The 115343-nt window shown below is 36.4% G+C and carries 85 protein-coding genes and 1 tRNA gene (2 of these 86 cut by a window edge); 50 read left to right on the top strand and 36 right to left on the bottom strand.

Annotation, left to right across the window (positions count from 1 at the left end; translation table 11 throughout):
- The 4 genes from nhaA to LUA91_RS00890 form a co-directional block, all read right to left on the bottom strand.
- On the bottom strand, positions 1-668 hold the 5' portion of the coding sequence (nhaA, locus tag LUA91_RS00875) for a Na+/H+ antiporter NhaA (protein ID WP_231424064.1). The gene continues 487 nt to the left of window position 1, outside the view; 668 of the gene's 1155 nt are visible here — the first part of the coding sequence; it begins with the start codon at positions 666-668; its stop codon lies beyond the left edge, outside the window.
- Between the two features lie 660 nt (positions 669-1328).
- Positions 1329-2219, bottom strand: a complete 891-nt coding sequence (locus LUA91_RS00880; protein WP_231424065.1) for a PorP/SprF family type IX secretion system membrane protein — start codon at positions 2217-2219, stop codon at positions 1329-1331.
- A gap of 38 nt (positions 2220-2257) precedes the next feature.
- Positions 2258-8002, bottom strand: coding sequence for a lamin tail domain-containing protein (locus LUA91_RS00885; protein WP_231424066.1), 5745 nt, complete (start codon positions 8000-8002; stop codon positions 2258-2260).
- Positions 8003-8139: 137 nt separating this feature from the next.
- A complete protein-coding gene (locus tag LUA91_RS00890; protein ID WP_231424067.1) occupies positions 8140-8760 on the bottom strand; it encodes an L-threonylcarbamoyladenylate synthase in 621 nt (206 codons plus the stop codon).
- 84 nt (positions 8761-8844) lie between these two features.
- Between LUA91_RS00890 and LUA91_RS00895 the strand changes: the two genes are divergently transcribed.
- Complete coding sequence (locus LUA91_RS00895) at positions 8845-10506, top strand: FMN-binding glutamate synthase family protein (protein ID WP_231424068.1); 1662 nt, start codon at positions 8845-8847, stop codon at positions 10504-10506.
- A 184-nt stretch (positions 10507-10690) separates the two neighbouring features.
- Here LUA91_RS00895 and asnS read toward each other — a convergent pair whose 3' ends face one another.
- The 11 genes from asnS to lpdA form a co-directional block, all read right to left on the bottom strand.
- Entirely contained in the window at positions 10691-12139 is a 1449-nt protein-coding gene (gene asnS, locus LUA91_RS00900; protein WP_231424069.1) for an asparagine--tRNA ligase, read from the bottom strand.
- A gap of 117 nt (positions 12140-12256) precedes the next feature.
- Positions 12257-13900: a M28 family metallopeptidase gene (locus tag LUA91_RS00905; protein ID WP_231424070.1), complete on the bottom strand. Its 1644-nt coding sequence runs from the start codon at positions 13898-13900 to the stop codon at positions 12257-12259.
- A 195-nt stretch (positions 13901-14095) separates the two neighbouring features.
- Positions 14096-15085: a transglutaminase family protein gene (locus tag LUA91_RS00910; protein ID WP_231424071.1), complete on the bottom strand. Its 990-nt coding sequence runs from the start codon at positions 15083-15085 to the stop codon at positions 14096-14098.
- 45 nt (positions 15086-15130) lie between these two features.
- Positions 15131-16066 (bottom strand): alpha-E domain-containing protein, encoded by a 936-nt coding sequence (locus tag LUA91_RS00915; protein WP_231424072.1) that lies wholly within the window; start codon positions 16064-16066, stop codon positions 15131-15133.
- Between the two features lie 9 nt (positions 16067-16075).
- Entirely contained in the window at positions 16076-17524 is a 1449-nt protein-coding gene (locus LUA91_RS00920; RefSeq protein WP_231424073.1) for a circularly permuted type 2 ATP-grasp protein, read from the bottom strand.
- Positions 17525-18068: 544 nt separating this feature from the next.
- On the bottom strand, positions 18069-18596 hold the full coding sequence (locus LUA91_RS00925; RefSeq protein WP_231424074.1) for a ferritin: 528 nt from the start codon (positions 18594-18596) through the stop codon (positions 18069-18071).
- Positions 18597-18969: 373 nt separating this feature from the next.
- Positions 18970-19329: a hypothetical protein gene (locus LUA91_RS00930; RefSeq protein ID WP_231424075.1), complete on the bottom strand. Its 360-nt coding sequence runs from the start codon at positions 19327-19329 to the stop codon at positions 18970-18972.
- Positions 19330-19402: 73 nt separating this feature from the next.
- Positions 19403-19969, bottom strand: coding sequence for a GNAT family N-acetyltransferase (locus tag LUA91_RS00935; protein ID WP_231424076.1), 567 nt, complete (start codon positions 19967-19969; stop codon positions 19403-19405).
- A complete protein-coding gene (locus tag LUA91_RS00940; protein WP_231424077.1) occupies positions 19970-20809 on the bottom strand; it encodes an MBL fold metallo-hydrolase in 840 nt (279 codons plus the stop codon).
- Positions 20810-20945: 136 nt separating this feature from the next.
- The gene (locus LUA91_RS00945) at positions 20946-21275 is read right to left on the bottom strand and encodes a multidrug efflux SMR transporter (RefSeq protein WP_231424078.1); all 330 of its coding nucleotides are present in this window, start codon (positions 21273-21275) and stop codon (positions 20946-20948) included.
- A 219-nt stretch (positions 21276-21494) separates the two neighbouring features.
- A complete protein-coding gene (gene lpdA / locus LUA91_RS00950) occupies positions 21495-22883 on the bottom strand; it encodes a dihydrolipoyl dehydrogenase (RefSeq protein WP_231424079.1) in 1389 nt (462 codons plus the stop codon).
- A 677-nt stretch (positions 22884-23560) separates the two neighbouring features.
- Between lpdA and LUA91_RS00955 the strand changes: the two genes are divergently transcribed.
- On the top strand, positions 23561-26974 hold the full coding sequence (locus LUA91_RS00955) for a TonB-dependent receptor (RefSeq protein ID WP_231424080.1): 3414 nt from the start codon (positions 23561-23563) through the stop codon (positions 26972-26974).
- Between the two features lie 291 nt (positions 26975-27265).
- Here LUA91_RS00955 and LUA91_RS00960 read toward each other — a convergent pair whose 3' ends face one another.
- Entirely contained in the window at positions 27266-28447 is a 1182-nt protein-coding gene (locus LUA91_RS00960; RefSeq protein ID WP_231424081.1) for an AIR synthase related protein, read from the bottom strand.
- Between the two features lie 327 nt (positions 28448-28774).
- Positions 28775-30949, bottom strand: a complete 2175-nt coding sequence (locus tag LUA91_RS00965; protein WP_231424082.1) for a glutamine synthetase III — start codon at positions 30947-30949, stop codon at positions 28775-28777.
- Positions 30950-31058: 109 nt separating this feature from the next.
- Between LUA91_RS00965 and LUA91_RS00970 the strand changes: the two genes are divergently transcribed.
- The gene (locus tag LUA91_RS00970; RefSeq protein WP_231424083.1) at positions 31059-31994 is read left to right on the top strand and encodes an energy transducer TonB; all 936 of its coding nucleotides are present in this window, start codon (positions 31059-31061) and stop codon (positions 31992-31994) included.
- Between the two features lie 215 nt (positions 31995-32209).
- Here the strand turns inward: LUA91_RS00970 and purL are convergent, their stop codons facing one another.
- Positions 32210-35929 (bottom strand): phosphoribosylformylglycinamidine synthase, encoded by a 3720-nt coding sequence (purL, locus tag LUA91_RS00975; RefSeq protein ID WP_255717732.1) that lies wholly within the window; start codon positions 35927-35929, stop codon positions 32210-32212.
- Between the two features lie 199 nt (positions 35930-36128).
- Here purL and LUA91_RS00980 point away from each other — a divergent pair, with 199 nt between their 5' ends.
- From LUA91_RS00980 to fbp, 5 genes are all read left to right on the top strand, one after another.
- Positions 36129-36512 carry a VOC family protein gene (locus LUA91_RS00980; protein ID WP_231424085.1) on the top strand — a complete coding sequence of 128 codons (384 nt, stop codon included), beginning with the start codon at positions 36129-36131 and terminating at the stop codon, positions 36510-36512.
- Positions 36513-36533: 21 nt separating this feature from the next.
- Positions 36534-37046 carry a hypothetical protein gene (locus LUA91_RS00985; RefSeq protein ID WP_231424086.1) on the top strand — a complete coding sequence of 171 codons (513 nt, stop codon included), beginning with the start codon at positions 36534-36536 and terminating at the stop codon, positions 37044-37046.
- A gap of 9 nt (positions 37047-37055) precedes the next feature.
- The gene (locus LUA91_RS00990) at positions 37056-37757 is read left to right on the top strand and encodes a tRNA1(Val) (adenine(37)-N6)-methyltransferase (protein WP_231424087.1); all 702 of its coding nucleotides are present in this window, start codon (positions 37056-37058) and stop codon (positions 37755-37757) included.
- A gap of 180 nt (positions 37758-37937) precedes the next feature.
- Positions 37938-38429 (top strand): metallophosphoesterase, encoded by a 492-nt coding sequence (locus LUA91_RS00995; protein WP_231424088.1) that lies wholly within the window; start codon positions 37938-37940, stop codon positions 38427-38429.
- A 19-nt stretch (positions 38430-38448) separates the two neighbouring features.
- Positions 38449-39528 (top strand): class 1 fructose-bisphosphatase, encoded by a 1080-nt coding sequence (fbp, locus tag LUA91_RS01000; RefSeq protein WP_231424089.1) that lies wholly within the window; start codon positions 38449-38451, stop codon positions 39526-39528.
- A 12-nt stretch (positions 39529-39540) separates the two neighbouring features.
- On the opposite strand, the gene rnhA is transcribed toward fbp, so the two are convergent.
- On the bottom strand, positions 39541-40014 hold the full coding sequence (gene rnhA / locus LUA91_RS01005) for a ribonuclease HI (RefSeq protein ID WP_231424090.1): 474 nt from the start codon (positions 40012-40014) through the stop codon (positions 39541-39543).
- 177 nt (positions 40015-40191) lie between these two features.
- Here rnhA and LUA91_RS01010 point away from each other — a divergent pair.
- A tRNA-His gene (locus LUA91_RS01010) sits at positions 40192-40265 on the top strand.
- Positions 40266-40566: 301 nt separating this feature from the next.
- On the opposite strand, the gene LUA91_RS01015 is transcribed toward LUA91_RS01010, so the two are convergent.
- A complete protein-coding gene (locus LUA91_RS01015; RefSeq protein ID WP_231424091.1) occupies positions 40567-41238 on the bottom strand; it encodes a recombinase family protein in 672 nt (223 codons plus the stop codon).
- Positions 41238-41582, bottom strand: coding sequence for a recombinase family protein (locus tag LUA91_RS20710; protein WP_370633584.1), 345 nt, complete (start codon positions 41580-41582; stop codon positions 41238-41240). The genes LUA91_RS01015 and LUA91_RS20710 overlap by 1 nt, the downstream gene beginning before the upstream one ends.
- 12 nt (positions 41583-41594) lie before the next feature.
- Between LUA91_RS20710 and LUA91_RS20645 the strand changes: the two genes are divergently transcribed.
- The 4 genes from LUA91_RS20645 (at position 41595) to LUA91_RS01030 (ending at position 47634) form a co-directional block, all read left to right on the top strand.
- Positions 41595-42047 (top strand): alginate lyase family protein, encoded by a 453-nt coding sequence (locus LUA91_RS20645; RefSeq protein WP_255717733.1) that lies wholly within the window; start codon positions 41595-41597, stop codon positions 42045-42047.
- Between the two features lies 1 nt (position 42048).
- Positions 42049-42612 (top strand): alginate lyase family protein, encoded by a 564-nt coding sequence (locus LUA91_RS20650; protein ID WP_255717734.1) that lies wholly within the window; start codon positions 42049-42051, stop codon positions 42610-42612.
- A gap of 920 nt (positions 42613-43532) precedes the next feature.
- Complete coding sequence (locus LUA91_RS01025; protein WP_231424092.1) at positions 43533-46760, top strand: gliding motility-associated C-terminal domain-containing protein; 3228 nt, start codon at positions 43533-43535, stop codon at positions 46758-46760.
- Between the two features lie 205 nt (positions 46761-46965).
- Entirely contained in the window at positions 46966-47634 is a 669-nt protein-coding gene (locus tag LUA91_RS01030; protein ID WP_231424093.1) for a YceI family protein, read from the top strand.
- Positions 47635-47807: 173 nt separating this feature from the next.
- Here the strand turns inward: LUA91_RS01030 and LUA91_RS01035 are convergent, their stop codons facing one another.
- The 3 genes from LUA91_RS01035 to LUA91_RS01045 form a co-directional block, all read right to left on the bottom strand.
- Positions 47808-48566 (bottom strand): SDR family NAD(P)-dependent oxidoreductase, encoded by a 759-nt coding sequence (locus tag LUA91_RS01035; RefSeq protein WP_231424094.1) that lies wholly within the window; start codon positions 48564-48566, stop codon positions 47808-47810.
- 84 nt (positions 48567-48650) lie between these two features.
- Positions 48651-49592, bottom strand: coding sequence for an AraC family transcriptional regulator (locus LUA91_RS01040; protein ID WP_231424095.1), 942 nt, complete (start codon positions 49590-49592; stop codon positions 48651-48653).
- Positions 49593-49639: 47 nt separating this feature from the next.
- Complete coding sequence (locus LUA91_RS01045; RefSeq protein ID WP_231424096.1) at positions 49640-50029, bottom strand: helix-turn-helix domain-containing protein; 390 nt, start codon at positions 50027-50029, stop codon at positions 49640-49642.
- Positions 50030-50139: 110 nt separating this feature from the next.
- On the opposite strand from LUA91_RS01045, the gene LUA91_RS01050 reads away from it, so the two are divergent.
- Positions 50140-50577, top strand: coding sequence for a nuclear transport factor 2 family protein (locus tag LUA91_RS01050; RefSeq protein ID WP_231424097.1), 438 nt, complete (start codon positions 50140-50142; stop codon positions 50575-50577).
- Positions 50578-50733: 156 nt separating this feature from the next.
- Here the strand turns inward: LUA91_RS01050 and LUA91_RS01055 are convergent, their stop codons facing one another.
- The gene (locus LUA91_RS01055; protein ID WP_231424098.1) at positions 50734-52086 is read right to left on the bottom strand and encodes a hypothetical protein; all 1353 of its coding nucleotides are present in this window, start codon (positions 52084-52086) and stop codon (positions 50734-50736) included.
- Between the two features lie 253 nt (positions 52087-52339).
- On the opposite strand from LUA91_RS01055, the gene LUA91_RS01060 reads away from it, so the two are divergent.
- From LUA91_RS01060 to LUA91_RS01070, 3 genes are all read left to right on the top strand, one after another.
- Positions 52340-53161 carry an alpha/beta fold hydrolase gene (locus LUA91_RS01060; protein ID WP_231424099.1) on the top strand — a complete coding sequence of 274 codons (822 nt, stop codon included), beginning with the start codon at positions 52340-52342 and terminating at the stop codon, positions 53159-53161.
- Positions 53162-53548: 387 nt separating this feature from the next.
- A complete protein-coding gene (locus LUA91_RS01065) occupies positions 53549-54103 on the top strand; it encodes a ferritin-like domain-containing protein (protein WP_231424100.1) in 555 nt (184 codons plus the stop codon).
- A 10-nt stretch (positions 54104-54113) separates the two neighbouring features.
- Entirely contained in the window at positions 54114-56306 is a 2193-nt protein-coding gene (locus LUA91_RS01070; RefSeq protein WP_231424101.1) for a catalase, read from the top strand.
- Between the two features lie 59 nt (positions 56307-56365).
- Here LUA91_RS01070 and LUA91_RS01075 read toward each other — a convergent pair whose 3' ends face one another.
- A complete protein-coding gene (locus LUA91_RS01075) occupies positions 56366-56860 on the bottom strand; it encodes an ankyrin repeat domain-containing protein (RefSeq protein WP_231424102.1) in 495 nt (164 codons plus the stop codon).
- Between the two features lie 166 nt (positions 56861-57026).
- Here LUA91_RS01075 and LUA91_RS01080 point away from each other — a divergent pair, with 166 nt between their 5' ends.
- From LUA91_RS01080 to LUA91_RS01095, 4 genes are all read left to right on the top strand, one after another.
- Positions 57027-57593, top strand: coding sequence for a fasciclin domain-containing protein (locus LUA91_RS01080; protein ID WP_231424103.1), 567 nt, complete (start codon positions 57027-57029; stop codon positions 57591-57593).
- A gap of 207 nt (positions 57594-57800) precedes the next feature.
- A complete protein-coding gene (locus LUA91_RS01085) occupies positions 57801-58784 on the top strand; it encodes an aldo/keto reductase (protein ID WP_231424104.1) in 984 nt (327 codons plus the stop codon).
- Positions 58785-58830: 46 nt separating this feature from the next.
- On the top strand, positions 58831-59448 hold the full coding sequence (locus LUA91_RS01090; RefSeq protein ID WP_231424105.1) for a flavodoxin: 618 nt from the start codon (positions 58831-58833) through the stop codon (positions 59446-59448).
- Positions 59448-59840: a cupin domain-containing protein gene (locus LUA91_RS01095; RefSeq protein WP_231424106.1), complete on the top strand. Its 393-nt coding sequence runs from the start codon at positions 59448-59450 to the stop codon at positions 59838-59840. Before LUA91_RS01090 ends, LUA91_RS01095 begins: the two co-directional genes overlap by 1 nt.
- 14 nt (positions 59841-59854) lie before the next feature.
- Here the strand turns inward: LUA91_RS01095 and LUA91_RS01100 are convergent, their stop codons facing one another.
- Positions 59855-60919 carry a glycoside hydrolase family 43 protein gene (locus tag LUA91_RS01100; protein ID WP_231424107.1) on the bottom strand — a complete coding sequence of 355 codons (1065 nt, stop codon included), beginning with the start codon at positions 60917-60919 and terminating at the stop codon, positions 59855-59857.
- Positions 60920-60940: 21 nt separating this feature from the next.
- Complete coding sequence (locus LUA91_RS01105) at positions 60941-61765, bottom strand: SMP-30/gluconolactonase/LRE family protein (RefSeq protein WP_231424108.1); 825 nt, start codon at positions 61763-61765, stop codon at positions 60941-60943.
- Positions 61766-61894: 129 nt separating this feature from the next.
- Here LUA91_RS01105 and LUA91_RS01110 point away from each other — a divergent pair, with 129 nt between their 5' ends.
- The 6 genes from LUA91_RS01110 to LUA91_RS01135 all read left to right on the top strand — a co-directional run bounded on the left by LUA91_RS01110 (position 61895) and on the right by LUA91_RS01135 (position 69619).
- Positions 61895-62659, top strand: coding sequence for a lipocalin family protein (locus tag LUA91_RS01110; protein WP_231424109.1), 765 nt, complete (start codon positions 61895-61897; stop codon positions 62657-62659).
- 322 nt (positions 62660-62981) lie between these two features.
- Complete coding sequence (locus LUA91_RS01115; RefSeq protein WP_231424110.1) at positions 62982-64739, top strand: tetratricopeptide repeat protein; 1758 nt, start codon at positions 62982-62984, stop codon at positions 64737-64739.
- Positions 64736-65380, top strand: a complete 645-nt coding sequence (locus LUA91_RS01120; RefSeq protein WP_231424111.1) for a response regulator transcription factor — start codon at positions 64736-64738, stop codon at positions 65378-65380. The genes LUA91_RS01115 and LUA91_RS01120 overlap by 4 nt, the downstream gene beginning before the upstream one ends.
- A 54-nt stretch (positions 65381-65434) precedes the next feature.
- Complete coding sequence (locus LUA91_RS01125; protein WP_231424112.1) at positions 65435-66703, top strand: hypothetical protein; 1269 nt, start codon at positions 65435-65437, stop codon at positions 66701-66703.
- A 31-nt stretch (positions 66704-66734) separates the two neighbouring features.
- Positions 66735-67409 (top strand): tetratricopeptide repeat protein, encoded by a 675-nt coding sequence (locus LUA91_RS01130; RefSeq protein ID WP_231424113.1) that lies wholly within the window; start codon positions 66735-66737, stop codon positions 67407-67409.
- Between the two features lie 71 nt (positions 67410-67480).
- Positions 67481-69619 (top strand): PQQ-binding-like beta-propeller repeat protein, encoded by a 2139-nt coding sequence (locus tag LUA91_RS01135; protein WP_231424114.1) that lies wholly within the window; start codon positions 67481-67483, stop codon positions 69617-69619.
- 76 nt (positions 69620-69695) lie between these two features.
- Here the strand turns inward: LUA91_RS01135 and LUA91_RS01140 are convergent, their stop codons facing one another.
- Positions 69696-70751: an endonuclease/exonuclease/phosphatase family protein gene (locus tag LUA91_RS01140; RefSeq protein ID WP_231424115.1), complete on the bottom strand. Its 1056-nt coding sequence runs from the start codon at positions 70749-70751 to the stop codon at positions 69696-69698.
- Positions 70752-70962: 211 nt separating this feature from the next.
- Between LUA91_RS01140 and LUA91_RS01145 the strand changes: the two genes are divergently transcribed.
- The 12 genes from LUA91_RS01145 (at position 70963) to LUA91_RS01200 (ending at position 89466) form a co-directional block, all read left to right on the top strand.
- Positions 70963-71565, top strand: a complete 603-nt coding sequence (locus LUA91_RS01145) for an RNA polymerase sigma factor (protein WP_231424116.1) — start codon at positions 70963-70965, stop codon at positions 71563-71565.
- A gap of 68 nt (positions 71566-71633) precedes the next feature.
- The gene (locus tag LUA91_RS01150) at positions 71634-72779 is read left to right on the top strand and encodes a FecR family protein (RefSeq protein ID WP_231424117.1); all 1146 of its coding nucleotides are present in this window, start codon (positions 71634-71636) and stop codon (positions 72777-72779) included.
- A 44-nt stretch (positions 72780-72823) separates the two neighbouring features.
- Positions 72824-76426 carry a SusC/RagA family TonB-linked outer membrane protein gene (locus LUA91_RS01155; protein ID WP_231424118.1) on the top strand — a complete coding sequence of 1201 codons (3603 nt, stop codon included), beginning with the start codon at positions 72824-72826 and terminating at the stop codon, positions 76424-76426.
- A gap of 7 nt (positions 76427-76433) precedes the next feature.
- Positions 76434-77858: a RagB/SusD family nutrient uptake outer membrane protein gene (locus LUA91_RS01160; protein WP_231424119.1), complete on the top strand. Its 1425-nt coding sequence runs from the start codon at positions 76434-76436 to the stop codon at positions 77856-77858.
- Position 77859: 1 nt separating this feature from the next.
- The gene (locus LUA91_RS01165) at positions 77860-80307 is read left to right on the top strand and encodes a zinc-dependent metalloprotease (protein ID WP_231424120.1); all 2448 of its coding nucleotides are present in this window, start codon (positions 77860-77862) and stop codon (positions 80305-80307) included.
- 3 nt (positions 80308-80310) lie between these two features.
- Positions 80311-80838, top strand: coding sequence for a DUF3347 domain-containing protein (locus LUA91_RS01170; RefSeq protein ID WP_231424121.1), 528 nt, complete (start codon positions 80311-80313; stop codon positions 80836-80838).
- Between the two features lie 198 nt (positions 80839-81036).
- Positions 81037-83862: an FAD-binding and (Fe-S)-binding domain-containing protein gene (locus LUA91_RS01175; RefSeq protein WP_231424122.1), complete on the top strand. Its 2826-nt coding sequence runs from the start codon at positions 81037-81039 to the stop codon at positions 83860-83862.
- Positions 83863-83877: 15 nt separating this feature from the next.
- Positions 83878-84954: a metallophosphoesterase gene (locus LUA91_RS01180; RefSeq protein ID WP_231424123.1), complete on the top strand. Its 1077-nt coding sequence runs from the start codon at positions 83878-83880 to the stop codon at positions 84952-84954.
- A gap of 422 nt (positions 84955-85376) precedes the next feature.
- Positions 85377-87407 carry an FUSC family membrane protein gene (locus LUA91_RS01185; protein WP_231424124.1) on the top strand — a complete coding sequence of 677 codons (2031 nt, stop codon included), beginning with the start codon at positions 85377-85379 and terminating at the stop codon, positions 87405-87407.
- Between the two features lie 93 nt (positions 87408-87500).
- The gene (locus tag LUA91_RS01190; RefSeq protein WP_231424125.1) at positions 87501-88295 is read left to right on the top strand and encodes an SDR family NAD(P)-dependent oxidoreductase; all 795 of its coding nucleotides are present in this window, start codon (positions 87501-87503) and stop codon (positions 88293-88295) included.
- Positions 88296-88325: 30 nt separating this feature from the next.
- Positions 88326-88817, top strand: coding sequence for a peptide-methionine (S)-S-oxide reductase MsrA (gene msrA, locus LUA91_RS01195; RefSeq protein ID WP_231424126.1), 492 nt, complete (start codon positions 88326-88328; stop codon positions 88815-88817).
- 118 nt (positions 88818-88935) lie between these two features.
- The gene (locus tag LUA91_RS01200) at positions 88936-89466 is read left to right on the top strand and encodes a DinB family protein (protein WP_231424127.1); all 531 of its coding nucleotides are present in this window, start codon (positions 88936-88938) and stop codon (positions 89464-89466) included.
- A gap of 46 nt (positions 89467-89512) precedes the next feature.
- Here LUA91_RS01200 and LUA91_RS01205 read toward each other — a convergent pair whose 3' ends face one another.
- From LUA91_RS01205 to LUA91_RS01230, 6 genes are read right to left on the bottom strand one after another with little or no spacing between them, the layout of a single operon-like run.
- Positions 89513-92641, bottom strand: coding sequence for an efflux RND transporter permease subunit (locus LUA91_RS01205; protein ID WP_231424128.1), 3129 nt, complete (start codon positions 92639-92641; stop codon positions 89513-89515).
- A gap of 28 nt (positions 92642-92669) precedes the next feature.
- Entirely contained in the window at positions 92670-93767 is a 1098-nt protein-coding gene (locus tag LUA91_RS01210) for an efflux RND transporter periplasmic adaptor subunit (protein WP_231424129.1), read from the bottom strand.
- Between the two features lie 5 nt (positions 93768-93772).
- Positions 93773-95044, bottom strand: coding sequence for a TolC family protein (locus LUA91_RS01215; protein WP_231424130.1), 1272 nt, complete (start codon positions 95042-95044; stop codon positions 93773-93775).
- Between the two features lie 56 nt (positions 95045-95100).
- The gene (locus LUA91_RS01220; RefSeq protein ID WP_231424131.1) at positions 95101-96450 is read right to left on the bottom strand and encodes a HAMP domain-containing sensor histidine kinase; all 1350 of its coding nucleotides are present in this window, start codon (positions 96448-96450) and stop codon (positions 95101-95103) included.
- The gene (locus LUA91_RS01225; protein WP_231424132.1) at positions 96450-97127 is read right to left on the bottom strand and encodes a response regulator transcription factor; all 678 of its coding nucleotides are present in this window, start codon (positions 97125-97127) and stop codon (positions 96450-96452) included. Before LUA91_RS01225 ends, LUA91_RS01220 begins: the two co-directional genes overlap by 1 nt.
- Positions 97128-97176: 49 nt before the next feature.
- Positions 97177-97878, bottom strand: a complete 702-nt coding sequence (locus tag LUA91_RS01230; RefSeq protein WP_231424133.1) for an NUDIX domain-containing protein — start codon at positions 97876-97878, stop codon at positions 97177-97179.
- Between the two features lie 148 nt (positions 97879-98026).
- Here LUA91_RS01230 and LUA91_RS01235 point away from each other — a divergent pair, with 148 nt between their 5' ends.
- Positions 98027-99178, top strand: a complete 1152-nt coding sequence (locus tag LUA91_RS01235) for a galactokinase (protein WP_231424134.1) — start codon at positions 98027-98029, stop codon at positions 99176-99178.
- A gap of 49 nt (positions 99179-99227) precedes the next feature.
- On the opposite strand, the gene LUA91_RS01240 is transcribed toward LUA91_RS01235, so the two are convergent.
- A complete protein-coding gene (locus tag LUA91_RS01240) occupies positions 99228-99551 on the bottom strand; it encodes an RNA-binding protein (protein WP_231424135.1) in 324 nt (107 codons plus the stop codon).
- Positions 99552-99917: 366 nt separating this feature from the next.
- Between LUA91_RS01240 and LUA91_RS01245 the strand changes: the two genes are divergently transcribed.
- From LUA91_RS01245 to LUA91_RS01290, 10 genes are all read left to right on the top strand, one after another.
- Complete coding sequence (locus LUA91_RS01245; RefSeq protein WP_231424136.1) at positions 99918-100781, top strand: flagellar motor protein MotB; 864 nt, start codon at positions 99918-99920, stop codon at positions 100779-100781.
- Positions 100782-100903: 122 nt separating this feature from the next.
- Complete coding sequence (locus LUA91_RS01250; RefSeq protein ID WP_231424137.1) at positions 100904-104365, top strand: TraB/GumN family protein; 3462 nt, start codon at positions 100904-100906, stop codon at positions 104363-104365.
- 157 nt (positions 104366-104522) lie between these two features.
- Positions 104523-104756: a hypothetical protein gene (locus tag LUA91_RS01255; protein ID WP_231424138.1), complete on the top strand. Its 234-nt coding sequence runs from the start codon at positions 104523-104525 to the stop codon at positions 104754-104756.
- A gap of 8 nt (positions 104757-104764) precedes the next feature.
- Complete coding sequence (gene treZ, locus LUA91_RS01260) at positions 104765-106639, top strand: malto-oligosyltrehalose trehalohydrolase (RefSeq protein ID WP_231424139.1); 1875 nt, start codon at positions 104765-104767, stop codon at positions 106637-106639.
- A complete protein-coding gene (gene treY, locus LUA91_RS01265) occupies positions 106632-110675 on the top strand; it encodes a malto-oligosyltrehalose synthase (RefSeq protein WP_231424140.1) in 4044 nt (1347 codons plus the stop codon). Before treZ ends, treY begins: the two co-directional genes overlap by 8 nt.
- Before the next feature lie 464 nt (positions 110676-111139).
- Complete coding sequence (locus LUA91_RS01270) at positions 111140-111337, top strand: cold shock domain-containing protein (protein WP_231424141.1); 198 nt, start codon at positions 111140-111142, stop codon at positions 111335-111337.
- A gap of 178 nt (positions 111338-111515) precedes the next feature.
- Positions 111516-112148 carry a Crp/Fnr family transcriptional regulator gene (locus tag LUA91_RS01275; RefSeq protein WP_231424142.1) on the top strand — a complete coding sequence of 211 codons (633 nt, stop codon included), beginning with the start codon at positions 111516-111518 and terminating at the stop codon, positions 112146-112148.
- A 372-nt stretch (positions 112149-112520) separates the two neighbouring features.
- A complete protein-coding gene (locus LUA91_RS01280) occupies positions 112521-113090 on the top strand; it encodes a UbiX family flavin prenyltransferase (protein WP_231424143.1) in 570 nt (189 codons plus the stop codon).
- A gap of 124 nt (positions 113091-113214) precedes the next feature.
- Entirely contained in the window at positions 113215-114534 is a 1320-nt protein-coding gene (mtaB, locus tag LUA91_RS01285) for a tRNA (N(6)-L-threonylcarbamoyladenosine(37)-C(2))-methylthiotransferase MtaB (RefSeq protein ID WP_231424144.1), read from the top strand.
- 176 nt (positions 114535-114710) lie between these two features.
- Positions 114711-115343: the 5' portion of a prolipoprotein diacylglyceryl transferase gene (locus LUA91_RS01290; RefSeq protein WP_231424145.1), read on the top strand. Its footprint extends 516 nt past the window's final position; 633 of the gene's 1149 nt are visible here — the first part of the coding sequence; the start codon lies at positions 114711-114713; its stop codon lies beyond the right edge, outside the window.

The following is a 115343-nucleotide window of genomic DNA, read 5'->3' on the forward strand; positions in this document are numbered from 1 at the left end:
CCTGAATGATGAATGAAATACCAAAGGAAGATGCCGGGAATAAGATAGAAAATCAGGTTTTTCATACCAAAATAATTCATCAAGCTTAATAAAACCAAGACCCCGCCAGCCATGGCCAAGTATTCAAAATGGATTTTATTGGTGTAGAATATAGCGATAACCAGAATAGCGCCTAAATCATCAACAATTGCTAAAGCCGCTAAAAAAATCTTTAAGCTGGTAGGAACGCTTTTACCGAGCATCGCAATAATGGCTAACGCAAAAGCAATATCTGTAGCCATTGGGATGCCCCAACCGCCAGCAGTTTCAGTGCCTTTGTTAAAAATTGTATAAATTAATGCTGGAACCAACATTCCGCCCAAAGCAGCGATTACAGGTAAGGATGCACTTTTAATCGAAGATAATTCACCTTCTACCAATTCGCGTTTTATTTCTAATCCAACCAATAAAAAGAATATGGCCATTAGGGCATCATTTATCCATTCTAAAATGCTATAGTTGATAGGACTAAAACCCAATCTGGTTTCTAAAAATACTTCAAAACCTTCTTTCGCTGAAGTATTGGCGATGATTAGGGAAAGGCCAACGCAAATCAAAAGAAGGAAACCGCCAATCTGACCCGATTTAAAAAATTGTTTAAAGATTGTGAGGTTGATGAGTTTTGGCATGGGGTAAAAATAAGGAAAAAGGGTGGTGGGGTTGAAGATTCATGGATTATTTTTTAGGTATGAAGATGCCTGTATTTCAAGGTATGATTTGCTCCTATGCTTTTCCTTGCCTCGGCTGGCCGCCGAATGGCTTTTTCTTTTCTCTTGGTAGAAAAGAAACAAAAGATCAAGGCTTGGACCTGATGTCGGATAAGCTATTCGAAACTTTATTTGCAACAGCGGTCTAGGTCCGATGAAGAATCGAACTTGCCGCTGTTTTGGCTATTCGGATCATGAAAGAATCTACAGAAGTTTCAACTGCTTCTCCTTCCATCATCTCCTAGGCCGGAGAGCATTGTGGCATAGCAAAATAATAAGGCAATCGTCATTCTCGCATATGCGGGAATCTTAATGCCATGGTTTTTTACTACTTTTTGCGAGGGTATTAAATGTTTGTTACAAGCCCTTTCTCTTAAAGGAGAAAGGTGCCGATAGGCGGATAGAGGCTTAATGCTATAGCTAAATGTTACTTTTTGTGTATGCTAAGCTCCTTCTCTTTCAGGAGAGGGTGGGGTGAGGTTCTTAATCAAAAAAGCCACAAATTCATAGATATAAAATCCGCGAATCTGTGGCTAAACTCTTATATTTTAGATTCTGAAACAAGTTCAGAATTATAGCATTTTAGGGTTTCTTTCCAATATTTACCCGAATGTTTACTTCAAAATCGCCATCGGTATATCCGCTGATGGCAGATGTTGCCGTGTTATAATAGGCCATAAAATAAAAAGTAGATTTATAATTCATGCCGAAACCAAATGTTGCATTTTCAGTATTGTGGTACATTGCCATAACATATAGTCTATCATTGGCAAAATTGGCGTTTACACCGGCATCCCATAGGTTTTTATAATTTTTAATCCCTCTAAAAACCCCTTTTGGTTCCAAGCTTACACCATTAATTCCTTCGCCAAGATTAAATTTATAACCTAGTGCAGAGTAAAAAGTGGGTTTGTTGGCATAGTTTAAATCATCATTTCTAAACACGGAACGCATATTTGGAATTGCGCCCTCTATACTTAAACCTTTTGAAGTATAAGAAACGCCGAAGTCGCCATCTAAGTAAGAACCTCTATCGTTAAAACGGGCGATAGATGGATCATTAAGATCGCTATTCCTAATACTGCTCAAATCCAAGCGATCTCTGCTTACACCAAAGGAAACACCAAAATTTAACTGCTGCTCATTATCGCTCAAGGGTAAATGATAGGCAAAAGTTCCCACTGCTTTAGTGCGTTGTAAACCACCAGATTTTTCATTGTACACATTCACGCCCCAACCCACTTTATTCAATTGCTGATCTAAGGTAACACTTTGGGTAATTGGTGCGCCGGGAATGTTCGACCATTGCTTACGGAAACTCCCATTGATATTAAAACCCTCATTTATACCAGCCATTGATGGATTTACCAGGTATCGGTTTTGGAAATATTGTGCATTTAAAGGCAATATTTGTGCTTCTACTGAATTGAAAATAAATAGGCTTGCTGCAAATAGAAACGTTACTAGACGCATTTGCTTTATGTTTTTTGTAATTGCTTTCATGTCTGTAATTAGTCTCTAATGATATTAATGTAACCTTTAAAAGTTCCTACACCACTACCCAAATCAATAATGTAGTAGTAAGTTCCTTCTTCAAGCGGCGAACCGTTTACCGTACCGTCCCAATCATTGGCATAAGCTTGTTTGGTGTATAAAATACGACCTGCCTTATCAAAAATTTTGATGGTGTTGTTTGGATAATAGTCGATGTTTTTTACGATAAACTTATCGTTGTATCCATCATTATTTGGCGTAACCACTGTGCTGGCTTCCAATTTATAATCCTCAACCACCGTTATTAAAATACTTTGATCACTCACACAACCACTTGCGTTGGTAACAGTTACTTTGTAAGTTCCTGTTTGCCGTGGCCTTATTGTAGCCGACGCTGTTGTTTGCCCACTGATGATATCAGTGCCTGTCCAGCTGTATTGATTACCACCTGATGCGGTTAACACTAATGCATCGCCCTTCGATATGCTTAAATCCTTATTTGCCGTGATGGAAACGATTGGCAACGGATTAACAGTAACCGTAGCTGTTCCGGTTTGGGTTTGTCCACAGTTTACATCAGTTACGCTCACTAGGTTGTAAATAAAAGCTCCAGCATTATTTGTTGCTGCACTTACAGTAACGGAAGTGTTTGCTCCTGTGGTACTTATGGTTCTTGTTGATCCGCCATTTACATTGTAGGTAAAAGTGTAAGGCGCAGTTCCATTGGCGCCTGAAAAGGTTATGGTTGGCGATAATGCATTGTAACATACCGCCGTCGTACCTGATATTGTCGCCGTTGCTGCAGGAAGTTCTGTTAATTTAAACGTTTTGGTTACCACGTTTACGCCACCGAAATCAGTTCCACCATTATCGGTAACGGTTACGGTAACATTTGCAGATCCACTTATGTTATTTTTGAATCGATAAGTAATGGTTCCTTTATCTGTTCCATTTGCGGCAACTGTTAGCACCTCAAATAAATTTACATTATCTGATGCGATGGTTAAAGTTGTGGTTTGCGTGGTTTCCGGACCAGCGGAAATGCCAGTTAAGGCAATGGTTTTATTGGTCGTGGTAAAGCAAGACGATTGATCAGCAACGGCTGCCAAAGTTGGAGCACCGTTTCCAAACAAATATCTTGTTTTAATTGGGTAGTGATCTGTAGTTGTGGAACTGTAATTTGTAACCAGATTTTTCACCGCATCTAAAACTTCTGCTGTGCCTTGGATGTAGTTCGAATTTAAGCTTTTTGTAATGATCACATTATCGATCACGGTATTAAATCCCGCTGTTGATTGTTTGCCTGCTAAACTTAAAGGGAGAGTGATCGGAAAGTAGTTGGCCGCATCCAAAGTAAAATCAGAGTAGGATGTTCCTGTTCCGGCTGGCATAGGGGCAATGGTTTTATCTGGATTTAAGACATCATTGAAATCGCCCAGAATCAGCACTTTTTTGCCTGCTAGATTGGCATCAATCCATGTTTTAAGTTGTAGATTTCCGCCTTTTCTTCTGTTATAAGAATCAATTTGGTCGGCCGTGGTTCCTGTATTTGCTTTCGCATGAATCTCTATAAAAGTTATCGTTTCTTTTTTACCGTTGATGGTGACTTCTGCTTCCATCGCGAATGGAAAACGACCCGATGACCAGTTTTTATAAGGCGTTCCATCTACACTTGTTGAAGGAACTGCCGGATTGTAGGTATCTTCCAGAACACCAAAAGTTCTGATTGGTTTAACCATGTCTGTGCGGTACATGAAAGCCAGTTTCTGCGCTAAGGGATAGTCAATATCCTGTTTATTATCAGCATACGAACCGAAAGAACTGAATATTACATTATATCCTGCAGGTAATACTGTATTTCTGAATAAGGTTGTATCTACCACTTCTGCAAAGCCATATACATCAGCATTGATGTTATTCACAATGGTTTTTACATTGGCTGCCTGCAATACATCATTTGATGGATCTTGAGCAGGACTTCCAAACCATTCGATGTTCCAGTTTACAACTTCCAAAGTATTGGCCACATCAAAAGTATTTCCCGAAAGGGTAACGCTTTTATTGGTTGAACCTGCCGTAGCAATGCTTACATTGGCCGAATAGGTAGTGTTAACCGCAGTAGGCGAAAATTTTGCATATATGGTAGGCGACGTATTGTTAATCGCTGCTTTCGTATAGTTTAAAGTGTTGCCGAAAGTGCCGTTGCTGCTGTTCGAAATACTGAAATTAGCCGGAGCGGTAACGGTTACATCACCAGTTAAATTTCCTGCAGAAAAAGTGAATGATTTTTCTGTTGAGGTTGTCCCAGCTGCCTGAAAACCAAAATTTACGCTTGATGTTGATGTAGTGATATCAACAGGCGGCGGTGTATTGGAATTGATCACAGCAAAATCATCAACTGTCCAGCGGCTGGCCGATGTAGTGGTGGAGTTATAAATGAAAGCAACATAAACCGGGCTGACTTTATAAGCCGATAAATCGATGTTGCCAGATTTTGTCCAGATATCTGAGCCTGGTTCAGGGAATTTGCCATCCAAATTAATCCAGGTGGCCAATGCCGGATCGCCGCTTCCTGTGTAGTTTGTAGAAACCTTTAACTGCAATTTATCTCCTGCGAAAGCAGATCTTGTCCAGAAAGATAAAACGGCATAATTCATCGCAGATAAATTGAGTGCCGGAGAAATTAACCAATCTTCATTTAAAATATTTCCGCTTGAAAATCCGTTGATTTGAAGTGCATTTCCAGTACTCGCCGTTCCTGTTGCATCTGCGGCATCATGGCCGAAAGTAGTGGTGCATCCCCAGGTTTGAGGACCAGTTACGCTATATTGATAAAATCCGTCAGATAATGCGGCACTTCCAACGGTGCTACAGTTTTCAAAATTAAAAACAGTTTGGTTAGGATCAATCGATGGTCCTGATAAAGCTAGCGTTACCGTAGTTGCACCAGCACTTACATGTGTAATGGCACCAGTGGAGTTGCCCACCACTGTTGGATTAAACTTAACATACACCGTTTGATTGGTAGTTAATTCTGCAGCAGTATAAGTTAAGGTAGTTGAAAAGGCAGTGTTATTTTTGGAGATGCTATACGGTGCAGTTGTTGTTAATGTAGTAGTACCCATTAAATTGCCTGCAGATAATACATAACTTCTTGCTGCCGATGATGTATTAATGGCTTGGTTGCTGAACGCCAATGTTTTAGGTGTAACAATTAAATATGGACCCGATGTTGATGCTGGTTCTGTTACTGAAGAATTTTGAGGATTTGCAGCCTTCGCGACAAAATCAAAAACATTATCATCGCTATCGTATCCATTTCCAGCAAATTCTTCTGTACCACCAATACCTAAAGTAGTAGCATCTGAAGTTGCAGTTGCTTTGCGTTCTATGGATAAAGAATTTGATGGGGCAGAGGAAGGCCCTGAACCTTCAAAACCATTAGCTGTCCCAAAGCCAACAAAATCAACAATTTGTGTGCCTGTTGGTGTAGCGCCCGTTTGTGCGGTAGCTACATTGCTCAATAATACTTTACCTGCTGCTCCAGACATGTTAATGGTACCTATTCGGTCTGGTGTGGGCAAATTTGTTGTTCCACCGGCGCCTGCGGCTTGCTGAATTAAGTAAAAGCTTTTTGGAGCAATACTGCCTGAAAGCGTAGTCACTTGCCAACTTGTACCGGTAGCACTTGCGTATTGTACCGACCAGCCATTTACATTTACTGCCGATAATGTTGGATTATAAAGTTCTATAAAATCGTTCTTGTAAACAGCGCCAGAATTTCCGCCACCGCCATATACCTCAGAAATCACAATGTGGTTGGCACCAACCGGTTCTTTTACACTGGTATTTTGAGGATTAGGAATTGTAATTACGAAATCAGCACTATTGTTATCAGAATCGTAACCGTTTCCTTCAAATTCTTCCGGGCCACCAATGGCTAAAGTGGATGCGGTAGAGGTTGCGGTTGCTTTTCTTTCGGCAGATGTGGTGTTCGTTAAAACAGCTGTAGGTGTAGATTCGAATCCAGTTGCAGTTGGGCCAACGCCAATTTTATCGATTACCGCTGCGCCTGATGGATTTGCACCAGTTAATGCCGTAGTTGAATTGCTTAATATTACTTTGAAAGCAGCACCCGCCATATTAATGGTTCCAACCACATCCGGAGTAGGTAAATTTGTTGTTCCACCGGCACCAGCTGCTTGCTGAATCAAGAAAAATCCTTTCGCCGGAATACTTCCTGTTAGCGGTGTAACCTGCCATGATGTACCCGTTGCAGCACCATACTGAACACTCCATCCTGTTAAATTAACAGCGGTATTGCCTGGATTATATAATTCAATAAAATCATTTTTAAATGTTGCTCCGGCATTTCCACCACCGCCATAAACTTCAGAAATAACAACATGTACCGGGGCGGCTGGAGGTGTTGTGCCTGTTCCGGTAACTGCTATATTTTGTGTTACTGCCCCAGTGCTGGAGATCGAAATGTTTTCATTAGCTGCGCTAGCTGCAGTTGGGCTAAAACGGGCATAAACTATTTTGCTTGTAGAAAGTTCTGCAACAGTGTAAGTTAAAGTTGTACTGTAAGTTACATTATCTTTCGATAGAAAGAAAGGGGCAACTGAGGTCAGGTTAACTACGTCGGTTAAGCCAGTTGCGCTTAAGGTAAAAGTTTGTAGTGTAGCGTTGCTTCCTGTGTTTTGATTACCAAAATCCAAAGCAGTTTTATCGACTGTTAAAATCGATGACGATCCTGTTCCAGAAACCGTAACACTAGCAGATGTTGCTCCAGAACTGGTATTAAGGACATTACCTGAAGCACTACCACCCGCGGTAGGACTGAATCTTGCGTACACCAATGGTGATGCAGTAACTTCGGAAGTGGTAAAAGTTAAGGCATTAGAAAATGTAGTATTATCTTTCGAAATTGAAAAGGGTGCTGTAGCACTTACATTTACAGGGCCAGTTAAGTTTGCACCGCTTAGGGTGTAAGATTGTGAGGTTGAATTTGAACCTACATTTTGATTTCCAAAAACTAAGTTTGTTGGATTTGTAGCAATTGTTGGAACAACCGCTGCACCGGATGTAAAGCTTAAACTGAAATTGTCAATCGCTGATGATGGTCTGTTACCAGATCCTGAAGTTGCCGAAAGTGTGATAATTCTGATCCAAATCGGACCGGCATTATTATCTAGAGCGGCTCCGAAATCAACCGAAATGGCATTGCTGGAAAAGGAACTTCCTCCAGTGGTTAAAGTTCCTGAAGCGGTTGCAGGTGTAAAAGCAGTTGGTGTTGCACCAAAGCCATAGTCGATAATCCAGGTAGCTGTTCGTGGTGAAGAATTATCTAATGATTGTAGATCGAAATTCAACTTTAGTGCTGATTTTCCCGTGGTATTTGCAATTTGAAATACGAAAGCTGCGCTTGGATCACCTATGGCGCCAGTTTGCCTCACACCCAAGCTGCGATTACTTGCTGCATTTTGATCTGCAGTTGTGCTTGCAGCCGATAATCCCGTTGCGGATGCGAAATTTTTAAATGCACCTGTAGCATTATTCCAAACCGTTGGAGCAGTTGTTAGTGTGGCAGCTGTGCCTAAATTTGTAGCATTAGCACTCAATCTGATGCTAAAACCATTAGGTAATCCAGTTCCAATTCCATTAAAACTTTCCAAATATGGGGAAGTTGTAAGTGTTACCTGAGCGAAAAGTGAAATGGAAGAAAGGAAAAATAAAATGAGAAGTAAAGCTCTTTTCATATAGTTTGTTTTGTTTACAACAAATGTATATGCAAAAGCCTTATGATGAGATTAATTTAATGTTAATTCGGTTGATTGTGGAAAAATAGATCTAATGTGGTATAATTTTTAAGCGGTTGTTTCGTTGGTAGATAATTTTAAAAAAAATCTTCAATATTTCCTTTGCCTTCGCGGATTACTTCAAACTCACCATTGGTGCAGTCGATTACTGTTGAAGCTTCATTATCACCAAATCCACCATCGATTACGATGTCGACTAAATTCTCATATTTTTCGTAAATCAATTCTGGGTCGGTTGAGTATTCCACCACGTCGTCATCATCTTTTATAGATGTAGATAGAATTGGATTTCCAAGTTCTTTCACAATACATCTGGCAATATTATTATCAGGTACACGAATACCCACTGTTTTCTTATTTGAGCTTAAAAGTCTGGGTACATTGTTGTTCGCATTAAAAATGAAAGTAAACGGTCCAGGAAGCGCCTTTTTTAATACCCTGAATGTTGTATTATCTATTGGTTTAATGTAATCGGATATATGTTTAAGATCATGGCAAATAAAAGAAAAATTAGCTTTTTCTGGTTTAATTCCGCGGATTCGGGCAATCTTTTCGATGGCTTTAGGATTGGTGATGTCGCAACCCAAGCCATAAATGGTATCTGTTGGATAAATGATTAAGCCCCCTTTTTTTAGAACTTCCACCACTTGTTCAATAGCCTTTTCGTTAGGGTTTTCTGGATAAATCTTAATTAACATAGCGTAAAAATAACAATTTAATGCTGTCAGTTGTTTAATATTCCTAATCTTTGTAATTAACAAAATATACGCTAATCTATTATTATGAGAAAAGCATTCGTCGCAATTGCCGCATTTTTAATTGCCCTTACCATTATGTTAGGGCTTTATCATCCTTTTTTATGGTGGACATTCCTTTTTACCGGTCCATTTGTCATTCTTGGGGTTTATGATTTATATCAACCTAAACATAGTATTGTAAGAAATTATCCCGTTTTTGGTCGATTACGGTATTTTATGGAAGAGTTAAGGCCAAAGGTTTATCAATATTTTGTAGAAAGTGATACCAACGGAACACCTTATAATAGATTAAACAGGTCGTTAATTTATCAGCGGGCAAAGAAGGATAATGATACCATTCCATTCGGTACGCAATTAAATGTTTATGATAACGGTTACGAATGGTTGAGCCATAGTATTGCTGCGATTTCGCATCATGAGTTAAATGCCGATCCACGAGTATTGGTTGGTGGTCCTGAATGTAAAAAACCTTATTCTGCCAGTATTTATAATATTTCGGCAATGAGTTTCGGATCGTTAAGTCAGAATGCAATTTTAGCCTTAAATGGCGGTGCTAAAATGGGCAATTTTGCTCATAACACCGGCGAAGGTGGAATTAGCGATTATCACCGTCAGCCAGGTGGCGATTTAATCTGGCAAATCGGTACTGGTTACTTTGGTTGCCGTAATGAGGATGGCACCTTTAATTATGATGCTTACGCCGAAAGGGCAGTAACCGATCAGGTAAAGATGATTGAGATTAAATTGTCTCAAGGTGCAAAACCAGGGCACGGTGGTATGTTGCCTGCAAAAAAGGTTACACCAGAAGTTGCCCGTATTCGTTTAGTGCCGCAAGGAAAAGATATTTTGTCGCCACCAGCGCATTCTGCATTTAATAGCCCGATTGGTTTGTTGGAGTTTGTAAAAAGTTTACGAGATCTTTCTGGCGGAAAACCTGTGGGCTTTAAATTGTGTATAGGGCGAAAAAGTGAATTTTATTCGATTTGTAAAGCCATGGTAGAAACAGGAATTTATCCTGATTTTATTACGGTTGATGGGGGTGAAGGTGGAACTGGTGCTGCACCACAAGAGTTTTCAAACTCTGTAGGTATGCCATTGAGAGAAGGTGTGGCTTTTGTTTACGATGTTTTAAATGGTTTCGATCTGAAAAAACACATCAAAATTATAGCTTCAGGCAAGGTTTCTTCTGGATTTGATTTAGTGAAAAACATTGCTCTAGGTGCTGATATGTGTAATGCTGCCCGCGGAATGATGTTTGCATTGGGTTGCATTCAGGCGTTGGAGTGTAATAGCAATACTTGTCCGACTGGTGTAGCCACTCAAGATCAAAGTTTGATGAAAGGTTTAGTAGTTGAGGATAAAACGGTAAGGGTGAAAAACTTTCATAATTTAACAGTAGCCAGTGCGGTAGAATTATTGGGAGCCGCCGGATTAAAAGAGCCGTCGCAATTGAGTCGTGCTTATATTAATAGAAGAGTGAGTCAGAATGTGATGCAATCTTATTTAGAAACCTTTCCGTACATTCCGGCTGGAAGTTTATTGCAAACGCCTTATCCTACCCGTTTTGAGCTGGGAATGGCATTAAGTACATCAAAAAGTTTTGCCCCTACGGATTATAAAGTTTCGGCGGTTGATTATTCACATGCAAATTCTTATAATGATACATTGAGTGAGGAAGGGATATAAGTTGTACTTATTTAAATAAATTAAAAGAGGTCGAGTTTCTTAAACTCGACCTCTTTTTTTAACTGAACAATGTTGTTTCGGTTGGTGATTACACCAACTGTAAGATAAAATCAAAGGGGTCAAGTTTTTAAAACTTGACCCCTTTGATTTAGGAAGTTGTTTGCCCTAAACCCTAAACCCTAAACTAAAACTCAGCGTTTTTAGGGAAACGAGGAAATGCAATCACGTCACGAATATTTGTCATGCCGGTAACAAAAAGCACTAAGCGTTCGAAGCCTAAACCAAAACCAGCATGTGGTGCTGAACCGAAACGACGAGTATCCAAATACCACCACAATTCATCTTGTGGAATATTCATATCTTCCATGCGCTTAGTCAAGCGGTCTAAACGTTCTTCACGTTGTGAACCGCCAATCATTTCGCCAATGCCTGGAAATAAAATATCCATTGCGGCTACAGTTTGTCTACCTTCTGCATCAGGTTCATTCTGGCGCATGTAGAAAGATTTAATATCAGCAGGATAATCTGTCAGGATCACCGGTTTTTTGAAATGTTTCTCTACCAAATATCTCTCGTGCTCACTTTGTAAATCAGCTCCCCACTCATTAATTAAATATTTAAATTGTTTCTTTTGGTTTGGTTTAGATGATTTTAAAATTCTAATTGCTTCTGTATAAGTTAAGCGTTCGAACTCGTTAGCCAAACAGAAATCCAGTTTCTCTAACAACCCAAATTCACTGCGTTCGTTTTGAGGTTTTTGTTTGTCTTCTTCAGCTAAACGTGTATTTAAAAATTCAAGTTCTTCTTTGCAGTTATCCAAAGCATATTTAATTACATACTTCATCATGTCTTCTGCAAGCTGCATGTTATCTTCCAAATCAGCAAAAGCAACTTCAGGCTCAATCATCCAGAACTCGGCTAGGTGACGGGTAGTGTTTGAGTTTTCAGCCCTGAAAGTTGGTCCGAAAGTATAAATTTGTCCAAAAGCCATCGCTGCCAATTCACCTTCCAGCTGACCAGAAACGGTTAAGTTTGTAGCACGGGCAAAGAAATCCTGAGAAAAATCTACTTTTCCATCATCAGTACGTGGGGTATTATCAAAATCTAAAGTGGTAACCTTAAACATTTCGCCTGCACCTTCAGCATCACTCGCAGTAATTACCGGAGTATGCATGTAAACAAAACCACGTTCATTGTAAAACTGATGGATGGCAAAAGCCAAAGCATGGCGAACTTTGAAAACCGCATTGAAGGTATTGGTGCGGAAACGCAAGTGCGCAATTTCACGCAAAAATTCTAAACTGTGTTTTTTAGGTTGTAACGGGAATTTTTCCGGATCGCTGTCACCTAAAATTTCTACACTTGTTGCTTTAATTTCTACATTTTGTCCTTTTCCTAAAGATTCAACCAATTTACCAGTAGCAGAAATCGCTGCACCTGTGGTTATTCTTTTTAACAGCTCCTCTGGTAAATTATTAAAATCAACTACAACCTGGATATTGCCCATGCAAGATCCGTCATTCAATGCGATAAACTGATTATTACGGAAAGTTCTAACCCATCCCATAACCGTTACTTCTGTGTCAAATGCTGTCGACTTTAATAATTCTTTAATTTGCTGTCTCTTAATCATATTGTTATTTGTAAAAGGCGCAAATTTAGGAAAAATTATTGTGGTTGAATTGTTGAAATTGCTTAATTGTTAAATTGTTGGTTTTCTGATTATACATCTAAAATTGGAATCTGCTATTTAGCGAACCGATTTATCTCTTGCGGCTTTAAATTCTGATCCTGCTTTCCATTGAGGAAAAGTAGTTTCATTGCTTAATTTATAACCCACGGTAAATAAAATGTTTGCGATCTGCGCAAAACCAGCAGTATTCATTTGAGGCGAGTATTCATCAGAAGGTTGGTGGTAATGTTTTTCATTATAGCCAAGTCGTTGTTCTTGTCCCCACTTTGCACCGTGTTCTTTGCTATCGAAACCATTCACAATATCAATTGCAGGAACACCCACTTTAGCAAAATTGAAATGATCTGAACGATAGTAACTTCCCGCACTCGGCCTTGTATCGCCAACAGCTTTTAAATTATTATCTTTAAGTACATTAACAATGTAGTCTTCCACTTCATTTTGACCTTTTCCCTTGATGGAAATGTCTTTCGTTTCGCCATAAAAGCCAAGCGCATCCATGTTTAAATTGGCTACTGTTTTATTTAATGGATAAACTGGATTTAAAGCATAATATTCCGAACCCAATAAACCCTGTTCTTCTCCGGTAACTGCTAAAAATACGATTGATCTTTCTGGTTTTTCTTTTGTTTGCTTAAAAACTTTAGCAATGGATAACATTGCTGCCACGCCACTTGCATTATCTACAGCTCCATTGTAAATGGAATCGCCATTAATTTTTGGGCCTATTCCAAAATGATCCCAATGTGCGGAATAAATAATGGTTTCATTCGGTCTCTTGCTTCCTTTAATGATTCCAATCACATTTTGCGAAGTGGAATATTTGTATTTATTGCTTAAACCAACCGTTACAGTCTGATTTAATGCTACTGCTTTGAAATCCTTTTTACGGGCATAGGCACGAATATCTCCAGTGATTCCGGCATTAGCCAATAATTTGGTAGCTGCCTGTTCGGTCATCCAACCTTCCAGTTTGCACCGCGACTTGTATTTATCTGCCGCCTGCAAATATAATCTGGCGCCTGTGTTACTATTGGTAATTACCGACCAGCCATAACTTGCAGCATCCGTTTGGTGCACAATTATGATTCCAGCAGCACCTTGTCTGGCTGCTTCTTCAAATTTGTAAGTCCAGCGGCCATAATAAGTCATGGTGTCGCCTCTGAAATATTTTTTATCATTGGCTTTAAAACCAGGATCACTAATTAATACAACTACCGTTTTTCCTTTTACATCTAAATCTTTATAGTCGTTCCAGTTAAATTCTGGCGCAACGATTCCAAAACCAGCAAAAACCAACGGCGAATTTTTTAATTGGATTGTATCTTGTTCTCTACGTGTAAATGCAACGAAATCGTCAACAGCTTTAAATTTGAGGTTTTCTTTTCCACCTGTAATTTCCATATTGGCCCATGGGGTTGAGGTAACTTCGACCATTGGCACTTTTTGAATGTAACTTCCATTGTTACCAGGTTCTACACCAGCTTTTTTGAGTTCGGAAGAAATGTAATTAACGGTTTTGGTTTCACCGACAGTAAACGGCCGCCTGCCTTGTAAAGAATCATCAGCTAATACGGAAATGTGTTGTTTAATTATATCAGGAGTAATTGGTCCTAAACTTGTAGATTTTTTATCTTCTTTACACCCATAAAGCAAAACAATGCTTAATGTAAGTAAACTTCCTATTTTTATTTTACTCATGTTATTGTTTGATTAATAAAAAAGTCATCGGATGAATATAAGCAAAAAGCAGATATTCATCCGATGACTAGATCATATAAATACTCATTGAATAAATAATAATAAAAAAAGTCATCCGATGAATCTCGGCAAAAAGCAAATATTCATCGGATGGCTAAATCCTACCTTATCCTTAAATCTTAAAAATCCTGATCGTTATTGTTGCTGCTGCTGCTGCTGCATCGCCTCCATATACTGCTGGTAGCTATTTTGTTTTCTAACAGAGGTAGCTAATCCCGACGGTTTTGTATAATTAACTTCTTTAGGTTGAAAATAATTTTCGTTATCAATAAAGTCTTCATCATTATAACCTACAGACACATTCACTTCCATAATGTGTTCGAAACCACCTTTATAAACACCTTTAACAGGGGAGCAATCGGCAAAATTTCTGCCAACAGCCAAACGAACATGTTTTTCGTTGGCAATGCAGTTATTGGTCGGGTCCAAACCCAGCCAGCCATATTCGGGTAAATATGCTTCTGCCCAGGCATGTGTAGCGCCCTCGCCACGCATACCATCTTTGTTTGGACAAATGTAGCCACTTACATAACGAGATGGAATACCTGTTAACCTCAACATAGCAGTAAGTACGTGTGCAAAATCCTGACAAACGCCTGCCTTAAGTTTCAGGATTTCTTCAATAGTAGTATCCACCGCAGTAATTCCTTTTATATACTCGAAATTACTGAAAACATGGGCGCAATATTTAATTGCGGTTTGGTATGGCGTGTCTTCATCGGTTTTGATCGCCAAAGCAGTTTCCTTAAGCAGATCGATTCCATTGAAAAATTCCTGTCGCAAATAGTCGATATAAGGAACTTCATATTTAATTGTATCTAAACTATACCACTGCTCGCTGCTAAACATATCATCTTGAGGTAGCGGCTTCGCAAAAGTTTCTACACTCACTTTCGAGAATATTTTTAACTGGGTATGCGGTTCGTTTTGGGTAAAAGTTCCAACTTCGTTTCCATAATAATCGATGAAAATTTCAATTTCAGGGCTTCCTGAAATATTAAGATCATGTTTAATTACTTTCTGAAAATCATCTTTTATCGGAAATAAAATAATCTGATTTGCGCTATCCCGAACTGGCGACTCATATTTATAGTTGGTGATGTGTTTGATTTTAAAAATTGGCATATTCTTGTTCTGTTATTATTATTAATCGGGATGATTATGTTAATGTTATGAATTTGCGAAATAATATTCGTTTAAAAGATTTCCGATGCCAAAAAGTTCGGCTCTTATCTCGGTTAAATAATCGTGGAGTTGCTCTTCTTGCATGGTGTTTACGGAGCTGTAGGTAATCATACTCTTTAATCTTCCAATTTTAAAAGACAAGTTATTGTAATGATCAATATTACTTTCGATTTTTAACCTGCCAAAATAACGTTCGATATTGTGCATGGAGTACAATGCAGACCTTGGAAAATCATTGTTCAGCATTACCAACTCAATAATGTTTTTAGCATCAAAGCCCTGGCGATAGGTTTTTAAATAAAGCTCGTAGCCACCTAATGATAATAGTAAATGTTTCCAATAAGCAATATCTGTCAATAAATCTGGATTGTCACTGATCGAACTGAATTTTATATCCAGAATATCAATAGATTGAATACTTCGTTCTAAATGTTTACCAATCTTCATGAAACTTCTGCTCTCACCACGTTCCATTGCGCTATCGGCAGTGCCATGATACAACATCACCTGTTTAATCAGGATGTCTAAAGCGGTAATGGGATCATCTTTCTGAACATACCAAAGCAGCTTTTCATCTTTTACCGTGTGGTAATATTCATTTAAGCATTGCCATAAATCTTTAGGAATGTGTTCCTGTACACTTCGGGCATTCTCCCTTGCAAGCGTTACAATATTTAAAATGGAATTTGGGTTTTCACGGTTTAATAATAAATATTCGATTACAGCCCTGCTATCGTGTTGAATGTCCAATAGTTCATTCTCATCATCAGCTGAAAAAATTCTGATTACTGGTTTCCAGGTAAATTCCTGAATGGTATCTTGCGATGAGGCATAATTTATTTTTAACATGCGAAGCATTCCATCGCTGCGCTCCACATATCTGCTTAACCAATATAAGCTCGATGCTACTCTACTTAACATATTTGTATTCTAAGAAGTTAAAACCCATGTATCTTTACTGCCGCCACCTTGCGAACTGTTTACAACCAAAGAACCTTCTTTTAAAGCTACTCTGGTTAATCCGCCTGGAACAATTGAAATTCCATCGGGGCCATTCAACGCAAATGGGCGCAAATCAATTCTTCTGGGTGCCAATTTTCCGTTGATAAAGCAGGGAGCAGAAGAAAGGCTGATGGTGGGCTGGGCAATGAAATTACGTGGGTCTTTTAAAATCTCTAATTTATATTCTTCAGTTTCCTGTTCAGTTGCAGCATGGCCCATTAACATGCCATAACCACCACTGCCGTTGGTTTTTTTGATCACCATCGTATTGATGTTCTGAAAAACATAATCCAGCTCATCGCGGTTGCTCAATTGGTAGGTGGGCACATTTTTTAGAATGGGTTCTTCGTTTAGATAATATTTGATCATATCTGGAACGTAGGTGTAAACGGCCTTATCATCGGCAACACCATTGCCCACCGCATTAACTATGGCTACATTTCCTTTTCTATAAGCGCCCATTAAACCTGCAACACCTAATACACTATTCGGGTTAAATACTAATGGATCTAGGTAGTCATCATCTACCCGGCGATAAATTACATCTACCTGTTGTAGGCCCGTAGTGGTTTTCATGAAAACTTTCTGATTTTTAACCACCAAATCGCGTCCCTCAACCAGTTCTACACCCATTAACCTCGCAAGGGTTGTATGTTCATAATATGCAGAATTATACATACCAGGACTTAACAGAACAATTGTAGGATTGGAAACCGCTCGTGGTGAGAGTGCCATTAAGTTTTTATACAGAATAGCCGGGTATTCTGTAACACTTCTTACGCCACATTGTGGAATTAAATCTGGAAAGAGCCGTTTCGTAATCTCTCTGTTTTCGAGCATGTAACTTACTCCGGAAGGCGTACGCAGATTATCTTCCAATACATAAAAGGTTCCGTCGTGATCCCTGATTAAATCGATGCCGGCAATGTGTATGTATATATCGTGTAATACATTCACATTATGCATTTCTCTTAAAAAATGCGGACAGGAATAAATTACATTAATGGGCACAATTTGATCCTTAATGATAAATTGATTGCTGTACACGTCTTTTAGAAAAAGATTTAGTGCTTTCAGGCGTTGCTTAATTCCTTTTTCGATAAACGACCATTCACCAGAGGTAATGATGCGGGGGATGATATCAAAAGGGAATATCTTTTCAATTCCTTCACCGCTATCATAAACGGTAAAGGTAATGCCTTGACTCATGAAGAGTTTTTTAGCCAACTCTTCCTTTTTGTTTAGGTTTTCGAGAGATTCTTTAGAGAAGTTATTGATGAAATTTGAGTAGTGATTTCTGTAATTTTCACTATTGAGAAACATTTCATCATAAGTTTTGGGATGATTTAAGTAATTTTTTATAAAATTTTCTATCATTTGACTTAAATATTTGCTTAATGTATGATTTTGGTAGTAAAAAATCATAAAATATTTACAAAAAATAAATTTTATATCAATTCTTAGGTCTTTTTATTAAAATTATCGATCAATTTTTGTGTTTAAATAATTTTTTAGTGAAATATTTTTATTTATTTATAAATATTGCTTGCTTATATGAATAAAGTTTGTACTTTTGTGATGCTCGTTAATTATTATTATATATTTGGTTTAAGAAAAGCGCTGGCAACGGCGCTTTTTTTATAAAATTCTTCAGACTTATTCATAATCAACATAACAACCAAACAAACTAAACTAAAAGAAGCTTACATTGATATCAATGTAAGCTTTCTTTTTTATGCTCATTCGGTGAAGCGATTGATTAAATATTTATGATTCTGAAACGAGTTCAGGATGACTGCCTTGTTAATATGTTTTTTATGCGGATGAGATTCTGAAACGAACTCGGGGTGACGATCTGTAAAACAAAAAAAAGCCATCTCACTAAAGATGGCTTAAATATTTGTTTTGTTAGTTGTAATTCTTAATCTTCAGAATAGGTGATTTTATTCACGTGCTTATCAATTTCCCATCTTCCAGTGCCTTCTTCGCCAATTACTTCAAATAATTCTAATGCTCTACGTGCTTTATATTCTTCTTCACGTTGCTCTTTCAAGAACCAGTTTAAAAATTCCATAGTAACAAAATCCTGTTCTTTATGGCATCTCGATGCTAAATTTTTAAAACTTTGTGTAATTGCAATTTCTGCTTCCAGGGCATCTTCAAAAACTTCTCTGAATCCGGCAAAGTCAGTTTTGATTCCTGTTACTTCTGGAGAAATTGCATTACCGCCCATATCCAAAACATATTTGAACAATTTCAACTGGTGCATTCTTTCTTCCTCTGATTGCTTTGTGAAATAATCAGCAGAGAAGTCGTAACCATTTTGGTTACACCATGATGCCATTGATAAATATAATGATGAAGAGTGGGCTTCTTTTTTTATTTGCTGATTTAAAAGTGTTTCAATATCCTGTGATATTAAACATTTTATACGCATTAAATCTTTCATAATTTCTGTGCTTTAATAACAATACAAATGTAATGTGAATTTGTTCATTTATATCATTTATTTGCTATATGAAATTAGTCTAAATTGCTGATAATAAGTTATTTGTAATGAGTTTAAATAATGATATGCGGATGAGATATTCTGGGAATGGGGAATAGGGAATAGAAAACAGGTGATCGAATGAATAACGCCAAACGGATACTTGCTGTAAGTTAGGGAGATAGTAAGGAAGGGTCAAGGAGAAAAGATTAAAGAGCAAAGATTATATCGCAGTTTATATAACTAACTATAATTATCAAAGAACTAATAACTAATGAACCTATAAACAATTGGCTAATGAACCATTGAACTAATGAACCATTGAGCAAATGAACTAATAAACTAATCTATAAAGACAATCACTAATCAGGTGATTTAATTTAAACATGGTAAATGCACCTTGTAACAAATCTTTTAAAGCGACAATTTCTAAGGCACTTAATAAGTAGATATGATCGCATCCGTTAAAGGTAAGTAGCTCAAAATCTGCTCGGTGTGTATTTAATAAAAGTTCTTCAATATCAATTTGCTCCACAACCTTTTTAAGTTTTTGAAGCGATAGACAATTGTACTTGGCAAATTTTCCACCAAAATCAACATAAAAGCAATTTAATTTATCTGATTGATAAACAGAGCCATGTGCATTTGAGAATACGTTAACCAGTTCATTGATATCGATACAAGCTTTTTCCATCAGTTGCGAAATTGCTCATTATTTAGATTAAATACAAATAAAAATTAAATAAATTTGTAATGTGACAATTGCACTAGTTAACCTCAACATTAAAAATCAGATGTAAATAAGTTCCGCCGAAGAAAATTTTTGTGTTTTGGGTTTTAAACTCCAATTTTTCATACAATTCTTTTGCTCTGGTATTTTCTTTTTCAACCAATAAGCCAACTTGTTTGTGTCCAAGTTTTTTAGCCCAGGCTATTCCAGCATGAATAAGCGCCTTGCCAATTCCTTTTCCTTGTGCACTGGGTTTTACACTAATTGTATCGAAATAAAATTCTCCTTCCTGTGTTTCCGGTTCGGGATGTGAGTTGAACGTTTCATTACTGCTCATGGGATCTGCAAGAAAATTATCCCTGAGTTTAATCAGGCTTGCACCATCGTAAGCATTTAGTGAGCCAATAATTTCTTCATTTTCACTATACACCAATGTATTCTCGAAGCTGTATTGATTGTTTTTTAATTGAAAGAAGTGCAGGAAAAATTTTGAAATAACTTCCGGGCTTTTTGAATTGACAAACTTTCCAGCCAATTCTCCCATAGCCTGAATAATTAGCGGCACCACACTATCTGCATCCGATGGTTTTGCTGGTCTGATCATTTATATATCCTTTAAATCGAAAGTACTGGCCACACGAATGCCTTTTTCAGTTCTTTGCAAGTTGCAACATTCATTAATTGGATCGTGCTCTAAATACAAAATATAATCGTTGTCTACTGCTTCCTCCAAAAATGCCTGTTTTTCCTTCAAGGTCTTTAATGGAAACATATCGTATGCCATTACATAAGGCAGTGGCAAATGTCCAACAGAGGGTAGGAGGTCTGCCATATACACTATTGTTTTGCCTTTGTAATTAATTTTGGGAAGCATCATTGCATCAGTATGGCCATAAGCAAAGCTGATGTTGATATTCTTTTGCCATTCTATATTTTCTTTCTCATCGATAAATTTCATTTGCCCACTGTCTTGAATTGGCAGAATATTATCTTTTAAAAATGATGCCTTTTCTCTAGGATTTGGTTCTGTTGCCCAATCCCAGTGCTTTTTATTACTCCAGTAGTTTGCGTTTTTAAAGGTTGGAACAAGTTTGTCATTTTCTCTTGTAACGGCACCTCCAACATGATCAAAGTGCAAATGCGTTAAAAAAACATCAGTAATATCATCTAAGCCAAAACCTAACTTAAATAGCGATCTGGTTAATGAATCTTCACCATGTAAAAAATAATGACTAAAAAACTTCTCATCTTGTTTATTGCCTATACCCGTATCTACAAGCGTAAGTTTATCTTCATTTTCTATCAAAAGACATCGCATGGCCCAAGTACAAAGGTTATTTGCATCTGCAGGATTCGTTTTTTGCCATATCACTTTAGGTACAACCCCAAACATGGCACCACCATCTAGTTTAAATAATCCAGTATTTATTGTGTGTAGTTTCATTATAATATTAAGCAGTTTTACAGATACCAATACACAGGTACCCAGCATTCTCAAATCTGTTAAAAATAAGAAATCCCTTCAGGATTTACTGAAAGGATTTTATAATTGAAATATTTTAATTCTTTATGTTCCGGAATTAAGCAGATTTATCAGGTGTTACCATTTTCAATCCAACAATAGAAAGGATTAGTAAACCTATAAAAAATATTCTCCAAAAGTTGGCATCCTCTTTAAAGTAGAGTATTCCGACCAAAACGGTACCCACAGCACCAATACCCGACCAAATGGCATAAGCTGTACCTAGCGGAATTTGTTCAATTGCCTTGGTTAAAAACACAAAACTGATAATGACACAAACCACAAAGGCAGTAGCCCATTTCCAATTTGAAAATCCTTCTGATAATTTTAATGATGTAGTAAATCCAACCTCGAATAATCCGGCTATAATTAGTAAAATCCAATGCATAATGTGCTCTTTAGTTTTTAATGAAAATTTTGTAAGTTAATAATCGAACAGATAAAAGAGCTAAATGTTTTAATGGATGACCTAATTCATTCGTTGTGAGGTGCGAAGCAATATGCTTGATATTATCAATACTTGATCTGCTTAGTTATGTGACTATAGCCATAACAAAAAAAGGAGCTCAAAACTGAACTCCCTTTTAATAATATTGATAATTTAATTTTATAAATGTATTACTTCTCCGTAAGCATCAGCAGCGGCTTCCATAATTGCTTCGCTCATGGTAGGGTGAGGGTGTACTGATTTAATCATTTCATGTCCAGTAGTTTCTAATTTACGGGCTACAACGATTTCAGCAATCATTTCGGTAACGTTGGCACCAATCATGTGTGCGCCTAACAATTCACCGTATTTGGCATCGAAAATTAATTTGATGAAACCATCTTTTGCACCAGCAGCACTTGCTTTACCTGATGCTGAGAAAGGAAATTTACCGATTTTTAATTCATAACCAGCAGCCTTTGCAGCCTTTTCTGTATAACCTACAGAAGCAATTTCAGGTGTGCAGTAAGTACAGCCCGGAATATTGTTATAATCTAATGCCTCTACATGTTGACCAGCAATTTTCTCCACACAAATAATACCTTCTGCAGATGCTACGTGAGCCAAAGCCTGACCACCAACAACATCGCCGATAGCGTAATAACCTTTTACTGAAGTATTATAGAATTCATCAGTAACGATTTTACCTTTTTCGGTTTTGATTCCGGTTTCTTCCAGGCCAATGTTTTCGATATTAGCCACAATACCTGCAGCCGAAAGTACAATGTCGGCTTCGATTGTTTGCATACCCGATGCTGTTTTTATTGATACTTTACAGCCAGTGCCAGCAGTATCAACTGCTTCAACAGAAGCTGAAGTCATAACATCGATACCAACTTTTTTAAGACTACGCAATAATTGTTTAGAAACATCTTCATCTTCTACCGGAACCACATTTTCCATAAATTCGACGATGGTTACTTTTGTACCCATTGTTGCATAGAAATATGCAAACTCTACACCAATAGCTCCAGAACCTACAACCACCATGCTTTTTGGTAATTCGGGAAGTACCATTGCCTGGCGATAGCCGATAATTTTTTTGCCGTCTTGTTTAAGATTAGGTAATTCTCTTGAGCGAGCGCCGGTTGCGATAATGATATTTTTAGCGGTTAATTCTTTTTGAGAACCATCAGCACCTTTAACTTCTAATTTGTTGCCTGGTTTTACTTTACCAGTACCCATGATGACATCGATTTTGTTTTTCTTCATCAAAAACTGAACACCTTTACTCATGCCATCAGCAACACCGCGACTGCGTTTTACAACTGCAGCAAAATCTGCTGTTGCACCTGCGGTAGTAATTCCATAGTCAGCAGCATGATTGATATATTCAAATACCTGTGCACTTTTTAACAGTGCTTTAGTAGGGATACAACCCCAGTTTAAACAAATACCACCTAATGATTCACGCTCTACAATTGCAACTTTCATTCCTAATTGTGAAGCTCTGATTGCAGCTACATAACCACCTGGGCCGCTGCCTAAAACAATAACGTCGTAATTCATACCTTTTATAAAGAGTTTTGCTTTTAATCGTTTATCAATGTCGTAATCTTCTTGTGGAAGCAGTCTCCAAATTCAGGATAATTCTCGGATTGACGGTTAGGCCATCTTTCACATTACAATGTGGTGCTAATCATAGAACCACTAATTGCCAAAACTAAAAAAAAAATGTTAATTGGCAGTGATGATTATAGAGATACATTGTCAAAATTTGAAAATTGACAAACAACCTTTCAATAAGTATTCATTTATAATTGAAATTTTCGAAAATTGATTGAGTAATTATCAGGTTTAGCATTTATAATAATGTTTTAAGAGATTATTATGGTCTATTAATCGCTAAACATCTTAATCGTCAGTGATTTGTCAGTTTTGGTTGTTGAAATAATTAATTTCAAAGAGCGATTTTTGGAGAAATTCTATTTATCGTGGTTTTTAGATTCGATAATGGCAATATTTTATTACTTTTTTTAATAAATATTTAATAAGGCTAACATTCGATTAATAAACTGAAACTTAAAAGGTTAATCTAACATGTTAATTGTTGAAAAGTTTTGGAATGGTTAACGATTATTTAACATTGGATGTTAAAATCTGTTAAATATTATTAATTACATTTGCGCCAATAAAATCACCCCCGATTATTATTCAACAAACAAAAAACAATTAAAAAACAAAGTATGAACAAATCTTTACTTTTAAGATTAGTACTCGTTATTGTTACAGTTGTAGGATTTACATTTGGTGCTATTGCACAGGTAACTACATCATCAATGACAGGAACAATTAAGGATGCCAAAGGCGCCCTACCTGGTGCAAGTGTAAAAGCTACGCATACACCAACAGGTACAGTTTACTCTGTATCAACCAACAATGATGGTCGTTTTACTATTGGTGCGATGCGTGTTGGTGGTCCTTACACTATTGAAGTGAGTTTTGTTGGCTATAAGCCATCAACATTTACTGATGTTTATTTGAAAATAGGCGAACCTTATGTAATTAATCTTACTTTAGTTGATAACAGTTCAACTTTAGCTGAAGTTAAAGTAGTAGGTCAAAGTGCTAACAGCATTTTAAATTCAAATAAAAATGGAACTTCTACTGTAATTGCAAGGCAACAAATTCAATCATTACCTACAATTACCCGTAGTGTAAACGATTTAACGCGTTTAACTCCACAAGCCAATGGCCAATCTATAGGTGGAGGTAATTACCGTTCGAATAATTTTACTGTAGATGGTGCTAACTTTAATAACCAATTTGGTATTGGTCAAAACATCCCTGCTGGTGGTTCACCAATTTCAATTGATGCATTGGAGCAAATCTCAATCAATGTAACACCTTATGATGTTCGTCAAACAGGTTTTACTGGTGGTTCTGTTAGTGCTGTAACCCGTTCTGGTACAAATGCTTTTCAAGGTAATGCATTTTATACAATGCGTGGAGAAGAAAATCAAGGTAAAAGAATTGGTGATACCTATAGAATTCCTGATGCAGCTATCCAAAAATTGGATGAGAAGAATTATGGTTTCAGTTTAGGTGGTCCAATCGTTAAAGATAAATTATTCTTCTTTGTTAACTACGAGAAAAAACATACTATTCAACCTGGAACTACAAGGATAGCTTCAACTCCAGCTTTACCTTATGGTGCACCAGGCTCTCCTAATACTGTTGTTCAAGCTTCAGCATCTTTCTTAAATGAAGTTTCATCATACTTATTTAATACTTATGGTTATGCTACTGGACCTTATCAAGGTTATGCAAATGTTAGTGATAACGAAAAAATGTTTGCACGTTTAGATTGGAATATTTCTAAGAACCACCGTTTCAGTGTTCGCTATAACCAAGTTGAAAGTCAAACTCCAGCATCTGCAAGTACTTCTGTAACAAACTCTGCAGTTATTGGTTCATTAGCTTATAACAATGCAAGATCGGGCACGGCGAATAATGCTGGTTTACCTTTCTTTAACTCAAACTATTATCAGGCAGCTAACTTATATTCTGCCGTTGCTGAGTTAACTTCAAACTTTGGTAGTAAGCTTACTAACGTAGCACGTGTTACTTATTCACACCAAAATGATCCAAGAAATTCTGATAGCTCGCCATTTCCTTTAGTGGATATTTTAGATGGATCACAGACTGCAACTTCTGCAAATGCTGGTAACGTATTAACAACATTTGGTTATGAGCCATTTACTTTTGGAAACTTACGTGATGTTAAAGGTTATACTTACAGTGATGATTTAAGTTTAGCCCTGGGCAAACATAACATTACTTTAGGTTTACAAGCTGAATTGAGTACAACAACAAATGGTTTTCAACGTTTTGGAACAGGTTTTTATAGTTTCAGATCTTGGGAAGACTTTAAAAATGGTGCAAAACCATTGCAATATTCTGTAACTTATCCTCTAACAGCTGATGGTTCTCAAGCTTTTCCTAGCTTTAAGTTTGCTCAATATTCAGCCTATTTACAAGACGAGTTCACTGTAACTGATCGTTTAAAATTAACTGCTGGTATTCGTTTCGAACAAGCTACTTATCCAAATTCTCCTGGTATTTTAACACACCCACTAGTAGCTGCACAAACTTTTGCAGATGGTAGAAAAGTAGATACAGGTGTATTGCCAGAAAATAGAATTTCTTACTCTCCAAGATTTGGTTTTAACTGGGATGTGAACGGAGATCGTTCATTACAAGTTCGTGGTGGATCAGGTATCTTCACAGGTCGTGTGCCATTCGTATGGATCGTTTCTCAATCTAGTGATGCTGGTTTATTACAATACTTGCAGACTTATTCAAGTGCCAATGGCGGAACCGTTCCATCATTTAATCCAAGTATAGCTCCAAACTTGCTTACTGCAACTAGGCCTGCTGCTGGAACTAGTATTCCAGGAACGATTAGTGTTATGTCTCCAGATTTGAAATTTCCTCAAACCTGGAAATCAAGTTTAGCCTTTGATATTAAATTACCATTTGGTATCGTTGGTACTTTAGAAGGAATCTATGGTAAAGATTTAAATGTTGCTGTTGCAAGAAACATCAACTTGGAAAACCCTACAGCAATCAATATCACTGGTTATCCTGATAACAGACCTTTATTTCCAAACTCTACTGCCGCAAGACAGATTGTTGATATAAACAGTGCAGGTATTCCAACTGCCAATGGTACTACTGCATTAAACGTTACGGAGATGACTAATGCAAAAGGTGGTTACAACTGGCAGGCAACTGCACAATTAACAAAACAATTTTCAAACGGTGTTTCTGCAATGATTGCCTATACACGTTCTGATCAACGTAATTATGGTGATGGAGCAGGTGATCAATTAGGTAACTTATGGTCGATTCCAGCTACATCAACAAATCCAAATACGCCGACTTTAAGTTTTTCTCAAAACTTAAACCCAGATCGTATTATTGCTAATATCTCTTACAGAAAAGAATATTTGAAAAACCTTTCAACGTCAATCTCATTATTTTATGAAGGTTCTCAGCAAGGTAGATATTCATACGTATATGGTGCTGATTACAACAGAGATGGTGTTAACGGAAATGATTTAATTTATATTCCGAAGGATGCATCGGAAATGAATTTCGTAGCTATTCCTACAAACTTAGTAACTTCTACTAATGCTGCTGGTGTGGTTACAACAAGAGCATATCCAAGATCATATACTGCTGCTGAACAGGCTGCTATTTTTGATGCTTATATTTCTCAGGATCCTTACTTAAGTAAACACAGAGGTGAGTATGCAAAACGTAATGCTGCAACATCTCCTTGGAGAAATCAATTCGATTTAAGAATCACTCAGCAAGTATTCAAAAACTATGGTAAATCTAAAAATAGCTTTGAATTTACTGCAGATATCTTTAACGTAGGTAATTTGTTAAACCGCAAATGGGGTAATGTAAATTTTGTAAACAATGCTAATATTTTGGTTCCTCAAAATCCAACTCTTGTTACAGCGACTACAAAGCCAACATTTATCATGGCTGCAGCTCAAGGAGATATTGTTAGAAATACTTTCGGTACTTCTCAAACAATTTCTTCAACGTATTACATGCAGTTCGGTGTTCGTTATAACTTTAACTAATACTAAATTCTTATCATAATATCAAAGCCCCAACTTTTTAGTTGGGGCTTTTTGATTTATAAGGATTTTTTAAAATACAATTGCTCTTAAATTAATATCGAATGCGATGATGTAATTGAGGATTCTGAAGGTGGATAATAATATTCTATATATTGAAGTGGTCTGTTTTGTGCTTTCGAGTATATTATTAAAATCCTGAAGTTTGATAATGATTTTAATGCACAGCAATTTCTCTATACAAAAAAAACCGAATAGGTTATCTATTCGGTTTTTTCCTGTAATTATATAGTTCTAATTATAAACGAATGTTCCTTTTTCGCTTTCGATTGTAACTTGTTTTTGGCTTCCCTTTTCTACACGGCCAATAATTTTTGCCTCGATATTAAAGCTTTTCGATATATCGATAACGTTTTGAGCAATTTCTTCAGGGATATACAATTCCATTCTATGGCCCATATTAAATACCTTGTACATTTCTTTCCAATCGGTGCCAGATTGCTCCTGAATTAATTGGAACAAGGGAGGGATTGGAAATAGATTATCTTTGATCACATGAATATCATCATTGATGAAATGTAATACTTTCGTTTGTGCACCACCACTGCAGTGAACAATTCCATTGATCTGGCTTCGATAATTTTCTAATATTTTTTTAATTACCGGTGCGTAAGTCCGTGTAGGAGATAAGACTAATTTTCCAACGGTTGTTGTACCAAAACCTTCTATTTCAATTTCCTCAGTTAATTGTTTCTGACCTGAAAAAACTAAATCAAACGGAACAGCCGGATCGAAGCTTTCAGGATAATTGCTTGCAACAGCTTTCTCGAAAACATCATGACGGGCAGAAGTTAATCCATTAGATCCCATTCCGCCGTTGTATTCTGTTTCGTATGTTGCTTGTCCGTATGATGCCAAAGCCACAATAACATCGCCTGGCTTAATGTTATCGTTGCTGATTACGTCTTCACGCTTCATGCGGCAGGTCACCGTAGAATCAACAATAATGGTGCGTACCAAATCGCCAACATCGGCAGTTTCTCCGCCAGTAGAGTAAATTGAAATGCCTTGCTCACGTAGATCAGCCAAAATTTCTTCTGTGCCATTAATTACAGCGGCAATCACTTCACCAGGAATCAAATTTTTATTCCGACCAATGGTAGAAGATAAAAGGATATTGTCGGTTGCTCCAACACAAATTAAATCATCAATGTTCATGATAATGGCATCTTGAGCAATTCCTTTCCAGATCGACAAATCGCCAGTTTCTTTCCAATAAACATAAGCAAGGGATGATTTAGTTCCAGCGCCATCAGCATGCATGATATTGCAATATTCATTATCGCCACCTAAAATATCGGGGATAATTTTGCAAAATGCTTTAGGGAAAATTCCTTTGTCGATATTTTTGATGGCATTGTGCACATCTTCTTTGGAGGCGGAAACGCCACGTTGATTGTACCTGTTATCACTCATGTTGGCGCAAAGATAAGGAATAGAGGCAAAAGGTGGAAGGTAAAAGGTAAAAGGTTTTTAGAAAGGGAAGATGTATGATAAAAAATGGGAATTGGTAGTGGGGAATGGGATATTTAAGATAGATGATGGAAAATGGATTAGTAAGCTGAAGGACTAAAGGTTTTACAATTTGTTTTACCATTTAAGGAATTTAAGAAAATGTAAGCTTGTATGTTTGGCACTTAGCACATCGAATCTTAAAATCCTTAAATCTTAAAAATCCTGATCAAAAAAAGGGCGTAAAGTTTACACCTTACGCCCCATACCTTAAACCTTAAGGCTTAAAATCTATTTCATGAATAATAATTCTCTGAATTTTGGTAAAGGCCAAACGCTATCATCTACAATTTGCTCCAATTTATCTGCATGGTAACGAATCGTATCGAAGTAAGATTTAACTTTCTCGTCGTAAGCAATTGCTTTCTCGCGTGTATCTTCGATTTTGTTGGTGACTTTACGCTCTTCTAACATGGCATCGATATTGGTTTTAACAATATCTAAATGCTCCGAAAGTTTTTTAACGATATCAAGAGATGATTTACTTTCTATACCCAATTCTTTTAATCCTTTAACGTTTGTGATTAATGAGTTTTGGTAAGCAATTGCCGCAGGGATAATCGCAGTGTTTGCAACTTCACCCATTACACGAGCTTCGATCTGTAATTTTTTGTAGAAGTTTTCTAACATGATCTCATGACGGGCATGAATTTCACGTTTGCTGTAAATGCCAGTTGTTTCAAATAAACCAGCCGATTTTTCAGTTAAATAAGCATCTAAAGCTTTAGGCGTAGTTTTGATGTTTGATAAACCGCGTGTTGCTGCTTCATCTTCCCATTCCTGGCTATAGCCATTACCTTCAAAACGAATCGATTTAGATTCTTTGATGTATTTTTTGATTACCGTTAATAAAGCGATGTCTTTTTTATCACCTTTTTTAATCAATTTATCAACTTCAGCTTTGAATTTAACCAATTGCTCAGCCATGATCGCGTTTAAGATCGTCATCGGAGCTGAAGAGTTAGCCGAAGAACCAACTGCTCTTAACTCAAATTTATTACCTGTAAAGGCGAAAGGAGAAGTACGGTTACGATCGGTATTATCCAACAAAATTTGAGGGATTTTAGGGATACCTAACCAAAGTGCATTGTCTTCTTTGATTTTTTTGCTGATGCGTGAATGCTCAATCTCATCCAATACATCGTTCAATTGTGAACCTAAGAAGATTGAAATGATTGCAGGTGGCGCTTCGTTGGCACCTAAACGGTGATCGTTGCTTACTGATGCAATGCTTGCACGTAATAAATCTGCATGTTCGCTTACTGCTTTAATCGTGTTTACGAAGAAAGTTAAGAACATCAGATTGTTTTTTGGCGTTTTACCCGGAGCCAACAAGTTTTTGCCAGTATCGGTAATTAACGACCAGTTATTGTGTTTACCAGATCCATTGATTCCTGCATAAGGTTTCTCGTGCAATAAAACGCGGAAGTGGTGACGACGAGCAACTTTCTCCATCAAATCCATCAACAATTGATTGTGATCGATAGCCAGGTTGATTTCTTCGTAAATTGGCGCACATTCGAATTGAGAAGGCGCAACCTCATTGTGACGGGTTTTTAAAGGAATACCTAATTTCAGCGCTTCATTTTCAAAATCAACCATGTAAGTGAAAACACGTTCTGGAATTGATCCGAAATAATGATCTTCTAACTGCTGGCCTTTAGCAGACATATGTCCGAATAAAGCACGGCCAGTTAATAATAGGTCAGGACGAGCATTGAATAATGACTCATCAACCAAGAAATATTCCTGTTCGATACCCAATGAAGCATTTACTTTGGTAATGCTTTTATCGAAATATTGACAAACATCTACAGCTGCTTTATCAAGCGCTGCCAATGCTTTTAATAATGGAGCTTTATAATCTAGAGCTTCACCAGTGTATGATACGAATACGGTTGGAATACAAAGTGTTTTACCTGCCTTGCTCTCCATAATAAATGCCGGAGATGATGGATCCCATGCAGTATAGCCACGAGCTTCGAAAGTGTTGCGGATACCACCGTTAGGGAAACTTGATGCATCTGGTTCTTGTTGAACCAATGCACTGCCAGCAAATTTCTCGATAGCACCTTCGCCGCTTGGCTCAAAAAATGAATCGTGTTTTTCAGCAGTTGTACCTGTTAACGGTTGGAACCAGTGCGTATAATGTGTTGCTCCAGAGGCCATTGCCCAAGATTTCATTGCCGTCGCAATCTGATTGGCGTCTTCAGCGTTAATTAATTCACCTTGGTTGATTGATGATATTAATTTTTCATATACGTCCTTAGATAAGAAATCTCTCATTTTTTTCTTATCAAATACATTAGCGCCAAAAAAATCAGAAATTTTTGAAGATGGTGATTTAACTTCTGGTGAAATTCTGTTTTGAGCCTCTTTTAATGCGATGGTTCTTAAGCTTTTCATTAATTTGTTATGTTTTTTGTCAAAAATAGTATATTTTATTAATTTTTATAAAACAATCGTATGATTTCTATCAATTTTATTGAAAATGAAATAAAAAAATGTTTTTTAAATGAATTTTTTCATTATTCGTAAAGAAAATAGATTTTTTACTTCTTTTATGGAATTGGTGATTTTGCTACATCATGCTGTAAAAAAATTAATAGCTATGTTCAATTCATCAATCAATGTGTACAAAACCGAGTGGCTCGATCTTGTATTTGCAAACCGCAACAAAACCTATGGCGCTTATGAATTAAGATCGAAGTCGTCTAAAATTATGACCAAAGCTTTATTGGTTTCGGTGAGTTTATTTTTACTACTTGCATTTGCACCAATGGTGTACAGTAAAATGTTTCCAGAAGTGGTAGAGCAGGTTGTTCCACCTAAAGTGGTTGATTTAACGAATGTGATTCATGAAATGAAAAAGCCTGAACCCGAGAAAAAGGTGGAGCCAGCGAAAGCAGAACCGGTTAAGGTTAAAACTGTTAAAATGACCTCGAACATTGTAGTGGTTGATAAAACAGAAATTAAAGATCCACCAACGATAAAAGAAATTCAAAATGCGGTGGTGAGCAATATAACCCAAGATGGGGAAATTAAACCAAATTTAACTTTGGTTACACCGAGTACAAATGGCAACGGCAACGGTGTGGTTAAAGAAGGCGAGGGTGGAGGAGATTCAAACGCTGTTGTGGGTATTGAGGGCGTAGATGAATATCCGGAATTTGCAGGCGGCATGAAAGCTTTTACCAAATATATGGAGCGTAATTTACGTTATCCTTCTCGAGCACAAGAAGAAAGTATTCAGGGTAAAGTTTTTGTGAGTTTTGTAGTTGAAAAAGACGGCTCTATCACCGATGTAAAGGTTTTAAGAGGAATTGGTTTTGGGTGTGATGAAGAAGCGATGAAAGTAATCAAGAAATCTCCGTTATGGAAACCAGGTAAAAATAAAGGAACGCCCGTTCGTGTGCGTTACAATATGCCGATTAATTTTAATTTGATGTAGGGAGGGATGGAAGATGTGAGATGGAAGATGTGAAATGGATGATGTGGGATGGAAGAGGTGAGATGGAAGATGTATTTGTTTAACGCTCAAATAACTGGAATGGTGAGTGGGATTGTAAACGAAAAGGCTTGAGTTTTACTCAAGCCTTAGTTTTTTATCAGATATAAAGTAGAGGAGAGGATTTTTTGTCCAATCTCTATCTTAGGTTTTCCTCCCTACTTAGATTCTATCCACTTCCTTGCATTTACAAAAGCTTCCATCCATGGCGATACCTCATCTTTTCTGCCTTGCGGATAGTTTGCCCAGTGCCATTGGAATAATGAACGTTCAATATGCGGCATCATCACCAAGTGACGACCGGTTTCATCACACATCATTGCGGTATTATAATCTGATCCGTTCGGGCTTGCCGGATAAGTTTCGTAAGCGTATTTGGCTACAATTTTGTATTGATCTTCTGCGTAAGGTAAAGAGAATCTTCCTTCGCCATGCGATACCCAAACGCCTAGAGTGCTTCCGGCTAAAGTTGATAACATTACCGAATTATTTTCCTGCAAGGTTAACGAAGTAAAAATACTTTCGTGTTTACCACTCTTATTGTGGAGCATTTTTGGTTTATCCTCGTGATTTTTGTTAATCAAACCAAGCTCTACAAATAACTGGCAACCATTACAAATACCAACTGATAAAGTATCGGGGCGGGCAAAGAATTTCTCTAAAGCCACCCTTGCTTTTTCATTGTATAAAAATGCACCAGCCCAACCTTTTGCCGATCCTAAAACATCAGAATTAGAGAAACCACCAACAGCGCCAATAAATTGAATGTCTTCTAATGTTTCTCTACCCGTGATCAAATCCGTCATGTGTACATCTTTCACATCAAAACCTGCCAAATACATGGCATTTGCCAACTCACGTTCGGAGTTACTTCCTTTTTCGCGGATAATTGCCGCTTTCGGACGAGGTTTAGCCGAATCGATTACAGGTTTCTTTCCATCAAATTGCAATGGGAATCTGTAATTTAAAACATGGTTTTTATAGTTATCGTAACGTTCTTTCGCTAAGCCGTTTCCGGTTTGTTTACTATCCAATAAATACGAAGTTTTAAACCAAACATCGCGTAAATGATCAATGCTGAAACTAAAACTTTCAGCAGCATTTTTTACTTCCAGCGTAGCTGATGATTTTACTTCCCCGATTTTATGGAAAGTTACACCAGCCTCAGTCAAGGTTTTTTCTGCCGAAACATCTGCCTGGAAAATCAAAGCAATGTTTTCTGCGAATAAAACTTTAATTATATCTTGTTCTGCTAAGGCTGTCAGGTCTATTGAGGCACCTAAATCGCGATCGGCGAAACACATTTCCAATAAGGTTGTGATTAAACCACCGCTGCCAATATCATGTCCGGCTTGTATTTTATCTTCCTTAATTAATTGTTGAATGGTGTTAAATGCTTTCGAGAATTGATAAGCATTTTTTATATCAGGCGTTTCCGTACCGATTTTATTTAAAATCTGTGCAAAAGATGAACCACCTAATTTATAAGTATCGTTAGATAGGTTGATGTAATAAATAGAACCGCCATCCTTTTGAAGTACCGGCTCAACTACTTTTGTAATGTCGTCACAATTTGCTCCTGCAGAAATGATCACCGTTCCAGGGGCGATTACATCACCATTTTTGTATTTCTGTTTCATCGAAAGTGAATCTTTACCTGTCGGGATATTGATTCCTAAATCGATGGAAAATGCTGAACAAGCTTTAACAGCTGCATATAAACGGGCATCCTCGCCTTCGTTTTTACATGCCCACATCCAGTTTGCAGAAAGTGAAACGCTTTTTAAACCATCTTTTAGTGGTGCCCAAACGATATTTGATAAAGATTCTGCAATTGCATTGCGGCTCCCTGCAGCTGGATCAATCAGCGCTGAAAGTGGGGCATGACCAACCGTGGTGGCAATTCCTTCTTTTCCCTGAAAATCAAGAGCCATCACGCCAACATTATTTAAAGGCAATTGCAATGGTCCGGCGGTTTGCTGTTTGGCAACACGTCCACCTACACATCGGTCTACCTTGTTGGTTAACCAATCTTTCGATGCTACAGCCTCCAATTGCAACACCTGCTCTAAATAAGTAGTCAGCTGTGCATTATTATAAGTAACTGCGTCATATTCGCGGTTGATGGTTTGATCTTCCATCACAATTTTTGGAGAGCTGCCAAACATGTCTTTTAGTTCGAAATCCATCGGTTTTGCTCTAGTGGTTTCAGATTTAAAAGTAAAACGATGATCGCCAGTTACCTTGCCTACCGTATACATAGGTGAGCGTTCGCGGTCGGCAATTTTCTGTAAAGTTTCAATATGTTCGTTGCTGATCACCAATCCCATTCTTTCCTGGGATTCGTTGCCAATAATTTCTTTTGCGGATAGGGTAGGATCGCCAACGGGAAGTTTGTCTAAATTGATTAAACCACCGGTTTCTTCTACCAACTCTGATAAACAGTTGAGGTGACCGCCTGCGCCGTGATCGTGGATTGAAACGATAAAGTTTTCTTCACTCTCTACCATGCCACGAACCGCATTTGCCGCCCGCTTCTGCATTTCAGGGTTGGAGCGTTGAATCGCATTTAATTCAATTCCAGATCCATGCTGACCAGTATCAGCAGATGAAACTGCTGCGCCACCCATTCCAATTCTATAATTTTCGCCACCAAGTACTACAATGTTATCGCCTTTCTGTGGTTTTAGTTTTTGTGCCTGACTTGCCTTGCCGTAACCGATACCACCAGCCAGCATGATTACCTTATCGAAACCTAATTTGCGAGATGTATTACTGAGCTTGTCGAAATGTTCATGCTCAAAAGTTAAAACTGAACCGGAAATTAGTGGCTGACCAAATTTATTTCCAAAATCTGTAGCGCCATTTGAGGCTTTGATCAGGATATCCATGGGGGTTTGATACAACCATTCTCTTTCTTCAACACCTTTTTCCCACTCACGGCCATCTTCTAAACGAGAAAGGGCAGTCATGTAAACTGCTGTTCCGGCTAAAGGTAATGAGCCTTGTCCGCCTGCTAAACGGTCTCTGATTTCGCCACCAGAGCCTGTTGCTGCACCATTAAAAGGTTCTACTGTGGTTGGAAAATTATGAGTTTCTGCTTTTAAGGAGATTACAGAATCGAAATCGCTTGTTGCGTAAAAATCTGGAATATCAGCACGTTTTGGTGCGAACTGCTGCACTTTTGGCCCTTTTATAAAAGCTACGTTATCTTTATAAGCAGAAACAATATCGTTGGGATTTTCTTCCGAAGTTTTGCGGATTAACTTGAATAATGAAGTGGGTTGTTCTTCACCATCAATTACAAAAGTGCCGTTAAATATTTTATGGCGACAGTGTTCAGAATTTACCTGCGAGAAACCAAAAACTTCCGAATCTGTTAAGGGTCTTTCCAGGTTTTTCGCTAAAGTATTTAAATATTCAACTTCCTCATCACTTAAAGATAAGCCTTCTTGTTTGTTGTATGCGGCTATATCTGTAATTTCTAAAATTGGTTCAGGTTTAATGTTGATGGTAAAAACCTCCTGATCAAGTTTAGCATATTTTTGAGAAAGCATCGGGTCATAATCAGCAAAATTTTCAGCAACAGCTTTAAATTCTTCAATTCTGATGATGCCCTGCATGTCCATATTTTGGGTAATCTCTACCGCATTGGTGCTCCAGGGGGTAATCATTGCCGCTCTTGGTCCAACGAAAAAGCCTGTTAAAGCCATTTCCTGCGAAATTCTGGCGCCGCCAAATAGCCATTCAAGTTTAGTAATATCATTTTGGGAAAGCGATTTATCTGTTTGAAGAACAAAAACCACTTGCGATTGCCCTTCGACAGGCTCAGGATGACTAGAGAAGAAATGAATCATGCTTTTTTTTTGAAAGTGCAAAAATAGGTTTTTTAAATTTAATGCGGGAAGGAATGAATGATTGAATGAGAGAATTTTGAATGAATGAATGTAAAAATTAATGATAGAATAAATGAGTTTGGAATGATTGAATTTTCTATGAGATTTTAAATTCAATCATTTTATGCAACTTTGCCTCAAACACTCAGTCCTTTTTTAATTCAAAATTCAATTATTAATTATGTTTAACCGCATTCATCATATTGCTATTATTTGTGCTGATTACGAAAAGTCGAAAGATTTTTACGTTAATAAACTGGGTTTTACAATTCTGGCAGAAGTTTACCGCAAGGAGCGGAAATCGTACAAACTGGATTTAGTAGTGAACGGATTATATCAGATTGAGTTATTTTCCTTTGAAAACCCTCCTGCAAGGCCATCGCAACCAGAAGCTCAGGGTTTACGTCATTTGGCTTTTGAGGTGGATGATATTGATTTCGAAATTGATCGCTTAAATGCCAATGGCATTGTTACAGAAGCCATTCGGGTGGATGAGTTTACAGAGAAAAGATTTACTTTTTTTGCTGATCCAGATGGGTTGCCCTTAGAATTATATGAAAGATAAATCATTTAAATTACGCTCAATATGAAGAAATTTTTGTTTAGCCTGGTGTTTGGGTTGGTCTCTTTGGAAGGTAATGCACAAATAAAATATACAGGAAAGGTGGAGATTGGTCGTCAGATTTTTCTTTCCAGACCTATTAGGGTAGACCCAGGCCCTGGTTGGAGAGGATATCAATTAAATAACAATCAAAGTGGTTTAGATTTAAGTATTATCAATGGGATAAGTTTTAAAGATAACCTCCGTTTAGGATTTGGCGTTGGTTACCTTAATTATGAAGGGATTAGCGGGTATTCTTTCTTTGGCGATTTAGAATTCGCTACTTCGAAGGATAAAGTTTCGCCGCTATTCAATTTGAAGATCGGGCAAAGCCACATCAATAATCAATATGATAATGGCTCTACTGATTCTTTTGTGGATTTTGGTGCAGGAATTGAATATCGAATTTCCAAAAAGATAGGATTGCAGTTGAAAGCAGGGTTTAGGTTTGTACATCAATCTATTTTTCTTCCGATAAGAATTGGTGCAAGGTTTTAGGGATTACAAATGAGCGTTTTTAAATTCAAGCAATTTGAGGTTGATCAGACCGGTTGTGCCATGCGCATCAATACGGATGGGGTTTTGCTCGCTGCCCTGGTTCATCATCATCATCCTAAAAAGATATTGGATATTGGAGCCGGTACCGGGGTTATTGGGCTGATGTTGGCACAGCGTTATCCTGAAGCTGATGTTTGTGCTGTAGAAATTGATCAGCAAGCAGCCGAAACCGCTGGAAAGAATTTTGCCAATTCCGCTTTTTCAGAGCGATTATCAGTTAATCATATCGCCATCGAAAAATATCATCATCCTGAAAGATTTGATTTGATTGTTTCCAATCCTCCTTTTTTTGTTAATGATCTCAAAAATGAAGAAGTAAGAAAAGGCCTGGCCAGGCATGCCAGTGATGATTTTTTTGGTTTATTGGTTGAAAAATCAAATGAGTTATTAAGTGAATCCGGGAGCTTATGGTTCATTCTTCCGATAAAACAGGCTGAAGAAGTTATTGCGGTGGCTAAAAATTACCAGTTGACAATCAGGGTTCGTATCAACATTCATTCTGATGTACAAAAGGCCACTTTCAGGCAAATAATATGTTTGAGCAGGGTTGGTGATTTGCTGGATGAAAGCAATTTTTATATATACGAATCGCGTGGTGAGCATACCCTACAATATAAGAAGTTATTAAAAGATTTTTTCCTGGCATTTTAATTCAGTTATGATAAGATCGTATAGGAAAAAAATCTCTACGGTCGTAAATTTTGTCGGCAAAATTGGAATTGCTGGTTTTAGTATAAAATATTTCTGCGATTTGAATTTTGGATAAATTGGTATATTTTTTCTTAGATAGGTGCGAATGTTTACCCCATACTTTACAATTCTCTTTACATTATGAAAAAGATTGGTTTAATTTCTGATACTCATGGATTTCTGGATGAAGCTGTTTTTAAACACTTTGACCAGGTGGATGAAATTTGGCACGCTGGTGATTTTGGTCCAAATGTAGCAGCTCCTTTAGCAGCATTTAAACCATTGCGTGGTGTTTTCGGAAACATAGATGATCAAGCTATCAGGAATGAATTTCCGGAGCATAACCGCTTTATGTGCGAGCAGGTGGATGTATGGATGACGCATATTGGTGGTTATCCCGGTCGTTATTCTAATTTTGTAAAACCAGAAATATACACTAACCCTCCGAAGTTATTTATTACCGGCCATTCGCATATTTTAAAGGTAATGTTTGATGAAAAGATCAAATGTTTACACATAAACCCCGGTGCAGCAGGTAAACATGGCTGGCATAAAGTAAGAACCTTGATTCGTTTTTGCATAACTGATGAAAATATTCATACCTTAGAGGTTATAGAGTTATCGGGTAGATAATGTAAAATATACACTAAGTATGGATTGCGGCGTGAAAACATTAGGACAATTTATTATAGAAAAACAGGCAGATTTCCCTTATGCGAAAGGTGAACTTTCCAGATTATTGAGAGATATTGCCATTGCCGCTAAAATTGTAAATCGGGAGATTAACAAAGCTGGTTTGGTTGATATGATCGGCCATGTGGGTACCACCAACATTCAAGGTGAAAAACAGAAAAAGTTAGATGTTTATGCCGATCAGCAATTTATCGCCGCCTTAACCAGTGGCGGTGAATGTTGTATCATTGCGAGTGAAGAAGAAGAGGAGATCATCCATATTGAATCTCCGGTTTCGCAAAATGCAAAATATATTGTGTGCATAGATCCCATGGATGGCTCATCAAACACTGATGTGAATGTTGCGGTAGGAACCGTTTTTTCTATCTATCGCAGAAAATCGTTAGAAGGCAGAGCAGGTATTGACGATGTTTTACAGAAGGGTACCGAACAGGTAGCCGCCGGATATATTATTTATGGCTCTTCTACGATGTTGGTTTACAGTACTGGCAAAGGGGTTAACGGTTTTACTTTAGATCCATCGATTGGAGAGTTTTGCCTGTCGCATCCAGAAATGCGAATCCCGGAAACGGGAGTTACCTATTCGATTAATGAAGGAAATTATGTTCACTTCCCAGAAGGTGTGAAGAAATACATTAAATATTGTCAGGTAGAGGATGATGCTACCGATCGCCCATATACTTCCCGATATATTGGTTCGATGGTTGGCGATATCCACAGGAGTTTAATTAATGGCGGTATTTATATTTACCCAACTACTGCCCGCTCGCCAGAAGGTAAATTGCGATTGCTTTATGAATGTAACCCGATGGCCTTTATTATTGAGCAGGCAGGAGGGAAGGCTACAACAGGTTTTGAGCGTATATTGGAAATCCAGCCTACGGCAGTTCATCAACGCGTACCTGTATTTATCGGATCGTTAAAAATGGTGGAGAAAGCAGAAGAAATGATGTTGCTTTATACCGCAAAATCTATTTCAGTTGAAGAACATGTGGAAACCAAATTGGAAGATCTGGGTGTTGTTGGTGGAATAGATTAATCAATTTATCGGTTAAAGTAAAGTTGCTTTATTGCGTTCTGCTTCGAAAAAAGTATCAATTGCCAGGTTCTGCCTGTCTTGAGCGGCGAAAACTGCTAATCTGTCGCAACGTTCATTCTCAGGATGATCGTTGTGGCCTTTTATCCAGATAAATTTTACTTTATGGAGTTTATACAGTTCGAGAAATCGAATCCATAGGTCTTTGTTCTTTTTGTCTTTAAAATTTTTAGTTACCCAACTAAAAAGCCATTTTTTTTCTACGGCATCTACCACATATTTAGAATCAGAATAAACGGTTACCTGTTGGTTGAGGCTTTTTAATGCTTCCAGGCCCTTTATTACTGCCAGCAATTCCATCCTGTTGTTGGTGGTCATCCTGAAGCCGCCACTTAATTCTTTATAATGCTGGCCTGCCCTTAAAATTGTTCCATAACCACCTGGGCCGGGGTTTCCGCTTGCTGCTCCGTCTGTGTAAATTTCGATCATATAATGCCGTAAAGTTATGTTTTTATGATTAAAATAAGCTGTATTGTGCATTGGTGATAAAATATTTTCATTTCAAATAATTGAATTTTAGCCAATTAAAAAAATGTTATTAAAACTTTGATAAAAATATTTGCAAGGAATATTAAAAGTCGTACTTTTGTGACACTAAAAAACACGGTGGCTGTAGCTCAGCTGGTTAGAGTATTGGTTTGTGGTGCCGAGGGTCGTGGGTTCGAGCCCCATCAGCCACCCTTTATGGGGCAAGAGATTTTTAACAATCTTTTGCCCCTTTTTTTGTCTCCTAATTCCTTGTTTTCAAGATAGATATGTTGTGCTATTTCGTTCATCAAAAGTGTTCGATAAGTGCCATTTTCATACGTCAATTTCTGCTGAAACAAGAAACTGATCAGATATCTTTTCCCTCGACCGAGGATTTGTCATAAAAAAGGTCCAGTTTTTCAATATTCCGCATAGCTTTTTGGAGTAAACCAGCCATGTCCAGCACTGCTGCATTCTCCACATTGAGGTCATTTAACCTCGCTTCCAGGATTTCTATCCTTTTGTTGCAGTCACTTTTGATAACCTGGAAATCGCCGCCCTCGATGTCTCCGTCCAATAACAGCCACGTCCATGATCAATCTTTTTGTTCAGGTCCTCGATCTGTTTGATGTAATCCTTACGGTCATCAATAATCGAAAATGTTTGGCTTTTGTACTGGTCTGTAATTGTCTTGATGAACAGTTCAGCCACTCCTTCCCTTGGCAGGTATTTCAAGAGTTCGGTCTCAAAATCTGCATTCACCTTTTCAGCGCGAAAACGGGAGCCACAGTTGGATGTGCAATGGTAATAGGTGTAATATCCCTTTTTTCCCCTCGACGAACTTGCCGTGAGCGACTTGCCGCAGTTGGGACACATCAGAAATCCCCTCAGGACAATTTCGCTTGGCGTAGTGATAGCAACACCAGTTTCGCGCTTCCTTGAATCCAGTATTTGCTGGACGTTGTAGAACTGCGTCTCAGTAATCAGTGCCTCGTGCTGCCCCTGAACTGTTCGCTCTGGCTCATCCTTGTATCTGGGCACCACGATCCGGCCGCAGTACATCGTGTTCCTGATACAGGTATAGAAATTATTCTTACTGCATTCCAGCCCCTTTTCCCTTGCGGCATTGAGGATGTTCTCTCCAGAGAAGTTTCCACGCTCAAGTTCCCTGAATACCCATTTCATCAGCGAGGCTTGGGGTTCAATCGGGGCAATGTATTCCTTCCCGTTTCTGCCGTTCGGTTAATGTATCCCAATGGCGCCTTGCCAGTCCATCTGCCTTCCTTTTTGGCCTGCCTGATCCCAGCCTTGGAGTTAAGTCCGCGCCTGTCGTTTTCGATCTCTGGCGTTGTAAGGTAAACGGCAAGCATCATTTTGTTTTCTGGAACCGTCAAGTCGAGTGGCTGCTCGATGGCCTGCGGATCGATGCCCGTTTTGTTCAGTGCGGAAATGGTCTGGTAGGCGTCGCTAGTGTTCCTTGAGAACCTGTCCCATTTGGTAAATAGCAGTAGATAATGACTCGATTCAATATTCTTTTATGCATGGCTTTCTTTATTATATCGATACATGCCTCCGGACAACAAAAGCAAAAATTTTTAATTAGTGATGAATCAGAGGTGAAGGCTACCAAGCAACAGTATCTGCTAAAAGGAAATGAAAAGTTAATGAGTAAAGCTGAAGCTGCATTGCTCAAAGGACCATTTTCAGTTACTTTCAATAAAACGAAACTTGCACCTTCTGGTGATATTCACGATTACCTGAGTCAGGCACCCTATTGGTGGCCTGATCCAAGTAAAGGAAATGGGGAGCCTTATATTCGTAAAGATGGTAGAAGAAATCCTGAAATTTATAAACTTAATGATCGTAAACAGCTGGGAGACTTAACCGAGGTACTGAATGACCTGGCGATGGGCTTTTATCTCTCTGGGGATGAGAAATATGCAAAACAAGCAGATGAGATTGTAAAGGTTTTTTTTTATCAATCCAGATACTAAAATGAATCCCAATTTTACCTATGCCCAATACATTACTGGCTTAAATGATGGGCGTGGAATAGGCATAATTGAAACCAGAGGTTTGATTGATATTCCTGAAGCACTGGCACTTTTGCAAGAAAGTAAATTTATGGTTCCTCAAACCATTAACGTGGTTAAATTATGGTTTGGTGCTTATTTAAAATGGCTGCTGAATAGCCCTAATGGCAAGGGTGAAAAATTGGAGAAAAATAATCATGGTACCAATTACGACCTGCAGGTAATAGACTTTGCTCAATTTTTGGGAGACGAGATACTGGCTAAAAAAACCATTGATGAAATAACGTTACCGAGACTTGAAATTCAATTTGATGAGGAGGGGAGACAGCCGCTGGAAACCGCAAGGACGAATTCATGGGATTACGTAAATATGAACCTCGATGGCTGGCTAAAACTGGCCCGATTATCCGAAAATGTTGATGTTGATCTTTGGAATAAAAAAAACGCCAAAGGTTCAGGTATAGAAGCTGCGGTAAAATGGTTACTTCCTTATGTGAAAAAGCAACAAAAATGGCCATATCAGTAGCTGAATTCATTTAATCATGATCAAGCGGATTATATTATTAAAAGAGCTAAGAAAATTTATCCATTAATGAATAATCAATAAATCTTTTGTTAAGTTATCAGGATAACATTAAGTGAAATAGTGATTATTGATGTAAAGTTTAGCAGATGGCCAATTCAATCTATTTGCCCACAAAATGACTGTGTTTTTTTAGTAACCAGAAACATCATTATGCAATATAGTACGGTGGTAGCAAGTTCAATAGGAATTTGTCTATCAAAGATAGTATAGCCAATTTGCGTGGGGAAGCTATTTTTAAATTAATCGTTCGACTATTTTACATTGGGAAATTATCAGCCATTACCGGCCCAGTGAATCGAATATACCGAAAGTGTTTTTAAAGGCTCAGTTTGAAGACACTCATTATTTTGTGAGTCAGCGAAATGCGGTATTATTTAAGCGGTGGTTTGAAGTTCATTTGAGAGCGCATTTGTAGGAATGGGAATAATGAACAATGTTATTGAATTGTTGAAGAGCACATAGAATAAGCATTCAAAAAATATGAACTCACTTTCCAATTAAAATAATTTCAATCAAATTTCTAGCTACTAATACAGTATTTATGCTAAGTAATGCAATTTAATAATTGGTTTATTTAACTATCATCATCAATAATATTTTGCTAGCTTTGAATTACCTAATCAAAATTTAACTCAACAATCATTATCAAAAAAATAACTCTCTCCATTATTTTACAGCTTCTGTTTTTTACAGGATATGCTGCAACTTTTATTGTAACAAGTAAGGGGGATTCTGGCCCTGGAACATTAAGAGAAGCACTTAGTTTTGCCGCTAATAATGGCAACGCAGAACAAGATATAATTCTGTTCAATATTCTTGATCATACGGAAATTGGAAGAACGATTACTTTAATAACCCAATTGCCAAACGTATCTTCAAATTTAGTTATTGATGCCTCAACCCAACCAGGGTTAAATTTTGGAATTAGCTCTGCAAAAATAAAGATTTCAACAGAATTTCCTTTTCAGGAAACTTATTATGGTTTTGCGCTGCGAGAGGTTAGAGACATAGAGATTTATGGTTTTTACATTCATAATCCACTAGCCTATAATCCAATGGGTAAAAGGACTTATTGGCAAGCGATATCAATCAAAAACTGCACAAATATTCGCATCGGAGCAGCTGGAAAAGGTAATGTAATTGCTGGTTTCTATGAAAATATTGGTTTTAACATTCCTGAAACATCATCAAGTTATTATTATTCGGAAAATATTACCATTCAGGATAATTTTATTGGAGTGGAGGCTGATGGATTTACCATACCCCAAAATGAGCAACGAGCACTACAAGCTAACTATCTTTATGGAAAAGTTATTTTTGGCGGAAAGGAGAAAGAAGGTAATTTAATTCCGGCAGGGTTTGTATTGTATCAGGCCAATACTTCAGAATCTACTAATCCGAGGGATAGAGGTTACACACTGCCTGCTGACGTTACTATCGCAAATAATAAAATCGGGGTAGATTATAATATTACTCAAGGCTATAGTTTTTCTAGGGGAATTTGGTTAGCAACAATTACCCCGAACGGAAAAAGTACCATCATATTGGAAGATAATGTAGTTTCAAGCACTCAAACTTATGGTATCCAAGTAAGTAATATCGGTAAACTGGTAACCTTAAGGCGGAATTACATCGGCACAGATAGAACTTTAACCAAAAAATTACCGGTTGGAGGAGTAGGGATTTTCGTTTATTATGCAGATCAAGTACTTATAGGGGGCGATGATCCTACCGATGCCAATTACATTGCTTATTGTAAGCCTGTTATGGTTTGGCCTTACTCAGTAGTTGCGGTAAAGAAGAATAGCTTCTTTTGTACGGTAAATGCTTACCCAATGATTGAACTGGAAACTTACCGTCCAATTACTAAGATCAGTTTGGATATGGCTAATGCTACACAGGTTAAAGGTACCGCAACTCCTAACTCTATAATTGAATTGTTTTATAATGATAAATGTGGAACCTGTTCTCCTCAAACTTATTTTGCTTCAACTACCACAGATGCTAACGGAAATTGGGAATACAAAGGCAATATTACAGGTGCGGTAATAGCTTCAGCGACATATAACAATTCAACTTCCGAATTTACACGTACAGTTATTGATATTTCAAAAACCTATACAGTGAGTACTTGTGGTAACACAGGTTCGATTCTAGGGGCACTTCCAAAAACTTCTGCTCCCGTTCAATGGGTAGATATTGAAGGTAGAGTAGTCGGCACTCAGAGCGACTTGAGAAATGTTCCGCCAGGTAAGTATAAATTACAGGTTATCGGTATAGATTGTCCAGTTGAAACTGGATATTTTGAGGTAAAGAAAAATATTGTAATTGATGCTAGCAATGTTATTATCACAAATCCTTCATGTGGGAAAGCAAATGGATCTCTTAGAGGATTAGTTGTATCTAATTACTCATCTGATCGGTGGAAGCTAAGTTGGAAAAACGAGTTAGGCCAAGATATTACTCAAGCATTTGATTTAGATAACATTAAGCCCGGGATTTACACTTTTACTGCAAGCTTAGAAAATAACACTTGTGCAGTTACATATGGGCCAATAAAATTTATAAACATTGGAGGAGTGGAGATCGATGAAAAATCTGCAGTAATAACCTCAACTAATTGTGGAAATAAAGATGGTTCTGTGAAAGGAATTGTAATTAATAGTGATGTGCCACCACTTTATAATTGGAAAAACAGTGAGGGGAAAATTGTATCTTATGCAAAAGATCTCATCAATCAACCAGCTGGAAATTACTTTTTAGAGGTTTCGAATAGTGGTAACTGTGGCACTGTAATCTCGTCAATTTTTACAATCCCCGAATTAAATGGTATAACAATTTCTGATATTGGTATTATACATCCATCATCATGTAGTAATCAAAATGGTTCCATTACCGGGATAAAAATTTCTGGGGCAACTAGCTTTGGATGGTATGACAGTCAAAATAATTTTGTTTCGAAAAAATCATCTCCAGACTTAGAAAATGTTTTATCAGGTAGCTATTATTTAGTAGCTGGAAATGAATATTGTACTAGGAGAACTAAAGTTTACACTATCCCCAACCTTCAAAATAACACAAACTATGGGGTACCAGTTGTTCAAATTAAGAATGCCAAATGTGGAAATGCTAATGGCTCTATTCAAGTTACTTTTTTAGTCCCCGTCTATTCATATCGCTGGATAAATAAAGAACGCAATTTACAACTCAGTGAAAAATCCTCTTCTATACAGAACCTTGTTGCTGCTACATATAGTCTATATTTATCAGATCAGAATGGCTGCGAAAAATTTTATTCAGATTACACGGTCTTGCTAGAACCGGAGATTATTTTAAATGATACACATGCATTAATCACCAATGATTTTTGTGGACTTGGCTTAGGTAGCATTTACGGTATTAGTTTTACTGGAAAACCGCCTTTTTCTTTTCAATGGATTGATGATAAAGGAAAAGTTTTAAGCCAAGTTGAAAACATTAGTGGATTGAGAGCTGGTATTTATAAGCTAAAGGTTAAAGATTTTGTTGATTGCGAAAAAACTTATAGTTATTCAATTACGGAGCATCCCAAAGTTATTTCACTTCCAAACGTTAATGGTTTACAGATATGTGCTCCAGGGGAAGTAGTATTAATTGTGAATAACGTTTCTTCCGAATTTAGCTATCGATTGTATGACGATTTGGGAGATTCTAGCATTTTAATGGAAGAGAAATCTGGTCGTTTTAATATCAACGTAACGCAAAATAGAAGTTATTATGTTACACAATTTAAGGGTGACTGCGAAAGTGAAAAAATGGAGGTAAAGGTTACAGTTGGCTTCAATCTCTATAATATTCCAAACACAATATCGCCTAACGGAGATGGGATTAATGATACTTGGGTTTTAAAGAATATTGAAAGTTACCCAAATGTTTCCGTTAAGATTTTTAATAGAAATGGTAATAAGGTTTTTGAGTCTCAAAAATATCAATATCCTTTTGATGGAAAAATTAATGGCGTTGAGTTGCCTGCTGGAATATATTATTATCAAATAAAAGTAAGTAATAACTGTAGTCCCATATCTGGCAGTCTTACAATATTAAGATAAAGATACATTACAGATAAAAATTAATTCCTTTAAATTGCATACATTGAATGAACGGCACCTTCACCATAATTTAAATACTTATTTTTTGTCGGTTGAGTACTAGAATTTATTATCATGCATCAATAAATAGATAAATTTTGGGCATTACTTTTGACGACAAAATCAGTATATAAATCAACCTGATTGTTAATTTAAAATTTAAGACATGAAAAAACTGTTCTTTGCGCTTCCAGCGCTATTTTTACTCGCATCTTGCGGAGGATCTTCTAGTGATAATGCGAAAACATCTACAGCGCAAACAGAAACAGCGCAAAAAGGTGAAAGTTTAACGCTTGATACTGCTGCGACTTCTGTTGATTGGAAAGCCACGCATAAAGGTGGTTTGGCACCACGTTGGGGAAAAATAAGTGTTAGTTCTGGTAATATTTTGGTGGATAAAGATTCTTTGAGCGGTGGCGAATTTGTAATCAACCTTGGTGCATTAAAAGTTGATCCGGCTTCGGTTACTGAAAAAGATAAAAAAGCCAGTGATTTGGAAGGGCATTTAAAAAGTCCAGATTTTTTTGACGTTGCAAAATATCCGACTGCAAAATTCGTGATCACCAAAGTTGAAAAATTCACTGGTGCTCAACCCTCAAGCTTATTAACTGATCCTAATTATTTAATCAGCGGAAATTTAACCCTTAAAGACAGTACATTAAACATTACTTTTCCATCAAAGGTTGAAGTTTCTGCCACGGGTGTAAGCGCTACGGCTAAGTTTATCATTGATAGAAGTGCCTGGGGCATCAATTATAAAGCTGAAGGCAGTCCTGAGAACTGGATAATTTCGAAAGATGTAGAAATTGGATTGAACCTTAAAGCTAAAAAATAATTTTGCGAAGATTAATTTTAGTATCAATACATTTCAAGATTTAGAAAATTAAAAAACTGATTTATAAGATTTTCATTAGAATCAGTAAGCATACTTAAATACTAATCTTACTGCGAAAAAAATCCCATTCAACTTTGTTGAATGGGATTTTTTGTGTTTTCTAATGAAGAATTTTATATCCTAAATCCACCAGATACTTCTATTCTTTGTGCGTTGATCCACTTAGAATCATCAGAACAAAGAAAGGCAACAACACTGCCAATATCATCAGGCAAACCAACTCTTCCCAATGCAGTTTGCGAAGAAACCAATTGATTGTATTCTGCACTATCGCGAACCGCACCGCCGCCAAAATCTGTTTCTATTGCTCCTGGTGCAATGGAATTTACTCTGATTTTTCTGCTTCCCAATTCTACGGCCTGGTATCTTGACAGTGAATCGATTGCTGCTTTCATGGCTCCATAGGCCGCGTAACCGGCAAAAGAAAATCTTGCCAAACCAGAAGAAGTATTTACAATGCTACTGGCATCATTTAATAAAGGCAACAATTTTTGAGTTAAGAAAAAAGGACCTTTGAAGTGGATATTCGTCATGGCATCCAAAGTTTCTTCTGTTGTGGTTTCGAAACTTTGATTGATGCCGATACCCGCATTGTTCACCAATGCGCTTAATTTTGCATCAGCGAATTCAGTATTTAAAACCGCTTTAACATCTGTTACAAACTGATCAAAACCAGCTGTTGATGAAATATCAAGGGGCAATGCAAAAGCTTTTTGTCCGATGTTTTCAATTTCTTTTACTACTTCATTTGCAGCCTCTTTTTTAGTTTGGTAGGTTAGAATGATATCAAACCCTTTATTTGCCAATGCTATTGCTGAATCTTTACCTAATCCACGGCTTGCGCCTGTTACAAGTGCTATTTTATTTGCCATCTTTTTATTGTTTAAATTAACAATACGAAGTTCAACATAAAAGCATTAGCAGATTTGCAGAAATCAAATGAAAATTTGTAAAAATCAAACAAGAACATGTTCTCTAAAATGTTGTGGCGACTGTTTACCATATTTTTTAAAAAAATTCGAAAAATGGGCAACTTCTTCAAAGCCTAATGTGAAGGCGATTTCTGAAACATTCCATTGTGTTTGCGTGAGCAGCATTTTGGCTTCCTGAAAAATACGGCTTCCAATGATCTCGCCTGTTGTTTTTCCGGTGGTATCTTTTAGTACCCTGTTAAGGTGATTGACGTGAACGCCTAAAATTCCGGCAAAATCTGCTGGTGTTTTCAACTGTAACAGGTGGCTGATATTTTCAATGGGGAATTGTCTTTCCAATAATTCTATAAACAATGTGGTGGTTCGGGAAGCAGCTGTTATGTTGTTTGCAATTGGCGTAATCGGTTTCAATTTCTGACCGAAATGAACCAGTTCCATCAAGTAATTTCTTAGCAAATCGTATTTATAGGCATAATCTGAATTGATTTCATCATGTATTTTAAGGAATACGGATTCGAATTTTTGATATTGTTCTATAGAAATTTGATAAACAAAATCACTCTGGGGAGAAAAAACCGGAAGATTATCGATTTCTAAACCAATTTTTGAAGCGGGTAAAAAATCTTTTGTAAATACACAGAAATGCCCGGATTGATCGGTACATAGATGCGTGTAATTGTATGGGATTTTTGGTGATGCAAACAACACGGCACAATCTTCAATCTCGATTGTTTTGTCGGCATATTCCACTTTATTTTTGCCATTAATTAAACTTATTTTGTAATAAGTTCTCCTATTATAAGGCATTCCTGTTTTTGAAGTACAGGTTTTTGAGATTTCAGAAATATCAAATATGTTAAAATGACCAACGTCTTTATGAAGGTTATCGTTCAGAAACTGATTTATATCAGGACAGCTTTCGCCTAATATATCCTTGTAGAAATCTTTGATGGTTATCGAATTCATTTTGTTGCAAAAATCAAAGATAGTTATTTGTGGTGATCTGGAATATATTATTGCTTGTTGTTTGATCTTTCCGTTTTGATTTTCTCCCGATGTTGCATTCCCCACTTTGTCATTGCGCCAACTACTTCTTCTAAGGTATGGCTATAAGGCAAAAGCTCGTAGGCTATGCTTACCGGATAGCCATTTTCTATTTTTTTTATGATGAATCCGTTCATTTCCAGTTCTTTAAGTTCGCTGGAAAGTACCCTTGCAGAAATGCCCGTTACCTGTCGCTGAATTTCCGTAAAACGTTTGTTTCCTCTGGCCATTGCGATAATAATCATGAGCTTCCATTTTCCACCAATGGCGTATAAGGCATCAGATACAGCCATTAAAGTTTTGTGGCAATCTTCGGTAAACTCTTTGTTATCTGTTTGATTCTCTGCTGATTTAGCCATAATAAGTTTAATAATAGTCGCTAACCTTTAGGTAACGACTAATAAATTGTAACCGAATATACTATAGTTTTGCCAGTAACAATTATATATTTTAATTAAACAATAAAGTGATGACAATAGAAATTTTAAAAGCAAAAGAAGAACTGAGAAACTTGATTGACAATTATGCCTCTTTAGGTGATGAGTGGAGAATATCTGAAGTGATGGATTTATTCACTCCGGATTTAACCTACAAAGTTTATATGGGAGGAAATTTAGTTGCGACTACTTCTGGTAGAGAAACTATGGAAAAAGAGTTTACAGGCCACGCCGCCCAGGTAAAAACCTACTTTACCATTAACGGGCAACATACGGTAAAAATCGATGGAACAACAGCTACAGGGGTTTCCTTTAGTCAGATAAAAATGATCAGAGATGTGGAAGGCAAGGACGTCTTAACAGATTATAGTGTTAACTATGAAGATCAGTATATTCATCAAAATGGCAATTGGTTAATTAAAGAGCGGATTGCTCATTTTGTAATCATGGAATCGAGAACACTCTCTTAAACAGATGCAACACAAACCGACGTACATTTTTATACAATGAAATGTACGTCAGTTTGGTTTTAGGTGGGTTGATAGCAAAAGTTATTTTTCAGTGCTGTAAAAATTTATAAGATAGCAGGGCCTTGCAAGAAATGCATCAGGCTTCATACTTATCATCTACATTTCTTTCCAATTTGTTGATAAGGGCTTGTTAAATTCTACGCTCTTATAATTGATCGTTATTTTATTTTTTCCATCGCCAGAAACGGTTGTAAACGGCATTTTGATTCCTCCAATGGTTTTATTGTTGCTGTACGCATTTATTTGTTTTTTGTTTCCAATTTGATAGCTGTCGCCTAAAATGTTAAATCGACTATCTACTATGTAAACGAATGTATGCCCATCAACTCCAAAACTTACGGCATAACCATCTTTTGTCGCTTTTACAATCCCTTTGCTAAACGCAGCTTCGTTTTGCTTCCGAAGGCCAAGTACGCCAATGTGGTCGTTGTAAATTGTTTCTTCAAGCCGCTCTTTAGTGGTGATGGTTTTCTTTCCGTTACTCCACATCCAGCCTCCATTGGCATTTACCTGTTCTACTGCGATGAGTTTGCCCTGATTATACATCTCATTTCTAAATCTATTTTGTGCCAAATCATTGTAAGAGGTTAGTTTAATGCCACTAAATTCTGCCTGAACAATATAAGTTTTTACATTATCTAATGCAGTGCCCCCATAAACTGTTCTTAAGTTTTTGAAGATTTCGTTCGCACCAGGAAGCTTCTTGTTCACTGAAGTTTTTTTGTTGCTATGCTCTTTATTTACATCCTCTGTGAAATAAAAACTTCCATCAACTACAGCCATGGCCTTATTTTTCCCGTCGCCAGCACTTGCAAAAAAGCTATGGGTAGTGGTTGTTCCATTATCGTATTTTAGCGTTAATGTACCGTCTTTTAAATTGTATTTGCCTTTTCCATCGCTTTTGGCATTTGTGCCGCCACCAATATTATCTCCGGCAATTACAGTAGTTGATTCTCGATCGGTGGTAAAACTTCCTGCTCCATCAAAATTAAGCACTCGTTTAGCACTTGATCCCACATAAGTTGTTCCATTCGATATTCCACCGCTACCGCTGATAAACTTGAATTGATAAGATCCCTTCGGAATACTATTATCGAGATTCATTTTAAAAAGTACAAATGTTCCTGCATCGAGATTTCCAGCTTTTGTAATTGTGAATTTACTCTTATCTCCGTTTGAATATTTTAAGAGGAGATCAGAGCCCTTGATTTCATAGGTTCCCCTTATGGCAGTTTTCCAATCTTTTTTATTTAACTCATCTGTAAAGGTTTTATCTTTTCGAAGCAGGAATACTTCATCAGTACGGTTCATGCCTCCTCCAAGTGGGTTTAAACTTAACCTTACTCCGGCATAAACGCCAGGGAAACCGGTTGATGATTGGCAAGCGCTGGATAGGGCGGTAGTTGTAAGAAATATTATCTGCAACAAAAAGTAGTGTATCTGCTTCATACAAAAGGGATTTAATGTGATTAATGAATTACAACAAAAAATATGCCTCCTTGAACATGGAGTTTAAACATTGTATTTAGCAATGATACAAACTGGCGATATTTAGCGGTCTGACTATTTCATTTAAATAAGTATGCTGGCTAATTTTACCATAGATCAAGATGGATTGCATTTTGGTCGCCTACATTTGATTAAACAAAAAGAGAATATCATCCTAAATAAAAATTGATCATCAACTAAAAACTTAGAAACCATGAGTACACTAAAATTAAAAGACGGAACAGAGATTTTTTACAAAGACCAGGGTAAAGGACCAACATTAATGTTCCATCACGGATGGCCATTATCGTCAGATGATTGGGATGCACAAGTGATCTTTTTCTTGCAAAGAGGTTATCGTGTAATTACGCATGATAGGAGAGGCCATGGCCGTTCCAGTCAGGATATTTATGGGCACGATATTGAAACTTATGCCGCTGATGCTGCCGAACTTGTAGCATTTTTAGACTTGAAAGAAGTTGTTCATATCGGACACTCTACAGGTGGTGGTGAAGTTATTCGCTATGTTAACAAATACGCCAATGGTAGAGCTAAAAAAGCCGTATTGATTAGCGCCGTCCCACCAATTATGGTTCAAAGCGATTGTAATCCTGATGGCGTTCCAATGTCTGTATTTGATGACATCAGAGATCAAACATTAAATAACAGACAGCAATTTTATATCGATTTAACCATTCCATTTTATGGTTATAACAGATCGGGTGCGGTTGTAAAAGAAGGTATTCAAAGAAATTGGTGGAGACAGGGAATGATGGGCGGGATTGTTGCGCATTATGATGGAATCAAGGCATTTTCTGAAACGGATTTTAATGAAGATTTAAAAGCTGTAGAAATTCCGGTTTTGGTTCTTCATGGAGAAGATGATCAAATTGTACCTTACCAGAATGCGGCGTTAAAATCAATTAAATTATTGAAAAACGGAAAGCTCATTACTTACCCTGATTTTTCTCATGGAATGCCAACTACCGAAGCAGCAACTATTAATAAAGATCTTTTGGCATTTATTGAGGCTTAGTTCTATCTTTAAACAGATTATCAGCCGAGTCAATCGATCGTAAAAAAATAAAGCCTTTCATCTCTGAAAGGCTTTATCTGAAACAAACCATATTATAGATGGTATGGTTTGCAATCTATCTTTCTATCCTATCCAGGCATAGATCGTCCCGTGTTAAATTAGATGCTCCTAATTTGACTTTGTAAAGTTAACTGCAATACTCATCTGGTTATATAGCCCTTTACTACCATTGGTATTAGTAAAGAAACAGAGATTTGTTTTTTGAAAATTAAAAAATTATCGGTAGTAATTTCCAACTTCATCATTCCACATTTCAGATTAAAATAATAAGCAAAACTTAATGGTAAAATTTAGGGTTGTAAAACAAGTTACCTTACAAAACATACCATGAAAACAAAAGACACAGGAAGCGATCCAAAGTTTGCTTCTAAAACCAATGCTGAAGAATCACCTGCTTTAAATGAATTATTTAAAGACGGTATTGCTGATTTATACTGGGCAGAAAATCATTTGGTAAAGGCATTACCAAAAATGATTTCTGCGGCCACAGCCGATTCTTTAAAAAAAGCCATCACATCTCATTTAGAGGAGACAAAAACACATGTTGCAAGATTGGAACAGGTTTTTGAACTTTTAGGCGAAAAAGCCATCGCTAAAAAATGCGATGCAATGGAAGGGCTTACAAAAGAAGCCGAAGGAATTGTAGAAGAAACTCCACCCGGAACTGCAACCAGAGATGTAGGCATTATTCTGGCATCGCAAAAAGTAGAACATTATGAAATTGCCAGCTATGGTGGTTTGCATCAATTGGCCATTACTTTAGGCTTAACAGATGTTGCTGATATATTGGCGCAAACGCTTGAAGAAGAAAAAGAAGCGGATACAAAATTAACCACAATTGCTGAAAACGAAATTAATTATAACGCAGCTGAAGAGGCATAATAAAAAAGATATGGCTAAGAAAAATGCTGAAAACAATACAGCTCCTGCGCAGCAGGAAAATGATAAAACCAATAAATTAGAATCTTTTGTTGCGGATTCATCCGGACAGGTTTTAACTACCAATCATGGTGTAAAAATTAACGATGATCAAAACTCATTAAAGGCAGGAGAAAGAGGTGCAACACTATTAGAGGATTTTATTCTTCGCGAGAAAATTACGCACTTTGATCATGAGCGAATTCCTGAACGTATTGTTCATGCCCGGGGATCGGCAGCACACGGTGTATTTAAGGTTTATGAAGACATGTCTGAACTTACTCGTGCAGCGTTTTTGTGTGATCCAGGCGCAGAAACACCTGTTTTTGTGCGCTTTTCCACTGTTGCAGGTTCAAGAGGATCGAGCGATTTAGCAAGAGATGCTCGTGGATTTGCCGTAAAATTTTACACGCAGGAAGGCAATTTTGATTTAGTTGGAAATAACATTCCCGTATTTTTTATTCAGGATGCAGTGAAATTTCCTGATTTAATTCATGCTGTAAAACCGGAGCCAGATAATGAAATGCCGCAAGCAGCATCGGCACATGATACTTTTTGGGATTTTATTTCGCAATTGCCTGAATCGGCACACATGATTATGTGGGCCATGAGCGATAGAGCCTTGCCTAGAAGTTACCGGATGATGGAAGGTTTTGGCGTACATACATTTCGTTTTGTAAATGCAGAAGGCGTTTCAAATTTTGTTAAATTCCATTGGAAACCATTATTGGGTGTTCATGCAGTGGCTTGGGATGAGGCGCAAAATATATCGGGTAAAGACCCGGATTTTCATAGAAGAGATTTGTGGGATGCCATTGAAGCCGGCGCATTTCCAGAATGGGAGCTGGGTGTACAGATTATACCCGAATCGGATGAATTTAAATTTGAATTCGACATTCTTGATCCTACAAAATTAATTCCTGAAGAATTGGTTCCCGTTCAGCGCATTGGTAAAATGACGCTGAATAGAAATCCAGATAATTTCTTTGCAGAAACAGAACAAGTGGCTTTCCATGTGGGGCACGTAGTACCTGGAATAGATTTCACCAATGACCCATTATTGCAAGGCAGGTTATTTTCTTATACTGATACACAGTTGATTAGGTTGGGTGGACCAAATTTCCACGAAATTCCAATCAATCGTCCTGTAGTACCTGTACATAATAATCAGCGTGATGGTTATATGCGTCAAACCATAAACAGGGGTAAAATCAGCTATGGTCCAAATGCTATTGCCAACAACGACCCTCAACAGGTAACAGCAGCAAACGGTGGGTTTGTTAGTTATAACGAGCGTATTGATGCCAGAAAAATCAGGGCAAGAAGCAGAAGTTTTTTCGATCATTTTTCGCAGGCGAGATTGTTTTTCAATTCGCAAAGTGATCCAGAGAAAAATCACATTATCGATGCTTTAAGTTTTGAGCTTGGTAAAGTTAAAACGGTAGAAATACGCGAGCGCATGCTGGCTGTGTTGGCACAAATTGATAAAGGATTAGCTGGAGAAGTGGCATTTGCGCTTGGCTTGCATATCCCTGAAATTGCTTTAGAGGATTTAAACAACAGTATTCCAGCCGATGGTAAGCGGGAAGATTATGCCTCTACCAATCCCGAAGGAAGTTTAGCGAAATCTGAAGCACTAAGTATGGCGGGCACTGTAAAGGATACAATCAAAACCAGAAAGATTGCAATTTTAGCTGCCGATGGTGTTGATGAGTCATCACTTAGCACCGTAAAAGATGCATTGGTTGCCGCAGGTGCTGTGGTTCACATCATTGCGCCAAAATTGGGCGAAATTATTTCGAAAGGAGATCAGAAAATTGTACCAGATGAAAGCTTCCTGACAGCGGCTTCAGTTTTGTATGATGCCGTATATGTTCCGGGAGGAGGAAATTCTGTCGCTACTTTAGAGGCTGAAGCCAACGCGGTTCATTTTTTAAATGAAGCATTTAAGCATTGCAAAGCTATTGCTGCTGATGATGAAGCGATCCAGGTTTTGGAATCAACTTATTTCCATAAAAAGCTACCAGCAGAATATTCTAAGGAAACTGTTTTGAGAGAGGGTGTTTTAGTTTCGGCTGATGTTGATACATTAACTTCCACTTTCATAGAAATGATTGGTATGCATCGTTTTTGGGAGCGTGAAAACCCAAGAAAAATACCAGCATAAGTTTATTAAATTAAAAAAGGCGCCTAGGCGCCTTTTTTAATTATTGGTTTGTAAATAATTTATCCAATTGTTTTTGATAAGTGTGCTTCCAGCAATTCAATTCCTTTTTCGTTACCTTGCATGGCGGCGAAATCTAGAGCATGCTGCCCTTTGTTATCCAATAGATTCACATCTGCTCCGCTATCCAGTAACAATTGTAAAATTTCGTTTCTGCCAAACATGGCCGCAAACATCAATGCAGTTCCCCCATTTCCATGCTTTAAATTCAGCGATGCTCCATTGGAAATGAGTAATTTAGCCACTTCGAGATAACCTTTAAATGCTGAACCCATTAGAGCGGTATTGCCACCAAAATCAGCAGCATCTACATTTGCACCCGAATCTATCAGTAATTTGGCAGCTTCTAACTGATTGTTGTAACAGGCGATGATGAGAGGCGTATAACCTTTATCATCTTGAAAGTTTAGGTCTACCTTTCGGTGGATCAATTCCTTTAAAACTTCAATTTCGCCTTTTCTGGCAGCAGGTATGGTGAGTAGGTTGATATCGTTCATGATCATATAACCTTTCTTTGAATTAAAAGTTTTGCTAGCGAAAGATATTAATAACAATAATTAATTTTAATAATTTGATAATCAATTAGTTGAATATAAAGTTGGATTCTAAAAATCCACCCTTCATCCGTTCTGCGTACATGTGTACATAACAAAAACAAAAACCATGAAAAAAATCATTCTATCAGCAGTGGCTATAGTAGCTATTGCATTTGCATCAAATACTTCTGTTCAAGCGCAAGCTAAAGAAAAAACCGTTATGGTTGGTGGCGCAGCGATGTATCCTTCTAAAGATATTGTAGATAATGCAATCAATTCAAAAGATCACACTACATTGGTAGCAGCAGTAAAAGCCGCTGGTTTAGTAGAAACATTAAAAAGTGCAGGTCCATTCACTGTTTTTGCACCAACAAATAGCGCATTCGATAAATTACCTGCAGGTACTGTAGATAATTTGGTAAAACCAGAAAATAAGGCAACATTAACCAAAATATTAACTTACCATGTTGTTGCAGGCAATTTAGATAGTAAAGCAATTGCTGCAGCTATTAAAGCTGGAAATGGTAAAGCCGAATTAACAACTGTGCAAGGTGGAAAGCTTTGGGCCTGGATGGAAGGAAAGAAATTAGTGCTTAAAGATGAAATGGGCGGTATGAGTACTGTTACCATTGCCGATGTTCATCAAAAAAATGGTGTAATTCATGTAATTGACACTGTTTTAATGCCAAAATAGTCATCCCTATAGTTAAAATGCAAACCGCTTCGGAAATTATCCGGGCGGTTTTTTTTGTTAACTGATTTTTAACAATTTAAGTTCGAGGAAACTCTTATATAATATGTGAACCTGTAATAATGGTACGATATGCAGTAATTCATATAAGGATTTACTTCCTGGCTATCGCGATCTTTGTATGATCATTAACAAAAAATATTGATAGCCATGGAAAAAAGAATATTAGGAAATCAAGGATTAGAAGTTTCGGCATTGGGATTAGGGTGTATGGGTTTAACATTTGGTTACGGCCCCGCAACCGATGAAAAGGAAGCAATAGCTTTAATTAGAAATGCTTACGACTTAGGTATCACTTTCTTTGATACCGCAGAAGCCTATAGCCAGGGGGGGAATGAATTTGTTTTAGGAAAGGCTGTTAAACCTTTTAGAGATAAAATTGTAATTGCAACCAAATTTGGTTTTTTGGATGGCGATGCAACAAAAGGTTTAGACAGCCGCCCGGAAAGGATTCTCCAGGTGGTTGATCACTCATTGCAGTATTTGCAAACAGATTATATCGACCTGCTTTATCAGCACCGTGTTGATCCAAATATTCCGATTGAAGATGTTGCCGGAACCCTTCAAGATTTGATTAAAGAAGGAAAGGTAAAACACTGGGGACTTTCTGAAGCAGGCGCAGATACCATCCGTAAAGCACATGCGGTACAGCCACTAGCAGCTTTACAAAGTGAATATTCTATGTTCTTTCGCGATGCTGAAAAAGAGATTATTCCAACTTTAGAAGAAATGGGAATTGGTTTTGTACCCTTTAGCCCATTAGGAAAAGGCTTTTTAACAGGTGCAATTAATGAGCATACTCAATTTGATAAAAACGATTTTAGATATACGGTTCCCCGTTTTACAGAAGAGAATAGAAAGGCCAACCAAACATTGGTCGATTTATTAAAGGAACTTGCCGCAGAAAAAGATGCTACAGCTGCACAAATCGCTTTGGCCTGGTTACTGGCTCAAAAACCTTTTATCGCACCTATTCCAGGTACTACTAAATTACATCGCTTACAAGAAAATGTTGGTGGCGCATTGGTAGAATTAACTGCAAATGATCTATCCAATATCGAACAATCTTTAGAGCAAATTGAAATTGTTGGAGAGCGGTATCCAAAACATCTGCAAAATAGAGTTGGGAAATAATCATCCCCAAAAAGAATTTTTATTTTAACACCAAAACCATGCAAATATGAAGTTAATGAAAATGCTTGCTGCGCTGCTCGTGTTCTGTGTGATATCTTCCTGCTCGGATGCGCAGGAGAAAACCAAATCAAAAAATGGCACTAAAATATTAATTGTTTATTTGTCCAGAACGAATAATACTAAGGCCATTGCCGAGATTATTCATCAAAAAGTTGGAGGAGATATGGTTGCGATTGAAATGGAGAAACCATACCCGGCAGATTACAAAGCTACGGTTGCTCAAGTTTCAAATGAAAACGAATCGGGATTTCTTCCGATATTAAAAACCAAAATTGAAAATATAGATGAGTATGGTGTGGTGTTTGTTGGCTTTCCAACATGGGGAATGGCTTTACCACCACCGATGAAAAGTTTTTTACGCCAATATAATTTGAAAGGCAAAACAATTGTTCCATTTAATACGAATGCAGGTTATGGTATTGGCAGCACTTTTGAAACGGTCAAAGCTTTATGCCCTGAAAGCAATGTACTTGATGGTTTTTCTATAAAAGGCGGAGTAGAAAAAGACGGTGTTTTGCTTGCTATTCAAGGAGGTGCAAGAACAACTGCCGAAAAAGAAGTAACTAAATGGCTTGAAAAAATTGACATTCAAATAAAACAATAATGGAAAATTTAGAAGATAACGGCTTTACACCAGCGCCATCAGCATACTTTACGGGTAATGCATTTTTAAAAATACTTGTTGCAGCCGATGAAACCACAAATTGCAACATCAGTGAAGTAGCATTTGAAAAAGGTTGTCGGAATAACTGGCATACCCATCCTTCAAATCAGATTTTGATTGTAAAAGAAGGCGTATGTCTTTACCAGGAAGAAGGAAAACCAATACAGCATTTTAAAGTGGGTGAGGCCATTAATATTTTACCAGGTATAAAGCATTGGCATGGAGCATCTCCTGAAGAACCAATGATTCACTTTGCCATCAATACCAATACGGAAAAAGGTATGGTTAATTGGCAGGAACCGGTAACAGATGAACAGTATCATCAGCAATAACTAAAGAATAGTTTTTACTTTTTGTTAGGAAAGGCCATCAACAAGGCCTTAGCCTCTTTTGAAGAAAGTTTAGAAATACTTCCATGCCTGGCATCATCTGGTATTGAAGTACTATTTTCTAATTTCCAATTCAATAAATCTGCCGATGATGAAATGCCAAACTTGTCGACCATTGGATAATCATACAATAACAACCATCCGTTTTTTACAGGATCTTTCATCACACTGGGCCCTTCGGTTATGGTTGGCGCAATTTGTCCATTATTTAATGGCCCGTTATGAATTTTGTAAGGCCCCTCAATATTTGTAGATGTTGCTAACCTAATGCCGCGGCGCTCGCCGTTTTTTGCACCAAACTCTTCTTTTTTGTGAAAAAGATAATATATGCCTTTAAACTTAGTGATTGTGCCATCGATAACAGAATAAGGCGGAGCAAACATCACTTTTGCAGCGCTAAAATTTTCCCAATCGGTTGTGGTGCAAAACCATAATTTGCTTTCTTTCCAGCCAGCATCTTTAAAGGATGATGACCAAAAGATTGTATATGTTTTAGTATTTGCGTCGAAGTAAAACTCTGGAGCCCAAATACTTCCAATAAAATTACCTGCCTCGTCTTTAACATGCTTCATTAAGGGAATAAATTTTTCGAACTTCCAATTTATCAGGTTTTTCGATGTAGCATAAGTAACGCTTGGGCCAAATTTTTTCCTGTTTTCAGGCCCTGCGCCACCTGTGGCAATCAATCGCCAAATCCCGTCTTCTCCACGATGGATATACTGATCACGCATAAATTGATCCCAAATGGGCGCATTATTATTTAATGCAGTCCAATTGCGGCCATCGTTTAATAAGGCCATGTGAAGTTTAGCACTCAACATAGGATTGGGCAATGGAACTTCCACGGTTTCACCTTTAGCATTAATTTCAATGCGGGTTGGGTAACGTTGCCTAAAGTAGGTGAGCATCCAAACGCTATCTGCTTTTATTTCTAATTTTTTCGGTGAAATTTTTTTCTCCTGCGCTTTGGAGATTTGCATCATTACAAAAAGCAACATTAACAAGGAAAGTATTTTTTTCATGTGATGATTTGTTTTGTAGCGTTAAAACTTCAACTTATAAGCTATTACTGAATTCGCATTAAAGGTTGGCACATAGAGTATTTTGTTCTTTTGATCGTAACCAATATCTGCTGTGTTCATTTGGCCTCGAACATCTAAAAGCTTTTGCTTAGCACCATCCTTATTAACATGATAAATGACGCCTTCCCAGCAGGTTACGATGAAATTGCCTTTCCCATCGGGTTCGAGGCCATCGCCTGATGCCGCTAAATTTTGAGCAATCTGGGTTTCAACTTTGTTATTATCAAACCTTAAAAGTCTTGTGCCCGACAAAACATGCAACACATTGTTGATGAATTTTAAACCGTTTGGCGATACCACATCCTCTAAATAAACTTCGCTTTTGCTATTTTCTATACGATGAATTTTATTTTTCCGCGTATCAGAAACATAAATTATTCCTGTATTATCAATTGCAATATCATTTAGAAAAACCGCATCCGGAACTTCGGTGGTATCTACAATTTTAGCAGTAGCCGTATCTATTCCATATACTACATCAAGATCGGCGACATAAATTTTTCCTTTATAAATTGCCATTCCCTTAGGTGCATTTAAGCCAGTAATCCATTTAGCGTTTTTAACACTTCCATCTACATTAAGGATAGCGATGCCACCTTTGCCATCTTTTTCATTTGCTGCACCATCAATCAGTGAAACATAAAGTTTGTTTTGACCTTCAATAAAAAGCACAGATTCTGGAACGGGAAGTTGCGCTTTCGATTCCCACAATTTTGTAAGAGTGGTTGATTGAGCAATAGATGATAATGAAGTGAAAAGTATAATGATTGCCAGGATGTATTTCATGCCAGAATGATTTGGGTGATCAGCAAATTATAAAATTTAACCCCGCAAGACAAACTTTTTATGAAAATCACCTTTTGAGGTATTGTTTTCTGGATCCGTGAATGGCATTTTAGCATAAAAATATTGGTTATGTGGTATAAAACATTGGTACTTCTGTTTTTGCTTTCATCATGTGTAGAAACAGATGCTCAAAGCAAAAAAAATGCAAAAAAGTTGGTGGTTGCTAAACAGCTTTCTTTATTGTTTACGGGTAATTTTGAAGGCGTAAATGCAGGCAAAAGTATTTCGATTAGCTTAGATGCAGACAAATCAAATGTTTCAGGATTACTGATGATGAATGGAGAATCAGCAAAAATTACCGGTATTTCTAAAAATAATAAGGCCTCAGGGCAAATAAAAGAACTGGCCAGTGGTAAAATTTATTCTTTCACTGCCGAGCAAAAATTAAATGATTTGAGTTTCTCGATCACTTTTCCTGAATACAATAATCAGGTGGTTAAAATGGATTTGAAAAAAATAACGACTGCAAATGCCGCAATAGGGAAGAAACAAAGGGATCAAAATTTGATCGGTACTTGGCGAAATACCGAAGTGATAAGCAGCGGTAGCGGCGAATTTTATTCTTCCTTTTCTACAGATTATTTTGCCAGGTTTAATGCTGATGGAACAGCTTTGGTTTGGACAGGTAAAAGTGCTGGTGGCAGTAAAAATACAACCATCGATGCCAGCTCCAATGGTAATGCCCAAAAAATGGAATGGTACACTTCTGGTAAAACATTGTATCTGGTTGATCCAGAGAGCAAACAGGAATCGGCTGTGATTTTTTATGCTGAACCAAACCGGATGATGCTCACCAGCAATAAAAGTAAAAAGGTTTATCAGAGGATAAATTAAGATTCAACCATTTCTTCATAAAAATACCATGCGTATGGTATTGTAGAGCATTGTATACTATTTAGTTTTGTAGTGGTAGCAATTAAGATCGATGATATTCCTCTTCAGGATATCCATCAATAACCATGTTTTATTATGCATGTTGTTGATCTACAGTGATTTTTATTTTGATATACCATATAAAAATTCAAGGTAATTGCTTTTATTTGTTCATATGCTTTCAAAAATTATCCCACCCTTATTGTTGCTGTTGGTGTTATTTAGCAGTTGCAAAAAAAACAAAAATGAAACGGTTGCCACATCGGCTCCACGTTTATCAAAAATGACCGCAGAATCATTGTTGATATTTGCTGATTCCATTAAGAAGAACTCGTCCAAATCTGATCTTAAGAAGAATCCATCTTACCTGATCGCAATGGGGTTTTATCATGCGAAATCAGCAAAATACCGGCTATCGAATCAAATTTTTAAAGAGGCATTGGCTGTAGTAAATGATAAAGACCTTTATGCCTTAGGTAAAATCTACCATGGTTTGGGTAATGCTTCATTCAACATGGGAGAACACCCTGAAGCACTCAAGCTTTATACAAAAGCTTTACAGTATTTTGCAAAAATTGGCGATACTAAATCGCAAGCTGGAATACACTCAAATTTAGCACAACTTTTTCAACTTGATAATGATCATGCACAGGCCAGGTTACATGTAAAAACAGGGCTGGCGCTGCTTGAGAATCAAAAAAAGTCTTCTGCATATTTACTTATGCTACATGCCATGGCGAATATTTATGGCCAAAGCAATTTCATTGATAGTGCATTAATGCTTGATAAAGAAGGTTTAGCCATTTCATATGAAATCAATTTACCAGAATACACCTCAATGTTTTTGGATAATAAGGCCAATTGCTTTATGTATAGCAATAGGCCAGATAGCGCCAAAAAATATTTTTATAAAAGTATGGCTATTGATATGGCTGCGGGAAATATCAAGCAACAATCTGATACCTGGCTTAATTTAGGTGTTTTAGCATCTATGCAGCAACAACCTGATAGTGCAGAAAAATATTTTAAAAGGTCTATTTCACTGGCCGATCGTTGTGGCTACAAATTAGGTAAAATGTATGCATTGAAATCTTTGGGAGAACTTTACCAGGAAAAAAAACAATTTGAAGCTTCACTGAAAACACATAAAGCATATTTTGCGGTGAAAGATAGCATTGCTAATGAAAAAAAAGATGCCGCAGTTGCCGAATGGAAAGCGGTATTTGATACCGAGCAAAAAGAACAGGAAATTAAAATGGGCAAGGTAATGCTCGATCGCCAAAATATGATGATTTACGGTATTGGAGTGATTTCTGTGTTGGCTCTATTAACTGTTTATTTTGCAGCAAAACGAAACCAGGTTCGTAAAGAAAAGACATTTAACGAACTGGCTTTTCAAAGAGAACAAAAGGCTGCAGCGGATGTAATAAATGCCGAGGAAGCTGAAAGGAGACGCATTGCGGCAGAACTTCATGATGGTGTTGGGCAAACAATGACCGCCGCATGGCTTAACCTTCAAGCCATTGGAGCTGGTGCCAATATCAAGCCAGCAGATTCGGAGCTCCTGCAAACCACCACCAATCTGGTTCAGGAAAGTTGTACAGAAATTAGAGGAATTAGCCATAATATGATGCCTGATGTATTGCTTTCCAAAGGTCTGGTTCCTGCCACAAAAGCCTTTACAGCCAACATTTCTCAGGATCATTTTTCGGTTATGGTATCGGCTGATGAGCAGGAATCGAAACTGGATAAAATGCAGGAACTTATGCTCTATAGGGTGATACAGGAATGCGTACAAAATACAATAAAACATGCCAGTGCCACTGAACTGGATATTTCCATTAATCATGAACCAGGTAGCATTTCTTTAATGATCGAGGATAATGGAAAAGGCTTCAATCCAAAACAAAATTTAGAAGGTGAGGGTTTGGGGATGAATAACATACGTAGTCGTGTAAATTACCTGAAAGGAACAGTAGAGTGGAATAGCAGTATAGAATACGGAGGAACGCTCGTAGCCATTCATATCCCGATATCATGAATAAGCCTATGAACATCCGTTTGGCTATTGCCGATGATCATCAGATTGTGATTGATGGACTTTGTGCTGCCTTAAAAAATTTCCCTTTCATCACTGTAAATGCCACGCATACCAATGGAAAGTTATTATTGGATAACCTCAAAAGTATTCCTGTTGATGTGCTGTTAACTGATGTGATGATGCCCGAGTTTAGCGGGTTGGAACTTGCAGTTGCCTTAAGGCAAGAATTTCCAGACGTAAAAATTATTGCCTTAAGCATGAGTGGCACTGGTTTGTTGGTAGAGGAGATGATTAATAAAGCGGGCATTGAAGGTTATTTGCTTAAACATTGTGGTATTGATGAATTAACTGATGCCATTCAAAAGGTATTTGCAGGCGGGCATTATTTTCAACCAACAGTGTTAGATGAATTGTCAAAGCACATTCAACTAAGAATTGATACGGTAGCGGTTCGGCTAACTACAAGAGAAAAAGAAATTATTGCGCTGATGGAAAAAGACTGCAGTAATAAGCAAATTGCAGATGTTTTATACATTTCTGTTAGAACTGTTGAAACCCACAGAAAGAACATTTTCAGAAAGACAGGTACCAATAATTTACTGGGATTAGTAAAGTGGGCCTACGAACATAAGATCCTGTAAAATATACCGTTGCGACGGTATTGTGCAAAATTTGAGCGAGCTTAATTTTGTGATATGGAAAATAAATTTTCAATATTACTTTTAACCAGCTGCCTTATTTTGGCCTTCGGATGTAAAAAAAATGAATCACTTGTTAAAGAGGATTTGGCAAATGATTTGGCACCTTTTTTCACCCCTGGAAAAGGTTTCAGGCATGTTTATACCGTATCAGAGGCTACTGCAGGTTTTGTTTCCTTTTTTCAATCAAAAGATCTTTCTGCAACCGATGATGGCAAATTACATTGGGTGTATGATCGCCATAATCCATTTAGTAAATCGAGGTATTTATACCGGAGCACCATCAATGCCTCAACAGGAGAATTATTACCAACCCAGGGAAAACCCGTAGATAAACTTGCCGACAATTATCAATGGTATAATAATGCGAATGATATAAATAAAGGCGACCGGGTAAATTTTGTTCCGTATACAGGAAATCTTTATTTAAGCTATCAATCGGCTGGCGGTACGTTCAGCGCATCAGGCGATGTGCCCCGATTTGATTATTTGGATTATAGCTTTAATCAACACCCATACATTTACGCCAATGGCGATGTTTATATGTCGTTCTTTGAAACGGGCAGTACAGATATAGCAAGGGTTTACAGCAGAATTACAACCTTCATTTGGCGCAATGGTATCAAATCAAAAGGTGCTGGTATTGCCAGGCAATTGTGGAATTATCGGGATATGGCGATTGATTCCCTTTGGCATAAAGCAATTTCTTTTCCGGCAGGGAATAATGGTGAATCACTAGCCTGCACTTTCGATGAGCACTCCATTTATTTATATGATGATAAAGGCAAAGTGGTGGCTACAACACCATTTGCTGGAAGAAAATTTCCCACAACCGGAGATTCGTACGCTGCCGATATTAAGTGGTATGCCAAAACATCAAAAGATATGAAGAAAGTTACTTTAATGGTTGCAGATGTCGATCGCAAAGAAGCTGTATATTATTATAGTACTTTCAGTATTGATGTTGCTACCAAAAAGATAACTGTTCTAGTTAACAATGCATCAATCGCTAAAACACCACCCATGGACTTTGATTTAGATGGAAATATCTATTATGGAAGTTATCCAGAGCAACAAGGTGCAGTAACAGAGGTGATTAAGGTTAACGCCTCTGGCGGAAAATCGGTAATCGCCACCAATTTTATAGGCAGGCAATTAGTAGAAAAACTTTATGCACTAAACGGTAAGGTTTACATCACTGCGGTAAGCACGGCAACAGTAAAGGGCGAAAACGTAACTCGCCTTACGCTTTTGGAAAGTAATTAGCATGTTTTTTTAAAATAATCCCTATTTCTTCATGAATATCAGATTAATCATTCTCGTTTTATTCTTCTTTGCTACAGGCATTTTCCAATTAATGGGCCAGGATATTTCTGCTGATGCCAAAATCGCAGCAAAGGAAAATAATTTTCAGCCAGCTATTTTGGAACTGACAAACATCATCGCAAAAGATGTAAATAATGAAAAAGCACTTGTAACCCGTGCTAACTGTTACATCAGAACCGGAAATTCGAGTGCTGCACTTACAGATGCTGAAAATGTAATGAAGATCAACCCCAAAAATGCCGAGGCGGTTTTTCTGGCAGCAACGGCAATGATTGGTCTTAAAAATTATAATAAAGCTATCGATTATCTCAATCAGGCATTAACATTAAAACCGAATTGGTTACAGGCATTACAGTTCAGGGGTAAATTATATGCCCAGATGAAAGTGTCTGATTTAGCCATTGCCGATTTAAGCAAAGTCATTTCTGCATTGCCAAATGGTGCTGAAGCTTATTTATTTCGTGGCCAAATGTATGCTCAAAAAATGAAGTTTGTTGATGCCATGAATGATTTTATTAAAGTAACTGAAATTGCTCCATTGGGATCGAAATTGAGTGAGATGGCTAAAGAAGAATTTAAGATAGCTGAAAAGGATTACAATGAGCATGCAAAAATTGGTGGAGCCATTTTCAGATCAACACAATAAACGAAAATCGACGCTGCTTGATGCACCTGTTATTCTCACAATAAAAGATAACCAAATTAAAACCCTATAACATGAAAAAAAGTTACATCATTGCACTATGCTGCCTTTCTATGGCAGCGCCTGCTTCAGCACAGTTTGGAAGGCTGAAAAGCCTGGTTAGCAAAAAAGATAAGCCAGCTGCTGAAACTGCTGAAAATAACACTACAAATAATTCCGCTTCGCCTGTTGAGGAAGAGAAGGAAACCAATATCGCTGGTATTCCTGCAGCAGTAAAAAGCTGGAGCATGGATTATGATAGTAACATCGATTGGTTTAGGCTAAGTCCTACAGGAAGGTTGATAGCGGGTACTAATAACGGACTTTATGGCCTTGATCCCAGTACAGGAAAAGTAGCCTGGAAACACGATTTCTTGAAAAATATTACTAAAACAAATTATAATCCCATCAGTAATTCGCCATTTATAGCCATCGTAACGGGGAGCATGTTTAATATGCAGCAAGTTATTTTAGATGTTAGTTCAGGAAAAATTATTGCCAATACCTCCGAATTGGGAATGAAGATGGTTAATAAAAGATATACTGTTCCATCGATGGGCGGCATCCTATTTTCAGGATATTTAAATAATGCACCTTCGCTGGTTTTTATTGATGCGGCCACAGGCGAAAAAAAATGGGTATTAAGCAAAGTGTTTGATAGCAACAGCGAAGTAATGGTGGCTAAACCACTTGCTGATGGTAAAAATGCATTGTTATTGGCCACTAATAAACGTATTTACAAAGTGGATGTAAACTCTGGAAATGTAATATGGAAGGCAGATTTCAAAACCAATACGGACGAAGGAGTTTTGGCTACCGATTTGGCTGAGGAAGTAGAGGAGAAGGAAAGTACAAAGGCTGATGAGAAAAAAGGTGGTTTCATGAAATCATTAGGTGGCTTAGGTAAAGTTCCGGGATTAGGCGCAGTTGGGAGTGCGGCCGGTGCAGCAAATTCGGCAAGCAAAATGGGTGGAATGGGTGGAAGCATGAAAGATGGTATAGCCGTTTTAGCCGATGCAGCTTATGGTAAATTCTTAATTCTCGATAATCAGCCAGGTGTGGTCTATTATTATTCAAACCAACAAATGTCTGCTTTTAACCTGAGCAGCGGTACGCAAACCTGGCAAGCAGTTAAATTTTCTGATCCAGTAGCGCAGGTATTATATGATGAAAGAGGATTTCTAATTTCAACGGATGATAAGAGAGCAGAATTAATACTCCTGGATTATAAAACAGGTGTAGAAAAGTGGAAACCAGTTACCTTAAGAGGGCGCATTACAGCTTTAAAGTTAAAGGGAAGCAGTTTAGCTATCGCATCAGCGAAAGAGTCGGGGAATAATTTTGTAAATATCATCGATATCAATTCTGGTTCAACCGCTGCTAAATCCGATATGAAAGTATCAGGTTACATTATGGATATTAAGCAGAATAATTCAGGCTTAATATATAGAACCGACCGTGAGCTGAACATTCAGGATCTCGCGACTGGTAAAGATGTTTGGGCAAAATCATTAGCCTATAAAAGAGGTGGAATCGGGATTGATAAAGGCAATACCACTTATTTTTTTGCCGACAACCAATTGTATTTTATGGATAATGAATCTGGAGATTACAAGCCCCTGGGCAAAAGTTTAAAATTCGGGGGCGATGAAACTCCTGCGGGAATTGAATTGCGTGAGAAAGGGATATTAGTGAGTTCTTCGCAAAATATGGCATTATTTGATTGGAATGGAAACCTTATTTACCACATTTATCAAAAGGCACCAGGTACAAGTTTGGCCAATAAGATTATGAACATAACTGCTATGGCAGTTTCGGCCAGCAATTCTGCTGCGCATGGTTTTCAAGCTGGTTTATCCGGACCTAATACCACTTCCTACAACAGCAACATGGCTGCTTCAGATCGTTGGGCTAACTTAGGAAGTGCCGCTTTATCAGATATGAAACGTCGTTTTACGGCTTCGCAAGATGCGCTGAACTATAAAGTTATTTTAACCAATGTTCAAACCAGCGACGATAGTGGTTATGGATTGGTAAGGGTGAATAAGGATACTGGTAAAATAGAAGGAAAAGTAGTGTTGAGCGATAAAAAGCCAGATTACATTGCAGATGATACTGATAATATGGTTTTCTTAAAAGACGGTAATAAAAGCATAATCGGATATAAATTGTAAATCGCTCTCAAAAATTAAATGCCCTTAAGATGGTTCTTAAGGGCGTTTTATTTGATAAGCTTATTTAACTTAAAAATTATTTCTCTACTTCTGCATTAATTTTCTCTTCTGCCAATTCCTTATCTTCCTGAGTAGCCTCCGGTACATCATTTAAAATTTCTGCCTTTGGGTTATATTGCAGATCTACACACATTGGAAAATGATCTGAACCACAACTTTCTAATCTTTTTATCGAACTTAACGTAAAATCTGCAGAGCAAAAAATATGATCTAAAGGAAAACGTAAGAAAAAGTATTTAGCGTTAAAGGAATTAAAGAAACCTCGTCCGCGTCTGGGATCGAGTAAGCCGCTAATTTTTCCAAATAATTCTGTTGTGTAACTCCAGGCCACATCATTTAAATCGCCCATCACAATTACTGGATGTTGGCTTTCTTTCGCTTTATTGGCAATTAATAAAATCTCTTTATCACGCTCTGTTGATCTTGGATTTTCTTGTGGTACAGGAGGTTCTGGATGCAAACAAAACAATTGCACCAATTTACCAGATGGTAATTTAACCAATGTTTGAATTGAAGGAATGTCTTTCTTTACAAGATAATTCACTTGCCCGTCTGTAAGTTCATATTTTGAGTATAGCAACATCCCATAAGTGTTTTCTAGCGGAACTTTTATTTGATGGGGATAATCATTGCTCAGAAAATCCATTTCTTGCTGCCACCACATATCGGTTTCTACCAGTAAAACCACATCAGGCTTACAAGCTGCAATGATGGATAAATATTCATTTGCTTTTCTGTTTTCTTGGTAAACGTTACCGATAAACAACTTCAAATTGGAATTGCCTTTCTCCCCGGTTGAGCTAACAATCTGTTTTTTTCCAAGAACGGTAAAAGGAAATATAAGGTAAACGAGGTATAACAGATTTAGAATAAGTGCTATAAAAACGATTATGTCCTGAGTGGTTTTTGGAAACTCGAACAAAATAATGATGGTGATTAGCGCAACATTCAATATTAATTTCTGTAAACGTGGATATTCGAACACCCTGAATATCCAAAAATCGTGGCGTACAAATGGAACTAATGTAGAAACTACTGTTAATATGCTTAAGTAAAAAAGTACTGCATGCATCAAATTTTGTATCGGTAAACGTACCGGGCGCTTTAGTGTTTAGTTTATAACCGATAAACGCATGCAATGCTTCTTTGTTTGTTTGCTTGATGGAATATTTAACTTCAAAAGATTTTAAGAGATAACAATTACTTAATATTCTATTGATAATGTAATTTTATTACCTCTAAATGATTCAATTTTAATACGCTTAATTCGTATTTTTGCTGAAATGTCCCTTGATAATCTGAACGATAGCGAAGAATTAAGATACCTCGAGCACCTTAAAAGTGGACGAAGGGAAGGTTTTGATTTCATCTACGCTAAATACAGTAAAATGCTGCTGCCTAAAATGCAGCGGATGATTAAACTGAATGAAATTGTAGATGAACTTTTGCAGGATGTTTTTTTAAAGGTATGGTTGAACAGAGCAGATATAGACATTAATAAATCATTCAAGGCCTGGATTTTTACTGTGGCTCAAAATACCATTTATGCATATTACCGCAAACTGGCACTTGATGTGAAAATGCAAAAATACCTTTTGGAAACTTTTGCCGAATTTTACGATCAAACTGAAGATTACATTTTTAATAAAGAACGCGTATCATTATTAAATCAGGCGATAGACAAGCTACCAATCCAACGAAAAGAAATTTTTAAGCTCTGTAAAATTGAAGGTAAAACTTATCAGGAAACTGCCGAAATTTTATCTCTTAGCTCATCTACAGTAAGCAATCAATTGGTTAGCGCAACCAAATATATCAAGCGTTATGTCTTTTTTCATTCTCAGGAATTTATTCTCTTTTGTATCGCTGCTTACTTAAAAAGATAAAAAATAAAAAAAAGTTTAAGCATGGATAGTGTGTTTCTTTCTCTCGAGCATATTATATAATGACAACGATGGAAAAAAACACTTCAAAACCAGAATTATTCGAACAATTTTTAGCTGAAAAGAGCAATGCTGCTGAATTAAATCAACTTTTTGATTATTTCGGTCATGCTGATCAGCAAGAGCTTGAAGATTTAATTGGTACTGAATTGGAGAAAGATGCTGGAGCTGCCCATGTGAATGAACAAGAACACCGCTTAGAAACCATCCATTCGAAACTTGCTAAACAGCTGTTTATTAAACCTGAAGGTAAATTGATCAAAATGATCAGATCAACTGGTATAATTAAAATTGCTGCAACCATTTTAGTAGTCGTTTCAATTGGATTAATCATTTACAAATTTTTGAACCCACCGCAACAAATTGTACCAGGATCAGCTATTGCTACACTCCATTTCGATGGAAAAAAAGCTACGCTTGGAATTGCTAAAAATGGTGTGATTTATCAGCAGCATGGCATTCAAATCAGTAAAAAAGCTGACGGTTCTATTGTCTACATGGCTTTAAATGCCGATTCGGCAACGGCTTCTCGATTAAACACATTGGAAACGCCAAATGGTGGAGCATACAAAATTACATTGGGCGACGGCTCTATTGTAATGCTAAATGCCGGATCAAAATTAATTTTTCCTACAGATTTTCGCGGATCGGAAAGAAAGGTTTTTGTACAAGGGGAAGCATTTTTCAATGTGGCTAAAAATCCGAACAAGCCATTTATTGTAGCCGTTGGCGGAAGCGAGATTAAAGTTTTAGGAACACAATTCAATGTAAGCAGTTATCCTGAAACCGAAGGAATTGAAGCAACTTTATTAGAAGGCAGTATCCAGTTTTCAAATTCGAGTGGCCAGGTAATTTTAAAACCGAATCAACAGGTTTTGGCAGGCTACAGCAAGTTGGATGTAAGAAATGTTTCTGCAGAGGATTTTAATGCATGGACTAGAGGCGAGTTTTTGTTTAATGATGTGCCTTTGGCCGTAGTGATGCAAAAATTAGCCCGCTGGTATAATGTAGAAGTAGACCTGGCTACATTGCCAACGAAAAATCTTTACATCAAAATATCACGCAAGGCTGATATTGATGAAGTACTGGAGAACATTTCCAAAGCCACTGGCAATAAGTTTGATTTAAATGCGAATAAGATTGTATTAGAAGAGTAAGATCCCCGTCGTCGTCAATTAACAACCAACCAAACTAAATTTTTATGACAAACCACTACTTTCGCTTCGTCCGATCGGGATGCGGCTATTTATTAAACTGGTCGGCATTTTTATGCATAGCGATGTTAATTTCGTTAAATGCTGAGGCGCAAACCAACCAGTACAGTTTCACTCAAGCGCCACTTAATACCGTAATTTCTCAAATTTCTCAAAAAACTTCGTACGAGTTTGTGTACGATGCTGAACTGGTGAAAAAGGCCAAACCCATTACTTTTAATTTGGCTACACCCGATATTAGAATTTTGATGGATGCCGTTACAAAAGGTCAGGATTTTACCTACGAAATTAGCAACGGACGAACCATTGTACTGAAAGTTAAAAGTGACAATGTAGAAGAATATACCTTACATGGTATGGTTACCGATAGTATTGGTGGACCACTTCCTGGAGCTTCAGTAAAATTAAAAGGAACTAACAGATATACCACAACAGACGGTAATGGGCATTTTAATATTAATTTATCTAATACTTATAATACCATAGATATTAATTATATAGGTTATTTGTCTGAATTACAAAGGATTGATAGAAGTACAGCTCGAAATATCGTTACTGTTAAATTAAAAAGTAATGCTTCTTTACTAGCCGATGTGGTTGTAAATGGCTATCAATCTTTACCCAAAGAAAGACAAACAGGTTCATTTGCAGTTGTTGATAGTGCAACCTTAAACAGGCAAATTAATCCCGACTTATTAGCAGCCTTAGAGGGTAAAGTTGCTGGTTTGATGTATACCAAAAATCCTAATGGATTGAGTGCAGATCAACCAGTATTAAGAGGTGTTGGTACTTACTCTGCTAATATAGGCACAAGCCCTTTGATAGTGGTAGATGGTTTGCCTTCAGAACTTACACTTGACCAAATTAATCCATATGATGTAGAATCAATTACAGTGTTAAAAGATGGTGCAGCAGCATCAATATATGGATCAAGATCTGGCAATGGCGTGATTGTAATTGCTACTAAAGGTGGAAAAGCAAAGGGTGTTAATATCACTTTAAATGCTGATTTATTTATCACAGGAAAACCTGATATAGATAAAATGCATTACGCATCTACAAGCGATTTGATAGATTACGAAACTGCAGTATACAATACTGAAAGAGCTCGTTTTACCACAACGGAGTCGATGTTTAGTGGCTATGGAAATGTAAATAATGGCACAGTAAAATATTATTCACCGCTTTACGAACTCTATCGTCAGCAAGCTACCGGAGCTATTACTACTAATCAATTAAATAGCACAATTAATCAATTAAGGCAGAATGATTATATAAAAGATTACGTTGATAACGTTTGGCAAAATGAAGTAAGACAGCGTTATAACTTGTCCTTTAACTCTGGTAATGGAAAAAGTAGCAATTATCTGTCACTAAATTATGATGCATCGGATGAGCGCATGAAATATAACAACTCTGAAAACTTTAATATTTATAACAAATCTACGTTTAACTTAAAAAAATGGTTAACCGCTACAATTGGAATAAATGCTTCATATAATACAAGTACAACAAGTAATTTTGATTATGCAAACTATCTGATACAGCCAAGATATGCACAAATCACTGATGCAAACGGAAACCTGGTTTATTCCGACTATGTAAATTTAAATGATGGTTTTAGTTCATCTGGTGCTGTAAATGCAGCGGTAATTTCAACTTTAAAGAATAACAGCAATTTCAAATCATTTGGTTTCAATCTTCTCGAATCGATGCAGGAGGGTTTAACTAAAAGTAAGGCAATTAATTTAAGAACATTTGCAAACTTAAAGGCAAATATTTATAAGGGCTTAAGCTATAGCATGCAGTTTCAATATGAAAATAGAAACGCCGATAGTGAATCATTTTATGATAAAAATAGTTATAGAATGCGTTATGCCTATAATTATTTAACCAGTTATAATGCCGCAACTGGAATTTATACCCGTAATCTACCAGATGGTGGCAGGTATTATCAACTCAATAGAAAAAGTAATAGCTATACCTTTAGAAATCAGTTAAGTTATGATAATAGTTTTGGCAAAGATCAGGAACATAATATTGCTGCAATTGCCGGGGTAGAGATGAGGCAAACGCTTACGCCAAGAACTTTGGAAACCGTAAGGTATGGTTATGATCCGGTTACTTTAAGTTCAACAACTCTCAATATGGCTACTTTGAGTACCGCAGGTATAACAAGTTATATAGGAGGTACGCGTACATTAAGCGCGTTGGCAACCAAGCAAGAGCAAACTAAACACAGATACCTATCCGCTTATAGCAACATGAGCTATACTTTTCAGGGGAAATATAACTTAACCGGAAGTATTCGGGTAGATCAGGCAGACTTGTTTGGTGTAGATCCACAATATAAAAATCGTCCGCTTTGGTCGGTTGGTTTAGGTTGGAATGCTAACCGTGAGGAGTTTCTGAAAAACATAGAATGGTTAAATATGCTTAAGGTAAGAGCTACCTATGGAATAAATGGTAATGTTGATCAAGGCTCATCGCCATATTTAACGGCAACATTAAGAAATGATGTTTTATTCCCTTCGCTTCAATACACCAACATATCAACACTCCCTAATCCTAAACTGCGTTGGGAGAAAGTTGCCTCAACTAACTTTGGTATCGATTTTTCGACCTTTAATAATAGACTAAGGGGTAGTATAGATTTATACAGCAAATACAGTAGCGATTTATTGGTAAGTACAGAATTAGATCCAACAGTAGGAGCAATATCCAGAGTGCTCAATAATGGTGCATTAAGAAACAGAGGTATTGAATTAAACCTTACAGGCGATTGGTACAAAACAACGGATTTAACATTTAGTTCGCAATTTGTAATTGGCTTTAACAAAAATAAAGTGATGGAAGTTAATACTGCTGCTCAAAATGCTTATTCATATGTAGGTGCACCAACTAATTACTTTTTTATCAATCAACAATTTAATTCTTTATATGCTTACCGATATGGAGGTATGACAAATGGTTATCCATATTTTCTGGATGAAAATGGAAATTCTAACGTTACCTTCAACGCTACAGGTGTACCAACAGCAGTAAAAGATATCACCAATACAAACGCTATTGTAAACATGGGATCTTTAACTCCATTATATTCAGGATCATTTAGCCAAAGGGTTAGCTATAAGAGCTTCGAATTGAGCGCAATGTTGGTTTTCTCGGGTGGTAATAAATTGAGAAAAGATGTAACAGATTTATCATCGAACACGGTTTACGATCAGGATATTACGCAAAGATGGACAGCTACTACAACCAGCGAATTACCGCGTCTATATGTTGATTATGCCAACTCGGCATTAAATTATGCATCCACCTTGAGTTCTTTATGGAAATATTCTGATGTTCAGGTACTAGATGCTTCTTATATCAAGCTACGTAATATCATACTATCTTATAATTTACCTCAACAAGTTAGCCGTTTAATTCACGTTAGTAATGTTCGTGTATCAGGTCAGGTTAACAATGTATGGTATTGGAGTGCAGCAGGTGATGATATTGATCCTGAAACTTATTCTGCTAATTCTGGCACCAGATCATTACAAATACCTAAAACATTCATTCTTGGTCTTAATGTAACTTTCTAATTAAAAGATGAAAAAATATTCATACATCATAGCAATATTACTAGTAGTTCTGGTAACTGGCTGTAAAAAATATACTGATATCACTCCAACAGGTTCCATAGTAGTAGAAACCGCTGAGGATTATTACAAACTGGTTTCTTTACCAAATAGAGCTTATCCGATTAATAACTTTCAATATTTAGTTGATGATCAATGGATTAGGGAGTCTTATGTAATTGGTCAAAAAAAGAGCATCGACATCATTAATTTTACTTTTGATGATACAGATGCCCGTACTAATTTGCTATCAGGATCATCCTTTTATAATCAAACCTATTCTTACATTAATCGATGGAATACAGTCATATCACTTGTAGATGGAAGTAAAGGTGATGATAAAATAAAGCAGTTGGCTAAAGCTGAAGCTAAAATTTACAGGGCCTTTGATCATTTTATGTTGGTGAACGTGTATGCGAAAGCATATGATCCGGCTACTGCAGCTACAGATGGTGGCATTTGTATAATGGACAAATATGATCTTGAAGCAAAACCAATTAAATCAACTGTTGCTCAGGTATACGATTTTATTCAAAAGGATATTGAAGAAGCACTTCCTTATCTTCAAAAAGTACCTATTGATCCATACCATCCTTCTTTAGCATTTGCTTATGGTTTAAAAGCTAAAATTCATTTATTTAAGCATGAGTTTTCTTTGGCTAAGGAAGCTGCTCAAAAATCACTAAGCTATAATAATACGATATATGATTTAGTAGCATATAGCAAATTAGGTGGGCCTAGTACGCTACCTGTTTTAGCAGGAGAAAATCAAGAAGTACTAAGCTTCATGTATATGACTGGATATACGGAAATGAGTTTTGCCTACACATGTATCATTAGCCCGGAATTGGTTAAGCTTTTTGGAACAAATGATGCAAGATTTAATCTGTTTATGAATACCACAAGTACAAGTTTACTTGATCCAGGTGCTGGAACTGCATATTTTAGTGTTAACTACACAAAATTCTTTTATCCAACAGTTGGTATGAAAACCACTGAAGTATATTTGATGTTAGCGGAGTGTTATGCCCGGGAAGGCAACCTTTTAGAAGCCATGGGTATAATAAATCAATTAAGGGCTAAACGTATTTTAAGTGGTACAATTGCCCTTACATCGCCAGGAACTATAAAAGCAACTATGAACATTATTATCGAAGAAAGAAGAAAAGAATTGCTTCTTGGATTTCATCGTTTCTTTGATTTGAAAAGATTAAACAATGAGCCTGATTATGCCAAAACAGTTACTCATACTTTTCCTATTGTGAATAAAACTGTTCCTCAAGTTACCTATTCTCTGAGCCCTAATTCAAGATTGTATATCATTCCGTTCCCATCGGGAGCAATGAAACTCAACCCTAATTTAAGATTAAACACCAACGAAACCCTTCCGTTTTAAGATGAATTTTAAACAAATTTTATTTCCGATTTCAATTGCGCTCTCGCTAACAGCATTTGGTCAGAAACCTGTTGCCAAACCAGATAGTACCGCGAAAAAAGCACCAATGGATTACAATAAAGTAATTCCAGCAACTGCTATTGGGCAAGATGGACTTTTCAATGTTCGGCAAGTTGATCAAAAATGGTTTTTCGAAGTTCCGGATAGTTTACTGGGGCGTTATTTGTTAGCCGTAACCCGGTACATTAGTACGCCGCAAGGCTTTGGGAGTTTTGGTGGCGAAAAGGTAAATGAGCAAACGCTTTACTTTCAGAAGGGAAATAATAACAACCTTTTTTTAAAAGGGGTTATCTATCGCCAGGAAACCAAAAATACAGATGGGCCGATTTATCAAGCAGTAATGCAATCGCAAGAGAGTCCGATTGTAGCGAGTTTTGATATTAAAGCCAAAAATCCGATAACGGGCAATTATGTAATTGATGTTACCGATTTCTTTAAAAAAGATATCCCGGTGGTATCTATTTCTGCAGAGGAAAAAACATCAAAAAAGTTAAATAGCTTAGCCGATGACCGCTCATTTATTGAACGCGTTACTTGTTATCCGATCAACACAGAAATTAAAACAACCAAAACTTACGCCAGTTCCGGGTTGGGAATTCCTGCTGGTGCATTAACCGGGGCAGTAACTTTACGGTTGAATACATCCATTATTCTGTTACCAAAAATACCAATGAGAAAGCGTTTATCTGATGAGCGTGTGGGCTATTTCAATAACAAATACATTCTGTTTGATGAAGATTACCAAAGAACGCAAACCAAATATTTGGTGCAGCGATATCGTCTGGAACCTAAAAAGGAAGATATGGCTAAATATAACAGGGGTATTTTGGTAGAACCGAAAAAGCAAATCGTTTATTACATTGATCCGGCAACGCCAAAAAAATGGCGGCCTTATCTCATTAAAGGAATAAACGATTGGCAAAAGGCATTTGAGCAAGCTGGATTCAAAAATGCCATTATTGGTAAAGAATGGCCTTCGGCAGATACTACAATGAGTTTGGAGGATGCCAGATTTTCAGTAATCAGATATTATGCTTCTGAAACGCCTAATGCTTACGGACCCAGAATTAGTGATCCTCGTAGTGGGGAAATAATGGAAAGCCATGTCGGTTGGTATCACAATGTGATGAAACTGGTTCATAATTGGTACATGATTCAAGCTGGTCCGTTAGATAAAAGGGCGCAAAAAATGCAGTTTGACGATGAACTGATGGGGCAATTAATTCGTTTTGTTTCTTCGCATGAATTGGGCCATACATTAGGTTTGAGGCACAACATGGGCTCCAGTAGCCAAACGCCTGTAGAAAAACTTCGCGATAAAGCCTGGGTAGAAAAAAACGGACATACCGTTTCCATTATGGATTATGCCCGGTTTAACTACGTGGCGCAGCCAGAAGATAAGATTTCGCCCGTAGGAATTTATGCCAGAATTGGTGCCTACGATAAATGGGCAATTAATTGGGGCTACCGTTATTTTGATGGCGAGAAGGATGAGTATGCTGAAGAGAAACTGCTGTCAAAAATTACTACTGATTCTTTAAATAAAAACCCAAAATTGTGGTTTGGAGGAGAGGGTAAAGATGAAGATCCGAGAAGTCAATCAGAAGATTTAGGCGATGATGCCATTGTTGCAAGTGATTATGGAATTAAAAACCTTAAAAGGGTAGTGGCTAATTTAATTCAATGGACTTATGAGCCTGGAGATCAATATGATAATCTGGAAGAATTGCATAAGGAAGTGGTAAAACAATATAGCCGTTATTTATACCATGTAATGAAAAATATTGGCAATCGTTACGTAACCAAAAGAAGTGTAGATGAGAAAGGTGTGGTTTATGCCGAAGTTCCAAAAAAGAAAGTTAAAAGTGTTGTAGATTATGTAGGCCGCCAGGTTTTCGAAGCACCACTTTGGATGTATCCTGCGGAAATAGCAAAGTATATTGATTTGAAACCTATGGAACAGATATCTGATCAACAATCTCAGATGTTAAATATGTTCTTAAGTGCTGGTATGCTTTACAATTTAAGCCAAAAAGCTTTAACCTCATCAGATCCATATCCTGTTAGTGAATTTCTTGCCGATTTACAACCAACCGTTTGGAAGAAGCCATCGCTTGATATCCAGCAAAATACTTACTTAAGAAGTTTGCAACGTTCGTATGTAGAAAAAGTAGGCATGTTAATTAATCCGAAGGATGTTACGGATGGAAAAATGATGAGTAACGCCCAACGCAGTGATGTGAGATTGGAAGCTATTGCACATCTTAACTCCATTAGAAAAAAGGTAGAGGAGTTAATCCCACAAACATCTGGAATCGATCAGTTACACCTGAAAGATATACGTACCGAGATTGATAAAATATTGAAGAAAACAACCTTAAATCCATAAAAAATGAAGAATTATATATTAGCGATATTCCTTGTTATTGGCATGGTGAACGCAAATGCTCAAGTTAAAACATCAGCACAAGAAGTGGCGCCAGAATTGGTTAAGCAAAGAGAAGAATTAAAAACATTAATCATTACCAATTACTTAGGCATTAAAAACAGTTTGGTAGTGTCTGATTCTAAAAAAACTGCAGCTACTGCATCAGAATTTTCGGCAAATTTTGGCAAGTTTAAATTCAAGAAATTGACTTTAGAAGAGATGAACGCTGCAACTACAGCTCGTAAAAGCATTAAGGAATTGGCAGATAGTATCGCAATTGCGCCTTCTATTAATGAACAACGGAAATTGATGGAAAAATTATCTGAAAAATTTTGGGTAATTATTGATAAGGTTAAACCTGAAAACATGCCGCTTTATCAGCAAAAATGCCCAATGATGGGAACAACCTGGGTAAGTAATGAAAAGAAAATTGAAAACCCATATTATCCTAAAAATATGCTCACTTGTGGTGAAGTGATTGCTGAAAAGTAGTATAAAGATTTTAAATAATAGTTGATGATTGATTGCTGCAAGATGACGGATGTTTCTTGCAGCTTTTCAATTTTTGAGCAATTCTACACAATCATTCCTCGCCAACTCAATAAAGCATCACTCAACCGCTATATATACTTTCTGTGAAGAATAGTTTATTTATCTTTGGTTTTCTAAAAGATTATCCAGAGAATATTAATGAATGAGATTGGTAAATTACTTAGCACAATAATCGCTGAAGATCGGGTTAAAACAAGATTGATCGATCTGGTTTCATACGCTTCTGATGCTGGATTTTATTATTTAAGACCAAAAGCTGTCGTTCAGCCAATTTCCATTAATGAAATTGTATCTCTTTTTGGTTTTTCTCAACAACATCAAATTCCGATTACCTTTCGTTCTGCAGGTACAAGTTTATCCGGGCAATCAGTTTCTGATGGTATTCTGGTCGATTTAAGTCAGTATTGGAATCTCGTTAGAGTCGAAAATGGAGGAGATCAAGTCCGCGTACATCCAGGCGTAACCGGATCTGTAGTAAATTCGGAACTGAAGAAATACAGTAAAAAAATAGGACCAGATCCGGCAAGTATCAATTCTGCCATGATGGGCGGAATAATTTCGAATAATGCCAGCGGAATGTGCTGCGGCGTAAGCAAAAACTCCTACCATACTTTAAAGTTTATCAAATTTGTATTGCCAAATGGCAAACAATACACAACAGAGCAACCGCTTGATTATAATCGTTTTCAAGATGAGTGCCCCGAAATTTTTGAAGGGTTGGTTTCACTCAAAAACCAGATCATTTCAAATCAGGAAATTTTTTATCTGATTCGAAGTAAGTACAAAACAAAAAATACTGTTGGTTACTCGGTTAATGCATTTATCGATTATGAGCATCCTTTAGATATTTTAGCACATGTATTGGTTGGTGCAGAAGGAACATTGGGTTTTATAGCTGAAGCTGTAATGAATACAGTTCCTGATTATCCCTTGAAAACCACTGCTTTATTATATTTTCCAAACATCTTTGCTGCCTGTAATGCCATTTTGCCCTTAACAATTTCTGGAGCTGAAGCAGTTGAATTGATGGACCGGGCATCTCTGCGTTCAGTTGAAGATATAAAAGGTGTTCCTTCGATATTAAAATCTTTACCTGCCGATGCAGCAGCACTTTTGGTAGAATATCAAGATCATAGCCAGGCAGCGCTTGATGCTAAATCCGATCAATTTTTAGCAGTAGCGGATCAATTGGAACTTCTGTTGGTTCCTGAGTTTACCAATGATCCAATAGAACAGGCTTTTTTATGGAAAATTAGAAAAGGAATGTTTCCTTCAGTGGGCTCAGTTAGGGCAAGTGGAACTACTGTAATTTTAGAAGATATTGCTGTTCCTGTGGCCGAATTAGGTAATGCAATTTTAGATTTACAATCTCTTTTTGCTAAATATGATTATGAGAACGCTATAATTTTTGGTCATGCAAAAGATGGAAATATTCATTTTGTAGTTACCCAGGCTTTTGATACTCCAGCAGAAATAACCCGTTACGATAACTTTTTAAAAGAGGTAGTTTTTTTAGTAACGGAGAAATATAAGGGTGCTTTAAAAGCCGAACATGGAACTGGCAGAAATATGGCTCCATTTGTAGCTACGGAATGGGGAGATGGAATTTATCAGGTAATGAAATCTCTTAAACACCTGATCGACCCAAGCAATCTTTTAAATCCAGGTGTAATTATAAATGAGGATAAAAGTGGTCATATCAAAAACTTAAAAGATTTACCTCAAGTAGAAGAGGAGGTTGATAAATGTATGGAATGTGGGTTTTGCGAATATAAATGCCCAAGTAGAAACATCACTTTAACCCCTCGCAGAAGAATTGTTGTAAGAAGGGAATTACTAAAACTCAAAAGAAATAATGAAAAGCTAAGCTATAAAACGCTGCTTGATGAATATCAATACGACGGTTTGGATACATGCGCTGTCGACGGACTTTGCGCCACTGCTTGTCCGGTTGATATAAATACAGGCTCATTGGTAAAAAGATTACGCCGGGAAAATCACAGCAAATTTGCTAACGGCCTTGCATTAACAATTGCGAAAAATTTTGGAACTGTAACCTCAGTAGTGAAGTTTGGGATAAATATGGCATCTGGCATTAATTCTGTTTTTGGCGCAAACGCAATGACTAATCTTACAAAGGGATTTAAAAAAGTAATTCCTGCGGTGCCATTATGGTCTAACCAGATTAAGCCAACACATTCGTATAGCCAATACCAACATAAGTTAACGGCTGCCAGTGCACCATCGGTAGTATATTACCCTACCTGTATCAGCAGAACCATGGGCGGCACTTTAGAGGGGCAAAAAAATATCATCGAAACTTTTATTGCGGTTTCTACAAAAGCTGGTATCGATTTCAAAATTCCTGATAATATTGCAGGCACTTGCTGCGGACAAATTTTTTCATCAAAAGGTTTTAATGATGCTTTAAGATTTACCGTAAATGATACAGTGAGTAAACTATGGGAGTGGAGTGGACATGGAAAAAGTCCGATTGTGTTGGATATTACCTCCTGTACGTACACATTGCAAGAGTGCAGACCTTCATTAACCGATGAAAATAAAAAGAAATTTGATGCCCTTACCATTATCGATAGTGTAGATTATATTCTAGATTATTTGCTTCCAAATGCGACCATTTTGAAAAGGAAAGAGAAAATCGCATTACACCCAGTATGTTCGTTACAAAAAATGGGGCTTGAAGGGAAGTTTGTTAAAATAGCAAATCAGCTGGCTATTGAAGTAATGATGCCTGTACACGCAGGTTGTTGTGGAATGGCTGGCGATAGAGGATTTTTATTTCCTGAATTAACGGCATCAGCTACATTTCCTGAAGCAAATGAAGTGAAAAAAGAAAAGTATGATGGTTATTATTCTTCGGGGAAAACATGTGAAATTGCTATGTCTGAAGCGGTAGGGAAAAACTACGAATCTATCGTATATATGCTTAATGAATGTATCTAAAATAATTGCCAATAGATGAAGCTTCTGCAATACTTATCAATCACTATTATATCTTTTCACAGTCTTTCATCTACAGCCCAGGTTGAGCAAGATGGACCATATATTTCTCGTTCTGGAACTAGGATTATTTCTCGTTATGTTTTAAATGATGTAAGCAAAACAGATACTTTAAATGAAAAAGATTCTATCCAGGTTCGTTTTGCCAAACATAAAGATTGGGATTTTAGCTTTAAGCTTCGTTCCAAGCATATAATACAGCGATCTAGCTATAGAGCAGTTGACAAAATGCTGGTGCTTTCCGATATCGAAGGTGAATTTGAAGCATTTAGAGCTTTGATGATTGCCAACCAAGTAATTGATGAAAAGTTTAATTGGATTTTTGGTAAAGGTCATCTGGTGATTTGTGGTGATCTTTTTGATCGAGGCAAAGAGGTTATTCCGTATTTGTGGTTGCTTTATAAATTAGAAGATGATGCCATTAAAAAAGGTGGTTTTGTTCATGTGCTGCTTGGCAATCATGATATAATGAACATGGCAGGTGATTTACGCTATTTAGCGCCAAAATACCTAGCTTCAGCTAAATTATTAGGATTGGAATATGAAAAACTTATTGCAGAAGATACCGAAATTGGGCAGTGGTTAAGAAGCAAAAACGCAATTGAAAAAATTGACGATAAACTTTTTCTTCATGCAGGAATTTCTCCAGAAATTAATGCTACTCAACTCTCTTTGCAAAAAATAAATAATAAATGTCGAAGTTATTTCGGAATTCCTACGAAAAAGCTTGATGAAGAAGGCACTAAATTCATGAGCAGTAATGGTCCATTTTGGTATAGAGGTTATTTTGGAGATGACCGAACTAACGTTTCGACTATAGATTCTACGTTGAAAAAATTTGGAGTAAAACAAATTTTGGTTGGCCATACCATAACCGAGCAAAATATTGCCGCTTATTACAATTACAAAGTTATTGGAGTTGATGTAAACCATCATAAAGGCAATCGAAAAGCGATATTTTTTAATGGCAAACAAGTTTTTGTAGTGGATGATAAGGGCAATCGTAAACTGCTGGATATCGGTGATAAAAATTAAATCAACCTTTTCTGCTTTCTTTCTTCTTACACACAGCAGCATTTTGGTACGAAGTCTTATCGTGACTAAAACAAAAAAGCAGATCCGAAAATCTGCTTTTTGATAGTGTTTAAATCGTCCCGTTGATTTAATTCTAACTAATGTAAATATAGATCAATGATGGTTATGCTGTAAGGGTAAAATCACCCTAAAATTTATCTTTTTTCTGTATTATTTCATTTACGGATACGTGAATTAATTCTATTGTTGCAGAAAATCCCATTCGCAATAATATAAAACGACAAGCATAAGTTATAAATACACATCGTTGACTGAAAAAATAATCTGATCACGTACCTTTGTCATACTAACTGATATTAATTCATCCTATCTTGATTCTACGAAGCAAAAAAGCTATCGCGTTAAATATTACATATTTTTTCTTGGGAGAATATTTTTCTGATGCTTTGCGCACCACGCTCACTGTTTTGTTTCCCATCATTATTTTCTTCTATCTCGGTAATCAAGAGGCTGCAACCGGGATTGGTGTAGGGGCATTGTTAATTAGTTTAACTGATTTGCCCGATAACCGATTGAATAAATTAAAGAATGCTTTAATAAGCATTGCGGTTTTCTTTTTAACCACTTTTCTGGTTTCTCAAATTTTGGTTTTTCAGCTTTGGGCGGCTATTGTGATTACATTTTTGGCTCTCCTATTTTCCATGTTTGCTGTTTATGGCCAAAAAATGGGTTTAATAGGCACCATGGCATTAATCGTTTGTACATTTGTAATGGGATTGCATCCCGCTAGACCACTTTATTTTAGTGGTTACATGTTAGTTGGTGGCGTTTGGTACTATCTGGTTAGCGTAATTCAAACATTAATGAGGCCATACCGATCATTAAATCACGCCATTTTTGAATGTTTACTGGCCAGCGCTGCTTTTTTAAAAGTGAAGGCTAAAAATTATGATCCAACGCTACAATTGGATCATCAACAAAAGGAAATCATTAAATTACATATTCGCGTAAACCAAAAACATGAGTTGATTCGCAATTTGTTGTTAACTGATCGTTATGCAATGGATCCAAGCAATAGAAAAGGCAGGATACTTTTGGATAGGGCAGGCTTGCTAATAGATTTGTATGAGCAACTTAATGCCGTACATTTCGATTATGAATCTATTCGAAAATCTTTATCTAAAGGTAAAAGTTTGGTGCTTATTGCTGGTCTTATCCGAATCCTTGCTGAAGAAATCGAAGATCTTGGGAGGCATGTACGTTCCGTAAAAAATATCGAGTCACAATCTAAAATCAATTCTAACTTCACCGCTGATCATGCTTCATTGGTTGCTGAAATGGCTAAATTAGATGATCATCAAAAAGATTTTGTTCGAAATGTGATTTCCAATATTGATGAGATTGCAAAAATTATTACTTCTATTCGCAAAAGTGATCTTGATAGCATTCATTTACCATCAAAAGAAATAATCGAATATCCACTTTTTATAAGTTCCGATCGTTTTTCTTTGAAAGACCATTTAAGTTTAAAATCTCCAATTTTCAGGTTTTCACTTCGCATGGCAATTTGCTTTCTTTTTGGATTCATATTAATCTATCAACTTGAAGCCAGTAGATACAGTTATTGGCTTTTTTTAACTTTGGTAATTGTGGCCAGACCAAAATTTTCCATTACTTGGAAAAGGAATTTTCAGCGGTTGAAAGGGAGTTTAGGAGGAATTGCAATTGGGCTCTTGTTGATTTATTTTATAAAAAGTCCAGCTGTATTGTTGAGTATTTCGGCTGTATGCTTACTTGGGTTTTATGCGTTTAACCGCATTAACTATACCTTAAGCGTAATGTTTATCACACCTGCGGTTATCCTTACTTTGGGCAGTTATCATGGTCACTTCGATCACATTGTTCACGATCGAATATTATTTACGCTGATTGGATGCGCCATTGCAATTATTGCCACATATCTTTTTCCTATTTGGGACAGTAAACAACTTCACCAAAAAATTAAGGAAGCTGCAGATGCAAGTTTAAAGTATTTCTTAATTTCAATCGATAAGTTTCAAAACCACAACGAAAATATGGCTAGAATGGCTCGTAAAAATGCGAATTTGAGTCTCTCTGCTTTATCGGAATCCATTGAATCTGCCAGTCAGGAGCCTTGGCAATCCAATATCAAGATTGAATATCTATATCAGGTTCAGGTAACCATTTATAAAATCAACGCGATGATTACTTCGATTTATTTAACCGGAGAGCGAATTGATTTAGATAATAAAAATGAATTGATGAAAAATATTGTTGGGAATTTGCAGCTGAAAAATGAACATCCTGTTGTTTTAGAAAGTGATCAAAATTCATCCAACACTTACCGCTCTCAAGATCTTCTCCAACAAAAGCTAAGAGATATCCATATTTTATCTTCAGAATTAACAGCAGAATATCATTTGAATCATTAATTATTAGGCTTCTTTTAATTTTTACATCTCTGTGCTTTTTCCGATAAACAGATCGTGAAAGGATTTGTTATTATTACATCTTAAAGCAAAATAATGGATTTACAATTAAAAAATAAGACAGCTTTTATCAGCGGATCAACTGCTGGAATAGGATATGCAATAGCAGAAAGTTTATTAAAGGAAGGCGTTAAAGTAATTATCAACGGACGATCGCAAGATACTGTTGATGAAGCCATTGCGCAATTAAAGAAAGATACCGGTAATCAATCGGTGAGCGGAATTGCCGCAGATTTTTCTAAAGCCGAAGAGGTATTGCATTTAATAGAAAGTTTACCAGATATCGATATTTTAGTAAACAATGCTGGAATTTTCGAGCCAAAAGCTTTTGAAGATATCAAAGATGAAGATTGGTTTAGGTTTTTTGAGGTAAATGTGATGAGTGGCATTCGGTTATCACGTGATATCTTTCCGAAAATGTTAGCCAAAAATTGGGGCAGGATCATTTTTATTTCCAGCGAATCGGCAGTTTTTATTCCTGATGAGATGATCCATTATGGAATGACAAAAACGGCCCAACTTGGCGTAAGCAGAGGGTTAGCCGAATTGAGTAAAGGCACAAATGTAACTGTTAATTCAATTCTTCCCGGACCAACAAAATCAAAAGGTGTTGGAGGTTTTATAGAAGATTTAGCAAAAAAAGGCAATATCAGCGTGGCTGAAGTTGAAGATGACTTTTTTAGAAATATGCGGCCTACTTCCTTGATCCAGAGATTTTTAGATGTTAGCGAAATTGCGAATGCCGTTACTTATTATGTGAGTCCGTTGGCATCTGGCACAAATGGTGCAGCAATAAGGGTAGAAGGCGGTTTAATCCGCTCAATATTGTAATTTTAAATAGATAAATAAATAATCATAATTATGAGTACTGAAAAAGCCATTTTAGCTGGAGGTTGTTTTTGGGGCGTTGAAGAATTGATTCGCCAGCAACCTGGTGTAGTTTCGACTGTTGTGGGGTATACCGGTGGTGATGTTGCAAATGCTACATACCGCAATCACGGAACACATGCTGAAGGAATTGAAATAGAGTTTAATCCCGAAGAATTATCTTATCGAAAACTATTGGAATATTTTTTTCAAATCCACGATCCGACTACAAAAAATCGTCAGGGAAATGATGTGGGCACATCCTACCGGTCGGCAATTTTTTATGAAAACGATGCTCAAAAAAATACCGCCAATGAGCTGATTGAAGAATTGGAAAATTCTGGAAAATGGCCTGGTAAGTTTGTTACTGAAGTGGTGCCTGCTGGTGATTTTTGGAATGCTGAAGAAGACCATCAGGATTACCTGCAAAAGGTTCCGTATGGTTACACCTGCCATTTCGAAAGACCAGATTGGAAATTAGATTAAATATAGAAATGAGTTTGCATTTGCAAGCTCATTTTTTTTAGGATATTTTTTCTACTCATATACCTAGCAGATATAGTGGATTCTTATTACTAATTTTATATCTATAAAACCAAATCACATGAGAACAATAAAATTATTAACCAGTCTGTTTTTGCTAGTTGCTACATTCAACACCACAAAAGCACAAACTACTGCTGCAGAGGTGGCTAAAGAATGGGAGCGAGCTAAGGCTTACACCAAAGAGTATTTAGATGCCATGCCAGAAAAGGATTATGGCTATAAGCCAACGCCCGAAATGAGATCTTTCGCTGATCAAATGTTGCACCTTGCTGCAGATAATTATGTTTTTACTGCCGCTGCGCTAGGAAGTAAATCTCCGGTAGGAATGGATGAATTGGAAAAAACCAGCGATAAAACTAAAGCAGCAGTAACTAAGAATGTTGTAGATAGTTACGATTTTGCAATTGCAGCCATAAAAAAAATGAGCACTAAGCAATTAAATGAAAAGGTAAAACTTTTTGACCGTTTTGAACTTTCGAGAGAACAAGCATTTGAAAAAGGATTTGAGCACCAAACGCATCACCGTGGTCAAACAACCGTTTATTTGCGGTTGGCAGGAACTAAACCTCCGCAAGAAAAATTATTTTAGCATAAAAACAACGAAGCCTTTCGAAATTTGAAAGGCTTTGTTGTTTTTATGCTTGTGATGGATTGATTTTTTGAACTTTCTTTTTGTACGACCAATAAAATACAATTGGATAAACGAAAAGATTAAAAAGTGTGTTTGTAATTAAACCGCCTATTACTACAATGGCTAAAGGTTTAGAAGCTTCAGATCCAATTCCGGTCGATAAAGCAGCTGGCATTAATCCGATTGCAGCCATTAAAGCGGTCATTAACACAGGTCTAAACCTGCTGGCAATTCCATCTCTCATTGCGTCAGTAAATGTCCATGTTTCATGGTGCTTTAATTCGGCAATATTTGTTTTAAATCTGGTAATCAGAATTACGCCATTTTGAACACAAATTCCAAACAGTGCAATAAAACCAATTCCTGCTGAAATATTAAAGTTAACGCCGGCAATTAACAGTGCTAAAATTCCGCCAATCATTGCAAATGGAACATTGTTTAACACCAATAACGCATCTCTAAAGTTTCCAAAAAGCACAAACAGAATGAAGAAGATTAATAACAAACTTACGGGAACGGCTTGTGATAATCGGGAAATGGCTCGTTGTTGATTCTCAAAATCTCCGGCCCATTCTAATTTGTACTCTTTTGGAAGTTTTATTTGTGCATTTACTTTTTGCTGTGCTTCGGCAATTACACTGCCCATATCTCTACCACGGATGGAAAATTTAATAGCGCCATAACGTTTATGTTTATCCCGGTAAATCATACTCGGGCCAGTAATTTTTCTGATGCTCGAAATTTCGCCCAATTGTACATTCGAACCTGAAAGTGTAGGAATACGAAGTTTGCTGATCGAACTTTCATCATTTCTAAAATCTTCCGGATAGCGAATAATAAGATCGAACTTTCGCTCGCCTTCATATATTTGCGTGGCTGCTTTACCGCCAATTGCCATTTCAATTACAGCATTGGCATCAGCAGTACTCACCCCATAAAGTGCCATTTTTTTCTGATCGAGATTAATCTGTAATTCTGGTTGACCAAGATTTCTTAAAATTCCCAAATCTTCAATGCCATCAACAGTTTTTAAAATCTTTTCGATTTTTTCTTCCTCACGCTCTATAAATTCAAAATCTTCCCCAAACATTTTCACTACGATAGAACCCTTCACTCCAGAAACCGCCTCTTCTACGTTATCAGAAATCGGTTGAGAGAAATTGAGGCTAATGCCCGGAAAACTCTTAAGCTTTTCCTGCATGCGTTCAATCAGTTGTTCTTTGCTTTGCTTACGCTTCCATTCTTTGCGTGGATAAATATCTACATGAAATTCCATGTTGTAAAAGCCTGTTGCATCAGTTCCATCATTCGGTCGGCCAGTTTGCGACATTACCTGCTTTACTTCCTCAAAACTTAAAAAGATCTTTCGCATATCATTAGAAAGTTTTTTGGTTTCATCCAACGAAATACTCAACGGGCCAGTAGCCCTTACATAAATGGAGCCTTCATCCAAACTTGGTAAAAATTCAGTTCCTAAAAATTTAAAACTGAAGGCACCAGTTACCAAAATGATGATGGATACAAAAAATACCAATCTTTTTCTGCTGAAACATATATCGTAAAATTTTAAAGTGACTTTCGTCATCCATTCTAAAAAGATGTTGTGTTTGTCTTTTACGTTTCTTTTTAATAAGACACTTGCCATTGCGGGTACTAGCGTGAATGTTAAAATCAGCGCACCCAAAAGGGCAAAACTTAATGTCCAAGCCAGTGGAGAGAACATTTTTCCTTCTACTTTTTCGAAAGTGAAAATGGGCAATAATCCGGTGATGATAATCAGCTTAGCGAAGAGAATACCTTTTCCGTTTTCCATGCAGGCCTTTTTAATGAAACCCAGTTTGCTCATTTTATTAAAACGATCCATTCCAAGTTTTTTGGCTTTCATATCCAGGGTCACGAAGATTCCCTCAACCATCACAACTGCACCATCAATGATGATTCCGAAATCTATCGCACCCATGGATAGCAAGTTCGCAGGCATGCCTTTTAGTTTCAGACAAATAAATGCGAATAAAAGTGCCAATGGAATAATAATCGACACGATGAGTGTTGTACGCCAATCGGCCATGAAAAGAAATACAATCAGGGTTACAAATATGATTCCCTCAAGCATATTTCCCATCACGGTATGTACCGAATAATTCACTAAATCTTCCCGATCGTAAAAGGCTTTTATTTTTACATCATCAGGTAAAATACTGTTGTTAATGACCTCGATTTTTTCTTTTAAACGGGCAATAACCTCACTCGGATTACCACCTTTGCGCATCACCACAATGCCTTCCACCACATCTGGATCATGGTCTCTGCCCACTTGTCCCAGTCGTGGCAGTGCCGATTCTGCAACTTCCGCAATGGTTTTAACGTAAATTGGTGTTCCGTTTACATTATCAACTACCACATTTCTAATTTCATCGATATTATTGAGCACACCAATTCCACGCACAACGTAGGCTTGTCCGCTTTGAACAATTACATCGCCACCCACGTTAATGTTGCTTTTGGAAACCGCCTCGAAAAGCTCGGTAGCCGTTACACCATACTGAATCGATTTTTGGGGATCTACAGTAATTTGGTATGTTTTTACCTCGCCACCAAAACTAACTACATCAGCAATACCCGAAACAGACAATAACTCCCTTTGAATAACCCAGTCTTGCAAAGTTTTCAGCTCGCGAACCGATTTTTGGTCGCTGGTAAGTGTATATCTGAAAATTTCTCCGGTTGGTCCGTAAGGAGGTTGTACTTCGGGTTGAATACCTTCTGGCAAATCAGCTTCATCAAGGTGGTTATTCACCTGCACCCTTGCTTCTGCATAATCAACATCATCCTCAAAACTTAGTTTAACAATGGAAAGTCCAAATAGGGAAGAAGATCGGATGCTGGTACGTTTTTCAGTGGGATTCATGGCAATTTCCAGCGGGCGACTCACGAATTTTTCTACCTCTTCGGCACTTCTGCCTGGCCATTGCGTAATTATAGTGATGTTGGTATTGGTTACATCAGGAAATGCATCTATGGTAGTGTTTTTGAAACTTAAATAACCAGCCAGAATGAGGATGAAAGTGGCAAAAAAGATGAAATATTTATTCTTCAGCGCAAAGCCGATTATGCTTTTGATGAATTTATTCATAATAAAAATCTAAAAGATGAGTGGGGTTTTACTGGGTTTTTAAGTTTTCGAATAGAAAAACTTGCTTCGATGCAATTACACGATCGCCAGCCTGAACACCTTTGCTGATAAAAATTCTGTTGGCCGTTTTACGTCCAATTTCTATTTCTTGAATACGCACTTTATTATCGTTACCCAAAAGCAACACGTAATTTTTATTTTCATCAAAAATTACGGCTCTTGAATTTACTACCGGCAAATCAACTCCAGCTCTGGCCGAAACTTTTACAGTACCTAGCATGCCGGGTTTCAATAAAAAGTTTGGGTTTGGAATAATTACTCTTGCATTCATCACCTTGCTGTCTTGATCAATCATATTGTAGATTTTATCAATTTTTCCGTTAAAAACTTTTTCTGGATAGGATAAGGTAGATAAACTCACTTCATCGCCCGGTTTAACACGAGAAATATCAGATTCATAAATATTGATCATCGCCCAAACATTCGATAAATCGGCTACAGTGAATAAACTCTTATCATTATCACTTCGCAATTGCATATTATCATTCACGTTTTTCTCAATTACGAAGCCACTCAATGGCGATTTTATAGCATACAAGCCGGTGCTGCTTCCTCCATTAATTTTTAAAACCGAATTGGCTCTTTTTAATTCTGCCTTTTTTATCTGGTAGTCGTTTTTAGCTTCTTCCAATTCTTTTGCCGATGATAAACCACTTTCATACAGTTGTTCTGCTTGCTTTAATGTTCTATCTGCCGTTTTCAGTTCGGCATTCGCAGTAATAACTTCTTTATCAAAACCGGCCATTTCAGCACTGTTCACAGTTGCCAAAGTTTGTCCGGCGCTCACCTGATCTCCTAAACGTACATTTATGCGATTCACAGATCCGCTAACCATTGGAAAAAGTTCAGATTTGCGATCTTCATTGGCTGTAATCTTCGCAGAGAAAATAATATCTGCTTTGCCATTGGCCTGTTGAACGGTATCAATAATAAGTTTGTTCAATAAAGAATCGGTAACGGCGAATTTTTCAGATTGAGTTTCTATTTTTTTATCGCTACAGCCATAGCCTAAACCTACTGAGGTGATAATTAATCCTTTAATGATATTCTTATGGATGGTTTGCATAGTAATTATTTGAAAATGTTGGCGCCTGTTACGTAGTTTAATTCTTCTCTCGAACTCATTTTCTCGAATTCAAGGTTGTTTATTTGAAGGATGTTCTCTTTATATGATTCGTAGAGATCGAGAAATTCAATCAGGCTGATGTTTCTTTCTCTAAAGTTTTTGATCAGTCCATTAACAATTTTATTAAAGTCACCATTAAAAGAAGGATCAATTTCTGATAGTAGTTTCTCATTTCTTAATGCGGTTTGATAACTGTTGAAAACCTCATTTGAAAGGATTAACTCTTGCTTTTTAATGTTCGAAGTTGCTGCATCAATTCCTACTCTTGCTTTTTTAATTTCGCCCTGATTTCTATTGAATAGCGGGATAGGAATTTTTAAACCAATACCAGTATATTTTTCGGGATAATTGCCTTTTAAATCGTAAGCCAATGAAATTTCCACATCAGGAATGGCCATTGCTTTTTGCAATTTGAGATTGAGCTCATTGTACTCCAGATCGGTTTTTGCAAGTTTTAAATCTGCCCTGTTTGTTCTGGCCGAATCGAGCAGGGTGGAATATGGAATTTGATCCAGTTTAAGGTTTCTTTCTGCGGCAGTTGAAACACTTAATTTTAAAATGGAATTAGGTTCCAGGCCGCAAAGCAAGCGTAAATCTTTATAATGATCTTCTAAATCGTTTATTAGGTTTGCTTGTTCTGATTTTAAGCCAATAATTAAAGATTTTATTCTGATAACATCTTTTAGCGCAACATTTCCGGCTTTTAGTTGTATATCATAAGCCTTTAATAAACTTTCTGTCGATTTAATTTGATCTTCATAAACTTTTACCGACTGTGCAGAAAAATAGGTTTTATAAAAAGTGTTCCTTAGCTCAAATTTGAGTGTGCGCAGTAAATCAAAATATTCTAATTCTGCCAGTTTTATACCTGTTTGAGCAAGCTTTATATTTTTATTTCTTTTTCCGGCTAGTTTAACCAGCTGCGAAATTGAGGCTGCATATTGGCCGTATTCAAATGATGTTTGTAAGAATTTTTTGGTTTCATGATTGTAAAACAGATTTTCATACTCCAGTTCTGGATTGTCAAAAAGCTTTGCGGTAATCACTTCAGCTTTGGCCTGATCTATTTGGTAATTACTGGCCAGCAATTCGAAGTTGTTTTTTAAAAATAAAATCTCCGCTTGCTTTAAATCAAGTTTTAACGAATCGGTTTGTGCAAAGGCAAAATTAGCCGTAACAGCAATTACGAAAATTAGAAAAGTACTTAATCTCATCATGCGGCAAAACTATCCTTGCCGAATTAAATGCGAATTAAATCGAAATTAAAAGCAGATTAAAGTTTAGGTAGAATAATGATGATGGTACTTTTTTCACCATGTGAGGGAGGTATTTCTATTTTGCCTTTGAATAAATTGATGATCTTTTGTGCCATGTACAGACCCATTCCTTCACCTTTTTTTCCAACTTCCTCCGATCTGGTGTAAAACGGTTTGAAAACCTCTTCATGCTCCAACAATGGTATACCTGGACCTTTGTCTGTGATTTCAACTATAAAATTTTCATCCCTTTGCAACAATTTACAGATTACTGCCTGGTTGTTGGAAAATTTAAAAGCATTGGAAATAATGTTATCAAGTACAATTTGCAGCAACACCTGGTTTGCTGATACCATTGGTTGATCATCTTTTAAATTATCAATAATTTCAATTTTTAGATTTTTTTGCTGCTGCCATTCCTCTTGTATCTTAAGCAATAAACTATTGAGCTGAATGGGAAAAAGTTGTGAATTGATCAATTCCATATCCATTTTTGCCAATGCTAGCAATCCAGTGATAATGTGATCCATTTTTTCAGCATCATCCAGTATGGAATGAATTACTTTTTGATAGGCGGTAACATCCCTTTCTTTCGATAACGCAAGTTCAGCAGCCATCATCATTCGCGTAACAGGTGTTCTCAATTCATGCGAGGCATTGGCTACAAAGGTTTTTTGAAGAATAAAAGCCTGTTCCAATTCATTCATTAAATGATTAAAGTTTTTAGCAATCAGATTGATTTCATCTTTGGTGTCGCTTTCTTCAACCCTGAACTCCATGTTTTCAAGACCTATTTGCTTCACTTCGGTCATGAATTTTTTTAATGGCTTAAGCATTTTCTCTGCAATCCATCGGCTCAATAGAAGAACGATAAGAGAGATCAATACAAACACAAATATCATGATCCTCAATAATTTTACCAGCCTATCGTGCGAGCCTTGGTCTGTTGCCGAAGCTAAAATCACAAAATCGCCTTGGTTATCTTTATAGTAAATGCCAACAACCTGCCTTTCTCCATCAGTATATTTTAAACGTTTGTTTTTTCTAACCTTTTCTATGGTTGCTTTCGACCAGTATTGTGCAGAATCACCAATAAATGTTGCCCTGTTTTTATAGTCGTAAATACGGGTTACTTCGCCGTTTAATTTTTGCAAATACTTATGGCGAACGTCATTCATGGCATCACGACTAATTTCATCGGCTTCCAAATAGAGCTTAGCGGTAACCATTGTTCTATCTGTTAGGCGTTCAAAAAAATCAGCCTCCAGAAATTTCATGAAAGTAAAATAAATCACACACAACACGGCGAAAAGCATAGAAGTGCTTATCAAAGTAAAGTAAAGTGCAATGCGATCTTTTATTTTCATTATTTAAAAATGTAACCCATATTAATTTTTGTATGAATTAGTTTCCTCTCAAAATGTTTATCTATTTTTTTTCGCAGAAAATTCACATAAACATCAATTACATTAGTTCCGGTATCGAAATTTATATCCCAGGCTTTTTCGGCAATATACTGGCGTGATAATAAACGGTTAGGATTCCTTAAAAACAATTCGAGCAAAACAAATTCCTTGGCGCTAAGCTCAATGTTTTTTCCTGCTCTGGTGACCTCTTTACTGCTGGTATCCATTATTAAATCTTCAAAAGTGAGTTGATGGTCTAAAATGTTTTTTACCGGATTTTGTCTTCTCAACAGGGCTGATACACGGGCCAAAAGCTCTTTCAAATGAAAAGGTTTTACTAAATAATCATCAGCCCCGGCATCCAAACCGGTAACTTTATCATCTACCGATCCCATGGCAGTAAGCAACAAAACAGGGGTTTGATCATTGTTTTCCCTTAATCGTTTGCAAACCTGAATACCACTCAAACCTGGCATCATAATATCTACAATTAAAAGATCATAATTAGCATTAAGAAAACGATCCATTGCATCAATGCCATTAAAAACGATCTCGACCTGGTAACCATTTTCTTCCAATGCAGATTTTAGTAGATCGGCAATTTTATGATCATCTTCAGCTATTCCTATTTTAAGCATTTAGCAAAAATAAGGATCTCATCTTAAATCGAGATTAAAATGATTATCGTTAAATTGATTTAAGATTTGGAATTAGATTTAAAAAGGCTTGAAAGTTGGCTGCGTATTTCTTTTTATCGAGCTTAAAATAGAATGCACCTTTCTTAGAGCCCGATTTATCTTTTTCTTCGAGTTTGATAAGCAATCCTGTAGAGCTTATTTTTCTGCTAAAATTCCTTGTATCGATTTTGGTATCATTCACTTCCTCAAAAAGGATTTGCAATTGCGGAATTGTAAATTTTTTAGGGAGCATTTCGAATAAAATAGGGTGAAGGGCAGCTTTATACCTTAGTTTTTTTCTTGCATCGATAACCATTTTGTCATGGTCGAAAATTAATTTCGGACGATCATTAATTAAAAACCATTCTGCATGGAAATCGTCGTTAATTTGTGTTTGATATTTATTTATATCTATGAGGGCAAAGTAACCAACCGAAAGTGTTCGCTCAATCGGATCCCTTTTCGGTTCGCCATAAATTTGAAGTTGTTCTAGATAAATTCCCTCCAAACCTGTGTTTTTCTTCAAAATCCTGTTTGCTGCATCGTCTGGACTTTCATCTTCAGCAACAAAACCACCTATTAAACTCCATTTATCTTTTTCGGGTTCTAAACCTCTTTTAACTAACAAAATTTTTAAATGTTCTCCATCAAATCCAAATACAATACAATCTACTGCAACTAAATAATGCGGTTGACCAGAATATCCTCTCATTGCGTTTCGGTTAGCGTTTAAAAATTTCCCTAAATTATAAAAATTTGATAAATTATTAATTGTCACTTTTACATTTAATAATTTATCAATAGCTTTGTTAAAATAGGTTTGAAGTAAATTCGCCTAATTCAAAATAGGAGGAGTAGTTATGGATATAGAACTTTTAAAAACATCATTTAGAAATATTTTCCAGGTAGAACCAGTAATTGTTAAATCGCCAGGTAGAATCAACATTATTGGCGAACATACCGATTACAATGATGGTTTTGTGATGCCAGCGGCAATAAATAAAGGAATTTATGTAGCGGTATCGAAAAGGGAAGATAATGAAATGCATCTTTATTCAGAAAGCTATCAGCAGTTACATATTTGTGGTATAGAGCGAATTGAAAAATCGGATAAAGCCTGGGCAAATTACATTCTTGGTGTTGCCGATCAAATGAAAAATAGAGGTTATAAGTTTACTGGATTTAATTTATACTTAGATGGAAATGTGCCTTTAGGTGCTGGTTTATCATCTTCAGCAGCATTAGAGTGTGCTACCGCTTTTGCCCTAAACTATATAAACAATATAGGAATTTCTAAGATGGATCTGGCATTAATTTCGCAAAAGGCCGAACATGTATTTGCAGGGGTAAATTGCGGAATTATGGATCAATTTGCTTCAGTTTTCGGAAAGAAAGACCAAGCTGTAATGCTCGATTGCCGATCGATGAAATATGTTTACATCCCCTTAAAGTTGGATGGCTATAAACTTGTTCTCTTGAATACAAATGTTAAACATTCGCTTTCAGATTCGGCCTACAATACCCGAAGATCGCAATGCGAACAGGGTGTGAAGTGGATTAAAGAACATTTCCCAAAAATTTCTAGCTTACGCGATGTGAGTTTGGAGATGCTTGAAAAATTTGTTAAACCTAAAGACTCGGAAGTGTTTAAAAAATGTGCTTATGTAGTTGATGAAAATGAAAGGGTTATAAAAGCTGTTGATCAATTGGGAAATGGCGATTTAGTTGCTTTGGGAGAACTGATGTTTGCAACACATGGGGGATTGAGCAAAGATTATGAAGTAAGTTGTAAAGAACTTGATTTTTTAGTTGATTTTGTAAAAGATTTTGATGGGGTACTCGGAGCTAGAATGATGGGTGGAGGATTTGGTGGTTGTACACTTAACATCATAAGAAATGAAAGAATCGATGTATTAATCGAGCAAATTAAAGCTGCTTATCAACGTGAATTTAATTTGCAACTTGATGCTTATGTAGTTGAAACTGATAACGGATCAGAATTGATTGGGTAAGCTGATATAAAATTTTTTGCTAAGTATCGCTGCAGGCTTGTTAAAATATTTAGCGTTGCATGCGGGGTCTTTTTCCTTTATTTGGTACTGCACTGCCCGCTGGCTTTGGCTTGAAAACTTTTTTAGGTGCTTCTTCTGCGCTTTGCTTAACAGTAATAACGTTTCCTTTAAAAGTTTCTCCATTTAACATCGAGATGATGTTACTGGCATCAGCCTGGTTTATTACCTCAATAAATGCATAACCTTTGCATTTTCCGGTTGCTCTGTCTCTTACAACTTTAATAGTTTCAATTTTACCGTGAAGGCTGACAAAGATTGCCAAATCCATTTCTTGAATATTATCTGCAAGGCCGCCAATAAAAAGCTTAATCATAAAGAGATTGTTAACTTCAGGATGAATCGTATATTCATTAAGGATAAAATACGATATGTTTAATTATGGCGCAAAATAAACATTATTAAAGCATTATCAAATGAAAATTCATCATTTTGTTAGAAAATTTTAATCCATTTTACTGTCCGGTTATAATATTTCTGTATTATGTTTAAAATATGATAGAATTTAAAGAATTTAATGCTTTTAAGTTTTCAAAATGTACTTATCTAAATTTTTTATCCTTAACTTTTTTTAATGATTTGTAATGAGTTAATGTTGCGAAGTGTGCCTGGAAGGCCTTAGTCGGCCTTTGAAACTTTACGGCAAGGAATTTGTTAAGCTATAATCTAAAAATACAAGATTATGAAATTATACAAATCATTCCCAATTGTGCTTTTGGCAATTATTCTTGTTTCTGGTTGTGTAAGCAATAAGAAATATGCTGAATTGCAAGATACTTACTCCAAATTAAGGGAGCGAAACCAAGAGCTTAGCAATCAATTTCAGGATAGTCAACGTGAACTAACTGGCGCTACCAGCAGAGTGAAAAGTTTAGAAGAGCAAATTGCTTCAGAGAAAGCAAACGTAACTGCACTTCAGGATGCTTTAAATAAATGTTTAAGTTCTAGCAATCAAGGAAATGTTAATATTTCAAAATTGGTTGATGAAATTAATAGTTCAAATAAATACATCAAACAGTTAGTAAATGCCAAAAATAAAAGTGATTCACTTAATATGGTGTTAACGAATAATTTAACCCGTTCATTAAGCAGAGAAGAACTAAGCGATGTCGATGTTCAGGTTTTAAAAGGAGTGGTTTATATCTCGTTAGCCGATAACATGTTATATAAATCTGGTGGATTTGAGGTTAGCGATAAAGCTGGCGAAACGCTTAGCAAAATCGCTAAAATTATTCAAGACTATAGTTCTTATGATGTTTTGATTGAAGGTAATACAGATAACGTTCCAATTTCGCAGCCAAATATTCGTAACAACTGGGATTTAAGTGCGTTACGTGCATCTTCAGTTGTACAAGTTTTGCAAAACAAATATTCAGTCGATCCAAAACGTTTAACCGCTGGCGGCAGAGGTGAATATAATCCTGTTGCAGACAATGCTACACCAGCTGGCAAAGCGAAAAACAGACGTACACAAATTATCATCACTCCGAAATTGGATCAGTTTATGGATTTGATTGGTAAAGCACCAGAAGCATCACAAAAATAAAATTATCATACACAGTTCAAAGGCAGCTTAATTTAGGCTGCCTTTTTTATTTAATAAATTTTCATTTCAAAATCAATTTGGGAATTTACTATATTCGGAGTTTAATATAATGCTCCGTTTTTATGAAATTAAAATTTCCATTATGGAATTTCTTTAGGTTTTTAAACCTTTTAATTATCCTATCTATATTCTTTAAAAGTAGTTTAGCTCAACAAACCAAACCCAAATACAATCTGCTATGGCAAATAAGTGGCAAAGGATTAAGTAAGCCATCTTTTTTATTTGGCTCCATGCATGTAAGAGATAAGAGAGCATTTAATTTTAGCGATTCTGTTATGAAGGCTATAGAAAATACATCTGCTTTTATCTTAGAAGTTCATCCAGACTCCCTATTGCAATCAATATTTGGATTATCAGCACAACCTGCAATGCAAAAGAGAATGAAAAATCTTCTTTCTGCTGAACAAAAAAGTGAATTAATAAAAAGATTTCAAGCGAAAAATGGTTATAAACCAGATTCTGCCCAGCTTGATAATCCTGTATTAATTACATCGCTAATGACTCCAGATTATGCTAAGAAAGATGATAAACAAACTTTTATTGACGCCTATTTATATGGTATAGCCAAAACGATGAGAAAAAAAATCTTTGGTCTAGAGAAACCTTCAGATCAGGTCGATATAATGTATCAAAAGGATGATAGAATTCTAGGGCTTTTCGATAAGGATGAGGATTTCGAGCTTGAAAATTTAGATAAGATGGTCGCAATTTACGAAGGTGGTAATTTAGAAGAAATTACAGCTTTATTAAATGAAGGTGATGAAGATAATCTGAATTTGTTTAAGCGCAATAAAATAATGGCTGATGGAATAGATAGTCTTTTAAAATCAGAAAGTGTATTTGTTACTATCGGTGCTGCTCATATGCTGGGCGAAAGTGGGGTAATTAATCTATTGAGAAAATTGGGATATCAACTGCACAAAGTTAAAGCCGATTTTACAGGTGTTGCCAATAATTATAAAATAGACCATTCTAAAATGAGTTGGACAAAATACTTAAACAGTGATGATAATTATGAAGTAGAATTTCCATCAAAACCTTTTGAAATTAAAAAGATGATGAAAAAATCAGTAGTTTTTTCTGATTTAACTAACGATGCTATCTACACGGCCAATTCAAATTATATTGGTCCAATAAAAGGACTTAAACCACAAGCTTACTTAGATACGCTATTTAAAAATTATCTAGGAGATGGTAGGGAGGTAATTTCAAAGAAAAGCGAGAATAGGTATGGGGCAGCTTCTATTGACGCAGATATTAAAGCAAGCGGAAAATTCATCAGATTAGTTTTGGTGCTGAAAAACAATACACTTTATGGATTGAGTGTAGAAAATGAAGTTAACGATGTACACGAACCCTATGCAGATAGATTTTTTAATTCGCTAAAAATTAATGACCCTACCCTCGCTAAAAATGTATCGTGGATCGATTATAAAAATGAAAAAGGAGGCTTCAGCTTAAAAGTTCCAAAAATGCCAGATGAGGTAATTAAAGAAGTATTAGATCCATCTTACCCTGATCATCCTTATGTGATGAATATTTATACAATTGTTGATAAAATAAAATTAAATAGCTTTCTGTTTAAATACAATGATTTTCCAGATGGGATGTATGTATCCGATAAAAATTCTGTTTTTAATGGCTTAATTAAACAATTTGAAAATAAAGGAACAATAACAGCTGCTCCAAAAATAATCTTTAACAATGGTTATGAAGGTAGAGGATTAGATATAAATATTCAAGGATATGATATGAGGTTACAATTTTTTTTAAGAGGTAACAGAACTTATATGCTTTTAAAACAAAATTTATCTGATGATAAAACCATTGCTGATGATTCTTTTTTTAGCTCCTTTAAAATAGAAAATTATTTAGATGGCAAAAGCGAGCTTTTTGATATTGAACAAATGAGCGTTAAAACGCCGACTAAACCACAGCTAATATTGGATAAGGATGAGTATGATTCTGAAACCTTTTTGGTTAATAGCAAAGCATATTTCGCTGGTAACGTTAATACTGGAGGTTTGTATATGATGGAAACTGCGCATTTGAGTAAATATTACAAATCGGGCAATGTTGATTCCCTTTACGATGCCATGATTGAAAGCATAAGTATTAATAAAGATAGTTTATTAAAACACGAAAATGTGTTAGTAGGTGATACCAAAGGCAAAATATATCATTTTAAAGATACCTTATCAGGCAATAACAGGAAAATAAAGATGTGGTTAAATGGAGATAATTTTTTTTATCAATCGCTAATTGGAACTAAAGAAGAAATTGAAGGTAAGCAAGCAAATGAATTTTTCTCTACCGCAATACAAACATCAACTTCACAGCCGTTTGACATTAAATCATCAAAAGCAAAAATCTTACTTCAAGATTTAACAAATAAGGATTCTACAATTTTCAACTCTGCGTTCGGTGCGCTAAAATTTTATGTTTTTGATGAATCTGAAATTCCATTAATCAAGGCCGCATTAAAATTAAAATATCCAAGCGATTCAATATTTAATGGTGTTCGAGCCAAATTAATTGATGTTTTAGGGAATTTGGATAAGAAAAATAGTGTCCCTTTCTTAATGGGATTATTTTCTGATATAAAAAATGCTGATCTAATAAGATCTAAAGCGCTAGTAAAAGTTGTAAAAATCGATTCTACTAAATACGATTGGTATATAAAAAGTCTATTAGATAGTAAACCATTAAACCTTGATAATTATTGGATGACTTTTTCGCCATTAACAGACTCCTTGGCTTATGCAGCTCAACATTTCGATAAATTGTTACTATTAAAAAAGCAACCTCAATATAAAGGTAATATTATCGATCTAATAGCTGACATAAGCGTTTCTTCGAAGAATCAAGAATATATGTCTATAATAAATGCCAATAAGAAAGAAATATTTTCCACAGCTACTGAAGATTTAAATAAATATCTTGAAGATGAAGACCGAAATTACGCTATGGAAATTTATGGCTATTTAAAAATCTTTCCAGTTACAGATTTATCAAAATTAGCAGATGAGTTTACCATTAAACTTGTAACTGATTCTAATTCATACATGAAAACTACCGCATTGGTTACGCGTATCAAAATGAATTTGCCTGTTGAGCAAAGTTTATTGGATACCCAATTGGATAGTTTATCTACACGACTTGATATTTTGACAGCATACAATTCAATAGGGAAATTAGAAACAGTTCCGGCAAAATATAGATCTCATGATGAAATTGCCGAGGTAATCCTTTATCATTATTTAGGTGATGAAGACTATCCAGAAGATTTAAAGTTGTTGGGCAAAGTAGTTACGGAAAAAGGAAATTACTATGCTTTTGATTTTTCTTATGCGGATGATGAAGGTTCTAGTAGACACTATATCGCAATCTGTGGTGCATTTGATGGCGAGAACATAAAAAAATCATTCGATGAATATTTTTGCCATACAGAATATGAACTATTGATCAAAGATTGGCAAACACAGGCTAGAAAGCTTATAGATAGTCTTGATCAAACAAAATAGCTATAAAACAAAAGGATTGAATTTTTCAATCCTTTTGTTTTAGCAATCAGTCTGAATATCAACTTACAAGATTATTCAAAAATAAATTTTATCACAGTTTAAAATTCTACCAAACATTTTCATTCGTTTGGCTATTATTCATAGTGTAAATAATACTATGGAAGAGCTCATCAATCAATTAAAAGAATATTTAGGCAGTAGGATAGAAGATGTAAGAAGAAAAGGTGCTGCAGAGTTGGAAATTGTAATAGGAGAAATGGAAGATGTTGATCAGCTTTCCACTAACCTTAAGGCACACATATTGGAAATAGTTGATCAAGATACGATAGCAAAAATAGATTTTGTTACTCCTGATGGTAAAGAATTGTACAGTTTTTCGCTAGCACAATAATCAGGTTTATGGAGATAAATGTCCAAAGGCGAAGTATCGGAGTAAATTTTTTAGAGGATGGCAAGGTGGAGATCTGGCTTTGGGCACCTTATGCTTTGAATGTATCTTTATTGGTTCCAGAAAAAAAATTAAAAATCCCTTTACTGAAACAGAATTTTGGTTATTGGTACGGTATTTCACATGACATTACTGATGGAGATGGGTACTCCTTTAAAATTTGGCAGTCTGGAGAAACAGAGCACAACCTGCCAAACACAAAACATATCAGACGGGCAGATCCTGCCTCCGTTTATCAAAGAGATGGTATCTTTGGTATATCAACTGCAATTAACTTAAATAAATCCAAGTGGACTGATCATAATTGGAAAGGTATTTCTTTAGAAAATTACATCATATACGAGCTTCATATTGGTACTTTTTCTCAAGCAGGTGATTTTGAATCGATTGAAAAAAAATTAGATTATTTGGTGGATTTGGGCATTAATGCCATTGAATTAATGCCTGTGTCGCAATTTCCGGGAAACAGAAATTGGGGTTATGATGGTGTGTATCCGTTTGCTGTGCAAAATACCTATGGTGGGCCAAAAGAGTTGCAGCACTTAACAAATGCTTGTCACGATAAAGGTATCGCGGTTATTTTGGATGTAGTTTACAATCACCTAGGGCCTGAAGGAAATTATTTCAACGATTTTGGTCCGTATTTTACCGATAAATACCATACACCTTGGGGCAGTGCCATTAATTTTGACGATGAAAAATGCGATCCGGTAAGGCAATACTATATTGAAAATGTATTGATGTGGTTTCGTGATTTTCATATCGATGCGTTGCGATTGGATGCTGTTCATGCCATAAAAGATGGAAGCGCCAAGCATATTTTATTAGAAATTAAACAGTATGTAAATAAACTCTCTGAAATGGTTGGTCGGGATTTTCATTTAATTGTGGAGCTCGATTTAAACGATAACAAATACATCAATACGATAGAAAAGGGTGGTTATGGAATAGATGCACAATGGATTGACGAATTTCATCATGCGTTGCGGGTCACCACTGGTCAAAAAAAACGCGGCTATTACAGCGATTTTAATGGAATTGAAGATTTAGCAAAATCTTTAACCGATGCCTATGTATATGATGGTCAGTTTTCTGTTCATCGAGACAAGCATTTTGGTACAGTTGCCAAAGGTAATGAAGGTAAACAATTTGTTGTTTTTTCGCAGAATCACGATCAAATAGGCAATAGAATGTTGGGTGAACGAACCTCTGGCCTGGTTAGTTTTGAAATGCTAAAGCTAATGGCAGCTACTGTTTTTGTAAGTCCTTATTTGCCTCTCATTTTTATGGGAGAAGAGTATGCAGAAGAAAATCCATTTCTTTTTTTTATCTCGCACCTTGATGAAAAACTTGTGGAATTGGTACGGGAAGGTAGAAAGAAGGAATTCGCTGCATTTCACCATGATGAACAAGTTCCGGATCCTCAAAGTGAAGAAACCTTTAACCGCTCAAAATTAAATTGGAATAGCCATTTGCATGGCAAACACCAATTGATGCATGCTTTTTATAAAAAGATTATCAATATTAGAAAATCATTACCAGCATTATCAAGTTTAAATCGCCAACAGTTAAAAATTGAAGCACATAAAATACAGAACTGTTTAATAATCAGCCGATGGCATCAAGAACAACAGGTATTGTGCGCCTTAAATTTTTCTAAGCAACAACAGGTTTTACCAATTTTAAACGGATTGGATTATCAACTTGTATTAAATTCTGCCGCCGAACAATGGGGTGGACAAGATGTTAATAACCTAGTTTTTACTGATAACAATATAACTATTTTTCCAGAATCGATCCTAATTTTTACTAGCTCAAATGTTTAAACCAACTTCTACCTACCGCATTCAATTTCATAAAGATTTCAATTTTAAATCATTAAATAAAATCATTCCATATCTGAAAAAACTTGGAGTTGATACCATTTATGCTTCGCCCATTTTTGAAGCTCTTGATGGTAGCACGCATGGTTACGATGTTGTAAATCCACTTCGCATTAATCCAGAAATTGGTACAGAAGCCGAATTGATAAAAATTTCTGAGAAATTGAAGAATGCTGGCATCAGTTGGCTGCAGGATATTGTTCCCAATCACATGGCTTTTTCTCCCAAAAATAAATGGCTAATGGATGTATTAAGAAAGGGGGCAAAATCAAAATATGCAACTTTTTTTGATATCAATATTTCCAACAATCAAAAGCTAATGGTACCTTTTTTAGGGAATGATTTAACCGATGCCATTGAAAATTCGGAATTAAAGTTGATTAAAAATGATGGCGAATATTTTCTGAATATTGGAGATTCCAATTGGCCTTTAAATGAATCTTCTCAGCGAAAAATTAGTAATAAAAATAAATCCGAAATTAATAGCAAGCAATTTGTTGAGGAAATTGCAGGTGCGCAATATTATCGTCTCTGTAACTGGCAGGAAACCAATCATACCATCAATTATCGAAGGTTTTTTACCGTTAATGCTTTGATTTGCTTAAATATCCATCATCAAGATAACTTCGATATTTATCATGAATATATTTTATCTCTAATTAAAAAAGGAATTTTTCAAGGATTACGTATTGATCATATCGATGGACTGTATGATCCAAAAGAATATTTGGATCGATTAAGGAAAGCAGCTGGTGAAGATATTTATATTGTAGTTGAAAAGATTTTGGAGCGAGATGAGAAAATGCCTGCTGATTGGGAAGCGCAAGGAAGCACTGGTTACGATTTTTTGTCTATGGCTAATAATTTGCTTACAAATCAAGCTAATGAGGCAAAGTTTGATGAAATTTATAAAGATATTACTGGTAAAAATCTTGATCCGAATAAACTCATCTATGAAAAGAAAGAGGCTTTTCTATTTCAATACATGCAGGGCGAACTCGAGAATTTATTGCAGCTATATCTCGATTTAAATGTTTCTTCCAATGATGAAATCGAACTGATTGGTGAAGAAAAGTTAAAACTTGGATTAGCAGAAATGCTAATTCAAATGCCTGTTTATCGATATTACAATTATAATTTTCCATTATCAAAAATTGATGAGGAAAATTTAAGTGCGCTACTAAAAATTGTTGGTAATAAGGATGTATTTAAAGATGTTTCTTTGTTTCTAAAGCGTGTTTTTATCGAAGAACCAAAAAATGCAAACGTTGAATACAATGATAAATTAAGAAAATTTTATCAACGCTTAATGCAATTTTCAGGACCATTAATGGCAAAAGGTGTGGAAGATACCGTAATGTTCACCTACAATCGCTTTATTGGTCACTCCGAAGTTGGAGATGCTCCAGATGCATTTGGATTAACGCTTGATCAATTTCATAATAGAATGATAGATCGGCAAATGAATTGGCCTCTATCCCTAAATGGAAGTTCAACACATGATACCAAAAAAGGTGAGGATTTTAGGGCAAGAATAAATGTTCTTACTGATTTGCCTGATGAGTGGAAAGAAGGGGTTCAAAATTTTATCACCTCCATAAAAGAATCGAAAAAGCTGAATGAAATTTTTAAATCAGTGCACAACAATGATTTCTATCTTATTTTTCAAACTATTTTAGGTGCTATACCTTATCCTGGCGAAGATGCCGATGATCTCCATAATCGCTTAACTCAATTTATCGAAAAAGCATTAAGAGAGGCGAAAAAAAGATCTGACTGGGCAGAACCAAATGAGGCATACGAAAAGTTGGTTCAAGGCTTTGCACTCCAGTTAGTCAACAAAACTGAAGAAAGCTTTACCATTATAAATCATCTTCTTAATCGCATTGCCGATTTTGGAATTGTGAACAGCTTATCTCAACTTGTTCTAAAATTTGCCTGTCCTGGCATTCCTGATGTGTATCAGGGAACAGAATTATGGGATTTGAGTTTGGTTGATCCTGATAACCGTAGACCGGTAGATTATGAAAAGCGTAATCAATTTATAGACGAAGAATTATCACTAAAAAAACTGTGGGCAGAGCGGTATTCGGGTAAAATTAAGTTGTGGCTAACTCGAAAACTTATCGATTTTAGAAAGAAAAATAGCGATGTTTTCACGAATGGCGAATATATTCCTTTAAAAGTTAAAGGGGCTTATCAATCTAATATTTTGGCTTTCGCCCGAAAATATAAGAATGAACATATCATAATTGCGCTTCCTGTAGCTTTGGCGAGCATTTGCAAACCAGAAGAAAAAGAAAATTTTAATTGGTTAGATACCCAAATCATGCTTCCAGGAGAATTCCCTTCTAGCTGGAGAAATATAATAACCGAGAAAGATGATGTAAAAGACATCTTGAATGATGGCATTCTGGTATCTCAAATATTTGGAGAATTACCAATTGGCATCATTGAGTTAAAAAGAAAAAAAAATGATCGGTCTGCAGGTATATTGATGCATATTACCTCACTACCGTCAAAATACGGAATTGGTGATTTTGGATCGGAAGCAAACCGTTTTGTCGACTTTTTAAAAGAGACAAACCAACAATATTGGCAATTGTTACCACTAAACCCCACAAAAACGGGAAATGGGCATAGTCCATATTCGAGCAATTCTGCAAAATCAGGGAATATATTATTGATAGATTTAGAGCAACTGGCCAATGAGGGTTTGCTTTCTACCGATGATTTAAATGCTAGTGTAACTCTATTTGAAAAGAAAATTGATTTCCAACACGTTGAAAAAACGAAATTTAAGCTGCTTCAAAAAGCATATAAAGCTTTTAAGAAAAATAAACCTCCAATAATTTCAGAAGAATTTTTAGATTTCTGCAAAAAGGAAGGTGAATGGCTTGATGACTTCGCATTGTACACCGCAATAAAACATCATCACAAACAATTGGAATGGTACAATTGGCCTACGGCATTTAAAACTAGGGAATTAGAAAGTATTGAAAGCTTTAGTAACAAATATGCTGATGAAATTAATGAGGTTAAATGGCAGCAATATTTATTTTCGAAACAATGGCATCTACTTAAAGATTACGCAAATTCCAAGGGAATCAAAATGATAGGTGATTTACCATTTTATCTTGATTATGATTCTGTTGAAGTATGGTCTAAACCAGGACTTTTTAAACTGGATGCTGATTTAAAACCAACTTTTGTTGCTGGTGTACCTCCAGATTATTTTAACGAGAATGGGCAATTATGGGGAATGCCGATTTTTAATTGGTCGGCAATGAAACGCAATAATTATGAATGGTGGATTAAACGTTTGCAGAAAAATATGGAGATGTTCGATCTACTCCGCTTAGATCATTTTATAGCTTTTTCATCCTATTGGGAGATACCTGCTGATAGCGAAAGTGCTATAAATGGAAAATGGATAAAAGGCGAGGGTAATAATTTTTTTAAAGTTATTAAAAGAAATTTCCCAGAAATGCCTTTCATTGCTGAAGATTTGGGTGAAATAAGCACGGAAGTTGAATTATTAAGAGATCAATTTCAGTTGCCTGGAATGAAAGTTTTACAATTTTCATTTGGCAGCGATATCAGTGCGTCTTCGCATATTCCACACAATTATGAAAATCAAAATTGTATTGTATACTCTGGCACCCACGATAATAATACGTTAATAGGTTGGTATAATAATGAGATAGAGATATCTACTAAAGAAAGAATTAACAAATATTTTGGGCAAAAAATAGATGAAAATAATATTCATCAGGAATTAATAAGACTTGCATTTTCATCTACTGCTAAAATAGCGATTTTGCCAATTCAAGATATTTTAGGTTTAGATGAGAAATCCAGAATGAACATTCCAGGTAAAGCTCATGGCAATTGGTTATGGAGATTGGATGCCGCTAAGCTTAAGCCAATTCAGAATTGGTTAGCGGATATTACGAGTACTTATGGAAGATCAAAATAATGAAATCCACTAAGCAAAATATTTAATGTTCTCTTAGCCTAGATATAAAATAGTTAGTTAAGGTTATATTTAAGCTTCAGGTTGATTTATTCATTTCGGTATTATTAAAATTTATTTGTCATATAATTCAAATGTATATTGTCTGAAACGTTTACAAGTTTAGGTTTTTTGGTAGATAGCCAATGTGAATTGTAAATTATAATTTTAAGAAGAAACTTTACTGAAAATAAATTAGCAGAAAAATAAAATAAACTATCTAAAATTAATTAAATTACTGTTAAATAGTGTTTTAAGTGTTTTGTTGAGGATCTTAATAAAAATCTATTAATCAATTGTATAAACTGTATCGATAAATAAAAAAGAACATCACAAATTTTATAGCTTAAAGTTGTTCAAAAATTGAATAATTTGTATTTTTAATTAGACTTTTATTATTATACTTGTCAGATTTTATACGCTAATAAATGAGTGATTTAAGAATGGGCACTATAGTCCATATGGATAATAAAAATAAATCGGGAGTTATTGAAGATGAAAATGCTCAAGATATCATATTCGAATTTAGACATCTAAAAGCAACAGTAAAAGAATACGATCAAGTCTCCTTTGAAATTATTTTAGATAAGGATGGTTTACGGGCCATCAATATTTCCAAACGCTAACTGTAACAAGGCATTCATAAACATCCAATTTATCTTTACTTAAGTTTGAACCTATTTTAACTGACAGGATATAATATATAACTGTGCGCAACTTTTTTTTCTCATAATTGGTATTTAACATTCAATTATATTAATTTACGGTTCGAATCATTGTTTCTACGTCCCTAAATTGAATAAGATGAATCCCGATAGAATAAATAATGAAGATAAATGGTTGGCTTATGGTGGTTTTTCTCCACTGATTACTGTCTTCCGCACTTTCCATAATTTATCGCCAGAAATTGAGCACATCATAAACGAACAGACCTTTCCGGTTACATTTAAAAAAAATAAATTTATTTCTTCCCCATTACATCGTAATAAATTTATTTTCCTGTTACTTAAAGGCGTGGCAAGGGGATATATGAAGGATGATGATAAAGAAATTACTACCTGGATTGCTCAGGAAAATGAATTGGTTGGCAATATCAGGAATTTATGGGATGAGCAGCAACCAACAGAAGATTACGTTCAGGCGCTTGAAGATGTTGTAGCAGTTGCTGTTCCTCATGCAATGTCGCGACAGCTTTACAATAATTTTGAAATTGCTAATTATGTAGGTAGAAAAATGACTCAGCTTCATTATCTGCATGCTTGCGAACGTGCTTATATTTCCAGATTGCAATCTGCAGAAAAACGCTATCTGCGTTTTACACATAGTTATTCTCAATTGGTTAATCGGGTGCCACTTAAATACATCGCTTCATTTCTTTGCATGCGCTTGGAAACTTTAAGTAGAATAAGATCTAAAATCGCCGGAGAAAAAAATTAATTTAAGTTGATTAATTATCAGCCTACACTGGATTTTAAAACACATTTAACGTATTTGTACGTCGTTTTTGAGGTTTGATTGGTCCGTTTACGTTTTCTATGATGCTATTTTTAATCGAGACGTTTATAATTTTAAATTAATATTAGAAAATTTTTATAAAATAAAATACTGAATATCAGTTTATTAATTACTTTAAATTGATGGTTTGCTCATTTTAAAGGTTTTAACACTTCATAATTATCTTTTTTTAAAATTTTATATATATTTGTTCTTACCCTTTCGAGGGTATGTTTTTCATAGGTAGATGTAGGGTCAGAACTTTGTTCTGGCCCTTTTTTGTTGTTATTATATTTTAAAGCTTATTTTTGGTTCATGATAAAAAAGAAAGTAATTGTTGCGGTTACTGGTGCAAGCGGCTCTGTATATGCAAAGGTTTTGTTCGATCAATTGGAGAAATTAAAAGATCAGACTCAAGCTGTTGGTGTAGTGATGAGTGACAATGCAAAGGAAGTGTGGCAATTCGAACTTGGCAACCAAAATTACAACGATTACCAGAATTTTAATTTCTATCATAAAAACGATTTTAATGCCCCATTTGCCTCTGGGTCTGCCAAATACGATACCATGATTATTGTACCTTGTTCTATGGGAACGCTGGGTAGAATTGCACATGGAATTTCTAATGATTTAATTTCAAGAGCGGCAGACGTTGTACTAAAAGAGCGTAGAAGACTTATTGCAGTGGTTCGTGATACACCTTTCAGCCTAATTCATATCAATAATATGAAAATAGTTATCGAAGCTGGGGGAATTATTTGCCCTGCTAACCCATCATTTTATAGTTTACCCAAAACTATAGAAGAAGTTGCAGGAACAGTAATTAGTCGCGTATTAGATCTGGCTGGTTTCGAGCAAGACAGTTATCGTTGGAATGAAAAGTAAAAAAATGATAAACTACAGTGACAATATAAATATTTCATCGAAATGTTAATTCACTGTAATTTACTATTCAACTCAAATCTCATATCCTAATACTCAAATCTATTTTCATATCTTTGCAGGCTCAATGAAAAAGGTCGCATTTTATACATTAGGTTGTAAATTAAATTTCTCTGAAACTTCAACTATCGGTCGCTTATTTACCGATGCAGGTTATGCTGTAGTTGAATTTCAAGATCAGGCCGATGTTTATGTGATTAATACTTGCTCTGTTACCGAGCATGCAGATAAAAAGTGCCGGAAAGTTGTTAAAGAAGCGTTAAAATATTCGCCAAACGCTTTTGTTACCATTGTTGGTTGCTATGCACAGTTAAAACCTCAAGAAATTGCCGAAATTGAAGGTGTTGATATGGTTTTGGGTGCTGCTGAAAAATTTCGCATTGTAGAGTATATTACCGATTTAACTAAAAATCCAAAGGCAGTTGTTCACCAACAAAATATTGAGAAGGTAAATCATAATTTTATTGCATCTTATTCCATTGGAGATAGAACCCGTACTTTCTTAAAAGTTCAAGATGGTTGCGATTATCCTTGTACCTATTGTACCATTCCGTTGGCACGTGGCGCAAGTCGCAGCGATACCATTGAAAATGTGGTGAATAGAGCTAAAATGATTGCTGAAGGTGGTGTAAAGGAAATTGTGCTCACCGGGGTAAATCTTGGTGATTTTGGCATCCGCAATGGTGAACGTGAAGATAAATTTTTTGATTTGGTTAAAGCTTTGGATGAAGTGGAGGGAATTGAAAGAATTCGTATCTCATCGATTGAGCCCAATCTATTAAGCAATGAAATTATAGAGTTTGTTTCTACATCAAAACGTTTTGTACCTCATTTTCATATTCCTTTACAGTCTGGTTCTGACAAAATTTTAGGCCTAATGCGCCGTCGTTACCGTACTAATTTATACATAGAGCGTGTAGCGAAAATTAAAGAGGTGATGCCACATTGCTGTATTGGTGTTGATGTAATAGTTGGTTTTCCTGGGGAAACCAAAGAAGATTTTCTAGATACTTATCAATTTTTAAACCAACTTGATATTTCTTATCTGCATGTATTTACCTATTCCGAACGTGAATTAACGGTTGCGGCAGAAATGACGGGTGTTGTTCCTGGCAGCCAGCGAAATGAGCGTAGCAAAATGCTGCACATTCTTTCTGATAAAAAACGCAGGGCATTTTATGAATCACAAATAGGCAGCAATGCAGAAGTGCTTTTTGAAGCCGATCAAAAAATGGGATACATGCATGGTTTTACAAAAAACTATGTTAAGGTACGTGCCAAATATGATCCAATTATGGTAAATGAACTAAAAGCAGTGAAGCTTTTGGAAATAACAGCCGAAGGTGAAGTTGAGGTAGCGGAACTCGAAACTGTTTATGCACATTAAGTAGTATCCAGTATCAAGTAATTAGTATCTATTATCAAGAAGTGGAAGGCTTAGGTTTTCGCGTCTGTCTTTTATTTTTGGTCTTTAGTCTTTTACCTTAAACTCTTCATCTTTCCTACCTTATTCAGCCTTTCAGCTTTGGTCTTTCTTTGCTATCTTCGCAACAAATAATTTTTATGTTTCCTACCGTTTCGCATTTTTTAGAATATTTATTTGGCATTAATCTGCCGCTACCTTTCAATACTTTCGGTGTATTTGTTGCCATTGCTTTTATAGCGGGTTATTGGGCCTTTACTAAAGAGTTGAAACGCAAAGAAGCTTTGGGAATTCTTCACCCAATAAAGAAAACTGTAGTGCTGGGTAAACCTGCAACCACATCAGAAATTATAATGAATGCGCTTTTTGGATTTATTATTGGCTATAAGCTGGTGTATGCGCTGCTAAACTATTCGCTTTTTGTAAGCGATGCGCAATCTATTTTAATGTCGGCAAAGGGTAACATTATTGGCGGCCTTTTTTTTGCTGGATTATTTGCTTACTGGGATTATAAAGAAAAAGAAAAAAATAAATTAGATAAGCCAAAAGAAACCCAAGTTATCGTTCACCCATATCAGTTAATGAGTAATTTAATTGTGTGGGCAGCAATTTGGGGCTTTTTGGGTGCGAAATTTTTTGATAACCTAGAGTATTGGGATGATTTTGTTAAAAATCCAATTGAGCGGTTATTATCTTTTAGCGGCTTAACATTTTACGGTGGTTTAATTTGTGGTGGTGCAGCTGTACTTATTATTGCCAAGAGAAACGGAATC

The organism is Pedobacter sp. Leaf250 (genome assembly GCF_920984735.1).
Classification (GTDB): domain Bacteria; phylum Bacteroidota; class Bacteroidia; order Sphingobacteriales; family Sphingobacteriaceae; genus Pedobacter.

Excerpts from the sequence above, each read along its gene's own strand:
- LUA91_RS00880 (WP_231424065.1), bottom strand. The coding sequence starts at position 2,219 with ATGCGTCTAGTAACGTTTCTATTTGCAGCAAGCCTATTTATTTTCAAT.
- LUA91_RS00885 (WP_231424066.1), bottom strand. The coding sequence starts at position 8,002 with ATGAAAAGAGCTTTACTTCTCATTTTATTTTTCCTTTCTTCCATTTCA.
- LUA91_RS00890 (WP_231424067.1), bottom strand. The coding sequence starts at position 8,760 with ATGTTAATTAAGATTTATCCAGAAAACCCTAACGAAAAGGCTATTGAA.
- LUA91_RS00895 (WP_231424068.1), top strand. The coding sequence starts at position 8,845 with ATGAGAAAAGCATTCGTCGCAATTGCCGCATTTTTAATTGCCCTTACC.
- asnS (WP_231424069.1), bottom strand. The coding sequence starts at position 12,139 with ATGATTAAGAGACAGCAAATTAAAGAATTATTAAAGTCGACAGCATTT.
- LUA91_RS00905 (WP_231424070.1), bottom strand. The coding sequence starts at position 13,900 with ATGAGTAAAATAAAAATAGGAAGTTTACTTACATTAAGCATTGTTTTG.
- LUA91_RS00910 (WP_231424071.1), bottom strand. The coding sequence starts at position 15,085 with ATGCCAATTTTTAAAATCAAACACATCACCAACTATAAATATGAGTCG.
- LUA91_RS00915 (WP_231424072.1), bottom strand. The coding sequence starts at position 16,066 with ATGTTAAGTAGAGTAGCATCGAGCTTATATTGGTTAAGCAGATATGTG.
- LUA91_RS00920 (WP_231424073.1), bottom strand. The coding sequence starts at position 17,524 with ATGATAGAAAATTTTATAAAAAATTACTTAAATCATCCCAAAACTTAT.
- LUA91_RS00925 (WP_231424074.1), bottom strand. The coding sequence starts at position 18,596 with ATGAAAGATTTAATGCGTATAAAATGTTTAATATCACAGGATATTGAA.
- LUA91_RS00930 (WP_231424075.1), bottom strand. The coding sequence starts at position 19,329 with ATGGAAAAAGCTTGTATCGATATCAATGAACTGGTTAACGTATTCTCA.
- LUA91_RS00935 (WP_231424076.1), bottom strand. The coding sequence starts at position 19,969 with ATGATCAGACCAGCAAAACCATCGGATGCAGATAGTGTGGTGCCGCTA.
- LUA91_RS00940 (WP_231424077.1), bottom strand. The coding sequence starts at position 20,809 with ATGAAACTACACACAATAAATACTGGATTATTTAAACTAGATGGTGGT.
- LUA91_RS00945 (WP_231424078.1), bottom strand. The coding sequence starts at position 21,275 with ATGCATTGGATTTTACTAATTATAGCCGGATTATTCGAGGTTGGATTT.
- lpdA (WP_231424079.1), bottom strand. The coding sequence starts at position 22,883 with ATGAATTACGACGTTATTGTTTTAGGCAGCGGCCCAGGTGGTTATGTA.
- LUA91_RS00955 (WP_231424080.1), top strand. The coding sequence starts at position 23,561 with ATGAACAAATCTTTACTTTTAAGATTAGTACTCGTTATTGTTACAGTT.
- LUA91_RS00960 (WP_231424081.1), bottom strand. The coding sequence starts at position 28,447 with ATGAGTGATAACAGGTACAATCAACGTGGCGTTTCCGCCTCCAAAGAA.
- LUA91_RS00965 (WP_231424082.1), bottom strand. The coding sequence starts at position 30,949 with ATGAAAAGCTTAAGAACCATCGCATTAAAAGAGGCTCAAAACAGAATT.
- LUA91_RS00970 (WP_231424083.1), top strand. The coding sequence starts at position 31,059 with ATGAATTTTTTCATTATTCGTAAAGAAAATAGATTTTTTACTTCTTTT.
- LUA91_RS00980 (WP_231424085.1), top strand. The coding sequence starts at position 36,129 with ATGTTTAACCGCATTCATCATATTGCTATTATTTGTGCTGATTACGAA.
- LUA91_RS00985 (WP_231424086.1), top strand. The coding sequence starts at position 36,534 with ATGAAGAAATTTTTGTTTAGCCTGGTGTTTGGGTTGGTCTCTTTGGAA.
- LUA91_RS00990 (WP_231424087.1), top strand. The coding sequence starts at position 37,056 with ATGAGCGTTTTTAAATTCAAGCAATTTGAGGTTGATCAGACCGGTTGT.
- LUA91_RS00995 (WP_231424088.1), top strand. The coding sequence starts at position 37,938 with ATGAAAAAGATTGGTTTAATTTCTGATACTCATGGATTTCTGGATGAA.
- fbp (WP_231424089.1), top strand. The coding sequence starts at position 38,449 with ATGGATTGCGGCGTGAAAACATTAGGACAATTTATTATAGAAAAACAG.
- rnhA (WP_231424090.1), bottom strand. The coding sequence starts at position 40,014 with ATGATCGAAATTTACACAGACGGAGCAGCAAGCGGAAACCCCGGCCCA.
- LUA91_RS01015 (WP_231424091.1), bottom strand. The coding sequence starts at position 41,238 with ATGAAATGGGTATTCAGGGAACTTGAGCGTGGAAACTTCTCTGGAGAG.
- LUA91_RS20645 (WP_255717733.1), top strand. The coding sequence starts at position 41,595 with ATGGCTTTCTTTATTATATCGATACATGCCTCCGGACAACAAAAGCAA.
- LUA91_RS20650 (WP_255717734.1), top strand. The coding sequence starts at position 42,049 with ATGAATCCCAATTTTACCTATGCCCAATACATTACTGGCTTAAATGAT.
- LUA91_RS01030 (WP_231424093.1), top strand. The coding sequence starts at position 46,966 with ATGAAAAAACTGTTCTTTGCGCTTCCAGCGCTATTTTTACTCGCATCT.
- LUA91_RS01035 (WP_231424094.1), bottom strand. The coding sequence starts at position 48,566 with ATGGCAAATAAAATAGCACTTGTAACAGGCGCAAGCCGTGGATTAGGT.
- LUA91_RS01040 (WP_231424095.1), bottom strand. The coding sequence starts at position 49,592 with ATGAATTCGATAACCATCAAAGATTTCTACAAGGATATATTAGGCGAA.
- LUA91_RS01045 (WP_231424096.1), bottom strand. The coding sequence starts at position 50,029 with ATGGCTAAATCAGCAGAGAATCAAACAGATAACAAAGAGTTTACCGAA.
- LUA91_RS01050 (WP_231424097.1), top strand. The coding sequence starts at position 50,140 with ATGACAATAGAAATTTTAAAAGCAAAAGAAGAACTGAGAAACTTGATT.
- LUA91_RS01055 (WP_231424098.1), bottom strand. The coding sequence starts at position 52,086 with ATGAAGCAGATACACTACTTTTTGTTGCAGATAATATTTCTTACAACT.
- LUA91_RS01060 (WP_231424099.1), top strand. The coding sequence starts at position 52,340 with ATGAGTACACTAAAATTAAAAGACGGAACAGAGATTTTTTACAAAGAC.
- LUA91_RS01065 (WP_231424100.1), top strand. The coding sequence starts at position 53,549 with ATGAAAACAAAAGACACAGGAAGCGATCCAAAGTTTGCTTCTAAAACC.
- LUA91_RS01070 (WP_231424101.1), top strand. The coding sequence starts at position 54,114 with ATGGCTAAGAAAAATGCTGAAAACAATACAGCTCCTGCGCAGCAGGAA.
- LUA91_RS01075 (WP_231424102.1), bottom strand. The coding sequence starts at position 56,860 with ATGAACGATATCAACCTACTCACCATACCTGCTGCCAGAAAAGGCGAA.
- LUA91_RS01080 (WP_231424103.1), top strand. The coding sequence starts at position 57,027 with ATGAAAAAAATCATTCTATCAGCAGTGGCTATAGTAGCTATTGCATTT.
- LUA91_RS01085 (WP_231424104.1), top strand. The coding sequence starts at position 57,801 with ATGGAAAAAAGAATATTAGGAAATCAAGGATTAGAAGTTTCGGCATTG.
- LUA91_RS01090 (WP_231424105.1), top strand. The coding sequence starts at position 58,831 with ATGAAGTTAATGAAAATGCTTGCTGCGCTGCTCGTGTTCTGTGTGATA.
- LUA91_RS01095 (WP_231424106.1), top strand. The coding sequence starts at position 59,448 with ATGGAAAATTTAGAAGATAACGGCTTTACACCAGCGCCATCAGCATAC.
- LUA91_RS01100 (WP_231424107.1), bottom strand. The coding sequence starts at position 60,919 with ATGAAAAAAATACTTTCCTTGTTAATGTTGCTTTTTGTAATGATGCAA.
- LUA91_RS01105 (WP_231424108.1), bottom strand. The coding sequence starts at position 61,765 with ATGAAATACATCCTGGCAATCATTATACTTTTCACTTCATTATCATCT.
- LUA91_RS01110 (WP_231424109.1), top strand. The coding sequence starts at position 61,895 with ATGTGGTATAAAACATTGGTACTTCTGTTTTTGCTTTCATCATGTGTA.
- LUA91_RS01115 (WP_231424110.1), top strand. The coding sequence starts at position 62,982 with ATGACCGCAGAATCATTGTTGATATTTGCTGATTCCATTAAGAAGAAC.
- LUA91_RS01120 (WP_231424111.1), top strand. The coding sequence starts at position 64,736 with ATGAATAAGCCTATGAACATCCGTTTGGCTATTGCCGATGATCATCAG.
- LUA91_RS01125 (WP_231424112.1), top strand. The coding sequence starts at position 65,435 with ATGGAAAATAAATTTTCAATATTACTTTTAACCAGCTGCCTTATTTTG.
- LUA91_RS01130 (WP_231424113.1), top strand. The coding sequence starts at position 66,735 with ATGAATATCAGATTAATCATTCTCGTTTTATTCTTCTTTGCTACAGGC.
- LUA91_RS01135 (WP_231424114.1), top strand. The coding sequence starts at position 67,481 with ATGAAAAAAAGTTACATCATTGCACTATGCTGCCTTTCTATGGCAGCG.
- LUA91_RS01140 (WP_231424115.1), bottom strand. The coding sequence starts at position 70,751 with ATGCATGCAGTACTTTTTTACTTAAGCATATTAACAGTAGTTTCTACA.
- LUA91_RS01145 (WP_231424116.1), top strand. The coding sequence starts at position 70,963 with ATGTCCCTTGATAATCTGAACGATAGCGAAGAATTAAGATACCTCGAG.
- LUA91_RS01150 (WP_231424117.1), top strand. The coding sequence starts at position 71,634 with ATGGAAAAAAACACTTCAAAACCAGAATTATTCGAACAATTTTTAGCT.
- LUA91_RS01155 (WP_231424118.1), top strand. The coding sequence starts at position 72,824 with ATGACAAACCACTACTTTCGCTTCGTCCGATCGGGATGCGGCTATTTA.
- LUA91_RS01160 (WP_231424119.1), top strand. The coding sequence starts at position 76,434 with ATGAAAAAATATTCATACATCATAGCAATATTACTAGTAGTTCTGGTA.
- LUA91_RS01165 (WP_231424120.1), top strand. The coding sequence starts at position 77,860 with ATGAATTTTAAACAAATTTTATTTCCGATTTCAATTGCGCTCTCGCTA.
- LUA91_RS01170 (WP_231424121.1), top strand. The coding sequence starts at position 80,311 with ATGAAGAATTATATATTAGCGATATTCCTTGTTATTGGCATGGTGAAC.
- LUA91_RS01175 (WP_231424122.1), top strand. The coding sequence starts at position 81,037 with ATGAATGAGATTGGTAAATTACTTAGCACAATAATCGCTGAAGATCGG.
- LUA91_RS01180 (WP_231424123.1), top strand. The coding sequence starts at position 83,878 with ATGAAGCTTCTGCAATACTTATCAATCACTATTATATCTTTTCACAGT.
- LUA91_RS01190 (WP_231424125.1), top strand. The coding sequence starts at position 87,501 with ATGGATTTACAATTAAAAAATAAGACAGCTTTTATCAGCGGATCAACT.
- msrA (WP_231424126.1), top strand. The coding sequence starts at position 88,326 with ATGAGTACTGAAAAAGCCATTTTAGCTGGAGGTTGTTTTTGGGGCGTT.
- LUA91_RS01200 (WP_231424127.1), top strand. The coding sequence starts at position 88,936 with ATGAGAACAATAAAATTATTAACCAGTCTGTTTTTGCTAGTTGCTACA.
- LUA91_RS01205 (WP_231424128.1), bottom strand. The coding sequence starts at position 92,641 with ATGAATAAATTCATCAAAAGCATAATCGGCTTTGCGCTGAAGAATAAA.
- LUA91_RS01210 (WP_231424129.1), bottom strand. The coding sequence starts at position 93,767 with ATGCAAACCATCCATAAGAATATCATTAAAGGATTAATTATCACCTCA.
- LUA91_RS01215 (WP_231424130.1), bottom strand. The coding sequence starts at position 95,044 with ATGATGAGATTAAGTACTTTTCTAATTTTCGTAATTGCTGTTACGGCT.
- LUA91_RS01220 (WP_231424131.1), bottom strand. The coding sequence starts at position 96,450 with ATGAAAATAAAAGATCGCATTGCACTTTACTTTACTTTGATAAGCACT.
- LUA91_RS01225 (WP_231424132.1), bottom strand. The coding sequence starts at position 97,127 with ATGCTTAAAATAGGAATAGCTGAAGATGATCATAAAATTGCCGATCTA.
- LUA91_RS01230 (WP_231424133.1), bottom strand. The coding sequence starts at position 97,878 with ATGAGAGGATATTCTGGTCAACCGCATTATTTAGTTGCAGTAGATTGT.
- LUA91_RS01235 (WP_231424134.1), top strand. The coding sequence starts at position 98,027 with ATGGATATAGAACTTTTAAAAACATCATTTAGAAATATTTTCCAGGTA.
- LUA91_RS01240 (WP_231424135.1), bottom strand. The coding sequence starts at position 99,551 with ATGATTAAGCTTTTTATTGGCGGCCTTGCAGATAATATTCAAGAAATG.
- LUA91_RS01245 (WP_231424136.1), top strand. The coding sequence starts at position 99,918 with ATGAAATTATACAAATCATTCCCAATTGTGCTTTTGGCAATTATTCTT.
- LUA91_RS01250 (WP_231424137.1), top strand. The coding sequence starts at position 100,904 with ATGAAATTAAAATTTCCATTATGGAATTTCTTTAGGTTTTTAAACCTT.
- LUA91_RS01255 (WP_231424138.1), top strand. The coding sequence starts at position 104,523 with ATGGAAGAGCTCATCAATCAATTAAAAGAATATTTAGGCAGTAGGATA.
- treZ (WP_231424139.1), top strand. The coding sequence starts at position 104,765 with ATGGAGATAAATGTCCAAAGGCGAAGTATCGGAGTAAATTTTTTAGAG.
- treY (WP_231424140.1), top strand. The coding sequence starts at position 106,632 with ATGTTTAAACCAACTTCTACCTACCGCATTCAATTTCATAAAGATTTC.
- LUA91_RS01270 (WP_231424141.1), top strand. The coding sequence starts at position 111,140 with ATGAGTGATTTAAGAATGGGCACTATAGTCCATATGGATAATAAAAAT.
- LUA91_RS01275 (WP_231424142.1), top strand. The coding sequence starts at position 111,516 with ATGAATCCCGATAGAATAAATAATGAAGATAAATGGTTGGCTTATGGT.
- LUA91_RS01280 (WP_231424143.1), top strand. The coding sequence starts at position 112,521 with ATGATAAAAAAGAAAGTAATTGTTGCGGTTACTGGTGCAAGCGGCTCT.
- mtaB (WP_231424144.1), top strand. The coding sequence starts at position 113,215 with ATGAAAAAGGTCGCATTTTATACATTAGGTTGTAAATTAAATTTCTCT.